The following is a 115343-nucleotide window of genomic DNA, read 5'->3' on the forward strand; positions in this document are numbered from 1 at the left end:
CATTTTGCCCTGCACCTCGCGCAGGGTCAGGTCCAGCGCCACACCATAACCGGCAATTGCTTTCTGCACATGATCTTCAGAAGCCTGGCGCAGCGTAGCGCCAATCAGCACCGCCAGTTCCACTTCGTGGTGAACCGAACCCAGCCCCTGCGGGATCGCCAGCGGCTGGCGAATATCACAGAGGGCGGTTTCCGGTTTAATAAACAGCACCGGCTCGTCCGGAACCGCACTGCCCATTTCCTGAATATGCTTCGCGTAATTACTGCCGACGCAGACGACTTTGCTTACCGGATAATCCAGCAAGGCGCCTTGCCAGTTATGATGCTGATACATAATGAGCCCCTAAAAGGTTAATGTAACGCTGACAGATAATTCTTAAACTATTTTTTTCCCTGCGCCTCAAGATGCTGTTTAAGTAAATTCTCTTGCGGCGGAGGGAGTTGTAAATAATAGCCCTGTTCGGCTAACGCGCTTTTCACTTTTTCCAGATCGGCGTTCTTCAGCTGCTTGCGCCCGTCGAGCGGCATCAGCATCACCATTTGCGGCTTTCCGAAGGTCTTCATCAGTGCCTCAGGCACGCGGGAAAAATCGTCCTTTTTTTCGACATAGAGATAGGTCTGGTCGCGTTGGGTACTTCTGTAGATCACACAAAACATATATTTACTCAGAATTAACGGGGAGGGTGACTTGCCTCAATATAGTTGTGACTATAACATGCCTGATACTCTTCGGAATATCACGACGCACACGCCGTGGTAAAAAGCAAATTGAGTAAGGCCAGGATGTCAAACACGCCAATCGAGCTTAAAGGCAGTAGTTTCACCTTATCAGTGGTTCATTTGCATGAAGCAAAACCCGAGGTTATTCGTCAGGCGTTAGAAGACAAAATCGCCCAGGCGCCCGCATTTCTTAAACATGCGCCCGTCGTCATTAACGTAAGCGACCTCGAAGCGCCGATTAACTGGCAGCAGTTGCAGCAGGCAGTGTTAGCCACCGGCCTGCGGATTGTTGGCATCAGCGGCTGCAAAGATGCCGCACTGAAAGCCGAAATTGACGAGGCGGGTCTTCCGCTGCTCACCGAAGGCAAAGATAAAGCCCCACGCGCCGAGCCCCCTGCCCCGCCTGAACTCCCTGTTACACCCGTCACAAAAACGCGCTTGATCGATCTGCCGGTACGTTCCGGTCAGCGTATTTATGCGCCAAACTGTGACCTTATTGTAACTAACCACGTCAGCGCTGGTGCAGAACTTATCGCCGATGGCAATATTCATATCTATGGCTCAATGCGGGGTCGCGCGCTGGCGGGTGCCAGCGGCGATCGCGATGCGCAAATTTTTTGTACCCATCTGGAGGCGGAGCTGGTCTCCATCGCAGGTGTTTACTGGCTGAGCGATAACATCCCGGCCGAATTTTCTGGTAAAGCCGCTCGTCTGCGTCTGGCAGACAACGCTTTGACCGTTCAACCGTTGAATTGATCCCTTTTTAACAAGGAATTTCTATGGCACGCATTATTGTTGTTACTTCGGGTAAAGGAGGCGTTGGCAAGACCACCTCCAGCGCGGCCATCGCTACTGGTTTGGCCCAGAAGGGAAAGAAAACTGTCGTTATCGACTTCGATATCGGCCTGCGTAACCTCGACCTGATTATGGGTTGCGAGCGCCGCGTGGTGTACGATTTCGTGAACGTGATTCAGGGTGATGCCACGCTGAATCAGGCAATGATCAAAGATAAGCGTACCGACAACCTCTATATTCTCCCCGCTTCCCAGACACGCGACAAAGACGCGCTGACGCGCGAAGGCGTGGAAAAAGTGCTCGATGAGCTGAAAAAAATGGACTTCGATTTCGTGGTCTGTGATTCACCTGCGGGCATCGAAACCGGTGCGCTGATGGCGCTCTACTTCGCCGATGAAGCGATCATCACCACCAACCCTGAAGTCTCTTCCGTGCGCGACTCCGACCGTATTCTGGGGATCCTCGCTTCAAAATCCCGTCGCGCAGAGAATGGCGAAGAGCCGATTAAAGAGCACCTGCTGCTGACCCGTTATAATCCGGGTCGCGTCAATAAAGGTGATATGCTGAGTATGGAAGACGTGCTGGAGATCCTGCGCATCAAACTGGTTGGCGTTATCCCGGAAGATCAATCCGTGCTGCGCGCCTCTAACCAGGGTGAACCGGTTATCCTCGACGCTAACGCAGACGCCGGTAAAGCGTATGCGGACACGGTAGATCGTCTGCTCGGAGAAGAACGTCCTTTCCGCTTCATAGAAGAAGAGAAGAAAGGTTTCCTCAAACGCCTGTTCGGAGGATAAGTTATGGCATTACTGGACTTTTTTCTCTCGCGGAAAAAAAGCACCGCCAACATCGCAAAAGAACGACTGCAGATCATCGTCGCGGAACGCCGCCGCAGCGATGCAGAACCGCATTACCTGCCGCAGCTGCGCAAAGACATCCTGGAAGTGATTTGTAAGTATGTGCAGATCGACCCGGAGATGGTGACCGTACAGCTGGAGCAAAAGGACGGGGATATCTCGATTCTGGAGCTCAACGTGACCCTGCCGGAAGCGGAAGAGTCGCGTTCATAACGGCATTGCCGGGCGGCGCGATGCTTGCCCGGCCTACATTTGTAGCCCCGGCAAGCGCAGCGCCGCCGGGGAATTCACCCTTTACTGCGGATACTCTTCCAGCAGCGCATTCAGGCGTTCTGCCATTAACTCCCCGCGCCATCCGGCAATCAGTTCCGGCGTGCCGTTTTGCGGTTTCAGCTTCCAGTGGGCGTTCAGCAGCTGGTTAATCTGACGGCGTGAAGCCAGCAGCTCGGCGCTGACTTTGCTCTCCGTTGCCACTTCCTGGACCAGGGCTTTGATTGCCTTGAAGGCTTTGCGATAGCCCGGCATATCCATCAGGTTCAACAGCGGCTCCGGCAACGCCTCTTCCGGCAACTCCTGAGCTTTCGCCACCAGCGCCAGCAGGGTTTTACCGTGGAAACGGATCTCCGAACCCGAAATCCCGATGCTGTCCAGTTCCCCCAAACTGCCCGGCATGTAACGCGCCACGGCCCACAGATGCTCCTCACGCACCACAAAGTTCACCGCCAGATCGCGCTCGCGGGCCTTGCGCAGACGCCAGTCGGCCAGCAGCTGCAGGCAGGCCAGCTGACGGGTGCGCAGCTGCGAGGCGTTGCTGATATCACGCCAGGCCTCTTTCGGATCGGTGACTTCCTTACGACGCAGCTGCGTCATCCGGCACTCGTTCAGGGCCGCAGGCAGCCAGCCGGAGGCTTCGGCCTCTTTCATCAGCTGACCAGCAATCGGCAGGAGATAGAACACATCCGCCGCCGCGTAGTCGAGCTGACGTTCGGTCAGCGGGCGCGCCAGCCAGTCGGTGCGGGATTCGCTCTTGTCGATAGCAAGGCCGGTATACTCCTCCACCATGGCGGCAAAGCCCCATGACAGCGGACGCCCGGCAAAGGCGGCGAGGATCTGGGTATCGATCAGCGGCTCCGGCATGATGCCGAAGGTGTTGAGGAAAACTTCCAGATCTTCACTCCCGGCGTGCAGATATTTGGTGATGGCGGTATCCAGCAGCAGCTCGCGCATCGGCGTCCAGTCGGTGATCCCCAGCGGGTCGATAAGCGATACCTTTTTGCCGTCATACAGCTGGATCAGACCCAACTGCGGATAATAAGTGCGGGTACGAACAAACTCGGTATCCAGCGCGATGGCGTCTGCATCGCGGGTAACATCGCACAGCGAAGCCAGTTCGTCGTTGGTGGTGATCATCTGGTAGTTCAAATCATATTCTCTTTGGTTTGCGCCCATAAAAAAACGCTGGCCAGGCCAGCGTTTCTGGGTGACTAACACGAAGCTCAGCCTTTATTGTCCACTTTGGCGCGCGCTTCGTCACGTAATTCTCGTCGTAATATCTTCCCGACGTTCGATTTTGGCAGTTCGTCGCGAAACTCCACCAGCTTCGGCACTTTATACCCGGTGAGCTGGCGACGGCAGAAGGTGATCAGCGCGTCTTCGCTCAGGGCAGGATCTTTTTTCACCACAAAGATTTTAACCGTTTCGCCGCTGCTGCCCGCCGGAACCCCTACCGCGGCCACTTCCAGCACGCCGTTGTGCTGCATGACCACGTCTTCGATCTCGTTCGGATAGACGTTGAAGCCGGAGACCAGGATCATGTCTTTCTTACGATCGACGATGCGCAGGAAGCCTTCGTCGTCCATTACCGCGATATCCCCGGTATGCAGCCAGCCGTCCTTGATGATTTCATCGGTGGCGTCCGGACGCTGCCAGTAGCCCAGCATCACCTGCGGGCCTCGCACGCAGAGCTCGCCCGGCTCGCCATGCGGCACTTCGTTATCGTCGTCATCCACCAGTTTGGCTTCGGTGGAGGGCACCGGCAGGCCGATGCTGCCGCTGTGATAGTCGATATCGTGCGGGTTAACGCTCACCAGCGGGGCGCATTCGGTCAGGCCATAGCCCTCCAGCAGATACTGGCCGGTCAGTTTCACCCAGCGCTCGGCCACCGCCTGCTGTACCGGCATCCCGCCCCCCGCAGACAGATGCAGGGTGGAGAAATCGAGCTGCTGGAACTCTTTATTATTGAGAAGCGCGTTAAACAGGGTGTTTACCCCGGTCATGGCGGTGAACGGATATTTCGCCAGCTCTTTGACCAGGCCCGGAATATCGCGCGGGTTGGTGATCAGCACGTTCTGCCCGCCGAGCTCGATAAACAGCAGGCAGTTCATGGTCAACGCGAAGATGTGATAGAGCGGCAGCGCGGTGATCACCAGCTCTTTGCCGCGATGCAGCAGCGGCCCGTAGGTGGCATTCACCTGCTCGAGGTTCGCCAGCATGTTGCGGTGGGTGAGCATCGCCCCTTTCGCCACGCCGGTGGTGCCGCCCGTATACTGCAGGAACGCCAGATCCTGGGAGACGATTTCGGGCTTAACGTACTGCATCCGGTAGCCCTGGTGCAGTGCCCGGCGGAAGGAGATGGCATCCGGCAGGTGGTATTTCGGCACCAGCCGTTTGACGTATTTGACGACGAAGTTAACCAGCGTCCCCTTGGCGGTGGAGAGCTGGTCGCCCATTCGCGTCAGAATGACGTGTTTGACCTGGGTTTTATCAACCACTTTTTCCAGCGTGTGGGCGAAGTTGGAGACAATCACAATCGCCGAGGCGCCGCTGTCGTTCAGCTGATGTTCCAGCTCGCGCGGAGTATAAAGCGGGTTGACGTTAACCACGATCATCCCGGCGCGCAGAATGCCGAACAGCGCCACCGGATACTGCAGCAGGTTCGGCATCATCAGCGCCACGCGATCGCCCTTCTGCAGGCCTAACCCCTCCTGCAGATAGGCCGCAAAGGCCCGGCTGCGCTCTTCCAGCTTACGGAAGGTCATCACTTCGCCCATGTTCACAAACGCAGGCTGATCGGCGTAACGTGTTACGGAGTTTTCAAACAGTTCAACCAGGGATTGATAACGGTCAGGGTTTATCTCTGCGGGAACATCCGCAGGATATCGGTTAAGCCAAACCTTCTTCACTACATCACCTCTGAAAAGCGTGTTCGTCGTCATCACAACCCCGGTTAATAAACAAGTCGTTAACATAATATTAACTCAGCGTACCAGTTTATTAATTGCCCGGATTTAAGGTTGCGAAGCGCGTCACTATTTATTTTTCTTATTACCGTGGAAAAAACGAAACAGCGGACGGGCCGCTGTTTCTTATTCAATAATAACAGTCACTTACTCTGTTACTATCGTCCGGACCTGTGCAGGGCCGGGGCCATAACCTGGCCAGCCGCCGTAGCCGTATCCATAGCCATAACGCCATGGATGGGGTCCCCAGTACCAGGGATCCGGTGGCGGCATCATCACCTGCTGCTGTACCCGCCAGCGTTTATAGCCGTTGACCTGCATGGTCATAAATTTATAGGGGGTGTTGCCGACTTTGCCCTGCTCTGCGCCGGTGATCGGCCCCACCACGGTGATCAGCTGCCCACGGAAATCCACCGGATCGAGGAAGCCGTTAACATCGGCATAGATCCGGCCTCGTGAGGCTTCCCCCAGAACCGGACGCGCGCCGCTGTCCAGGGGCACGGTGGCGATCTCCAGACGGGTTTTGCCCTGCTGGTTGATGACCTCCACCACTTTGCCGCCGAAACGCGACTCCTGGCCCACGTAGAGTTCCGGGGCGTTCATCACCCGGACCAGATCCTGCTGCGGCGTCGGACTGCTGCCCTGGATCGCATCAGGCACTGAAACACATCCCGTTAACGCCAGGGCGAACGCCCCGACGGTCAGCAGACGAAAAGCATACTTTTGAAGCGCCATGATGCGACTCCTTTTTCTCAGGCTCTTATACTCAGATTCACTCCCGGCCCGGAAGTTTCTTCCACGCTACGGTGTTTCGTAAATAAACCGGCTCGGCTTTCTCGACCGCCACGGTTTTACCTGCCTCCAGCATCTGACAGGCAATGGGCAGCATATCTTCAGCCGCCGGCAGCAGCACGTTGCCGTCGACTAGGGTCAGACCGCTGTCGTTCGCCATATCCGGCCACGCCGGCCAGCCGGTGCCGACCGTCGCCCATTCACCGGAGAGCTGCTTCATGCGCTCGCCTGCCGCTTCCGGCGTAAGCACGGCTTCGCTCTCTTCACCGTGCCAGACGCCCTGCTCGTCGCGGGTATATTCCGCCCAGTAGACTTCGCCCATGCGGGCATCGATGGCCGCCAGCACGCGGGTCGCGCCAGTATTGCGCCATGCGCCCTGGGCCATGGTCGCCAGGGTCGAAACGCCGATCATCGGCAGTTCGGCACCCAGCGCCAGCCCCTGGGCAATGCCGATGCCAATGCGCACGCCGGTAAAGCTACCCGGGCCGCGGCCATAGGCCAGCGCGTCGAGATCGGTAAGGGAGGTATTGCCCTCGGTGAGGATCATCTTCACCAGGGGCAGGATCCGTTGGGTGTGTTCCCGGGGGCACTCTTCGAAATGCGCACAGGTCGTGCCGTCATTCCACAGGGCAACAGAGCAGGCCTCTGTCGCGGTATCGATAGCCAGAATTCGCATGTGTTGTCGCGCTCTCGCAGTGGTCAGTCACAAAAAGGCGCGCATTTTAGCACACCCATCAATAAATTACTGCGCCTGCGGCGCGGCAAGGAAACGCACCGCGCGATCGATATCCCGGGTGCGCGGCGCCGGAGGCAGGCTGGCAATAAAGGTGGCGCCGTAAGGGCGCATCACCAGGCGGTTATCGCAGATCACCAGTACCCCGCGATCGTCCACGTCGCGGATCAGACGCCCTACCCCCTGCTTGAGGGTAATCACCGCATCGGGAAGCTGTACCTCATCAAAGGGATCGCCCCCGCGCAGGCGGCAGTCTTCCATTCGCGCCTTCAGCAGCGGATCGTCCGGGGAGGTAAAGGGCAGTTTGTCGATGATCACCAGCGACAGCGCGTCGCCGCGCACGTCCACCCCTTCCCAGAAGCTGCTGGTCGCCACCAGCAGGGCATTGCCCGCGGTGACAAACTGCTGCAGCAGCTGGCCTTTACTGGTTTCACCCTGCAGCAGCACCGGCAGGGTCATGGTGGCGCGGAACTGCTCCGCCAGGTCGCGCATCATCGCGTGGGAGGTGCAGAGCATAAAGCAGCGGCCGTTGTTGGCCTCAATCATCGGCTTGAGCATCGCCGCCAGATGACGGGCGGCGCCGGGCTGATTGGGCAGCGGCAGGTTGCGCGGCACGCAAAGCAGCGCCTGGGTAGCGTAATCAAACGGGCTCGGCAGCAGCAGGGATTTGGCCTGCTCAATCCCCAGGCGTTCGGTGAAGTGGTGCAGATCGTCATTCACCGACAGCGTGGCGGAGGTGAAGATCCAGCTGCCCGGTTTTTGCACCATCACCTCTTTAAACTTATCGGCCACGGTGAGCGGCGTCAGGGCGAGGGTGAAGTGGCGCGAGTTGCATTCGTACCAGTAGCTGTAGCCCGGCTGGTTAAACTCTTTCAGCCGTTTCAGGCGCGCGCGGTAGAGCGTGGCGCGTTCAAAAGCGGCATCGAGCAGCGCAGAGCGGCCGAGGGACAGCTTCGCCACGTCGTAGCAGAGCTCCAGGGCGTCATCGAGCAGCAGCAGCGCCCGCTGAATATGCTGATCGGCCAGCAGTTCGCGCAGATTGCCACGAAAGCCCGGATCCCCCAGCTGCATGCGGAAATCCTGGGTGCTTTGCGCCAGGCGGTCGGCGCACTTCTGCAACTGCTGGGTATCTTTCAGTTCGGTGCGGTAGGCGATGGTGAAATCTTTCGCCAGATCCAGCAGCTGGCGGCTGGAGAGGGACTGGCCAAAATACTGGCTGGCAATATCGGGGAGCTGATGGGCTTCGTCGAAAATCAGCACTTCCGCTTCGGGGATCAGTTCGCCAAAGCCGCTCTCTTTCACCACCATATCCGCCAGGAACAGGTGATGGTTGACCACCACCACGTCGGCATCCATCGCCGTTTTACGCGCTTTCACCACAAAGCAGTCTTTGTAGAGCGGGCAGTCGCTGCCCAGACAGTTGTCGTTGGTGCTGGTGACCAGCGGCCAGGCGGGCGAGTCTTCGGCCACGCTGGCGCAGGTGCTGATATCGCCATCCAGAGTCTGGTTGGCCCAGCTGCGCAGGATGATGACGTCGCTGAGGGTCTGCACCGGCAGATCGCCGCCCGCCAGCGCCTGCTGTTCGAGCCGCTCAAGGCAGAGATAGTTGGAGCGCCCTTTCAGCAGGGCCAGACGGCCTTTGTACTTGAGGGCTTTGGCGACGGTGGGCAGATCGCGGCTGTAAAGCTGATCCTGCAGCGCTTTCGAACCGGTGGAGATGATCACCTTCTTTTTAGCCCGCAGCGCCGGTGCGAGATAGGCGTAAGTTTTACCGGTGCCGGTACCCGCCTCGACCACCAGCGGCTGAGCGCTGTTGATGGCATCGGCTACCGCGTGCGCCATCTGGCGCTGCGGCTCGCGCGGCTTAAAGCCTGGAATTGCCTTTGCTAACTGTCCGTCTGCTGCGAAATCGTCTGCCACTCTGCCCCCTGTATTTTTGCACAGGGGATTATGTCAGGCCGCTGCCCCTCGCGCCAGTCGATAGTGACGCAGGCAAAACAATATGGCAGTCTTGCCCGCGAAACTCACAATAACGAGGAAACGTGTATGACAATTGTGCGCATTGATGCCGAAGCCCGCTGGTCAGATGTGGTGATCCACAATCAGACCCTGTACTACACCGGCGTGCCGGCGAACCTGGATGCCGACGCTTACGAGCAGACGGCCAATACCCTGGCGCAGATTGACGCGGTGCTGGAGAAACAGGGCAGCGACAAATCCCGCATTCTGGATGCGACCATTTTCCTTGCCAGTAAAGATGATTTTGCGGCGATGAACAAAGCCTGGGATGAGTGGGTCGTGGCAGGTCACGCGCCTGTACGCTGCACGGTACAGGCGACGCTGATGAAGCCGCAGTATAAGGTTGAGATTAAGATTATCGCTGCGGTGTAAGAGGGGTTACTCCTCTTCGTCATCCTCAAAACGCGCCACGATCCGCTCGCCGGTATGGGTGGCGCGAAGCTCTTCAGCCACCTGGGAAATCGCCTGTCCGCTGCTCATCCCCTGGGACATCAGCTCCTGAATGCGCTCGACGGCCTTTTGCTGCTGCTCATGGCTCAGTGAAGGTAAACCTGCAAACATCGTCAACTCCTGCTAAATTATCAGCGCTAATTATTTCACGCTGCCCGGTAGTCTACCACCCATGAACTCGTTATCCCCCACTGTTTTGACATTACCCTGGCATCCTGACGCCGCAGAATTCTGGTTTGCCCCCCTGAGCCATCTGCCGTGGGCAATGCTGCTGCACTCGGGCCATGCGGATCACCCTTATAGCCGCTTTGATATTCTGGTGGCCGACCCTCGCACCACCCTGGTCACGCAGGGCACAGATACATTGATTAACGGCGCGTCCTCGGATGCCTGTCCGCTGAGCCTGCTCCAGCAGGCCATTGACGAGATGGGCCTGCCCTGCACGCCAGACCCGGATCTGCCCTTCCAGGGCGGCGCGCTGGGGTTGTTTGGCTACGATCTGGGCCGCCGCTTCGAGCAACTGCCGGACATGGCCGAGCGCGATATCGACATGGCGGACATGGCGGTGGGCCTGTACGACTGGGCGGTCGTCGTTGATCATCACAAACAGCGGGTGTCGCTGGTGTGTCATGGCGATGTTGCAGCGCGTCTGGCCTGGCTGGAAGCACAGCGAACGCCTGCGAACCTGCCCGCGTTCCGGCTGACCTCCAGCTGGCAGGCCAATATGACCGCAGCGGAGTACAACGACAAATTTGACCGCGTGCAGGCCTTCCTGCACAGCGGGGACTGCTATCAGGTGAACCTGGCCCAGCGTTTCCAGGCGCATTACGAGGGCGATGAGTGGCAGGCGTTTACCCGGTTGAACGCCAACAACCGCGCCCCGTTCAGCGCCTTTTTGCGCCTCGACGAGGGGGCTGTTCTGAGCCTCTCCCCGGAGCGTTTTATTCACCTGGCGGAAGGGACGATCCAGACTCGCCCGATTAAAGGCACGCTGCCGCGACTGGCGGATGCCGGGGCCGACCGCCAGCAGGCTGAGAAACTCGCCGCTTCGCCGAAGGACAGAGCGGAAAACCTGATGATCGTCGACCTGATGCGCAATGACATTGGCCGGGTGGCGGAGCCGGGAAGCGTGCGGGTGCCGGAGCTGTTCGTTGTGGAGCCCTTCCCTGCCGTACATCATCTGGTGAGCACCATTACCGCCCGCCTGCCGTCGACCAGGACGGCGTGCGATCTTCTGCGCGCCGCCTTCCCCGGCGGGTCGATCACCGGCGCGCCAAAAGTGCGGGCGATGGAAATTATCGACGAGCTGGAGCCCCATCGCCGTAACGCCTGGTGCGGCAGCATCGGCTATATCAGCCTGTGCGGCGGCATGGATACCAGCATCACCATTCGCACCCTGACGGCGGTGGCCGGAGAGATTTACTGTTCCGCAGGCGGCGGGATCGTGGCGGACAGCCAGGCCGCGGCGGAGTATCAGGAAACCTTTGATAAAGTGAATCGTATTCTGCAACAACTGGAGAGTTAACTGGTGGATACCCACGACCTGACCCTGGACAATTTTTTATCGCGTTTTCAGCTTTTGCGCCCGCAGGTGAATAAAACCGCGCTGAACCAGCGTCAGGCGGCGGTACTGATCCCGGTGGTACGCCGGGCGCAGCCGGGCCTGCTGCTGACCCGCCGCTCTGCCCGGTTGCGTAAACACGCCGGTCAGGTGGCGTTTCCCGGCGGGGCGGTAGACAGCACCGATGCCTCGTTAATTGCCGCCGCCCTGCGCGAGGCCGAGGAAGAGGTGGCAATCCCGCCGCACAAGGTCGAGGTGATTGGCGTCCTGCCGCCGGTGGACAGCGTGACCGGTTTTCAGGTGACGCCGGTGGTGGGCATTATTCCGCCGGATCTGCACTATCACGCCAGCGTCGACGAAGTGGAGTCGGTCTTTGAAATGCCGCAGGCGGAAGCCCTGCGTCTGGGCCGTTATCATCCGCTGGATATTCAACGTCGTGGTCACGATCACCGGGTGTGGCTCTCCTGGTATCAGCATTATTTTGTCTGGGGCATGACGGCGGGAATTATTCGTGAGCTGGCGCTACAGATCGGCCTGAAACCTTGACTATACTTTACATTCGCCCTTTTTTTGCGCCTTTGAGATCTTCCTCCCGCTATTAGTTTATCCGGCGTTAACCATTAGTTTAATTCATGTGAATAGTTAAGCTGACGACAGGGTTCCCTCTTACACTATGCGAAGTTATTACATCGTTACTGGAAACCCGGTAACCCTGTCAGGAGTGTTAAAGTGATTAGTATATTCGACATGTTCAAAGTGGGGATTGGTCCCTCTTCTTCCCACACTGTAGGGCCGATGAAGGCCGGTAAACAGTTCGTCGATGACCTGGTCGAAAAAGGAATACTGGATAGCGTTACCCGCGTGGCCGTCGACGTTTACGGTTCACTGTCGCTCACGGGTAAAGGCCACCACACCGATATCGCCATTATTATGGGTCTGGCCGGGGATATGCCGGACACCGTAGATATTGACGCCATTCCGGCGTTTATCCGCGACGTGGAAACGCGCGGTCGTCTGCTGCTGGCGAATGGCCGGCAGGAAGTGGATTTCCCGCAGGATGACGGCATGCGTTTTCGCAGCGACAACCTCTCGTTGCATGAAAACGGGATGCAGATCCACGCCTTCAGCGGCGAGAAAGTGGTCTACAGCAAAACCTATTACTCCATCGGCGGCGGCTTTATCGTCGACGAAGAGCATTTCGGCCAGGACGTAACGGGCGATATGAAGGTGCCTTACCCGTTCAAATCGGCAAATGAGATGCTGAATTACTGCAAAGAGACCGGCCTGTCCCTCTCAGGCATGGTGATGCAGAACGAGCTGGCGCTGCACAGCAAGAAAGAGATTGAAGACTATTTCGCCAACGTCTGGCAGACCATGCGCGCCTGTATCGATCGCGGCATCAACACCGAAGGCGTGCTGCCGGGTCCGCTGCGCGTGCCGCGTCGCGCCTCTGCCCTGCGCCGCATGCTGGTCACCACCGATAAGTATTCCAACGATCCGATGAACGTGATCGACTGGGTTAACATGTTTGCCCTGGCGGTGAACGAAGAGAACGCCGCCGGTGGCCGCGTGGTGACTGCCCCGACGAACGGCGCCTGCGGGATCGTTCCGGCGGTGCTGGCCTACTACGATCACTTTATCGAGTCAGTAAGCCCTGACATCTATATTCGCTACTTCCTCGCCGCGGGCGCGGTCGGTGCGCTGTATAAGATGAACGCCTCTATTTCTGGCGCTGAAGTCGGCTGTCAGGGTGAAGTCGGCGTGGCATGTTCCATGGCGGCGGCCGGTCTGGCTGAGCTGCTGGGCGCCAGCCCGGAGCAGGTTTGTGTGGCCGCAGAGATCGGCATGGAACACAACCTCGGTCTGACCTGCGACCCGGTCGCTGGCCAGGTTCAGGTGCCGTGCATTGAGCGTAACGCCATTGCCTCGGTGAAAGCGATTAACGCCTCACGCATGGCGATGCGCCGCACCAGCGAACCGCGCGTCTCGCTGGATAAGGTCATCGAAACCATGTACGAAACCGGTAAAGACATGAACGCCAAATACCGCGAAACCTCCCGCGGCGGCCTGGCCATTAAGGTGCAGTGCGACTAAGCCTCTGAAAGCGCTTCTGCGACTTTTGTCTCTCATGCTTTTTTCGCCCATCTGATACGGATGGGCGAATTTCATCGACTTTTCTCGTTACCTGAAATAATGCCTACTACAATAGCCAGGTTGCCACGGGCACTCACGCCAGTGGCTCTTCGGGTGGCCGTGGCATGCAAACAGCTCACAGGATAATTAAAAATTATCGCCGCAAACGGATAATCGTCTGCCTTGTGCTGTCACTCTCTACCCTCGTTTGCACGCTCATTATTGGCTTTATTTCGCAGCGCAATGTAAACCATCAATCCACCGTTGCCTTTGTATCCCACGCTGTCGACACCCTGGACAAGATCCTGCAGCCGCTGGAAACCGGGCGCGACGTGGTGCAACCCCTGATTGGCCTGCCCTGCGTGGAGGTCAATTTTTTACTGCGCAAACAGGCCGCGACTCTGCAAACCGTCCGCTCGATCGGCCTGATTAAGGACGGCGTGCTTTACTGCTCAAGCATGTTCGGCAATCGCGATCTTCCCATCAGCCAGTTCCAGCCCCAGCTCCCCTCTTCCCAGCCGTTACTGCTGCTTACCGCCGATCAGCCGTTTTTGCAGGGTAATCCGGTGCTGATCCAGTGGTATCCGCTGCCCGGCAAAAGTGAAGACGGGGTGATAGAGATTGTGAATATCGAGCTTATCGCCAGGCTGCTGCTGGAGCCCCAACTACCAATAATCAGTGACGTTAATCTCACCGTGGGCGATAAGCATCTGAATCATGAGCGCCAGCTCACGGATTCGCTGGTATTCGGCGATGACGACAATATCTACCAGCAGGCCTCAATCAACTTTCCTTTCACCATCACCGTTAACGGCCCGGGGCTCACCGCGCTGGCGCTGAAAACGCTGCCGTCACAGCTGCCGCTGGCGGTGATCTTCAGCATGCTGGTGGGGTATATCGCCTGGCTTGCCACCGCCAGTCGCATGAGCTTTACCCGGGAGATCAACTTTGGTCTGGCGTCCGGTGAGTTTGAACTTTTCTGCCAGCCGCTGATCGATGCGAAAAAACAGGATTGCATCGGCGTGGAAATTCTTCTGCGCTGGAACAATCCGCGCCAGGGGTGGATCGCCCCGGATATCTTTATCCCGCTGGCGGAGGAGCATAACCTGATTGTGCCCCTCACCCGCTACGTGCTCATCGAAACCGTCCGGCATCTGGCGATGTTTCCTACCGCACCGGGCTTTCATATTGGGATCAACGTGGCCGCCAGCCATTTTCGCGGCGGCGAGCTCCTTCACGACCTGAACCGCGTCTGGTTCAGCGCCGAGCCCGCGCAGCAGCTGGTCATTGAATTAACCGAGCGCGATACGCTGATGGAGATGGATTTCAACATGGTGGAGGAGCTGCATCAGAAAGGGGTGAAGCTGGCGATTGACGATTTTGGTACCGGCAGCAGTTCGCTCTCGTGGCTGGAGAAGCTCAATCCCGAGGTGCTGAAAATTGATAAATCCTTTACGGCCGCCATCGGCACTGACGCCGTCAACTCGACGGTGACGGACATTATTATTGCCCTGGCTCAGCGTCTGGATATTGAACTGGTGGCTGAAGGGGTGGAAACCAGCGATCAGGCGAGTCATCTGCGCCTGCACGGCGTGAATATACTGCAGGGATTCTTGTACGCGCGGCCCATGCCGCTGCGGGATTTCCCGCAATGGCTGGCGGAGAGTTCACCTCCGCCAGCCTCTCACAACGGCGATATGATGCCGTCGATATCCTGATTACTCTTCTTCGTCGTGGGCGGACTGCTCTTTAACAATGCGCACCAGGTCAACGCGGTAATCATTGGCGGTCACGATCGTTATCTTCAGCGGCGGTAATTCCAGTACATCACCCATACGCGGGATCTGACCGTTTACAGCAATCACCAGGCCGGCAACCGTCGCGATATCTTCATCATGGTTGGTGAGGTGTTCCAGCCCCAGGGTATGCTGCAGCGCGTGCAGATCCGTGGTGCCTTTCACCAGCCAGCCATCGTTATCGTTGATGATTTCCGGCGTTTCGTCGGCATCCGGGAACTCACCGGCGATGGCTTCCAGCACGTCAAGCGGGGTTACAAGACCCTGCACCACGCCAAACTCGTTGGTGACGATAACAAAGCTGCCGCGGGCACGGCGCAGCACGCCAAGCAGGTTGATCGGGTCGAGCGTTTCCGGTACCACGATAGCAGGTGATGCAGCGGCAATGGCTTCAACGTTTGCACCCTCTTCCAGCGCCACCAGCATCTCCTTCGCACGCACCACGCCGATAATCTCATCCAGTTCACCGCGACACACCGGGAACAGGCTGTGCGGGGAGGAGAGCAGCTGCTGGCGGATTTCCGACACGCTCAGGCTGGCATCAACCCAGCTGATTTCACCGCGCGGAGTCATAATGCCGCGCAGGGAGCGCGAGGCCAGCGACAGCACGCCGTTGATCATATAGCGCTCTTCTTCAACGAAGGCACCTTCCGGAACCGGCACAGGGACATGGTTTTCGCTGTCCTGTTGCGCTTTGGCTTCGCGGCGGCCACCCATCAGACGCAGAATCGCATCAGCGGTACGGGCACGCAGCGGCTGGTTCGACTGCTGGCGAATAAAGTTGCGACGGGCAATCTGGTTAAACATCTCTATAATGATGGAGAAACCAATTGCGGCGTACAGATAGCCTTTCGGAATATGGAAGCCGAAACCTTCTGCAACCAGGCTCAGACCGATCATCAACAGGAAGCTCAGACAGAGCACCACGACGGTCGGATGCTGGTTGACGAATCGAGTCAATGGTTTCGAGGCGAGCAGCATCACCGCCATCGCAATGATCACAGCAGCCATCATCACCGGCAGGTGGTTAACCATACCGACGGCGGTAATCACCGCGTCGAGGGAGAAGACGGCGTCCAGCACCACGATTTGCAGTACCACCACCCAGAAGCTGGCGTAGCCTTTGCCGTGTCCATCATCATGCTGGCGGTTTTCCAGCCGTTCATGGAGTTCGGTTGTGGCCTTGAACAACAGGAATATACCCCCCAGCAGCATGATCAGGTCACGCCCTGAGAAGGTGAAGTCGAAAGCGGTGAACAGAGGTTGCGTAAGCGTAACCATCCACGAGATCACCGACAGCAGCGCAAGACGCATAATCAGCGCCAGCGACAGACCGATTAAACGTGCTTTATCACGTTGTTTAGGCGGAAGTTTATCCGCAAGGATAGCGATAAACACCAGGTTATCGATGCCGAGAACGATCTCAAGCACCACCAGCGTGAGCAATCCTACCCAGATTTGCGGGTCCATTAAGAATTCCATGACAAGCTCCTGCTAAAGGAATGGCAAAACGGCGCCGCGAAAGATGCGGGCGAAGCGGTAAAAGACGTAAACAGTGAGTGGCGCGAATCGCCGATTAGGCTGGCCAGAGCTGGCCGGGTGTGTGACTGGCGTCGGTGACGGTCCATACAGTGGGCTGCTGCCCAATACTCCTGACAATTAAACGGATGGTAAACATATCAGAGACCTGTGCTTTTTGGCAAAGATTTACTTTCCTTTGCAAACAGATGTTTCAGGGCTTTTTTTGATCACAGAAATATCTCATCTGCTTAGGCTAAATTACGGATCTTCATCACATAAATTATTTTTTCGATGTCTAAAATAAATCGCGTAAGAATTAGTTAATTGAACTCTAACCCTTATCTGAATCGATTCGTTCTTTCGAAGATGATCTCTAATGCTCTTCTCACCCGGGGGCGTTAACGATAATAAAAGGAGGTAGCAAGTGACTATTGCTATTGTTATAGGCACACATGGTTGGGCTGCAGAGCAGTTACTTAAAACCGCAGAAATGCTTTTAGGCGAACAGGAAAACGTCGGCTGGATCGATTTCGTTCCCGGTGAAAACGCCGAGACACTGATAGAGAAGTATACCGCTCAGCTGGCAAAGCTGGACACCAGCAGCGGCGTGCTGTTCCTTGTTGACACATGGGGCGGCAGTCCGTTCAACGCCGCAAGCCGCATTGTGGTTGATAAAGAGCTGCATGAAGTCGTGGCCGGGGTCAACATCCCGATGCTGGTTGAGACGCTGATGGCCCGTGACGACAACCCGAGCTTTGACGAGCTGGTTGCGCTGGCCGTCGAAACCGGTCGCGAAGGCGTGAAAGCGCTGAAAGCGAAACCGGTTGAAAAAGCCGCTCCTGTCGCTGCCGCCGCCCCTGCTGCCGTCGCGAAAACCGCCACCCCGCTTAAGCCAATGGGCCCCAATGATTATATGCAGATTGGCCTCGCGCGTATCGACGACCGTTTGATCCATGGTCAGGTCGCCACCCGCTGGACCAAAGAGACCAACGTGCAGCGCATCATTGTCGTCAGCGATGAAGTCGCCGCCGATACGGTTCGCAAAACCCTCCTTACTCAGGTCGCTCCGCCGGGCGTAACCGCCCACGTAGTGGACGTCGCCAAAATGATCCGCGTTTACAACAACCCGAAATATGCGGGTGAGCGCGTGATGCTGCTGTTTACCAACCCAACCGACGTCGAACGTATTGTTGAAGAAGGGGTGAAGATCACCTCCGTTAACATCGGTGGTATGGCTTACCGTCAGGGCAAAACGCAGGTGAACAATGCCGTGTCGGTGGACGAGAAAGACATTGAAGCGTTCAAAAAACTCAACGATCGCGGGATTGAGCTTGAAGTGCGTAAAGTCTCTACCGACCAGAAACTGAAAATGATGGATCTGATCAGCAAAGTGGCGAAATAAGCCGGAGCTGGTTGACAAATTTCACACTTAAGTCTGTTTAAGCTATAGGAGAAGTACAATGGAGATTACCACTCTTCAGATTGTGCTGGTGTTCATCGTCGCGTGTATAGCGGGTATGGAATCCGTACTAGATGAATTTCAGTTTCACCGTCCGCTGGTCGCCTGTACGTTAATCGGCGCCGTTCTCGGCGATATGAAAACCGGTATCATCATCGGTGGTACCCTGGAAATGATCGCCCTCGGCTGGATGAACATCGGTGCGGCTGTAGCGCCCGATGCGGCTCTCGCCTCCATCATCTCTACCGTGCTGGTTATCGCCGGCCACCAGAACATCGGTGCCGGTATTGCGCTGGCTATCCCACTGGCAGCAGCAGGCCAGGTACTGACCATCATCGTGCGTACTATCACCGTCGCGTTCCAGCATGCGGCAGATAAGGCGGCGGAAAATGGCAACCTGACGGCACTGTCTTGGATCCACGTTTCGTCCCTGTTCCTGCAGGCCATGCGTATCGCTATCCCGGCGGTCATCGTGGCAATCTCCGTCGGCACCAGCGAAGTTCAGGGCATGCTGAACGCCATTCCAGAAGTGGTCACCAGCGGTCTGAACATTGCAGGCGGCATGATCGTGGTCGTTGGTTATGCGATGGTCATCAACATGATGCGCGCAGGCTACCTGATGCCGTTCTTCTACCTCGGCTTTGTTACTGCGGCCTTCACCAACTTCAACCTGGTAGCACTGGGCGTGATTGGTGCAGTAATGGCTATCCTCTACATCCAGCTCAGCCCGAAATATAACCGCGTAGCCGGTACAGCGCAGGTTGCTGGTAATAACGATCTCGATAACGAACTGGACTAGCAGGTGAGCGAAATGGTTGATATGACTAAAACTACCCCTCAGAAAAAACTGACTCCGGGTGATATTCGTGGCGTGTTCATCCGTTCAAACCTGTTCCAGGGTTCATGGAACTTCGAACGTATGCAGGCGCTGGGCTTCTGCTTCTCCATGGTACCGGCAATCAAACGTCTGTATCCGGAGAACAACGAAGCGCGTCGTCAGGCGATTAAGCGTCACCTGGAATTCTTCAACACCCATCCTTACGTTGCGGCGCCGGTTCTGGGCGTAACGCTTGCGATGGAAGAGCAGCGTGCCAACGGCGCAGAGATTGACGATGGTGCCATCAACGGTATCAAAGTGGGTCTGATGGGGCCGCTGGCAGGCGTGGGTGACCCAATCTTCTGGGGTACCGTGCGTCCGGTCTTCGCTGCACTCGGTGCCGGTATCGCCATGAGCGGTAGCCTGCTCGGGCCTCTGCTGTTCTTTATCCTGTTCAACGTGGTGCGCCTGGCCACCCGCTACTACGGCGTGGCGTACGGCTACCGTAAGGGCGTGGATATCGTTCAGGATATGGGCGGCGGCTTCCTGCAGAAACTGACTGAGGGGGCGTCAATCCTCGGCCTGTTTGTCATGGGGGCGCTGGTGAACAAGTGGACGCACGTGAATATCCCGCTGGTGGTGTCAACCATCACCGGCCAGGATGGCCAGACCCGTGTGACCACCGTGCAAACCATCCTTGACCAGCTGATGCCGGGCCTGGTGCCGCTGCTGCTGACCTTCGCCTGTATGTGGCTGCTGCGTAAGAAAGTGAATGCGCTGTGGATCATCGTCGGCTTCTTCGTTATCGGTATCGTTGGTTACGCGATCGGTCTGCTGGGTCTGTAAGTTTTAACTGAATACACCGGGGGCATGAAGGCCCCCGTTTTTTTATCCGGAGGATGAATGACGGTCACGGACATCGTACTGGTTGTTTTTATTGTTGCCCTTCTGGCGTATGCCATCTACGACGAATTGATCATGCCCCGCCGCAACGGCGCGACGCTGCTCTCAATCCCCCTTCTGCGCCGCGGTCGCGTTGACGGCATCATCTTTACCGGCCTGCTGATGATCCTTATTTATAACAACGTGATGAGTCAGGGAGCATTACCGACCACATGGTTATTATGTGCCCTGGCATTAATGGGGTTTTATCTCTTCTGGATCCGGGCCCCGAAAATAATCTTCAAATCCACTGGATTCTTTTTCGCCAACCTCTGGATAGAATATAACCGCATTAAAGAGATGAATTTATCGGAAGATGGCGTGCTGGTAATGCAATTAGAGCAGCGACGCCTGCTTATCCGGGTGCGCAATATTGACGACCTGGAGAAGATATACAGGTTACTTGTTAAAACTCAATAAGATAGAATAATAGCACTGGCTATATCTGGACAAATATTTAGCAATGCCATATAGCCATGGCTATATTATTTCACGGAGTTCACGCCTTATTATTAACGTTATTTTTACAACAAAATCTAAATGAAAATCGTTATCAATAAGTAAACTGAATAATACATTCCTGTTGTTGTTTTATATTCTCAAAATATGTTAAGGTTGCGCCCGTCGTTGGGGAGTAGCCGATTTCCGGTTTGCCGGAAATGTGCGTGTCAACATACTCGTTGCAAAACGTGGCACGTACGGACTGTTTCTGCACTGAGCAGAGGGGTCAGGCGAGACCATAGATGCATCTACTGCTGTTTACTGGGGGCAGTGATGTGTCATATGGATATTCCCGGTCTGGACGCATCTATGAACCTCTCTGCAACACTTCTTCTGGCCTTTGGCATGTCGATGGACGCGTTTGCCGCTTCCATGGGTAAAGGCGCTACGCTGCATAAACCTAAGTTCTCTGAAGCCCTGCGTACCGGTCTTATCTTTGGTGCTATCGAAACCCTGACTCCGCTGATTGGCTGGGGACTGGGGATGCTCGCCAGTCAGTTCGTGCTGGAGTGGAACCACTGGATCGCCTTTATCCTGCTGACCTTCCTCGGCGGACGTATGGTTATCGAAGGCATTCGTAATGATGTCGATGAAGAAGAGCCCATCCACCGTCACGGCTTCTGGCTGCTGGTGACCACGGCAATTGCCACCAGTCTGGATGCGATGGCCGTCGGCGTGGGGCTGGCGTTCCTGCAGGTGAACATTATTGCCACCGCGCTGGCGATTGGCTGCGCGACCTTTATTATGTCCACCCTCGGGATGATGATTGGCCGGTTTATCGGCCCGCTGTTAGGGAAACGCGCCGAGATCCTCGGCGGTATCGTGTTGATCGGTATTGGCGCACAGATTATGTGGAGCCACTTCGCCGGTTAACCGACGCGCTGCCAGCAGTGGAGACTGAAATCTGTCTGGCAGCTGAAATGTTCCTGTTTTGCCAGGGCTTCCCACACCTCCGGTTTTGCCCGCCACGCGAAAGGCGTCATCTGTAAAAGCGCCACCGCCTCTTCTCCGCTCAACGTCATGTTATAGCCCAGCGACTGCTCTTCTTTGAGCGCAAAGCCTGCCAGCTGCTCGGAATGCGGCGCATGCAGCAAAACCTCGTCGTAAATCAACCCTTTCAGCTCCATCAGATGGCGCGGCCCAGGCGTCACGGTGATTACCCAGCCGCCCTCTTTCACCACCCGCGCCAGCTCTTCACCCTTGCAGGGGGCGTAGATGCGGACCACCGCCTCCATGCTGTTCTCTTCAAACGGCAGACGGTGACTGGATGCCACGCAGAAAGTCACCTGCGAGTAGCGTTTTGCCGCGGCGCGGATAGCGGATTTCGAGACGTCCAGACCAAAGGTCGTTGCGCCCTTCTCCTGCGCGGTTTGTGCAAAAGCCGCCGTGTAATAGCCTTCGCCGCAGCCAATATCAAGTATCGACGTCGCGCCATCGGGCAATAACGCCGCCAGCTTTGCGGCGACCGCGTCGCGCAGGGACTGATAGTGGCCGGCATCAAGAAAGGCTCTGCGCGCCTGCATCATCTCTGCGCTGTCGCCCGGATCGCGCGACCGCTTATGCTGCACCGGCAGCAGATTGACGTAGCCCTCTTTCGCCATATCGAACCGGTGCCCCTGCGGGCAGGCGTAACTTTTATCCGTTTGCGCCAGCGGCGCGTGGCAAAGAGGACAGCAGAAGGTCATGGTAACTCCGGGCAATCATAAAGGGCGAAAGTGTACCGCTAATCGCCCCGCTATAAAACGGCCTTAACGCATTACGATTAGATGGCTTGAGTCGGCCGGGAGTCCATCCGGCTTGATGTTTTCGATGCGCAGCACGTCGCCCATGATCTGGCTGAATACCGGCGCCGAGACCGCCCCGCCGTAATAGGCCCCGTTTTGCGGATCGTTAATCACTACCGCCAGGGCAAAGACAGGCTTGCTGGCCGGCGCGACGCCCGCAGTATAAGCCACGTATTTGTCGACATAGTTGCCGGCATCATCGATTTTCTTCGCGGTACCGGTTTTCACCGCCACCCGGTAATCACGCACTGCCGCTTTGATCCCGCCCCCGCCCGGCAGGGCCACACTCTCCATCATATGTTCCACCTCCTGCACAATCGACGCAGGCATGACCTGGGTGCCGACAACAGGCGGATCAATGCGGGTGATAGAGAGCGGACGCTCCAGGCCGTAGCTGCCGATGGTGGCGTAGACGTGCGCCAGCTGCAACGGGGTGACCATCAGTCCGTAACCAAACGCAAAGGTGGCGCGATCGAGCTGGCTCCAGAATTTACGCACCGGCAGCAGGCCGCTGCTCTCCCCCGTTAAACCCAGACCGGTGGAGCGGCCGAAGCCAAACCCGTGGTAGGTGTCCCGCAGGCGCTGGATCGGCATCGCCAGCGAGAGGCGTGATACGCCCGTGTCGCTCGATTTTTGCAAAATGCCGGTCAGCGTCAGCTCCGGGTAGTAACCGACGTCGCGGATACGGTGTCCGGCCAGGGTGTAGGGATGCGTATCAATAACGCTGTCCGGCTGCACCAGCCCCTGCTGAAGGGCGGTCATCAGCACCAGCGGCTTAACGGTTGAGCCCGGTTCGAAGGTGTCGCTGATGGCGCGGTTGCGAAAATCGTTCAGCGTGGCGCCTTCACGGTTATTGGGGTTGAAATCCGGGAAGCTGGCCATCGCCAGGATCTCGCCGGTCTGAACGTTGATCAGCACCGCCGCCCCTGACTCCGCTTTATTCCAGGCCACGGCGTTGTCCAGGGCATCTTCCGTGATGGTCTGCAGTCGCTCGTCAATGCTTAACTGGATATTGTGCGCCGGAACCGGCGGGACATCGGTGATGTTTTCGATCACGCGCCCGAAGCGATCTTCGCGCACGCGACGCAGGCCGGGTTTACCGGTGAGCTGGGCATTAAAGCTTTTTTCGATCCCCTCTATGCCCTGCCCGTCGATGTTAGTGAAGCCGATAAGGTTGGCTGCCACGTGTCCGGCCGGGTAAAAACGCCGGGACTCATCGCGCAGGCTGATCCCCGGCAGCCGGAGCTTCTCGATCCACTTAGCCTGAGAGGGGTCAACCTGGCGGGCGAGATAGATAAACCGGCCGTGCGGATTGCCATTGATACGCGCCGCCAGCGTGGGAAGCGACAGATGCAGCGCGCTGGCCAACGCCTGCCAGCGATCGTCATACCCGACGCCCCCTTTTGCCAGCACCGTTTTGGGATCGGCCCACACCGCCTGCACCGGCACGCTCACGGCCAGCGGCCGCCCTTCCCTGTCCATTATCATTCCCCGGGGGGCGTTAATCGCCACTTCCCGCAGCGAGCGCATGTCCTCCTGCTTAACCAGCGGGTCGGGCTTGACGATCTGCAGCCAGGCGACGCGGCCCAGAAGAAAGAGCAGACTACCAAGAATGACCATGCAGAGAAGAGCAAAACGTAACGGAGTGAAGTTTGCTGCGGGGTTGACGGGTTTCTTTTTCACCAGGGCTCCAGGGCTTGATAACAACGCCCTGATTTAACGGCAAATATGAGCTGGAGGGGTGAAAACAATGCTAATACTCTCGCAGCTTTGAAACAAACTGCTAACAGAGACGCATGTGGTAACACTTTGAAAAACATACATTAAAAAGCCCCGCATAAGCGAGGCTTTATATCTCTGCAACTGAAACGTCGGAACGCTTCAGATCAGGCAGGGGTTCGATCAGATAGCGGTTACGTTAACAGCAGCCGGACCTTTCTGGCCGTCCTGAATTTCGAACTCAACGTTCTGGCCTTCAGCCAGAGTTTTGAAGCCGTTACCCTGGATTGCAGAGAAATGTACGAATACATCTTTGCTGCCGTCAGCAGGAGTAATGAAACCAAAACCTTTAGACTCGTTGAACCACTTAACTTGACCTTTAATCTTTGCCATTTGCAAAATTCCTTAGAATGATTTCTTCGCCCGCGGGCATTCACTAGATAAAACTGAGACATTACTGCATGAGGCACTAATATAAGGTTCGGCAGAGAAGCGGTATTCAACGACAACGTGTTTACTCAGGACTTCTATACTGAAAATGCCACACATAAACAGAACTGTACCTCGTTTGACCCAAACCGTGTTATCACACACAACTTAAATAATGGCAAGCCATTTTTAAACGTGTCTCGATCAGCCGCACAAATTCAGGGACTGATTTGCCACAATCTGCACAGTAATCCACTTATGTGTATAGCTGGCCCGTATGTTGCTCGATCAGTGACCGTCAGGGTAGACGCTGTTATCAAAGACTTTTTTACCTTAGACCAATAACTTCATATCGTCCAGCAAGCGAGGCGGATTTCCTGCAACATCTATTTCCATTAGAACATTTGGTAAAAACTTATGCTGATTTGATCGCAACGGCAGGCATTTGTTTATCAGTAAAAAAACAGACTATATCGCTTCGCTTGTTTAAGTTATATACACCCTGACCCTGAAAGTCGCCATGCACCAAAATAATGATATTTTTATGAACCTGCTTCAAAAAAAGGCAATCAAAACGTTTCGATTAAAATAAAATATGACCCGCGTCGGTTTAATACAGAATAAGTACTAAGCGAACACATAATAGTTTATAAGGATAAATATTGACCAATACGAAGAGGCTGAAAGTTATCGCCGGGTAAAGATATATTCTTAAGTGCCTGAGCCAACTCTTTTACAGGCTCATCCAGGGATTCATCTGCCAGTTCAAATACCCCCCAGTGGATCGGGATCGCCCGCGGCATGCCCAACTGCTGCCAAAGCGCCACCGCCGACTGCGGATCCATATGATGCACCGACATGAACCAACGTGGTGCGTACGCCCCTACAGGTATGGCAACGGTATCCAGTTTTCCCAGCCGTTCGGGGATGGTCAGGAGCTCCGGAGTATAACCGGTATCGCCGCTGAACCAGAAGCGCTGGTTTTGTCCTTCAAAGACCCAGCCGCACCATAACGAGCGATTACGATCCCAGAGGCTACGCATGCTCCAGTGCTGCGCTGGAACCGCAGTAAACACCACCCCTTCGAAAACGTAGCTTTGCCACCAGTCCAGCTCAATAACCTGTTTCGCCCCCCGTCGGCGACACCAGGCGCCCAGTCCTAAGGGCACAAAAAAAGTGAGCTGCGGGAAGCGTCGCAAAAGCTGGCGCACCGTTGCGGAGTCGAGATGATCAAAATGATTATGGGAAATGACGACGGCATCGAGTGACGGTAGCGCCGCGACGCTCGTTACCGGAGGCGTTTTTCGTGTCGGCCCGGCAAAGGATACCGGCGAGGCGCGCCGGGAAAAGACCGGATCGGTAAGGATGTACTTTCCGCTCAGGCGTAACAGCAGGCTGGCGTGTCCCAGCCACCAGACACCGTCTTCTTCTAGGGTATTCAAGGTGACAGGCTGCCACCACTGGCGGATAAAGGCGTCGTAGCCTTCTGCTGGGGGTTTTGGCAATCCGGCAGCTTTGCGCTCTTTGCGCCAGCGTTCAACGTCGCCGGGTTGATGACCAGAGTCATTCGTATTGCGAAAGCCCTGCGGGGTATGATGCGCGAGGGAGGCGTTATACCAGGGATTACTCCAGGCCACACACACCTCCCTTAACGGATTAGCGTTCGGCTACCAGACGAATAAAGTCATCGTCCTGGCTGTCAGCCGTCACTTCTGGCGCTTTTGGTGCTTCTTTCTCTTCCGGCTCATTGGCTTCGCACAGGCGACGCAGCAGGACATTCTGTCGTTTCTGCAGGTCGACCAACTTCTCCAGCAGCTCAATCTGCTCGCTGGTACGGGAGCTTGCACGATTCACAAAAAACCACAGCACCAGGCCCACAACCAGCAGCACGACCGAGATTGCCAGAGATGCCACGCTGAACATCCCGGAATTCACTAACTCACCCATTTCACCCCCCAATAAAAACGCTCATTTTACCACTCGCGTTAAGGAAGGAAATCATTTGCGATAAAAATGACAGCTACCAGGGGATAAACTTATTGATAGAACAAATACCGCTAAAGAACTGTACATCCTGATCGCACATCACGTTAATGGTCTGCGTCCAGAGTAAAACACAGGCCAGCAACACTAAGACCAGAATAACCCAGCGTATTTTTTTCACTCCACTCTCCGTACCCTAACTGCCTGATGCCAGGTTATCATGCGCAACTTAAACCATGCCTAACTGTAACGTGAAGGCGATGCTTTCGGAATCATATACTTGTTAAAGTGATTGTATCGATTACCCTAAGCGGCAGTTATTCAAAAAATGAGGTAATGATGCGCTTTTTTATTCGCACATTGATTGTTATAGCACTCGTCTGGACGGGTTTGCTGCTCGCCGGCTACGGCGTGCTGACCGGCAGTAAAGAGAATGCGGGTGGGCTGGGCATTCAGTGCCAGTATCTTACCGCGCGTGGCATCAGCACGGCGCAGTATATTCATTCAGACAGCGGCTTCATCGGGCTGTCCCGCTGCCCGCTGCTGAGGAAAACCGAGACCGTCATCGATAACGGCTGATTCTGTGCACAAAAACGCCGCCATCAGGCAGCGTTTTTTTATGGCGCTAACAATCAGAACGGATAGTCGTTGTAACCCATCTGCTCAGAAATCTTACGCGCCGCCGTGTGCAGCATTTCTACGTATTCGTGCAGATGCTCTTCAGAGAAACGCAGCGTCGGGAAGGAGATACTCAGGCCGGCGATCACCACACCGAAACGGTCAAAGACAGGTACGCCGATGCAGCGCAAGCCTTCTTCCTGCTCCTGGTTATCTTCGCCATAACCCTGCTCACGCACTTTATCCAGCACCTGCAACAGCTCCTCGGTGGTGGTAATAGTGCGTTCGGTGCTGCGTTTGTATTCCACGTTCTCGAGGATCTGCTTCACTTCGTCACGGTCGCGCCATGCCAGCAGGACTTTACCGATAGCGGTACTGTACAGCGGGTTACGACGACCAATGCGTGAATACATGCGCAGGTTGTACATAGAGTCGATTTTATGGATATAGACGATACTGTCTTCATCCAGCGCCCCCAGGTGCACCGTCTCTTTCGTCAGACGCGACAGTTCACGCATCTGAATATCTGCGCTGCGGATCAGGTCGACGTTCTGCAGCGCGCGCGCGCCCAGTTCAAACAACTTCAGGGTCAGAGAGTACTTTTCAGACTCCCCTTCCTGTGCAACATAACCCAGTGATTTCATGGTCTGCAAAAAGCGATAAACGGTGCTTTTTGACATCATCACACGCTGGGACAGCTCAGTAATACCAATTTCGCGCTCTTCACCAAGCGCCTGCAGGATGCCGAACACCTTTAACACGGATGAAACAGAATCTGGCTGTTTATCCAAATCCGCGATTGCCATTAATCACCTCAACGCAAGTGTTTTATAAAATTCAGAACCGGTTTTTATTATAAATTCGCAGCCGCGTTGCTGCAATCAATCCTGGCTTACCTGGTTACAAATCTGCGACATACAACCGAAATAACAGTGATAATATCGTTACCCTGTTAATAATAACCTCCAATGCTAATTAATTCTCATGACTACAACCCCCACTGACGGCCTGCCGATACCGCAACGCTATGGTGCGATTGCGACCATTATTATCGGTATTTCAATGGCTGTACTGGATGGCGCCATCGCCAACGTGGCTCTCCCGACTATTGCCAGCGACCTGAATGCCTCCCCCGCCAGCTCGATCTGGATTGTGAACGCCTACCAGATAGCCATTGTCATCTCGCTGCTGTCATTCTCTTTTCTCGGGGATATGTTTGGTTACCGCCGGGTCTATCAGTGCGGGCTGGTGGTATTTACCCTGACGTCTCTCTTTTGTGCCCTTTCGGACACGCTACACATGCTGACCCTGGCGCGCATCGCGCAGGGCTTTGGCGGCGCGGCGTTGATGAGCGTGAATACGGCGTTGATTCGTCTGATCTACCCGCAGCGGCATCTGGGCCGGGGCATGGGGATTAACTCCTTTATCGTTGCCGTGTCGTCTGCGGCGGGCCCGACCATCGCCGCAGCGATCCTCTCCGTAGCTTCCTGGCAGTGGCTGTTTCTAATCAATGTTCCGCTGGGGATCGTGGCGTTGCTGTTCGCCCTGCGCTTTTTACCCGCCAACGGGCCGAAAAGCAGCATGCCCAAATTCGACCTCCCGAGCGCGGTGATGAACGCCCTCACCTTTGGCCTGCTGATCACCGCCCTGAGCGGGTTTGCCCAGGGCCAGTCGCTTATGTTGATAGCGGGCGAGGTCGTGGCGCTGCTGGTGGTCGGCTTCTTCTTCGTGCGTCGTCAGTTGGCGCTGCCGGTGCCGTTACTGCCGGTGGACCTGTTGCGTATTCCGCTCTTCTCGCTCTCTATCTGTACCTCCATCTGCTCATTCTGCGCGCAGATGCTGGCCCTGGTCTCCCTGCCCTTCTTCCTGCAAAGCGTCATTGGCCGCTCAGAAGTGGAAACGGGTCTGCTGTTAACGCCCTGGCCGCTGGCAACAATGGTGATGGCGCCGCTGGCGGGTTATCTGATTGAGCGGGTACATGCCGGATTACTGGGTGCGCTGGGGTTGGTGGTGATGGCAACAGGACTTTTCGCGCTTGCCCTGCTGCCTGCAGCTCCTCACGATCTGGATATCATCTGGCGCATGGTGCTGTGTGGGGCAGGCTTTGGCCTCTTCCAGTCGCCGAATAACCACACCATTATCACCGCCGCTCCCCGCCATCGCAGCGGTGGTGCAAGCGGGATGCTGGGCACCGCCCGCCTGCTGGGACAGAGTACCGGCGCGGCGCTGGTGGCGTTGATGTTTAACCTGGCCGGGCAAAGCGGCACGCACATGGCGCTGTTGACCGCCGGCACGCTGGCCACCGTCGCGGCCATCATCAGCGGGCTCCGGGTCACCCAGCCTCGTTCGCAGGCATAAAAAAGCGCGTCGAAAGACGCGCTTTTTTATTATCCAGCCGAAGCTGTTACTTCAGGTATTCACCGTTACGCAGCGCTTCAATACGCTTATCCAGCGGCGGGTGAGACATGAACAGCTCGCTCAGCGATTTCGATTTACCGTTGATGCAGAAGGCCATCATGGTGGAGGCTTCCTGCGGCTCGTAGCTGGTTTTCAGACGCTGCAGCGCAGCAATCATCTTCTCACGGCCAACCAGTTTGGCGGAACCTGCATCAGCGTGGAACTCACGGTGACGGGAGAACCACATGGTGATGATGCTCGCCAGGATACCAAATACCAGTTCCAGTACCATTGAAACCGCAAAGTAGATCAGCGGGTTACCGTTGCTCGACTCGCCTTCCTCACGATCGCCACCCATAAAGCCTGCGGCAATCTGGGCGATAATACGCGAGATGAAGATAACGAAGGTGTTCACCACACCCTGAATCAGGGTCATGGTCACCATATCGCCGTTGGCAATGTGGCTGATCTCATGGGCGATAACCGCTTCCGCCTCATCACGGCTCATGTTCTGCAGCAGACCGGTGCTCACCGCAACCAGAGAGGCGTCACGACGCGCACCGGTGGCGAAGGCGTTAATATCCGGGGCGTGATAAATTGCCACCTGCGGCATGGCAATACCTGCCTGACGGGACTGGTTGGCAACGGTGGTCATCAGCCACTGTTCCATATCGTTACGCGGTTGCTCAATAACCTCGCCGCCAACGGACTTAAGTGCCATCCACTTGGACATCAGCAGTGAGATAAAGGAGCCACCAAAACCAAACAGCAGCGCCATAATCAACAAACCCTGAACGCTGCTCGACTGAATTCCTGTCAGGCTGAGAACCACCCCGAAGACCACCATGACCGCAAGGTTGGTGAGCAGGAAGAGCGCGATTCGCATCATAATATTCTTTTAACCTCAGTTTAACAAAACGCACTATGCGATTACCCACATCGTATGGGTATTCCGCATATTTTCAAGGATTGGAGAGGCGTAAGTCACCAGAAAGACACAACTTTACATAATGAAATGACTGCCTGACGGCAGAATGCGGTTAACAAAAAAACAGGCACAATTTCTTGTGCCTGTTGGGGGAGATTATTTTGCCGGAGCGGGGTTACCGGCAGGCTTGTCTTTTTCCAGTTTCGCCAGGTCGATGGCGATTTTCACCGTCTCATCAAGATACGGATCCGGCTCCTGGTAATCCTTCGGCAGGTCATCCAGCTTTTTGAGGACTGGCTTACCTTCACGTTTGAAGCGGTCGTTGATACGCGCCAGACGTGTCGCATCATCCTCTTCGTTCTCTTTCAGACGCTGCGCGTAATTCAGAGAGACGATATTGCGTTTCGCCTTCAGGGCATTGAAACGGGCAATATCCTTGACGATGTACTGGAACTCCGGATCTTTAGCGATGCGGTCGTCGTGCTGCTTCAGCAGCGCCGGACCAAACTGGGTCATGTCGCCCGACTTCACATAGGTGGCAGCGTTCACGCTATCCCACGGCAACGCGTTGTCTTCGAACTTCTCACCGGTTTCGGTCTCTTCGGTACCCGTCGGCATGATGATATCCGGGGTCACGCCTTTCCGCTGGGTACTGCCGCCATTCACGCGGTAGAACTTCTGAATGGTGTACTGAACCGAGCCCAGCGCTGGCCATTCCGGACGCAGCATCTGATCGTAAATGCGGTTCAGGGAGCGGTACTGCTGCACCGTACCTTTACCGAACGTCGGTTCGCCAACAATCAATGCACGGCTGTAATCCTGCATCGCGGCGGCAAAGATCTCCGAGGCCGAGGCGCTGAAGCGATCGACCAGCACCACCAGCGGGCCTTTATAGTACACAACGCCATCGGTATCCGCGTCTTCACGCACTTTACCGTTGTTGTCGCGCACCTGTACCACCGGTCCGGACGGGATAAACAGACCGGAAAGCGAAACCGCTTCGGTCAGGGCGCCGCCGCCGTTGGTACGCAGATCGATAATCACGCTCTTAACGTTCTGTTTTTCAAGTTTCTGCAGCTGGACTTTGACGTCGTCCGTCAGGCCCACGTAGAAACCAGGAATATCCAGCACGCCAACCTTGTCTTTACCCACGGTTTTCACCGACATCTTCACCGCGCGTCTTCCAGACGGATACGCTCGCGGGTCAGGGTAACGATACGGGTCTTGGTGCCTTTACCAGCAGGCAGAATTTCCAGACGGACTTTGCTGCCTTTTGGCCCTTTGATCAGGGCAACCACATCATCCAGACGCCAGCCGATCACATCAACCATGTTCTGGCCTGGTTGACCGACACCGACAATGCGATCGCCTACGCTAATCGCCTTGCTCTTGGCCGCCGGGCCACCGGCAACCATGGAGTTGATCACGGTGTAATCGTCATCCATCTGCAGCACTGCGCCGATCCCTTCAAGGGAGAGGCTCATCTCGGTGTTGAACTGCTCGGTGTTGCGCGGAGAGAGATAGTTGGTGTGCGGATCGATTTCGTGCGCGAAGGCCGTCATCGCCAGCGAGAAGACATCTTCACTGTTGGTCTGGGCCAGGCGACGAATGGCAAATTTGTAGCGGCGGGTTAGCGTTTCGCGGATCTCTTTCTCATCTTTACCGGTGAGTTTGAGGCTCAGCTCGTCGTATTTAACTTTGCTGTCCCACAGCTGATTCAGCTCGGCTTCATCTTTTGGCCACGGCGACTTACTGCGGTCAAGATTAAAGGTGTCGTTACCCGTGAAGTCCATTGGACGTTCAAGCACCTTAAGCGCGTACTGATAGCGCTCAAAACGGCGTTTCTGCGACAGGTTATACAGGTCGTAGAACAGGTCCAGCTTGCCGCTGCGTAACTCATCCCCAACCTGGGTCTGCTTTTTGGCAAACTGTTCGACATCGCTCGCCAGCAGGACGTTATGGCTGTAGTCCAGCAGGTTCAGGTAGCGGTCGAAAATCTTTGTCGAAAAGGCCTGGTCGAGATCGAACTGGCGATAGTGCGAACGGGTGAAGCGCGACGTGACGCGCTCACTGACCGTCGCGTGCTGAGTCTCTTCCTTCAGAACCGGAATCTGATCGACACGCGTAATCTCGTCCACAGCGAAAGCGTGGCCTGTTATTGCAAACAGGCCAGCCAGCGCGGTGAGCTTAAAAAATGTGTTCATGCCGGGCTTGGCCTCCGTTTTAGAACAACAAGTGTTCTGCGCGTACAATCATTGACAGACCAGAAGTCAGCTGTACACGAACGCCATCTTTGGTGATTTCCAGTACGGTGGCATCCATAGCATTGTTACCCGCTTTTACCTTCAGAGACTGACCCACGCTCAGGGCGGTGATGTCAGAAACCGGAGTGTGGCGCGGCTCTTCACGAGGCGCACGCGGGGCTTTTGCCGCCGGTTGCTCAGCACGTGGCTTACGCTCGGTATTCTCTTTGCGACGCGGTGCAGGACGTGGCTTGCGTTCACGGCGAGGCGCTTCTTCCTGGCCATTGGCCGCGGCTGCTTCGCGTTTTTTAGCCTGCTGTTCAGCACGCTGAGCCTGAACTCGCGCTTTGGCTTCTTCAAGCTGCTTACGGGCATGCTCAACATGCTGCTCATCCAGCACACCACAAGGGTTGCCATCGAGATCAACACGCGTCGCGCCCGCTTTGATACCGTAAAGGTAACGCCAGCTCGAAGTATAAAGACGTAAGGCGGAGCGGAGTTGGGTTTTGCTGAGGTTCATCTCACCTTCAACACGCTCTACCAGATCCTGAAAAATACCAATTTTCAGGGGACGAGCTTCGCCTTCGGCACTAAAACATTGAGGAAAACGTTCGGCCAAAAACGCGATAACTTCTTTACTGCTATTCAACTTAGGTTGATTTTCCATGAAATTTCCTGATTACAACGGACGTTGCCGACAAGCCGCAGGCATGAACAGGCGACATTATAATGACGCCATCCGTAAATGCTACGTTATCCGTTGATTATCCTGCGACGCTCGCAAAGAATTTGTGATAATCGGTCGCGGCGAGAACGTTTTCAAGATTCGCCACCAGCTCGCGCAGCCCCTGTTCATCATCGGCTGTAAAGCGATTAAAGACAGTGCTGTCGATGTCCAGAACACCAATAATCTGATTGTTTACTTTCAGAGGAAGGACGATTTCAGCGTTGCTGGCGCTGTCGCAGGCGATGTGCCCGTCGAACGCGTGAACGTCATCCACACGCTGCACCTGGTTTTGCGCCACCGCGGTGCCGCATACGCCGCGCCCGACCGGAATACGCACGCAGGCGAGCTTGCCCTGGAAGGGTCCGAGTACTAAGGTTTCACCTTCCAGCAGATAAAAACCGGCCCAGTTCACATCGGAAAGACGCTCAAAAAGTAATGCGCTGGTATTCGCCAGAGTGGCTAAGAAACTGGTTTCACCTGCCATCAATGCCTGAAAGTCACGGGTTAGGTCCGTGTAGAATTCTGTTTTGTTCATTATTCAATCACTTGGTTGTCTTACAAAATTACAGCATAGCCTATTAAAATAAGCATTATTTACGTTCATGCTCAAGATGAATCCATTCATGAGTTAAGATAACTATTAACTATCCTTTTTTAGCGCGACCGATGGCTCTTAAATCACCGAAAATAACGCCGACGAAAAAAATCACCGTGCATACGGTCGGCGATGCGCTGCCTCGTGCACATTATCAGCGTTGCCCGCAATGCGATACGCTTTTTACGTTGCCAAAGATGAAATCATACCAAAGTGCTTTCTGCCCGCGCTGCAACGCAAAAATTCGCGACGGCCGTGACTGGTCACTGACCCGGCTGGCGGCGATGGCGGTCACTATGATGCTGCTGATGCCCTTCGCCTGGAGCGAGCCGCTGCTGCGCCTGCACCTGCTGGGCGTGCGCATTGATGCCAACCTGTTACAGGGGATCTGGCAGATGACCCGCCAGGGCGATCCCCTCACAGCGTCGATGGTTCTGTTCTGTACCGTCGGCGCGCCGGTGGTGCTGGTGGCGGCTATCGCCTACCTGTGGCTCGGCAATATCCTGGGAATGAACCTGCGCCCGGTACTCCTGATGCTCGAGAAGCTCAAGGAGTGGGTGATGCTGGATATCTACCTGGTGGGGATTGTTGTCGCCTCCATCAAAGTGCAGGACTACGCTTACCTGCAGCCGGGCGGCGGTCTGTTTGCGTTTATTGCGCTGGTGATCCTGAGCGTGCTGACGCTTATTCATCTGAACGTGGAGCAGCTCTGGGAACGCTTTTACCCCCAGCGCCCCGCCACCCGTTACAACCCTGAACTGCGCGTCTGTCTTGGCTGTCACTATACCGGCCTGCCCGACGCGCGCGGTCGCTGTCCGCGCTGCCATATCCCCCTGCGCGTACGGCGGCACAACAGTCTGCAAAAATGCTGGGCGGCGCTGATCGCCTCGCTGGTGTTTCTTATTCCGGCCAACCTGCTGCCTATCTCGGTGATTTACGTCAACGGTGGACGGCAGGAGGATACCATTATGTCGGGCATCGTCTCGCTGGCGCACAGCAATATCGCCGTAGCGGCGGTGGTGTTTATCGCCAGTATTCTGGTGCCCTTTACCAAAGTGGTGGTGATGTTTACCCTGCTCGTCAGCATTCATTTTAAATGTGAACAAGGGCTGAGAACCCGCATACTGCTGTTGCGTTTCGTTACCTGGATTGGCCGCTGGTCAATGCTGGATCTGTTTGTTATTTCGTTGATGATGTCGCTGATCAATCGCGATCAGCTCCTTGCTTTTACTATGGGACCCGCAGCGTTCTATTTCGGCACTGCGGTGATTTTGACTATTCTTTCAGTGGAATGGCTGGATAGCCGCTTACTTTGGGATGCACATGAGTCAGGAAACGCCAGCTTCGCCGACTGAAGCGCGAGTTAAAACAAAACGTCGTATTTCGCCATTCTGGTTACTGCCGGTTATCGCTCTGATGATCGCCGGTTGGTTAATCTGGACCAGCTACGAGGATCGCGGCAATACCGTTACTATCGATTTCCAGAGCGCCGACGGCATTGTGGCAGGCCGTACGCCGGTGCGTTTTCAGGGGGTTGAAGTAGGGACCGTCCAGGATATCTCGCTGGATAAGAACCTCAATAAAATCGAGGTTCGCGTTAGCATCAAATCCGATATGAAAGATGCCCTGCGCGATGAGACGCAGTTCTGGCTGGTTACGCCCAAAGCTTCGCTGGCGGGTGTTTCCGGTCTGGATGCGCTGGTCGGGGGTAACTACATCGGCATGATGCCAGGTAAAGGTGAACCAAAGGATCACTTCACCGCCCTGGATACGCAGCCGAAATACCGGCTCAACAATGGCGATCTGATGATCCATCTGCACGCACAGGATCTGGGCTCGTTGAACAGCGGTTCGGTGGTCTATTTCCGTAAGATCCCCGTCGGTCGGGTTTATGACTACGCCATCACCCCTAACAAGCAGGGAGTGGTCATCGACGTGCTGATCGAAAGACGCTTTACCTCGCTGGTGAAAAAAGGCAGCCGCTTCTGGAATGTGTCCGGCGTGGATGCCGACCTGAGCCTGAGCGGTGCCAAAGTGAAGCTGGAGAGCCTGGCGGCGCTGGTGAACGGGGCTATCGCCTTCGATTCACCGGAAGGTTCTGAGCCCGCCACCCAGGAAGATGATTTTGGCCTGTATAAAGATCTGGCCCACAGCCAGCGCGGCGTGATTGTGAAGCTCACCCTCCCCTCTGCGGATGGTCTGAAGGAAGACTCCACCCCGCTGATGTATCAGGGGTTACAGGTTGGGCAGCTCACCAAAATGACCCTTAACGCTGGCGGCCTGGTCACCGGTGAGATGACCGTTGACCCGAGCGTGGTCGATCTGCTGCGCAAAAACACGCGCATCGAATTGCGTTCGCCAAAACTGTCGCTGAGCAACCCCAGCGTCAGTAGCCTGCTGACCGGCAGCACTTTTGAACTGATCCCCGGCGGCGGCGAACCAATAAATCAGTTTGTGATCGCCCCGGCCGATAAGGCGCTGCTGCAAAAACCGGGCGTCATCACCGTCAAACTCAACGCACCGGAAAGCTACGGTATCGATGCCGGTCAGCCGCTGATCCTGCACGGCGTGCAGATTGGCCAGGTGCTTGAACGCACCTTAAACAGCAAAGGCGTTAGTTTTGAGGTGGCGATCGATCCGCAGTACCGCGAGCTGGTGCATGGCGACAGCAAATTCGTGGTCAACAGCCGGGTGGATGTTAAAGTCGGGCTCGACGGCGTCGAGTTCCTGGCGGCCAGCGCCAGCGAGTGGATCAGCGGCGGGATCCGTATCCTGCCGGGTGACAAAGGCGCCATGCGCGACAGCTATCCGCTGTATGCCAACCTCGATAAAGCTCTGGAAAACAGCCTGAGCGATCTGCCGACCACCACCCTCACGCTGGTGGCCGACACCCTGCCGGACGTGCAGGCAGGTTCGGTGGTGCTGTATCGCAAATTCGAGGTGGGTGAAGTGATCCTGGTTCGCCCGCGCGCCAATGCCTTTGATATCGAACTGCATATCAAGCCGGAATACCGCAAGCTGCTTACCAGCAACAGCGTGTTCTGGGCTGAAGGCGGGGCCAAAGTGCAGCTTAACGGCAGCGGCCTGACGGTACAGGCCTCTCCGCTCTCCCGCGCCCTGCGCGGGGCCATCAGCTTTGACAACCTGAGCGGGGCGAGCGCCAGCCAGCGTAAAGGCGACAAACGGATCCTCTACCCTTCCGAAACCGCAGCCCGTGCGGTGGGCGGCCAGATCACCCTGCATGCTTTTGATGCGGGCAAGCTCGCCGAAGGGATGCCGATACGCTATCTGGGAATTGATATCGGGCAGATCCAGAATCTGAAGCTGATCACCGCCCGCAACGAAGTGCAGGCCACGGCGGTGCTGTATCCGGAATATGTCGATAACTTCGCCCGCGCCGGGACGCGTTTCTCGGTGATCACCCCGCAGATTTCCGCGGCAGGCGTTGAGCATCTCGATACCATTCTCCAGCCTTATATCAACGTCGAACCCGGCCAGGGCAAGGCGCGTCGCGACTTCGAACTGCAGGAAGCGACCATCACCGATTCACGCTATCTCGATGGCCTGAGCATCGTGGTGGAGGTGCCGGATGCGGCGTCGCTCGCCATCGGTACGCCGGTGCTGTTCCGCGGTATGGAAGTGGGTACAGTGACCGGGCTGACGCTGGGAACGCTCTCCGACAGGGTGATGGTGGCCCTGCGTATCAGCGATCGCTATCAGCATCTGGTGCGTAACAACTCGGTGTTCTGGCTGGCGTCCGGTTATTCCCTGGACTTTGGTCTGACCGGCGGCGTGGTGAAAACCGGGACCTTTAATCAGTTTATCCGCGGCGGTATTGCCTTCGCGACGCCGCCGGGTACCCCGCTGGCGCCGAAATCCCAGCCCGGCAAGCACTTCCTGCTGCAGGAGAGTGAGCCGAAAGAGTGGCGCAACTGGGGAACCGCCCTGCCACGCTAACCCTTACGCTCCGGTGTCAACCCACCGGAGCGTTTGTGGTACACTGCGCGCCTCTTTGACTCCCTGTGGTGCGCTCGTGTCTCAACGTTCCGTCTATCTGCCAGAAGAATTTCTGGCTCAAATGCGCCAGGCCCTGCCTGATCCTCTCTCTCTCGATGCGTTTATCGCCGCCTGCCAGCGTCCGCTGCGCCGCAGCCTGCGCGTCAACACCCTGAAAATCAGCGTGGCGGATTTCCTCTCGCTTGTCGCCCCCTACAACTGGCAGCTCACGCCGGTGCCCTGGTGTGAAGAGGGATTCTGGATCGAGCGTGACGACGAAGAGGCGTTACCGCTGGGCAGCACAGCAGAACACCTGAGCGGGCTGTTCTACATTCAGGAAGCCAGCTCCATGCTGCCGGTTGCGGCGCTGTTTGCCGATGGTAATACCCCCGCCCGGGTGATGGACGTGGCGGCCGCGCCCGGCTCCAAAACCACCCAGATCGCCACACGGATGAACAATCAGGGCGCGATCCTCGCCAACGAGTTTTCTGCCAGCCGCGTCAAGGTGCTACACGCGAATATCAGCCGCTGCGGGATCAGCAACGTGGCCTTAACCCATTTTGATGGCCGCGTGTTTGGCGCGGCCCTGCCGGAAGCCTTCGATGCGATCCTGCTGGACGCCCCCTGCTCCGGCGAAGGAGTGGTGCGCAAAGATCCTGATGCGCTGAAGAACTGGTCCGTCGCCAGCAATCTGGAGATCGCCGCCACCCAGCGCGAGCTTATCGACAGCGCCTTCCACGCCCTGCGCCCCGGCGGGACGCTGGTCTACTCCACCTGCACCCTGAACCGCGACGAAAACGAAGCCGTCTGCCTGTGGCTGAAAGAGCAGTATCCCGATGCCGTTGAATTCCTGCCGCTGAACGACCTGTTTACCAGCGCCGCTGACTGCGTCACTCCCGAAGGGTTCCTGCACGTCTTCCCGCACATCTACGACTGCGAAGGCTTCTTCGTGGCACGCCTGCGTAAAACCGCCGCCATAGCGCCGCTGCCCGTGCCAAAATTCAAGGTTGGCAACTTCCCGTTCACGCCGCTTAAAACCCGTGAAGCCCAGCAGATCGCCACCGCCGCACATCAGGTGGGCCTGCGCTGGGACGACAACCTGCGCCTGTGGCAGCGTGATAAAGAGGTGTGGTTATTCCCGACGGAGATTGAGCCGCTGATAGGCAAAGTGCGTTTTTCTCGTCTCGGCATCCGCCTGGCGGAGACGCACAACAAAGGTTACCGCTGGCAGCATGAAGCGGTGATCGCCCTGGCGGGCGAGCACAACACCTTTGCCTTAACCCAGGCAGAAGCGGAAGAGTGGTATCGCGGACGCGATGTGTGGCCAGAGGCAACCCCAACCGGGGATGATGCGGTCCTGACGTATCAGGGCTTTCCGGTAGGGCTGGCGAAAAAAGTGGGCTCGCGGCTGAAGAACAGCTACCCGCGCGAGCTGGTTCGCGATGGCCGCTTGTTTACCGGTAACGGCGAAGATAGCTAAAAATAGCACTTTTTTACTGGCGCTTTTGCTCTCCATTGACCAGGCTGAAAAGTGGGCGACTATACTGGTCGTACCAGACCACAGCATGATCCTGGAGAGCATTATGACGAAAACCAATGTGCGCATTGGCGCATTCGAAATCGATGATGCCGAGTTAAACGGCGATACGCAGGGCGAGCGAACGTTAACTATCCCTTGTAAATCCGACCCCGACCTGTGCATGCAACTCGACGCCTGGGATGCAGATACCAGCGTCCCCGCCATTCTCGATGGAGAACACTCAGTCCTGTACCGTAAGCATTACGACCAAGGTTCCGATGCCTGGATCATGCGCCTTGCCTGATTCAGAGAGAACCCGCCCGCAGGCGGGTTATTTATTCCCAATTTCTCCCCTTCCCTGAATCATCCCCTACAATATCAATACGGTAGTAAATGCTGAGGGGCATGATGTACGCACTGGTATTGTTTATCTGTTATCTGGACGCAGGCTGTGAAGATCTGGTGGTGGACGTGTATCGCACCGAACCCCAGTGCGAGGCATCGATGGACGACCAGCGTATCCGCCACGGCGGCTGTTATCCGGTAGAAGATTTTATCGACGGCTTCTGGCGCCCGGCGCAGGAGTATTCTGACCTGTAATCACTGCAGCTGCGCCAGCGTCAGGCTGCCGCCAAACACCGCCCCGGTATCGATGTAGTGCAGGTTCTGGCAGTCATAGCGTTTTCTGAGCGGCGTATGGCCGAACCAGAAGTGATCTGCCCCGCCAATCCCCTCCTCGCTGCCGTTCATTAAATCCTGCAGGCGATCCCGGTTCCACAGAATGCGCTGCTTCTCTACCGGCTTATCCCACACATAGTGCGATGACGGGTAGTCTGCATGGGCCATGACATTCACCCCGTTGGCGCAGTTAATTTCTATAATCCACGGCAGCGTTTCACAGCGGCGGAACAGATCGATAGCCTGCTGCTGTTGCTCACCTTTTAATTCAGCGAACCAGTTGCCGCCATTCATCATCCACAGGCCAAACTGATTATTATGCAGGGCGTCCAGCGCCATCTGCTCATGATTACCGCGCACGGCATAAAACCACGCTTCATTTAATAACTGCAGGCATTTCACGCTATCCGGGCCGCGATCGATTAAATCGCCGACGCAAATAAGTAAATCCTCATACGGATTAAGATGCCGGCGCTTTAGCGCCTCCATAAGCATCTGATAGCAGCCGTGAAGATCGCTTACCACCCAGACGTGCCGCCAGTTGTGACCATCAAGTTTGAGATACATAGCGCCTCCTCAGGATCAGTATAGTCCTTGCGGAGTACGGCAATAATATGTGTGAAACCGCCGTTCGAAATAACCTCAATCGTTATTAAACAAAGCGGAAATAAAGGTTTAGCAACTCTTAAATCAATATCCGATGGCCTTTAAGATAATTGCAGAATTATAAAGAGGTCTTCATCGTGTCAAATACCATCCTGCCTGTTGAGGTGCCATCAGCGCACCGTTCTTCTGTGATCATCGCCCTGGCGAAGGGTGAGCTAATGCCGGGTCCGCTGTGGCATAAACGCGACTACCGGCTGAAATTCTTCCTGCGCACATTGCTGTTCTGGTCCTCCACGACCCGTATGCTGGAGACGCTCTCCCGTCGCGACGATTTTCCCCTGTTACTGAAAGCACAGAGCACCCTGCCGGTGAAAACCCAGCGTCAATATCTGACCCGTGGGTTAAGCGCAGGTGAGCGTGCCGACGCCATTCTCCATCATTACGCCTGGGTTGATGCGCTGCCGGATGCCAGCCTGGCCCGCATCTTTACCAGCCCGACGCCGCTTGCGCTGCTGCAGTTCTCCACCAAAAACGACGCCAGTTACACGATCTACGCCACCAGCGCGGTTAAGGCTGAACGCGAGGGGGAAACCACGCTCTGGCTACGCGCCGGGGATAATACCCTGCTGGCGAGCCTGACCTTCAGCGTTACCCGCGATAACGGGCAAAGCGCGCTGGTGATTGGCGGCCTGCAGGGACCGCGCCGGGACGTCGGCCGGGAGACGATCAAGAATGCCACCCGCGCCTGCTATGGCCTGTTCCCTAAACGTATTCTGTTGGAAGCGATCTTCAATCTGGCGAAACAGTCAGGCATCAGCGCTATTTACGGCGTCAGCGATGAAGGCCACGTTTTGCGTGCCCTGCGCTATCGCTTCAGTAAAGGGCGTCATCTTCACGCCAGCTACGACGAATTCTGGCAATCGCTGAGCGCAACACCGTGCGGAGCTTTCCGCTGGACCTTGCCAGCCGGTATGGAGCGTAAATCACTGGAGAGCATTGCCAGTAAAAAACGCGCCGAATACCGCCGCCGTTTTCAACTGCTTGATGAGATTGAACTGGCCCTCAGCCAGCGGTTTAGCCGCTAATACCTGCTTTCACCCCTGACAGGCAAAAATTTAACACAACCGCTAAAAAGCGCTGGACTTCCGCCGGGCGTAGTGTGGTATGGTTTAGCGAAGAACAGAGAATGTTGCCCAACTGTTAAAGCCCGCAAAAGGAAAAGGCGTTGACTTTCAACAGATAAAAAGAGACCGAATACGATTCCTGTATTCGGTCCAGGGAAATGGCTCTTGGGAGAGAGCCGTGCGCTAAAAGTTGGCATTAATGCAGGCTAAGTCGCCTTGCACTTTAAGAATAGATGACGACGCCAGGTTTTCCAGTCCGCATCAAAAGTGGCCTGAAAAAAAGCGTTAGCCTGTCCTTAAACACAAAAACCGCAATGCTTCCGAAGAGAAGCCTGCGGTTTTTTTTATTGGAAGCGGGATGCTAGCAGAGCGTATTCGCGCGCTCGATAAACGGCGCCAGGCTCATCTTCTGCCCCGGGTTTGCCGGGTCATCAATCTGGATAATCGCGATCGGCTGGCCGTTGCTCTTACCGCTGTCGACCTGCTGCTGCGCCACGTCGTTCAGGGGATACTGCACCAGGGTGCTGGGATTAATGGCATACAGGGCATGGCCCGGACGGCAGGTCAGCATCACCTCTTCACGATTGAACGCCCATTTGTCTTTGCCCACTTCAAACCGGCTGACGGTAATCACCTGCGGTGCTGCCAGCGCCGTGCCGGAGCAGGCCAGCAATAATAAAGAAAGTACTGTTTTTTTCATTGTGTTCCACCTCGTCAGAAGGGTTCCCAGGTCGCGAACAGGCTGACTGCCGCCAGAACCAGCGCCCCCAGCACAACCTCAGTCTGCGTCATCCTGATAAAATACCGTTGCGCACGTCCGTCGTCAGAACGAAACCGCGGCACCAGAACATACCGATTCACCAGGGCAATTACCACCATCATTGCCACCAGCGCACATTTCAACAACAGCATACGTCCCCAGGCGGAGTGCCACGGCAGCGCCCAGCCCTGGATCAGCAGCGTATTCATCACCCCGGTGAGCACCACGCCCACCACCGCCAGATGGCCGTAGCGAGAAAAACGCATCATGGTGTATACGGCGGCGCGCTGCCAGTGTCCGCGGGACAGGCGCAGGCAAAAGAGCAGCGGCAACAGGCCGCCCAGCCAGCCTGCGGCACATAAAAGATGCAGACCCTGATTGCTGCGCTGGAACAGGCCCGTCACGCCATCATGCAACGCCGCATGTCCGGTTCCTGCCAGCAGGAAAAACTGCGCGGCGGTGAACAGCAAAATCAGCGACACGGCTTTTCGCGGCTGCAGCCAGGCGATCCAGAGGGTGATCAGGGCCAGGATCATCTGCCATAACCAGATCTGGCCAAACTGTGTCGTGAGCACCGCTTGCCAGATGGACGGGTTAATCACATCCGGCCAGCCGTTGCCCATCATTCCGCCCTGTAGCGCCAGCAGCAGCATCGCGGCGAGCAGGCTGGCGAGCGCGACCTTTTTTTGCTGTTCGCGAAAACGACGCGCCATGACACGCCGCAGCGAAACAGGCGCCAGCCATGCGCCGTACAGGGCATTGCCAAACAGCACCATCAGAGCGGCAAAATGGGCGAAGCGCAGCGCGACGTAGCAGAACGCCAGCATCTTATTTCACGCTAAAACGGTAGCTGCCCTCGGTCTTGTGACCATCCACGGAGACCACGTGCCACTTCACCGTATAGTTCCCAGCCGTCAGCGGAGCGGCCATCGGCACAATCATCTGGGTCGGATCCTTCTCGTTGCGTTTTACCGCCCCGAGCGCGACGGGTTGCTGTTTTTCATCCGTGACGCTCACGCCGCTGAACCGGGGTTCGATCCCCTCGGAGAAGTTGAGGGTCAGCGCCTGGGGTGCTGCATCAACGGCGGCATCGGCAGCGGGATACTGGTGCTGCAGATGGGCATGAGCAAAGACAGTCGGGGTCGCGAGAGAGGTCAGCAGCAATGTAAGAGTGCTGAACGTACGGGAAAGGCGGAGTGCCATCGCATATATTCCTTTTTGTTATGCCTGATTGTCAGAGGATAACTCTGTATAATGATCCAGTCGAGGATCATCCCGTCCGGACTTGTCAACGCCCCGCCGTTTGGGTAACGTTGGCCCGCAAATGAAGGAGACGGTTATGCATATTAATCTCGCCACCCTCCCCCAGGAGGAGATGGACAAAGTGAATGTCGATTTGGCCGCCGCAGGTGTGGCATTCAAAGAGCGCTACAACATGCCGGTGATCGCCGAAGTGGTAGAGCGCGAGCAGCCCTCGCATCTGCGCGACTGGTTTCGCGAGCGGCTCATTGCTCACCGATTAACCTCCGTCAACCTTTCGCGCCTGCCGTGGGAGCCGAAAGTTAAGTAAACTTACCCGCGGTTACAGTTCCTTACACTGTTTATGCCAGGATGAAAACCCCTGATACATTCAGGGGCTTTATGAATCTCTGCGACTCCGTGTATAAGGAAATCACGATGTCCCACTGGAATATTGCTGCCGCACAGTACCGTCCAAATCATCATTGCGTTGATGACCACATCACGCACCATCTGCGTTTTATAACCGCCGCCGCTCGCCTGCAGTGCAATTTAGTGCTCTTTCCGGAGCTGTCATTAACCGGCCCGGCCCTGCCCGATGGCCAGCTTCCTGCACCGCCTGACGCTCAGCAGCTGACGCCTCTTATTGATGCCGCCCATGCCCATAACGTCTCGGTGATTGCCGGGATCACCGTGGAAGTCAGAGGCCAGCGCCAGCCCGGACTGGCCTGGTTTACCCCGAACCAGCCCCGGGCCACGTTTTACCCCCATGGTGCCGGTGCCTGTCTGGAGAGCAGGCTCGGCGGCCTGAGTATCGTTGATTCTCAGCCCGATCAACCCAATATTGCCCCTGATGCCGCCCTGTTCACCCGGGGCATGGCGGTGAGTGAAACCGGCTGGTCTGCCACGTTTTCGCAGTTGCAGCGTTTTGCCCATCGCTATGCTATCGCTGTTCTGATGGCGAACCGCGACGGCGGAAGCGCCCTGTGGGATGCTAAAGGGCAATTAATCGTCCGCGCCGATCGTGGCGAGCTGTTATTGACCGGGCGCTTTGTTGAGCAGGGTTGGCAAGGTGAGATCATTCCATTACGCTAAACCTTTTACGGCCAGGAGAGAGCCATGCTACGTGTCATCGACACCGAAACCTGTGACCTGCAGGGGGGCATTGTGGAAGTCGCCTCTGTCGACGTTGTGAACGGGCAGATCGTCAATCCACGCAGCCATCTGGTCCGTCCGGATCGCCCTATCAGCCCGCAGGCGATGGCTATCCACCGCATCACCGAGGCGATGGTCGCCGACAAACCCTGGATTGAAGAGGTGATCCCGCACTACCACGGCAGCCCATGGTATGTGGCGCATAACGCCAGCTTCGATCGCCGCGTGCTGCCCGAAATGCCCGGGGAGTGGATCTGCACCATGAAGCTGGCGCGGCGCTTATGGCCGGGGATCAAATACAGCAATATGGCGCTCTACAAGTCGCGCAAGCTCAGCGTAAGAACGCCGGAAGGGCTGCACCACCACCGGGCCCTGTACGACTGCTATATCACCGCCGCGTTGCTCATCGACATCATGAACACCACCGGCTGGACCCCGGACGAGATGGCCGACATCACCGGACGCCCGGCGCTGCTGACCACCTTTACCTTCGGGAAATATCGCGGCAAAGCGGTGGCGGAAATCGCGGACAAGGATCCGGGCTATCTCCGCTGGCTGTATAACAACCTCGAGCGGATGAGCCCGGAGCTGCGTCTGACGCTGAAGCACTACCTGGGTGGATCCTGATCGACCTCTGCTGCCTGGCTGGTTAACGTCTCCTGAGCCAGGCCCACCAGAAACGCGTACTCCAGGGCTACCCCTTCATAGGATTTGAAGCGTCCGGACTTCCCGCCATGCCCGGCGTCCATGTCGGTGCAGAGCAGCAGTAAATTATCGTCGGTTTTCATTTCGCGCAGCTTCGCCACCCACTTCGCCGGCTCCCAGTACTGCACCTGGGAGTCATGCAAACCGGTGGTGACCAGCATGTGCGGATAGGCCTTCGCCCCGACGTTGTCGTAGGGACTGTAGTCTTTCATGTAGCGATAGTAGGTCTCATCCTGCGGATTGCCCCACTCTTCGTATTCGCCGATGGTCAGAGGGATGGACTCGTCCAGCATGGTGGTCAGGACATCCACAAACGGCACCTGGGCGATCACTCCTTTAAACAGCCCCGGGCGTTCGTTAATCACGGTGCCCATCAGCATCCCGCCCGCGCTGCCACCCATCGCAAAGCACTGTTTACGATCGCCATAGCCCAGCCCCAGCAGCCCCTCGCAGACGTCGAGGTAGTCATTGAAGGTGTTTTTCTTTTTCAGGAATTTGCCGTCTTCGTACCATTTTTGACCCAGCTCGCCGCCGCCCCGGATATGGGCGATAGCGAAGACAAATCCCCGGTCGAGCAGGCTTAAGCGGCTACCGCTGAAATCCGCGTCGATGCTGGAGCCGTAGGAGCCATAGCCGTAGATCAGGATAGGGTTTTTGCCCTTGCGGAAATGGTGCTTGTGGTAGACCAGCGAGACCGGAACTTCGGTGCCGTCGCGGGCGACAATCCACACGTGCTCGCTGCGATAAAGTTCGGCGTCAAACCCTTTCACCTCGGCCTGCTTCAGCACCCGGCGCTGTCCGGTGTCCATATCCAGCTCAAACAGGGTGTCAGGCGTGGTCATGGAGGAGTAGCCGTAGCGCAGACGTGAGGTTTCCGGCTCGGGGTTGTAGCCAATCCAGGTGACGTAGGCGGGATCGTCGAAGGCGATACCAATCACTTCCCGGGTTTTGCGGTTGATCTGCCGCAGGCTGGTGAGTCCGCGCTGGCGCTCTTCCACCACCAGCCAGTCGGTAAACAGGGTGAACCCTTCGAGCATCACCTGATCCCTGGGCGGGATCAGCACTTCCCATTTGCGTTCATCGCGGACCTTGGTCTTGTAGAGGCCAAAGTTTTTGCCTTCCCGGTTGGAGCGCAGATAGAAGGTGTGCTGGAAGTGATCGAGACTGTACTCGTGATCCTTGCGCCGCGGCATAAAGCACAGCGGCTGGGCGTCCGGCAGTTCGGCATCCAGCAGCAGCACTTCCGTGGTGGTGGCGCTGGCAAGGAAGATAATCACATAGTGCTTTGAGGTAGTCTTATGCAGGCTGACGTAAAAGGTTTCGTCTTTCTCCTCATACACCAGTTCGTCGCTTTTCGACGGCGTGCCCACCGTGTGCCGCCAGACCTGATAAGGGTGCAGGGTGGTGGCGTGCTTTTTGATGTAGTAGATCGTTTCTGAATCGTTGGCCCAGATAAAGTCGGGTGAGACGTTATCAAGCATCTCAGGGAACCAGTTCCCGGTCTCGAGATTGCGAAAACGCAGGCCATACTGCCGTCGGGAGAGGTAATCTTCGGCCAGTGCCATAGTGGCGTTATCCGGCGATACCGCCATTCCGCCCAGGGTATAAAACTCGCTGTGCGCCGCGCGCTGGTTCGCATCCAGCAGCGTCTCCCAGTCCTCCCACTCGGCGCAGAGTACCGACTGGCGCTGATAGATGGCGTATTCGTTACCGGGTTCATAAACGTGCCGGTAACGATAGCCATTTCGACTCCAGGGGGCTGAGACGTCACGCTGCGGGACGCGTTCGACCATTTCACCAAGCAGGCGATCCTGCAGCGCCTGCTGCGTCGCCATGACCCTGCGGCCATAGTCGTTTTCCGCGTGGAGGTAGTCCAGCACCTCCGGCTGCGAGCGGGTGTCGTCCCGCAACCAGTAATAGTTGTCGATACGCGTGTCACCGTGCGCGGTGAGAGCGTGCGGTATGCGTTGGGCTTTAGGTGGCATGGCGGTATGATTCTTTTACGTTTAACACCCTATAAGGTTGGCAAAACATGCGCACGATGCAAGCGAAACGGTGCTGACAGGGGTAAAAAACTAGCCGGGTAGCGCTTGTTTTTGCTGGCGAATATCCTGCTCAATCCCTTCCCGCACGTCCGCCGGGATTTTCAGCGCATCGCCCAGCGCATTGAGATAGCTGCGCTCCATAAAGTGATCGATATCGATGGCTGCACAGCTCAGGAAGTAGAGTTCCAGGGCCTCCTCTTCATTCTGGATCCCCTGAGCCAGACGCGCAGGATCGAGCGGTTGTTCGATGGCGCGCGCCACCAGCGCCCTGCCCTGCTCCTCCACGCCCGCTTCCCGCAGCTGCTGTTCAATGGCGGCCCGCTCCTGGTCGTCGATATGGCCGTCACTCTTGGCGGCAAAGACCAGCGCCAGGATCAGCCTTTCGGTGCGCACGTCCAGCGGCGAGGCCTGCTGTCCAAACTGTGGCTCGTCCTGATGCGCGCTGCGTATTCTGTCTTTGTACTTGTTCCACAGCACGGTACCGGCAATGGCACCACCGCCGGCAAGCAGGGCACCGGTGCCATATTTGCTAAGTAACTTACGCGAGGATTTATTCGCCACCAGCAGCCCGGCGAGGCCGCCAAGCGCCCCCGGGGTCAGCATTTTACTTAAGCCTTCACCGGACGATGACGACCCTTTCTGCCCGAGCAGAGACTGTAGTTGATTCAACCAGTTTGACATGTTTACCCTCACTAAACGGTGGATGAATTTCTCAGCGTAAGCGAGGGGATGTCAGGAAATGTCTGCGTCAGCAAAAGAAGCGAAAATTCATCTCTTCGACGACAGATACTGCGCGCTGCCCGCTTTACAGTCGATCTTAACCTGATAGTGAATATCGGTGTTTTTGCCGCGCACCGTCAGCGGTAGCGTCCAATGGTCGTTCTCCCCTTTCACCTGCTTAGGATTGATCCAGGCGACCGGATCGGCCTGGCCCAGCGTTTTCTGATCGTCAGCCCAGCGCACAATGCGGTTTTGCAGATAATCCCGCTTCACGCTGGCGGCAATCCCTTCGGCATCCTGACCTTCGCAGGCCGGGAATTTCACGGTTTTTTCATCTGCAGCCTGGGCCGTCAGGCTGGCGGCCAGCAGTGCTATCGCTACCCCTGTTTTGTTCATCATGCTCTCCTGTTTTGGTTCAACAAAAGCATGGTCGAAAAATGGCGCGATGCAAATAACCGCCTGTCAGCCTGATGGATTTTCGCAACACAAGACAGACGCAAACGTTTTCGTTTATACTGCGCGCAACTTTTTCAGGGGAATTATTATGACTCGATTAGGAACTGCGCTGCGTCCGGCAGCGACGCGTGTGATGCTGCTGGGCTCGGGTGAACTGGGCAAAGAGGTGGCCATTGAGTGCCAGCGTCTGGGTGTCGAAGTGATCGCCGTTGACCGCTATGCCGATGCGCCAGCGATGCACGTTGCTCACCGCTCACACGTCATTAATATGCTCGATGGCGATGCCCTGCGCGCCCTGATCGCCACAGAGCAGCCGCACTTCGTGGTGCCGGAAATCGAAGCTATCGCTACCGACACCCTGCTGGCGCTGGAAGCTGAAGGCCAGCGCGTGGTGCCCTGCGCCCGCGCCGCGAAGCTGACCATGAACCGGGAAGGTATTCGTCGTCTGGCGGCGGAAGAACTGGCTCTGCCCACCTCAAGCTACCGTTTCGCCGACAGCAAAGCTGATTTTCTGCAGGCCGTCGCCGAAATTGGCTACCCGTGCATCATTAAGCCGGTGATGAGCTCCTCCGGTAAAGGGCAGAGCTTTGTGCGCAGCCCAGAGCAGCTGGATAAAGCCTGGGATTACGCCCAACAGGGCGGCCGCGCCGGGGCCGGACGCGTGATCGTTGAGGGGGTGGTGAAGTTTGATTTTGAGATCACCCTCCTGACCGTCAGCGCCGTCGATGGCGTCCATTTCTGCGATCCTATTGGTCATCGCCAGGAAGATGGCGACTACCGTGAATCCTGGCAGCCGCAGCAGATGAGCCCGCTGGCCCGGGAACGGGCCGAGGAGATCTCCCGCAAAGTGGTGCTGGCCCTGGGCGGCCACGGCCTGTTTGGCGTGGAGCTGTTCGTCTGCGGTGACGAGGTGATCTTCAGCGAAGTCTCTCCGCGTCCGCACGACACCGGTATGGTGACCTTAATTTCGCAGGATCTCTCTGAGTTTGCCCTGCACGTTCGTGCTTTCCTCGGCCTGCCGGTCGGCGGCGTGCGTCAGTACGGCCCGGCGGCGTCGGCGGTGATCCTGCCGCAGCTGACCAGCCAGAACGTCATCTTTGATAACGTCGATGCCGCAGTGGGCGCAGGCCTGCAGCTGCGTCTGTTCGGTAAGCCGGAGATCGAGGGCTCGCGTCGTCTGGGCGTGGCGCTGGCAACGGCCGACAGCGTAGAAGACGCCGTTGAGCGGGCAAAAAAAGCCGCCGCCAGCGTGCAGGTTGCAGGATAAAAAAACGGGCCGCCTGGCCCGTTTTTATTGGCGTTGCCCGGCGGCGCTTTGCTTGCGCGGGCCTACAGGTGCGGATTTGTAGGCCGGGTAAGCGCAGCGCCACCCGGCAAAACACGCACAACGACCAAAACCTTACTGCTGCGCGCCTTCTACCGCTTCGCGCGCCAGCTTGGTGATGCGATCCCAGTCGCCCGCTTCCATCGCGTCCGCCGGAACCAGCCAGGAGCCGCCGATGCACAGCACGCTCTTCAGCGCCAGGTAGTCACGGTAGTTCGCCGGAGAGATACCGCCAGTCGGGCAGAAACGGACGTTAGCGAACGGACCTGCGATAGCCTGCAGCGCTTTGGTGCCGCCGTTGGCTTCCGCCGGGAAGAATTTGAACTCCTGCAGGCCGTAGTCCAGACCCAGCATCAGCTCAGAAACGGTGCTGATGCCCGGGATCAGCGGGATGGAGCCTTCGGTAGCGGCTTTCAGCAGAGGCTCGGTCAGGCCCGGGCTGATGGCAAACTGCGCACCGGCTTCGGTCACTTCAGCCAGCTGCTGCGGGTTCAGGACGGTGCCTGCACCGATGATGGCTTCCGGTACTTCTTTGGCGATGGCGCGAATGGCATCCATTGCACAGGCAGTACGCAGCGTGACTTCCAGTACGCGTACACCGCCCGCAACCAGCGCTTTCGCCATCGGGACTGCGTGTTCCAGCTTATTAATCACGATAACCGGCACTACCGGGCCAGTTTTCAGGATTGCTTCTGCACTTGTATTCCAGTTTTTCATCAGAGTTTTTCTCTCGCCAGATCGATAATTCTTGTCGTCTTAAAACGTAATACAGGTCGCGCCCTGTTCTGCACCCGAGAGGTTCTCGCGTAACGCGCTGAACATTTCGCGTCCCGTTCCCACGCGCGATGCGCTCAGGTCAGGAATATGCGGCTTACGTGCGGCCAGTACCGCCTCATCCACCAGTAAGGTCAACTCGCCTGTCTGACCGTTAACGCGGATGATATCGCCATCGTACACTTTCGCCAGCAGTCCACCGTCATAAGCTTCCGGGGTGACGTGGATGGCGGAAGGCACTTTACCCGATGCACCGGAGAGGCGTCCATCGGTAACTAACGCAATTTTGAAACGGCGGTCCAATAATACACCAAGTGGCGGCATTAGTTTATGTAATTCTGGCATTCCGTTCGCTTTGGGTCCCTGATGACGGACAACAACGACGCAATCTTTGTCCAGCAGACCGGCTTCAAAGGCTGGCAGCACGTCATGCTGGCTTTCGAAAACCACTGCCGGGGCTTCAATAACCTGATTTTCCACCGGAACCGCAGAGGTCTTCATCACCGCACGGCCCAGGTTGCCGTTCAGCACTTTGGTGCCGCCGTGGTGGGAGAAGGGCTTGTCAAAGGTGGCTATTACGCTGTCATCCAGCGAGGCCTGCGCCCCTTCGCGCCAGTCCAGCTCGCCGTCGTTCAGCCACGGCTCTAAGGTGTAGCGTTTCAGACCGAAACCGGCCACGGTATTAACATCTTCATGCAGCAGGCCGCCTTTCATCAGCTCACGCATCAGCACCGGGACGCCGCCCGCGGCCTGGAAATGGTTGATATCGGCCGGGCCATTCGGATACAGACGGGTCATCAGCGGAACCACTTCAGACAGGTCAGAGAAATCATCCCAGTTGATCTGGATCCCGGCCGCACGCGCCATCGCCACCATGTGCATGGTGTGGTTTGTAGAGCCGCCCGTCGCCAGCAGGGCTACGATACCGTTCACCACCACTTTCTCGTCGACCATTTTACCGAGCGGCATCCACTCGTTGCCGTTACCGGTCAGACGGGTCACCTGGCGGGCAGCGGCTGCGGTCAGCGCTTCGCGCAACGGGGCGTCAGGATGGACAAACGACGAACCGGGCAGCTGCATCCCCATAAACTCCACCACCATCTGGTTGGTATTAGCGGTGCCGTAGAAGGTACAGGTACCCGGAGCATGGTAGGAGGCGGCCTCGGACTCCAGCAGCGCCATGCGATCCACTTTGCCTTCGGCATAGAGCTGGCGAATACGCACTTTCTCTTTGTTGGCAAGGCCGCTCGCCATCGGGCCTGACGGTACGAACAGCGCAGGCAGATGACCAAACGACAGCGCCGCCATCGTCAGGCCCGGGACAATCTTGTCGCACACGCCGAGGTAGAGCGCGCCATCAAACATGTTATGGGAAAGCCCCACCGCCGTGGACATGGCGATCACTTCGCGGCTCAGCAGGGACAGCTCCATCCCGTCCTGGCCTTGAGTTACACCGTCGCACATGGCAGGCACACCGCCCGCGACCTGGCCTACCGCATTGGCCTGGTGCAGCGCTTTACGAATGATATCCGGGTAGGTCTCGTACGGCTGGTGCGCCGAGAGCATGTCGTTGTAGGAGGTGATGATGGCGATATTGTTACGCAGCATGCTTTTCAGCGAGGCTTTATCTTCTGGCTGGCAGGCAGCAAAACCGTGCGCCAGATTGCCGCAGGCCAGCTGCGAACGATGAACCGTATCGGACTTCGCCTGCTGGATGCGAGCGAGGTAGGCAGAACGGGTCTGTTTTGAACGCTCAACGATGCGCTGTGTTACCCGTAACAATGTCGAATTCATAGAAGCTCCTGTCATTTATCTGTCCGCGCTCTGGAATTAACAAAGTGTTTAGCAGGTAGTAACATCGCTGAAACGCTTGATTGCCGGAGCTCTGAGGCAAAATCGCTGCAGGCAGTGTAATAAAAAAAGCTCCGGGTGGAAATCCACCCGGAGCTTAAATGATTAATTATTGTGCGCTGGCCTGAGCCAGATCATGTTACCGGTAAAATACCCCGTAGGGATTAGCGGTAAACCTTATTCGAACTCGTTCCAGGAACGGCCATCACGGGTGATCATCGCCACCGAGGCAACCGGTCCCCAGGTGCCCGCCTGATACGGTTTCGGTGCGTCCTGATCTGCCGCCCATGCTTCAGTGATGGAGTCGACCCACTTCCACGCCTCTTCCACTTCGTCACGGCGTACGAACAGCGCCTGAATACCGCGCATGGTTTCCAGCAGCAGACGCTCGTAAGCATCCGCCAGATGCGTCTGGTTGAAGGTTTCGGAGTAGCTCAGATCCAGCTTGGTGGTCTGCAGGTTGTGCTTGTGGTCCAGACCCGGCACCTTGTTCAGTACCTGAATGTCCACGCCTTCGTCCGGCTGCAGACGGATGGTCAGTTTGTTCTGCGGCAGCTCCTGCCAGGACTCTTTGAACAGGTTCAGTTCCGGGTTTTTGAAATACACGACCACTTCAGAGCATTTCGCAGGCAGACGTTTACCGGTACGCAGGTAGAACGGAACTCCCGCCCAGCGCCAGTCATCAATATCCACGCGGATCGCCACAAACGTCTCGGTGTTGCTGGTTTTGTTCGCGCCCTCTTCTTCCAGGTAGCCCGGCACTTTTTTGCCCTGGGCAAAGCCGGCGGTGTACTGGCCGCGGACCGTTTTTTCGCGCACGTTGGAGCGATCGATACGGCGCAGGGACTTCAGGACTTTCACTTTCGCGTCGCGAATGCTGTCCGCGCTGAGATCCGACGGCGGAGACATGGCAATCATGCAGAGAACCTGCAGCAGGTGGTTCTGGATCATGTCGCGCATCTGACCGGCCTGGTCAAAGTAACCCCAGCGTCCTTCAATACCCACCTCTTCCGCTACCGTGATCTCCACATGATCGATAGTGCGGTTATCCCAGTTATTCACGAACAGGGAGTTGGCAAAGCGCAGCGCCAGCAGGTTCAGTACCGTCTCTTTACCGAGATAGTGGTCGATACGGTAAACCTGGCACTCTTCAAAGTATTCGCCGACCTGATCGTTGATTTCGCGGGAGGTCGCCAGCGAGGTGCCCAACGGCTTTTCCATCACCACGCGCGCAGGCTTGGCGTTCAGCTTCGCTTCGCCCAGCCCTTTGCAGATGGCGCCGAAGGTGCTTGGCGGCATGGCGAAGTAGTTAATGGTGACGCGATTTTTTTGATCGAGCATTGCGCTCAGGTTGGCAAATGCCGACGTGTCGTTCACGTCGAGGTTGCAGAAATCAAGACGTCCGCTCAGCGTATCCCATAAACTTTCATCGATTTTCTCTTTCATGAAAGTTTCCAGCGCTTCACGCACGATTTTGGTATACGCGTCTTTATCCCAGTCCGCACGGCCTACGCCCAGGATGCGGGTGTCCGGGTGGATTTGACCCGCTTTTTCCAGTTGATACAGGGAAGGCAGCAATTTACGGCGTGCAAGATCGCCTTTCGCGCCGAAAATGACCAGGTCACATGCCTGGGCTGTTTGCGTTACCGCCATGTCATTCTCCTCAGTTGGATACCCTGGTGCTTTTGCCAGAATATCGTTGTAATTTTATTACATGCACTGTACTGCTTTTACGTCATTCCCGAAACCATTTGCGCTTATCCTCGCGTGCGATACGGCGATATTTCGCCCGCGGCGCGCATCGGGTCGGGTCATGGCGGTGAAACAGGTGAAACTTTGTTCTGCCAGGCCGTTGCTAAAATCCGACAGCGATCAAGTAATGAAAAAAAACAACAACATTTTTCCACGGTATGACCCTTTCGGCATATCACAGGCGTATATTCTTGCTAATTCGAATCGCGATTTCACCCATTAATGAAATCGCTTCCACCGATGAGCGTCGTGTTAAAAATGAACATGCTGGAAAAAATCCAGTTTCAACTGGAACACCTTAGCAAATCCGAGCGAAAAGTGGCTGAAGTAATTCTCGCCGCCCCCGCTCAGGCCATTCATTCCAGCATTGCCGCCCTGGCGCAGGAGTCCGGGGTTAGCGAACCGACCGTCAACCGGTTCTGCCGCAGCATGGAGACGCGTGGATTCCCTGATTTTAAACTGCATCTGGCGCAAAGTCTGGCGAACGGTACGCCTTATGTGAACCGTAACGTTGATGAAGACGACAGCGTGGAGGCCTATACCGGCAAAATTTTCGAATCGGCCATGGCGACGCTGGATCAGGTGCGCCAGTCGCTGGATATGACCTCGGTTAACCGCGCTGTGGATCTGCTGACCCAGGCAAAGAAAATTGCCTTCTTTGGCCTCGGGTCATCCGCCGCGGTCGCCCACGATGCGATGAACAAATTTTTTCGTTTTAACGTCCCGGTTATCTATTCTGACGACATCGTGCTGCAACGCATGAGCTGTATGAATTGTAACGAAGATGACGTGGTGGTCCTGATATCGCATACTGGCCGCACCAAAAGTCTGGTTGAACTGGCGCAGCTGGCGCGTGAAAACGATGCCATGGTGATTGCGCTCACCACCACCGGTACACCGCTGGCGCGTGAAGCGACCCTGGCGATCACCCTCGACGTGCCCGAAGACACCGATATCTATATGCCGATGGTGTCGCGTCTGGCGCAGCTTACCGTCATCGATGTGCTCGCCACCGGCTTTACCCTGCGCCGCGGGGCGAAATTCAGAGATAACTTGAAGCGCGTCAAGGAAGCGCTTAAGGAATCGCGTTTTGATAAAGAATTGTTCATTAAGGGCGATGTTCCCTGATCGTCAATAACTTAGTTGTTTCTTTTTCGGCATTCGGTAAGTTTCCAGTTTCAATAAAGACGGACAACGTGCCGAATCATCGTTCACGCAACACCAGGTTGTTTCAGACAACGGAGTATTACATGTCCAGAAGGCTTCGCAGAACCAAGATCGTTACTACCTTAGGCCCGGCAACTGACCGCGATAATAACCTCGAGAAAATCATCGCCGCAGGCGCCAACGTAGTGCGTATGAACTTCTCTCACGGTACGCCGGAAGATCATAAATTACGTGCAGACAAGGTCCGTGAGATCGCGGCAAAACTGGGACGTCATGTTGCTATCCTCGGTGATCTGCAGGGTCCAAAGATTCGTGTTTCCACCTTTAAAGAGGGCAAAGTTTTCCTCAACATCGGTGATAAGTTCCTGCTCGACGCCAACCTGAGCAAAGGCGAAGGCGATAAAGAGAAAGTCGGGATCGACTATAAAGGACTGCCTGCTGACGTGGTGCCGGGCGATATCCTGCTGCTCGACGACGGCCGCGTTCAGCTGAAAGTGCTGGAAGTGAATGGCATGAAGGTCTTCACCGAAGTGACCGTTGGCGGCCCGCTCTCCAACAATAAAGGCATTAACAAGCTGGGCGGCGGCCTCTCTGCCGAAGCCCTGACCGAAAAAGACAAAGCTGACATCATCACCGCCGCTGAAATCGGCGTGGATTATCTGGCCGTCTCCTTCCCGCGCTGCGGCGAAGATCTGAACTATGCCCGCCGCCTGGCGCGCGATGCAGGCTGCGATGCCAAAATCGTGGCAAAAGTAGAGCGTGCTGAAGCGGTCTGCAGTCAGGATGCGATGGATGACATCATCCTGGCCTCCGACGTGGTGATGGTAGCCCGTGGTGACCTGGGCGTTGAAATTGGCGACCCGGAACTGGTCGGGATCCAGAAGGCGCTGATCCGCCGCGCGCGTCAGCTTAACCGCTCTGTGATCACCGCGACCCAGATGATGGAGTCGATGATCACTAACCCAATGCCGACCCGTGCGGAAGTTATGGACGTGGCGAACGCCGTGCTCGACGGCACCGATGCCGTGATGCTGTCAGCCGAAACCGCTGCAGGTCAGTATCCGGCAGAGACCGTGGCCGCGATGGCGCGTGTCTGCCTGGGTGCAGAGAAGATCCCAAGCATCAACGTCTCCAAGCACCGTCTGGACATTCAGTTCGACAACGTGGAAGAAGCGATTGCGATGTCCGCCATGTATGCGGCAAACCACCTGAAGGGCGTTACCGCCATCATCACCATGACCGAATCCGGCCGCACCGCGCTAATGACCTCCCGTATCAGCTCCGGCCTGCCGATCTTCGCTATGTCCCGTCATGAGCGCACCCTGAACCTGACCGCCCTGTACCGTGGCGTGACGCCGGTGTTCTTCGACAGCAACAGCGACGGCGTGGCTGCGGCCAACGACGCCGTGAACCTGCTGCGCGATAAAGGCTATCTGGTCTCCGGGGATATCGTTATCGTGACTCAGGGCGATGTGATGAGCACCATCGGTTCGACCAACACCACCCGCGTGATGACCGTCGAGTAATTCGACGGTTTTGCCGGGTGGCGCTGCGCTTACCCGGCCAGGTGACTCTTCCCTCTCCCCTATGGGGAGAGGGTCAGGGTGAGGGGTATTTTTATTTCTTCATTTCTTTATTTCTTCGGATACAGCTCTTTGCGCTTGTACGGCTCTTTCTCGCCGGGCTTACGCGTCTTCAACAGCTTCAGGATCCAGGTGTACTGCTCCGCATGCGGCCCCACCAGAATCTCCACCTCTTCGTTCATCCGGCGCGCAATCGTATTGTCGTCAGCGGTGAGCAGGTCATCCATCGGCGGGCGCACTTCAATCGTCAGGCGATGGGTTTTGCCATCGTAAATCGGGAATAACGGGATCACCCGCGCCTGGCATACTTTCATTAACCGGCCAATGGCGGGCAGGGTCGCCTTATAGGTGGCAAAGAAATCGACAAACTCGCTGTGTTCAGGCCCGTGATCCTGGTCCGGCAGATAATAGCCCCAGTAGCCCTGGCGAACGGACTTAATAAAGGGTTTGATGCCGTCGTTACGGGCATGCAGGCGGCCGCCAAAGCGACGGCGCACCGTGTTCCATACGTAATCGAAGACCTTGTTCCCCTGATTGTGAAACATCGCCGCCATTTTCTGCCCCTGGGAGGCCATCAGCATCGCCGGGATATCCACGCCCCAGCCGTGCGGCACCAGGAAAATCACCTTTCGTCGTTGCGACGCATCTCCTCAATGATCTCCAGCCCTTTCCAGTCGACACGGCTGGCCACTTTTTCTGGCCCGCGAATAGCCAGCTCGCCCATCATCGCCATCGCCTGCGGTGCGGTGGTGAACATCTCATCGATGATCGCTTCACGCTCCGCTTCGCTCTTTTCCGGGAAGCAGTAAAAGAGGTTGATCTGCGCGCGACGGCGGGCGCTTTTACCCAGCCTACCCGCCAGGCGCCCTACTTTACCGAGGAGAGGATCGCGCACGGACGCCGGGAGCATCGCAATACCCGCAAAGGCATAGACACCCAGCCAGGCGCCCCAGAAGCGCGGGTGACGAAAGGATTTCTCAAATTCCGGAATGTATTCACTGTTGTTTTTGGGTTTCCATGCTTTTTCCAGGGCGGGTGATGCTTAAAAGAGTAATGCGTTAGTTTAGCGAGGCCATGCGCAAGGCACAAAAGAAAAAGCCGGTGCAGTCATGCACCGGCTTTGATTGCTGCAGAATTAATCCAGCGTCAGCTGCGGAATAACCTCTTTGACCTGCGCCAGATAATCGCTGCGGTCTTTGCCGGTCAGCCCTTCCGTACGCGGCAGCTTGGCCGTTAACGGGTTGACCGCCTGCTGGTTGATCCATACTTCATAATGCAGGTGCGGACCGGTTGAACGGCCGGTATTACCGGAGAGCGCAATACGGTCGCCACGTTTAACCTTCTGGCCCGGCTTCACCAGCAGCTTACGCAGGTGCATATAGCGGGTGGTATAGGTGCGCCCGTGACGGACGGCGACATAATAGCCTGCCGCGCCGCTGCGTTTTGCCATTACAACTTCGCCGTCACCGACTGCCAGAACGGCGTGCCCTGCGGCATGGCGAAGTCCACGCCACGGTGCGGCGCAACGCGACCGGTGACCGGATTCAGACGACGCGGGTTAAAGTTCGAAGAGACACGGAACTGTTTTGAGGTCGGGAAGCGTAAGAAGCCTTTCGCCAGACCGGTACCGTTACGATCGTAGAATTTACCGTCTTCGGCGCGGATGGCGTAATAATCTTTACCGTCCGAGCGTAAACGAACCCCCAGCAGCTGGCTCTGCTCGCGCTTGCCGTCCAGCATTTCGCGGGACATCAGCACCGAGTATGAATCGCCTTTTTTCAGCTTACGGAAGTCCATCTGCCACTGCATGGCTTTGATCACGGAACTGATTTCACCGCTGGTGAGCCCTGCGTCACGGGCGCTGGCAACAAAGCTGCCGTTGCCTAAGGTGCCTTTGATGGCGCTGTTAACCCAGTCGCCCTGCTGCATTTCGCTGCTCATCTTGAAACCGTTTTCAACGCGATCGTAGGTACGGGTTTCACGACGGGAGACTTCCCAGGTCAGGCGCTGTAAATCACCGCTGTCGGTGAGGGTCCAGGAGAGCTGCTGGCCAATTTTCAGGTTTCGCAGATCTTTATCAGAGGCAGCAAGACGGCTGATTTCGCCCATATCGATACCGTACTGATTCAGCACGCTGCTTAAGGTATCGCCCGTTGACACGACATATTCGTGCACGCCGACTTCGGCTTCGGTTTTTTCATCCAGCTCATCCTGAGGGATGGCTTCTTCTTCCTGTGGCGCCTGATCGATAGGTTCACTGGCTTCCGGCAGCAGCGAGCGGATTTCGTTCTTTTCCAGCTCGATGGTCCTGATAACCGGTGCGGAATTAGGATGATAGACAAAGGGTCGCCAGACGGCGACCGCTAAGGTGAGAACTGTAAGCGACCCCAGCATGACGCGGTGGGGCCGGGGCAGATTGTTAAATGCCAGGGCGACAGAGCGGGCTATCTGTTGCACGTAATCACTTCCTCGTTAATCTCCTTTCAGGCAGCTCGCATACTGGTTCGCCAGTTGGCTGAGGAACTGCGAATAGCTCGCTTTGCTCAACTGGATAGAGGTTCCCAGTGGGTCAAGGGTGCCCATACGCACGGACGTACCCCTTGCCACGGCTTCAACGACCGCTGGCCTGAACTGTGGCTCAGCAAAAACGCAGGTCGCTTTTTGCTCAACCAACTGTGTTCTGATTTCATGTAAACGCTGCGCACCAGGTTGAATTTCTGGATTCACGGTGAAGTGGCCAAGCGGCGTAAGACCGTAGTGTTTTTCGTAGTAGCCGTAGGCATCATGAAAAACGAAATATCCTTTACCTTTCAATGGTGCGAGCTCGGTACCCACCTGCTTGTCGGTTGCGGCAAGTTGTGCCTCAAAATCCTTCAGGTTGGCGTCTAGTTTGGCTCGACTTTGCGGCATAAGTTCCACTAATTTTTCGTGGATTGCAACCGCCGAAAGCCGCGCTATTTCTGGTGAGAGCCAGAGGTGCATATTGTACTCACCATGATGGTGATGCTCGTCACCTTTTTCCGCGCTACCATGGTCATGATCGTGGTCGTGATCGTCGTCGTCTTCCCCTTTCATGAGAAGCGGTTTCACGCCTGCCAGATTAGAAATATTAACCTGTTTAGCCTCAGGCAACTGATTCGCTGACTTCTGCATGAAGGCTTCCATGTCGGGACCAATCCAAACAACTAAGTCCGCGTTTTGTAAGCGTTTTACATCGGAAGGACGCAGGGAATAGTCGTGTTCTGAGGCGCCATCAGGCAGTAAAACCTGCGTTTCAGTGACCCCATCAGCGATAGCTGAGGCGATAAAACCGAGCGGTTTAAGCGAAGCGACTACGGCGGCGTTAACATCTTGTGCTGTTGAACCCCAAAGTGCAGCGGATAGTGCTGCGAAAAGAAGCGTATTTTTCTGTAACATAATGCGACTTATCATCGTAATAAACGTGTGGAATGTGATATTATAACATTCGATGACTTCTGCAAGCATAAATTGACATGACGAATCTGGTATCTCTCGAAAATATTTCGGTTTCATTTGGTCAGCGCCGCGTCCTCTCTGACGTTTCGCTGGATCTGAAACCCGGCAAAATTCTGACGCTTCTGGGTCCAAACGGTGCGGGTAAGTCCACGCTGGTGCGGGTTGTACTCGGCCTGGTAGCACCGGACTCAGGCCTGATCAAGCGTGACCGGCAGCTGCGTATTGGCTATGTACCTCAGAAGCTGCACCTTGACGCCACGCTGCCGCTGACGGTCAGCCGCTTTCTGAGACTGCGCCCCGATACGCGCAAAGAGGATATTCTTCCGGCGCTTAAGCGTGTGCAGGCCGGGCATCTGATCGAAGCCCCCCTGCAAAAGCTCTCCGGCGGCGAGACCCAGCGCGTGCTGCTGGCCCGTGCGCTGTTGAACAAACCGCAGCTGCTGGTGCTCGACGAGCCGACTCAGGGTGTGGATGTTAACGGACAGGTTGCGCTGTATGACCTGATCGATCAGCTGCGTAAAGAGCTGGACTGCGCCGTGCTGATGGTGTCCCACGACCTGCATCTGGTGATGGCGAAAACCGACGAAGTGCTCTGCCTGAACCACCACATCTGCTGCTCCGGCACGCCGGAAGTGGTCTCCATGCATCCCGAATTTATCTCGATGTTTGGCCCACGCGGCGCTGAACAGCTGGGCATTTATCGCCACCATCACAACCACCGCCATGATTTGCAGGGACGCATTGTCCTTCGCCGGGGAAACGGTAACTCATGATTGAACTATTACTGCCCGGCTGGCTGGCCGGGATAATGCTCGCCTGCGCGGCGGGTCCACTGGGCTCGTTTGTCGTCTGGCGCCGGATGTCCTACTTTGGCGATACGCTGGCCCATGCTTCTCTGCTGGGGGTGGCGTTTGGTTTACTGCTGGATGTGAATCCTTTTTACGCGGTGATTGCGGTAACGCTGCTGCTGGCGGCGGGTCTGGTGTGGCTTGAAAAACGCCCGCACCTTGCGGTGGATACGCTGCTTGGGATCATGGCCCACAGCGCCCTGTCGCTGGGTCTGGTGGTGGTGAGCCTGATGTCCAACATCCGCGTGGATCTGATGGCCTATCTGTTTGGCGATCTGCTGGCGGTCACGCCGGACGACTTAATTGCCATCGCCATTGGGGTTGTGATTGTTCTGGCTATCCTGCTGTGGCAGTGGCGCAACCTGCTGGCAATGACCATCAGCCCGGATTTAGCCTTTGTTGATGGCGTGAAACTGCAGCGCGTAAAACTGCTGCTGATGCTGGTGACCGCGTTGACCATTGGCGTGGCGATGAAGTTTGTCGGGGCGCTGATCATCACCTCCCTGCTGATTATCCCTGCCGCCACCGCACGTCGTTTCGCCCGTACGCCGGAGCAGATGGCCGGTGTGGCCGTGGGTGTGGGGATGATCGCGGTGACCGGCGGATTAACCTTCTCGGCATTTTATGACACCCCTGCCGGGCCGTCCGTGGTGCTGTGTGCGGCTACGCTGTTTATCTTCAGCATGATGAAGAAGCCTGCCAGCTGAGGTATTGCCCGGTGGCGCTACGCTTACCGGGCCTACGGAATTGCGCTTTTGTAGGCCGGGTAAGGCGCAGTCGCCACCCGGCAATGCCCAAAGTGATTAAGGCATCTGTGGCGGCGTAATGCCAAAATGATCCCACGCCCGCACCGTCGCCATGCGCCCGCGCGGCGTACGCTGCAAAAAGCCCTGCTGGATCAGATACGGCTCCAGCACATCCTCGATGGTTTCCCGCTCTTCACCAATCGCCGCCGCCAGGTTATCCAGCCCCACCGGCCCGCCGAAGAACTTGTCCAGCACCGCCAGCAGCAGCTTACGGTCCATATAGTCAAACCCTTCGGCATCGACGTTCAGCATATCCAGCGCCTGGGCAGCAATATCCAGCGAGATGGTGCCGTCGTGCTTCACTTCGGCAAAATCGCGCACCCTGCGCAGCAGGCGGTTGGCGATACGCGGCGTGCCGCGGGAGCGCTTCGCCACTTCGAAAGCCCCCTCTTCGCTCATATCCAGCCCCATGTAGCGCGCGCTGCGGCTCACAATGTGCTGGAGATCGGGCACCTGGTAAAACTCAAGGCGCTGCACGATGCCGAAACGATCGCGCAGCGGCGAGGTTAAGGAACCGCGCGGTGGTGGCGCCAATCAGGGTGAAAGGCGGGAGGTCGATTTTAATCGAACGCGCGGCCGGGCCTTCGCCAATCATGATATCCAGCTGGTAGTCTTCCATCGCCGGATAGAGCACCTCTTCCACCACCGGTGACAGGCGATGGATCTCATCGATAAACAGCACATCGTGGGGTTCGAGGTTGGTCAGCATCGCCGCCAGATCGCCCGCCTTTTCCAGCACCGGGCCGGAGGTGGTGCGCAGATTGACGCCCATCTCGTTGGCGACGATATTGGCAAGGGTGGTTTTCCCGAGCCCTGGCGGGCCGAAAATCAGCAGGTGATCGAGGGCATCGCCGCGAAGTTTCGCCGCCTGGATAAAGATCTCCATCTGCGAGCGCACCTGCGGCTGGCCAATATACTCATCAAGCAGCTTCGGGCGGATCGCCCTGTCCACCAGATCTTCTGTCTGAACGCTGCCTGCTGAGACCAGACGGTCTGCTTCAATCATCCTTTACCTCACAATGCGGCGCGCAGCGCTTCACGAATCAGGGTTTCACTGGTAGCGTCCGGTTTAGCCACTTTACTTACCATTCGGCTCGCTTCCTGAGGTTTATAGCCCAGCGCCACCAGCGCGGCAACCGCTTCCTGTTCCGCATCATCTGTTGCCGGGCCCGCCGGCGAAGTCAGCACGAGGTCGGCAGCAGGGGTAAACAGATCGCCATGCAGACCTTTGAAGCGATCTTTCATCTCGACAATCAGGCGCTCGGCCGTTTTCTTACCGATGCCCGGAAGTTTAATCAGGGCGGCGGGATCTTCACGCTCAACGGCGTTAACAAACTGCGCAGCCGACATCCCGGAGAGGATCGCCAGCGCCAGTTTTGGCCCCACGCCGTTGGTTTTGATCAGCTCTTTAAACAGGGTGCGTTCCTGCTTGTTGTTAAAGCCAAACAGCAGCTGGGCATCTTCACGCACCACGAAGTGAGTAAAGATAATCGCCTCTTTGCCCGCGTCCGGCAACTCATAGAAGCAGGTCATCGGCATGTGCACTTCATAGCCCACGCCTGCGGCCTCAAGCAGCACTATCGGGGGTTGTTTTTCTAAGATGATGCCTCTGAGTCTGCCTATCACGTGACGCTCCTGCGTTAAGGGCTAAAAGTTACCGCTGCCATAATAAAAAAAGGCTGGATAAACATCCAGCCTGATTTCACACATTTAGCGTAATCGACCGCGCGCCAGGTTGAGCCGAGACTCGCTAATCTGCATCGCGTTCTGGCTAACGTGGCAATGGGTAATGGCAATTGCCAGCGCATCAGCGGCATCCGCCTGTGGATTGGCGGGCAGTTTTAGCAGGGTCCGCACCATGTGCTGCACCTGGCTTTTATCTGCCCCACCGTTCCCCACCACGGTTTGCTTGACCTGCCGCGCGGCGTATTCAAACACCGGCAGATCCTGGTTCACCGCGGCGACAATCGCCACGCCGCGCGCCTGACCCAGCTTCAGCGCCGAGTCGGCGTTCTTCGCCATAAACACCTGTTCGATGGCGAAATAGTCCGGCTGGAACTGAGTGATAATCTCCGTCACGCCCGCGTAAATGAGCTTCAGGCGCGACGGCAGATCGTCCACTTTTGTACGGATACAGCCGCTGCCCAGGTAGGTTAACTGACGCCCGACCTGGCGGATAACGCCATAACCGGTGATGCGTGAGCCCGGGTCAATACCGAGAATAATCGCCATCACGCCGCTCCGGTTATCGGTTTACGTTGGGCCATTACAGAGTAGCCGCAACCTCGTCGGAGATTTCACCGTTGTGATAAACTTCCTGCACATCGTCGCAATCTTCAAGCATGTCGATCAGACGCAGCAGTTTCGGTGCGGTTTCCGCATCCATATCCGCTTTGGTGGATGGGATCATGGTGACTTCGGCTGCGTCGGCTTTCAGGCCAGCGGCTTCCAGCGCATCACGCACGGCACCCATCTCTTCCCATGCGGTATAGACGTCAATCGCGCCGTCGTCATAGGTCACAACGTCTTCAGCACCGGCTTCCAGCGCCGCTTCCATGATCGCGTCTTCGTCGCCTTTCTCGAAGGAGATCACGCCTTTCTTGCTGAACAGGTACGCAACAGAACCGTCGGTGCCCAGGTTACCACCGGTTTTGGTGAAGGCATGACGCACTTCGGCCACGGTACGGTTACGGTTGTCGGACAGGCATTCAATCATCACCGCCGTGCCGCCAGGACCGTAACCTTCATAAATGATGGTTTCCATGTTCGCGTCTTCATCGCCGCCTACGCCACGGGCGATAGCACGGTTCAGGGTGTCACGGGTCATGTTGTTGCTCAGCGCTTTATCGATCGCTGCGCGCAGACGCGGGTTAGAGCCGGCATCGCCGCCACCCAGACGAGCTGCGGTAACCAGCTCACGAATGATTTTGGTGAAGATCTTACCGCGTTTGGCATCCTGTGCCGCTTTGCGGTGTTTGGTGTTGGCCCACTTACTATGACCTGCCATAAAAAACTCTCCAAAAAGCGCGCCCTTTCAGGCGGCGTTAATTACAAATTCTTCAATCGCCTGCCGGTTACTCCACGACTTGGTTAACGCTGCGGCTTCGGCTGCATTAACCCAGCGGTAGGTCAAATGTTCGGTGAACACGATCTCCCGCTCGTGGGGAAGCGCAAGGCAGAACCAGGATTCTGTATTGCGTTCGGTCCCCGGCGCATAGCGATGACGTAAATGGCTAAAGATTTCAAAATCCACCGTGCGCTGACAGTCCTTCAGGGTCAGTTGCTCGCGAGCAACATCAATGGCGACCTCTTCCTTTACTTCACGCGCGGCGGCCTGCAACGCGGTTTCACCCTCCTCCAGGCTGCCGGTAACCGACTGCCAGAAGGCGGGATCGTCGCGTCGCTGCAACATCAGCACCCGCTTCGTGTCTTCTGCATAAATGATCACTAACACGGAAACGGGAAGCTTATATGCCATATCAGTTTTTCTCTTCCTTTTTCACCACTTCGATACCCAGTTCGCTCAGGGAAGCCGGGTTAGCGAAGCTTGGCGCTTCGGTCATCAGACACGCAGCGGCGGTGGTTTTCGGGAAGGCGATAACATCACGAATGTTGTCGGTGCCGGTCAGCAGCATGGTCAGACGATCCAGACCAAACGCCAGACCTGCGTGCGGCGGTGTACCGTACTTCAGGGCATCCAGCAGGAAGCCAAACTTCTCGCGCTGTTCCTGTTCGTTAATGCCCAGAATACCAAATACGGTCTGCTGCATGTCGCCGCTGTGGATACGCACGGAACCGCCGCCCACTTCGTAGCCGTTGATCACCATGTCGTAGGCGTTAGCGACGGCCTCTTCCGGTGCCGCTTGCAGCTCTGCCGCGCTCATCTCTTTCGGGGAGGTGAACGGGTGGTGCATCGCGGTCAGACCGCCTTCGCCGTCGTCTTCGAACATCGGGAAGTCGATAACCCACAGCGGCGCCCATTTGGCTTCGTCAGTGAGGTTCAGATCTTTGCCCAGCTTCAGACGCAGTGCGCCCAGCGCGTCGGCAACCACTTTCTTGTTGTCCGCGCCGAAGAAGATCATGTCGCCGTCCTGGGCTTCAGTACGCGCCAGAATGGATTCAACGATCTCAGCATTCAGGAATTTCGCCACCGGGCTGGTGATGCCTTCGATGCCTTTCGCGCGCTCGGTGACTTTGATGTAAGCCAGGCCTTTCGCGCCATAAATTTTGATGAAGTTGCCGTAGTCGTCAATCTGCTTACGGCTTAAGGCAGCACCGCCAGGTACGCGCAGCGCGGCGACGCGGCCTTTCGGATCGTTAGCCGGGCCAGAGAAGACCGCGAACTCCACGCCTTTCAGCAGGTCGGCAACGTCCACCAGCTCCATCGGGTTACGCAGGTCTGGTTTGTCAGAGCCGTAGCGACGTTCCGCTTCAGCGAAGGTCATGATTGGGAAGTCGCCCAGATCCACGCCCTTCACGTCCAGCCACAGGCTACGGACCAGCGCTTCCATCACTTCACGCACCTGCTCAGCGGTCATGAAGGAGGTCTCGACGTCGATCTGGGTAAATTCTGGCTGACGGTCAGCACGCAGGTCTTCGTCACGGAAGCATTTCACGATCTGATAGTAGCGGTCGAAACCGGACATCATCAGCAGCTGTTTGAACAGCTGAGGGGACTGTGGTAGCGCGTAGAATTTGCCTTTATGAACGCGGGATGGCACGAGGTAGTCACGCGCGCCTTCCGGGGTCGCTTTGGTCAGCATCGGGGTTTCGATATCGAGGAAACCGTGATCGTCCATAAAGCGGCGCACCAGGCTGGTGATTTTCGCGCGGGTTTTCAGGCGATCGGCCATTTCCGGGCGACGCAGATCAAGATAGCGGAATTTCAGACGCGCTTCTTCGGTGTTGACGTGGTTGAAATCCAGCGGCAGTGAGTCTGAACGGTTAATAATGGTCAGATCGGTCGCCAGCACTTCGATTTCGCCGGTCGCCATGTCGCTGTTGATGTTCTTTTCGTCACGCGCACGCACGGTACCGGTCACCTGGATGCAGAACTCATTACGCAGTTCAGCTGCCAGCTTTAACGCATCGGCGCGGTCTGGATCGAAAAACACCTGCACGATGCCTTCGCGGTCGCGCATATCGATAAAGATAAGGCTGCCAAGATCACGACGACGGTTGACCCAACCACACAGGGTCACCTGCTGTCCGACGTGGGACTGACGCAGCTGCCCGCAATATTCTGTACGCATGAGATATCCCTTAACTTAGCCGCAGGCTACAAGGTCGCAGCTTTCTGTATATCAAACTGGATGAAAAAAGGCGGCTATTATACTGGAAATTCCGCCAGACGATAAGAGAGAAGCGCGCCAGACGCGCGTTTGCTGCTCGCATCTTGCATATTCTCACAAAATTTAACAAAAATATCAGACCTGGAACATGCTGGCTCAGCGTAAGGTATTAGCAAGGCTAACTATTTAACAGGAATAACCATGTTCACTCTCGACGCCGCCCGTACCTCCCTTGTGGTGATTGATTTACAGGAAGGGATCCTGCCCTTTGCCGGTGGTCCGCATACCGCCCAGGATGTGGTCAGCCGCAGCGCACGTCTGGCCGAAAAATGCCGCGCCAGCGGATCGCCCGTGGTGATGGTGCGCGTGGGCTGGTCCGCCGATTTCGCCGAGGCGCTGAAACAGCCGGTGGATGCCCAGGCGCCCGCCCATGCCCTGCCGGAAAACTGGTGGCACTACCCGCTGTCTCTCGGCAAACGCGATAGCGATATCGAGGTGACCAAACGCCAGTGGGGCGCATTCTACGGCACCGATCTGGAGTTACAGCTGCGTCGTCGCGGTATCGACACTATTATTCTGTGTGGGATCTCCACCAACATTGGCGTTGAGTCCACCGCGCGTAACGCCTGGGAGCTGGGCTTTAATCTGGTGATCGCCGAAGACGCCTGCAGCGCGGCCTCGGCCGACCAGCATCTCGGCAGCATGACCAATATCTTCCCGCGCATTGGCCGGGTACGCAGCACCGACGAGATTATCAGCGCACTATGATCTATCTGGGGTTACCCCAATGGTCGCATCCGAAATGGGTGCGGCTGGGGATTACCGGTCTTGAAGAGTATGCCCGCCACTTTAACTGTGTGGAGGGCAATACCACGCTGTACGCCCTGCCTAAACCTGAGGTAGTGGCGCGCTGGCGGGATCAGACCGGCGATGACTTCCGCTTCTGCTTTAAATTCCCGGCCACCATCTCCCATCAGGCCGCGCTGCATAACTGCGATGATTTAACCGCCGAGTTTTTCACCCGACTGTCGCCGCTGGCCGACCGCATCGGCCAGTACTGGGTGCAGCTGCCTGCCACCTTTGGCCCGCGCGATCTGCCCGCGCTCTGGCAGTTTCTCGACGCCCTGCCCCGGGAATTTACCTACGGCGTAGAGGTCCGTCATCCTGAGTTCTTTATGAAAGGCGAAGCGGAGCAAGCGCTTAACCGCGGCCTGCACGAGCGCGGCGTCAACCGGACGATTCTCGACAGCCGTCCCGTTCATGCCGCCGTTGCGCATAACGAAGCCATCATCGAAGCGCAGCGCAAAAAACCGAAGGTGCCGGTGCATGCGGTGATGACCGCCAGTAATCCGATGGTGCGGTTTATCGGCAGCGACAATATGCCGCAAAACCAGGCGCTGTTTGCCGTCTGGCTGCAGACCCTGGCGAAGTGGGAACTGACCGCCACCCCCTATCTTTTTTTACATACTCCCGATATCGCCCAGGCGCCGGAACTGGTCGATGCTCTCTGGCAGGCCTTGCAGGCCGTGGCGCCGTCCATTGGCGATGCCCCCACTATTCCGCAGCAATCTTCTCTTTTCTAATCTCAGCCCCTATCATATGAAATGCCATCTGCCAAAAAACAGGGAGTTTGTATGGTTTGCGCGCTGTATGCGGTGCTGGGTGCGTTACTGTTAATCAAGTTTTCGTTCGATGTTGCGCGCCTGCGGATGTTGTACCGCGTCTCTTATGGCGACGGGGGTTTCTCTGAGCTGCAAACCGCGATCCGCATTCACGGCAATGCGGTGGAGTACATTCCGGCGGCGCTGATTTTGCTGTTGTTTATGGAAATGAACGGCGCGGAGACCTGGATGGTGCATGTCTGCGGCCTGCTGCTGATCCTTGGACGCCTGATGCACTACTATGGCCTCCATCAGCGCCTGTTCCGCTGGCGTCGTTCCGGCATGAGCGCCACCTGGTGTTCGCTTGTGCTAATGGTGCTGGCTAACCTGTGGTATATGCCCTGGGAGTTGGTTTTCTCCCTGCATTAGCGCACAATACGCCCCTTTATTTTTCCCGGATTTTTACGTTATGTCAGATCGCGACACGCTTTTTTCTGCGCCTATCGCCAGTCTGGGCGACTGGACCTTCGATGAACGGGTGGCTGAAGTCTTCCCGGATATGATCCAGCGCTCGGTCCCCGGCTACTCCAATATTATCTCCATGATCGGCATGCTGGCTGAACGTTTTGTTCAGCCGGACACGCAGGTCTACGATCTGGGATGCTCGCTGGGCGCAGCCACGCTGTCGGTTCGTCGTAACATCAAGCACGACGGGTGCAGCATTATCGCCGTGGACAACTCTCCGGCGATGGTCGAACGCTGCCGCCGTCATATCGACGCCTGGAAAGCGCCGACCCCGGTAGAGGTGGTCGAGGGCGATATTCGCCATATCGAAATTAAAAACGCCTCCATGGTGGTGCTGAATTTTACCCTGCAATTCCTGGTGCCCGAAGATCGTCAGCTGTTGCTGGACAAAATTTATCAGGGGCTGAACCCCGGCGGCGCGCTGGTGCTGTCGGAAAAATTCAGCTTCGAAGATGCCACCGTTGGCGAGCTGCTGTTCAACATGCATCACGATTTCAAACGCGCCAACGGCTATAGCGAACTGGAGATCAGCCAGAAGCGCAGCATGCTGGAGAACGTGATGCTGACCGACTCGGTTGAGGCCCATAAGGCGCGTCTGCACAAGGCCGGCTTCGAGCACAGCGAGCTGTGGTTCCAGTGCTTCAACTTTGGCTCGCTGGTGGCGCTGAAGGGCGGTGACGCATGATTGATTTCGGTAACTTTTATCAGCTGATTGCCAAAAACCACCTCTCCCACTGGCTGGAAACCCTGCCCGCGCAGATCGCCGCCTGGCAGCGTGAGTCGCTGCACGGTCAGTTTAAGCAGTGGAAGAATGCGGTAGAATTTCTGCCGGAGATGACGCCGTATAAACTCGACCTGCTGCACAGCGTGACCGCCGAGAGCGAAGAGCCGCTGAGCGAAGGCCATAAGCTGCGTCTTGAAAATCTGATGCGTAACCTGATGCCGTGGCGCAAGGGGCCGTTTTCGCTGTACGGCATGCAGATCGACACCGAATGGCGTTCAGACTGGAAGTGGGATCGCGTCCTGCCGCACCTCTCCGATTTAACCGGGCGCACCATTCTCGATGTCGGCTGCGGCAGCGGCTATCACATGTGGCGCATGATTGGCGCTGGCGCGCATCTGGCGGTGGGTATCGACCCAACCCAGCTGTTCCTCTGCCAGTTCGAAGCCGTGCGCAAGCTGCTTGGCAACGACCAGCGCGCGCACCTGCTGCCGCTGGGCATTGAGCAACTCCCTGCCCTGGCGGCGTTCGACACCGTCTTCTCAATGGGCGTGCTCTATCATCGCCGCTCCCCGCTGGAGCACCTCTGGCAGCTGAAAGATCAGCTGGTCAGCGGCGGCGAGCTGGTGCTGGAGACGCTGGTGGTTGAAGGGGATGAGAACACCGTCCTGGTGCCGGGGGATCGTTATGCCCAGATGCGTAATGTCTACTTTATTCCGTCGGCGCTGGCGCTGAAAAACTGGCTGGCGAAGTGCGGTTTTGTGGATATCCGCATCGCGGACGTTTGCGTTACCACCACCGAAGAGCAGCGCCGTACAGAGTGGATGACCACCGAATCGCTGGCCGAGTTCCTCGACCCGAACGACAGCAGCAAAACGATCGAAGGTTATCCGGCCCCGGTCCGTGCGGTGTTGATTGCCACCAGGCCGTGATTTTTGCCGGGTGGCGGCTTCGCCTTACCCGGCCTACAAAACAACATCTGCCATTTTATCCGAAATATTTCGAGTTGCAGCAAGGCGGCAACGCAGCGAATCCCCGGGAGCTTACATCAGTAAGTGACCGGGGTGAGCGAGGCAGCCAACGCCGCTGCGGCTTGAAATATGAAGGATAAAGGATAAAAAAAGGCCCCTGTTGAAATTGCAGGGGCCTGGTACAAACAAGCATCACATTGGGCGACATGATGCGCGGTAAAAACTGGTTTTAGCGGCGATACTGCTCGATTATCGCCTTCATTCGGGCTACCGACTCTCCCTCTACGCCATAGCGGGAATATTCATCCGCTTCAGCATCCGTCGACATCGACAACCCTGTATTGCGATAGCGCATGGGTGATGGCCACCATTTCCCGGCCGAGCTGTGAAGCTCTTCAACCCCTGCCTGTAAAAACGTCTCCAGGTTGGCGGCGCGAACGCCAGCACCCGCCATTATTATTGGAACACCTGATTGCGCTTTTAGTTCCTTAATTAATGAAATACCTTTTTCAGCAGACGACTGCTGGCCGGATGTCAGCACACGCGCCACCCCCAGTTCCGCCAGCTTTTCAAAGCCTTGCTGCGGATTGATGCACATATCGAAGGCACGATGAAAAGTTACCGCCATCCCCTGTGCGGCGGCCATAATCTGGCGCATACGCGGCATATCGATGTCGCCGTCCTCATTCAGCAGGCCGGTCACCAGCCCCGGATACCCCAGCTCTTTCACAAGGGCGATATCCTCGAGCATGGCGTTAAACTCGCCGCTGCTGTAGCAAAAATCCCCGCCGCGGGGCCGGATAATCGGGTGAACCGGAATACGCACCGCCTGACGCACCGATTTCAGTACGCCATAAGACGGGGTCAGCCCGCCCTCTTTCGGAGCGGCACAGAGCTCAATACGATCGGCACCCTGCTCCTGCGCGGTCAGGGCACACTCCATGCTGTAACAACAGATCTCAAGCAATGCCATAAAGCCTCCTTATTCTTCGCTGGCGACAATCTGCTCGATTGTCCAGGGGTGAAACTTCACCGTCACGTTGCCGTCGGTCACCGCCAGGGTGGGATTGGGTAGACGCTCATGCTCCCCTTTTGGCGAACTGGTTTTCACAAAGATCCCGGGCTGGCTTAACCCCTCGTCAGAGAGCAGCGCCAGGGCGCGGGCATTCAGGGTATCCGGGTCGCCGGGCAGGACGATTTCGATATGCTCCCAGCCTTCGTGCGGGTAGCGTTTTTCACCCGGCCAGGGCAGCTCGACCACAGTAAAGCGCCAGTGGTCGACGCACACCGGCTCGTGCAGCTTAAACAGGCAGATGGGACGGCCATTGATGATGTTTTCCGAGAGAAGCTCGCTGCACTGCTCAAACCCGCGCCGCCAGCGTTCCGCAGTGGCGTTCTGGTGGCAGCGCAGGGAGATGTGGTCCGCCGCGAGCGGGGCGATATCCAGACCCAGGCGAGCGGAAAGCGCCGTAAAGGCGTCGGTGAAACGCGGTAAATCGGCTGCAATGTCCTGCAGCTCGTCAACAGATTGCCAGTTCGCCATCGTTAATACTCTTATCGTCACGCAAAAGCGTTAATTTACTCTGTTGCCCGCCTGCGACCAACCGCTGATTTGAGCCAGTGCTGACGGCAACGGGCAATTGCAGTATACTCCCGGCCTAATTTCTTTAACTGATGCGACAGCATGATGGTTGCGTCAAAAATGTAAGGTATCCCGGTGAATATTCAGGCTCTTCTCTCAGAAAAAGTCAGTCAGGCACTGATTGCTGCAGGCGCACCTGCAGACTGTGAACCGCAGGTTCGTCAGTCAGCGAAAGTACAGTTTGGCGACTATCAGGCCAACGGCGTGATGGCAGTGGCTAAAAAACTGGGCATGGCGCCGCGACAACTCGCAGAGCAGGTCCTGACACATCTGGATCTCAAGGGTATCGCCAGCAAAACCGAAATCGCCGGTCCGGGCTTTATCAATATCTTCCTCGACCCGGCTTTCCTGGCGCAAAACGTGGATGCCGCGCTGCAGTCCGACCGTCTGGGCGTGGCGCAGCCGCAGGCTCAGACCATCGTTGTCGACTACTCCGCCCCGAACGTGGCGAAAGAGATGCACGTCGGCCACCTGCGCTCCACCATCATCGGTGACGCCGCGGTGCGCACCCTGGAGTTCCTCGGCCACAACGTGATCCGTGCGAACCACGTCGGCGACTGGGGCACCCAGTTCGGCATGCTGATCGCCTGGCTGGAGAAACAGCAGCAGGAAAACGCCGGTGAGATGGCGCTGGCGGACCTCGAAGGCTTTTACCGCGACGCGAAAAAGCACTACGACGAAGACGAAGCCTTCGCCGAGCGCGCGCGCAGCTACGTGGTGAAACTGCAGGGTGGCGATGCCTACTTCCTCGAGATGTGGCGCAAGCTGGTGGACATCACCATGTCTCAGAACCAGATCACCTACGATCGTCTGAACGTGACCCTGACCCGCAAAGACGTGATGGGTGAAAGCCTCTACAACCCAATGCTGGCCGGTATCGTGGCCGATCTGAAGGCCAAAGGCCTGGCGGTCGAAAGCGAAGGCGCGACGGTGGTGTTCCTTGATGAGTACAAAAACAAGGAAGGCGAACCGATGGGCGTCATCATCCAGAAAAAGGATGGCGGCTTCCTCTACACCACCACCGATATCGCCTGCGCCAAGTATCGCTACGAGACGCTGCATGCGGATCGCGTGCTCTATTACATCGACTCCCGTCAGCACCAGCACCTGATGCAGGCGTGGACTATCGTGCGCAAAGCGGGCTACGTGCCGGATTCCGTTCCGCTGGAACACCACATGTTCGGCATGATGCTGGGTAAAGACGGCAAGCCGTTCAAAACCCGCGCAGGCGGCACCGTGAAGCTGGCGGATCTGCTGGATGAGGCGCTGGAGCGTGCCCGTCGTCTGGTAGCCGAGAAAAACCCGGACATGCCTGCTGACGAGCTGGAAAAACTGGCCAACGCCGTCGGGATCGGTGCGGTGAAATACGCGGATCTTTCCAAGAACCGTACCACCGACTACGTTTTCGACTGGGATAACATGCTGGCGTTTGAAGGTAACACCGCGCCGTATATGCAGTATGCCTATACCCGCGTGCTGTCTGTCTTCCGTAAAGCTGACATCGATGAAAGCGCGCTGGCCCAGGCGCAGGTGACCATCACTGAAGATCGTGAAGCGCAGCTGGCCGCGCGTCTGCTGCAGTTCGAAGAGACGCTCTCCGTGGTCGCCCGCGACGGTACGCCGCACGTGATGTGTGCCTACCTGTACGATCTGGCTGGCCTGTTCTCTGGCTTCTATGAGCACTGCCCTATCCTCTCTGCCGAGAGCGAAGCGGTTCGCAACAGCCGCCTGAAGCTGGCGCAGCTGACGGCGAAGACCCTGAAGCTGGGTCTGGATACCCTGGGTATCGAAACCGTAGAACGTATGTAACATCTTTACCCGGGTCAATGCCTGATGGCGCTACGCTTATCAGGCCTACAAACCCGGTAATGAAAACAATAAACCCGGCGAAAGCCGGGTTTATTGTTTTGTAGCCCCGGTAAGCGCAGCGCCACCGGGGAATTTCCACCAGATCAGAAGAATTTCCGCAGATATTCCGTCAGACACAATATCGCCATCGCCTGACCGTACGGCATCGAGGTCAACGGGATCTGGCGATAGAACTCCAGATCGCTACCCATCCCGGTCCCGAACGAGGTTTGCAGGAGCTCACCTTCCGGGGAGATGTTTTTGACAATCCCGCGAATGGCTTTTTCGGCCACCTCAGCATACTCCGGCCCCACGTAGCGCTTGCGCACCGCTTTCAGGATCCCGTAGCTGAACCCTGCCGTGGCGGACGCTTCCAGGTAGGAGTTCGGATCGTCGAGCAGCGTATGCCACAGGCCGCTCTCGTCCTGGCACTTCGCCAGCGCGGCAATCTGCGCATTCAGCACCTGCACCAGATAACGGCGCACGGCGTTGTTTTCCGGCAGATCCACCAGTTCGAGGAAATCCGGGATCACGATAGTCAGCCAGCTGTTGCCACGCGCCCAGCGGGCGTTTGCAAAGTTATGCTGACCGTCGTAACTCCAGCCGTGGAACCACAGGCCGGTCTCCCTGTCCATCAGGTTCTGCACGTGCAGCAGGAACTGATACACCGCCTCTTCCACATACTCTGGCTTGTTGAGCAGTTTGCCAATTTTCGCCAGCGGCAGGACGGTCATCATCAGGGTGTCGTCCCACATCTGCTGGTGGTTCTCTTCCGCCAGGGTGATGTGCTGCATGCCGCCATGATCGGTGCGCGGCATCTCGTTCATCGCCCACTCGGCCCAGCTCTCCAGCCACGGCAGCCAGGCCGGGTTGCGCGTCTCTTCATAGCGATACGCAAGGGTCAAAAACGGTGACATGGTGTTGACGTTTTTGGTGGTGGCCCCTTCGGCAAAGCGATCGGCAAACCAGCTGTCGATGATATCGCGCATCGCGTCATCCCCGGTCTGGCAGTAATACTGCCAGATACCGTAGAGACCGACCCCGTGGGTCCACTCCCAGCCCGCCCAGCCTTTGGTGTCGATTACCCGCCCGTCGTCCAGCCGCAGTAAAAACTCGCCGGTTTTATCGTGAATGTTCACCAGGTTATGCGTCACTTTTTGGATCAGCGTTTTCAGCTCATCTCTTGCGATAAAACGCTCTGGCTGACGCAGTAACGGGCTATGTTTGACAGGCCAAACCTTCATAATCTTAACCTCTGTTGTATGTCGAATTCAGTGGAGCACGTTCTTTCAGGGACGGTGCAGCGGGCTTATTACGATTCAGATAACCGATGTTGTTGTTACCCCACAGGCAGTCGTAAGGCATACCGGCCAGCATCTCAACCGTGGCGCGGGCCTGCGGTGTCGCGGTCTCCGGCATTGCCCGGCCAGACTCACGCATTTTGGCCGTCTCTTCACGCAGCGTGCTGTGCGTCTGTAAGTTCAGCTTGAAGCGCAGCGACACCAGGAAGCCGCAGATCAGCACCAGGATAGTGCCCACGCTCAGGATCATCAGAATGGTGTGGCTGACCCCTTCCGGCTGCACCTTCTGGCCGCTCACGAAGCCGGACATCTGCATCACAATCCCCACCAGCATGATGGCACCCGCCTGGGAGGCCTTACGTGTCAGGGTCATGATCCCGGCGAAGATCCCTTCACGGCGCTGGCCGGTGATGACTTCATCCACGTCAGCAATGTAGGTGTAGGTGTTCCAGGGTACGTAGTTGATCCCGCCGCGGCCCAGACCCGCCAGCGCAGAAACCAGCAGCAGCAGCGCGTAGATGTCGCTCATGCCTGCGTAATAGAGCCCGGCGTAAGACATGGAGGCCAGACCAAACAGCACTACCACCATGCGGTACGACGGCGCAGGTCCGAAGCGGATGCACAGCGGGATCATGGCGATAACGGCGAGGAACTGGAAGATAGCCATGGTGCCCAGCAGGTTGGAGGCCATAGAGGCTTCCTGCATCAGGACGAAGACCACGTAATAGGTGAAGACGGCGTTGAACACGTCCTGGGCGATATAGCCCCCGAGGTACATCCCCAGGTGCTGGCGGAAGATTTTGATCCGCAGGGTAGAGCTCAGCTCAACGAACAGACGGTTCAGGCTCTGGCCAAGGGTCAGCTTTTTCTTCTCCTCTTCGGCGCGCAGCGCGGCTTCGCTCCACTCTTCCCGCGGACGTTCCCAGGTTAAGAACCAGACGAAGGTCAGCATCAGGGCGCAGAGCACCGAGAACACCAGGCTGGCGTAGAAGAAGGAGACGGCGTTGTCTTTACCGAAGTGGGTCAGGAGAATACCCGGCAGGAAAGAGGCCAGAATCGCCGACATCTGCGCCATAGAGATACGCGCGCCGGAGAATTTGGTTTTCTGTTTGAAATCGTCGGTCATCTCCGGCACCAGCGTTTCGTACGGGACCAGAATCATGGTGTAGACGATATCGAAGATCAGATAGGTCAGCAGGTAGTACCAGAAGCCCATATCCCCGACCCACATCAGCGAGTAGCTGAAGACGCACGGGATACCCAGCAGGATAAAGAACTTACGGCGGCCAAAGCGTTTGCCAAGCCAGGTGGTGCCAAAGTTATCGGTCAGGAAGCCCATCAGCGGACTGACGACGGCATCAAGCACCCTTGCCGCCGCGAAGATGAAGGTGGCCTCAATCGGCGTAAGGCCGCAGAAGGTCGTGTAGAAATACAACAGCCAGGCAGCGGTCAGCGCTGTGGTTCCCGCCCCGAGAAAATCGCCCGATCCGTAAGCAAGATAGTTCGCGAGTCCAATTTTACGTGTTTTCATTACCGTCGACCCTGTAAGTTTCAGATGACTCCCGGTTAACCCGGAGCTAACGGGAGTGACTACAGGGTTACAGTAAGAGTATCGCCATCGGGATACCTTTCTGTTTCTGCCATCACGACGGGGCAACTGGCAAAAATGCAAAGAGATTTACTACGCGTGTCACTCTTTTATAAAACAGCGTTTCTCTTGCTTCAAAAGGCGGGGTCAAAAATGAGAGCCAGTCATCAGAATGGCCTGATAACTGGCGAAAAAGCGGGCGTTTAGCGGTAATTCACAATCACTTCGTTGCGCTGGACCTTCAGGGCGGGGATCAGGCGACCGCCGCCGGGGACTTCCCAGATAAAGCGCAGCGGCTCTACGGCGGGCACGTTATTAAAGGCATTTGTCGTGCCGCTGGCCCCGTCCAGTTCGGTGCAGCGAGCCTGGGAGCAGAGCCGCACCCTAAGCCCGGCGGGGATCGGGCCATTAAGCTCGTAGCGCCAGGCCACCAGGGTCATCAGGCCAGACACCGGCTGCTTCGCCGACAGCGGGCGTGACGATGCCGCCACGCCACGGTTGGTCAGGGTCAGGCCGATACTGCTGTCCTGCCATGCCCCCTCCCCTGCGGCCTGAGCCATCATCGGCAAAACCAGTAACCAGAGTAATTTACGCATCACTGGCCTCCAATGCTGGCGGTCATGCGGATGTGGCGATTGTCCGACAGCTCCATATTCGACAGCACCACCAGCTGTGTCAGGCTGCGGCGCAGGAAGCGCGAGAGCAGCGGACGCAGGGCGTGATTGACCAGCAGCACCGGCGGTGCGCCGAGCATCTCCTGGCGCTGTAACGCCTCCTGGGTTTGCGCCAGCAGACGATCCGCCAGCCCCGGCTCCAGACCGCCGCCGCCCTGCAGCGCCTGCAGGAGCAGACGTTCAAGCGGCGTGTCGAGGCCAATAACCTGCACTTCGCCGGTGCCCGGGAACCACTGCTGGGTGATGGCCCGACCCAGGGCCACGCGCACCACCGCTGTCAGCTCGTGCGGATCGTTTTGCAGCGGCGCATGTTCGGCCAGGGTCTCCAGAATGGTACGCATATCGCGGATCGGCACTTTCTCGTCGAGCAGGTTCTGCAGGACCTTGTGCAGCGTGGTCAGGGTCAGGACGCCTGGCACCAGATCTTCGGTCAGCTTCGGCATCTCCTGGGTCACGCGATCGAGGAGCTGCTGCGCCTCCTGGCGACCAAACAACTCTGCCGAGAACTGACCGATCAGGTGGTTAAGGTGCGTTGCCACGACGGTACTGGCTTCCACCACGGTATAGCCCTGGATTTGCGCCTGCTCTTTCAGGGCGCTTTCGATCCAGATCGCCGCCAGGCCAAAGGCCGGGTCGATGGTCTGTTCGCCCGGCAGCGTCCCCGCCGCGGTGCCTGGGTTAATCGCCAGCCAGCGCCCCGGATAGGCGTCACCGCTGCCGATCTCGACTCCTTTCATCAGGATACGGTAGCGCGCAGGAGGCAGATCCATATTGTCGCGGATATGCACCACCGGCGGCAGGAAGCCCATGTCCTGGGCGAATTTTTTACGGATACTGCGGATACGCCCCAGCAGTTCGCCGTCCTGCTGGAAATCAACCATCGGGATCAGGCGATAGCCCACTTCCATGCCCAGGGAGTCTTCCAGCTGAACGTCATTCCAGGTGGCTTCCACCGCCTGGGTGTTTTCCGGCATTTTAACCGGTGCAGGCTCGCTCTTCGGTTTGGTTTCGCGGCCACGTATCCACCAGGCCAGCCCCAGCAGCGCGGCGGTAAACAGCAGAAAGACGAAGTTCGGCATGCCCGGCACCAGGCCCAGCAGACCGAGAACCCCCGCCGACAGCATCAGCACGTTCGGGTTGGCGAACAGCTGAGTCACCATTTGCTCGCCGACGTCCTGATCGGTGGCGACGCGGGTCACGATCACACCGGCTGCGGTGGAGATCACCAGCGCCGGGATCTGGGCGACCAGGCCGTCACCGATGGTCAGCAGGGTGTAGCTCTCTGCCGCCTGCCCCATCGCCATCCCGTGCTGGAGAACCCCAACCAGCAGGCCGCCCACCACGTTGATCACCATGATCAGGATCCCGGCGATGGCGTCGCCGCGAACAAACTTACTCGCACCGTCCATCGAGCCGTAGAAGTCCGCTTCCTGGGTCACTTCGGCACGGCGTTTTTTCGCTTCATCTTCGCCAATCAGACCGGCGTTCAGATCGGCATCAATCGCCATCTGTTTACCGGGCATCCCGTCCAGCACGAAACGCGCGCCAACTTCTGCGATACGCCCCGCACCTTTGGTGATCACCATAAAGTTGATGATCACGAGGATGATGAACACCACGATCCCGATGGCAAAGTTGCCACCCACCAGGAAGTGGCCAAAGGCCTCAACCACCTTACCTGCCGCAGCGCCGCCGGTATGGCCCTCCATCAGAATGATACGGGTGGAGGCCACGTTCAGCGCCAGACGCAGCAGCGTGGTGAACAGCAGGATCGTCGGGAAGGCAGCAAACTCCAGCGTGCGCTGGGTGAACATTGCCACCAGCAGCACCATAATGGAGAGCGCGATGTTGAAGGTGAAAAGCAGGTCGAGGATAAATGCCGGCAGCGGCAATACCATCATCGACAGAATTAGCAGGATGAGGATCGGCCCGGCCATAATCTGCCATTGGGTCGATTTCAGGTTGCTCGGCAAGCGCAACATTGCCACCAGATTAGCCATCAGAGTCCTTCTCGTTCATAAAATCCAGCGCGGCAGGCACCGGGAGATTCTCAGGTTTCACAGGCCGTTGACCGCCCGCCAGACGCCAGCGTTTCAACTGCCATACCCACGCCAGTACTTCCGCTACCGCGGCGTACAGCTGGCCCGGGATTTGTTGTCCAATTTCTGCATGCCGGTAGAGCGCACGCGCCAGCGGCGGAGCTTCCAGCATCGGAATACGATTTTCATTACCAATTTCACGGATGCGCAGCGCGATAAGCCCTGCCCCTTTCGCCACCACTTTTGGCGCGCTCATTTTGTCTTCGTCATACTGCAGCGCAACGGAGTAGTGGGTCGGGTTGGTGACAATCACATCCGCTTTCGGCACATCTTCCATCATCCGGCGACGTGCGGCGGCGCGCTGCATCTGGCGAATACGCCCTTTAACGTGCGGGTCGCCTTCCATCTGCTTATGTTCGTCACGAATGTCCTGGCGGGACATGCGCAGTTTTTTAATGTGGCTGTAAATCTGGAAGAAAACGTCAAAGCCAACCATCGGGATAATGGAGAGCACCACCAGCAGCGAACAGAGCCCCACCAGATTGAGCGCGTTGCGCATGGCGGTGAACGGTGATTCGCTGATCAGGCGCATCATCTCCGGCCAGTTGTGCCAGATAAAAAATCCCGCCACGCTGCCCATCAGCGTCGCTTTCATCAACGCTTTCAGCAGTTCGGCAGCGGTCTGGGCCGAGAACATCTTCGCGATACCGGGCAGCGGGTTCAGTTTAGAAAATTTAAACTGCAGCGATTTACCGCTAAACACCAGCCCGCCCAGCATCACCGGCGACACGATAGCCACCAGCACCACGCCGGTAATGAGCGGCAGCAGCGCGACCATCGCGCCTTTGATCAGCAGGATAATCTGGCTGAGGATCAGGTTAGGGTCGTTGACCATGCTGTGATCGAAGCGCAACCCGGCCGAGAGCATACCGGCCAGCCTGCGGGCAAGGGACTCCCCGCCTATCCAGATAATGCACACGCCAACTAATAAAATCAGCAGCGAGGTGAGTTCTCGGGATCGGGGTATTTGCCCGTCCTCACGCGCTTTTTCAAGTCGGTGGGGTGTGGGGGCTTCTGTTTTGTCGTCGCTGTCTTCTGCCACGGCAAGCATCTCGCAGGTAGAGGTCTGGACGATATGATGCCAAAGCCGCGCGTGACCAATGGGTTAATTAGGGGCGATAAAAGGGCTGATTTAGGCTATTCGGTCGTATCAGCGAGGGGATTACCCCTGCAAAGCCTGTTTGCTACGGCGTGCCACCAGCGATGCGGCGAGGGAGCCAATCTCTTCAAAGTCCTTTGAGACGCTGTTTCTTAATATCAGGTTCCACTTGCTGAGCACCCGCGCGTTCACCACCAGCTCGCTCTCCTCGGTTAACCGTCCATTGCTGGCAAGCCAGTTCGCCACATCTGCCCACTCCCAAAGCGGGGACTGGCCAGCGATCCGCTGAATGGGGCAAGGGAAATCGCCGCCGCCACGCGTGCCATCTTTCAGCATGGCGATAGCCTGACGGGACATATCAGTCATCTCCGCGATGTCGCTCAGGCCGACCAGAGCAGAGTCGACAGACTGTACGATCGCCCCGACGCCAGCAGATTCAATGTTGTCGACCGCAGAGGCGATAGCGTCATTTAATGTTTCAGCCTCCCGATCAAAGGTGAGATAGACGGAGTTGCCATATGCGCAGATCAGCGCATCGCCACAGCCGCTTGCATACAGTGCGTCTTCCAGTCCTTCAGTCCCGCAGGTTACGCCTGAGAGGGTCAGAGTGAAGTTAAACAGCGCCATAATACCTCTTCATTTTGTTGTTAGCGTTTCTTTGTATTCGATAAGGCATGGCCGCAACCACGCCTTACCGGGCGAAATCAAAGGCAATGATTTACGTTGCGAATGATTTGCATGGCATGGTTTTCCGCATTTTTCGGCGTCGACCATACGCTCATCTGGTGATCCCGATGTTCACCTTCTGGGTTACCACAGCGTAGCTTGCAAAAGCAGTGCGCTGAATGTCCTGGTGGCACCCAAACCCAGCCCTTACTCAGGGCATATTCAATAGCCTCCTGAATATGCTTGTTCGGATGTTTCTTCATTTGCCTCCGTTAACAGGATCCTATTGCATGTGTTGACAACTGTCAACGGCAATATTTCATGCACGTCCGTGTCGCCACGTTCCCGCTTTTGCTGTCTACGGCCAGCAAAAGCCCTGCAAAGACTAACAGAATTAATGCATTAGAAAGGGTTGATGTCACGGCGAAATACCGGTTCTGGAAGGCGGGTCGTAAAGAGGGATGAAACGGATGTGTAAAGAAAAACGCCACCTTTGCAGGTGGCATTTCTGCAAGGCTCAGAAGCCTAAGCTGTCCAGCAGGTCGTCCACCTGGTCCTGGCTTGCCACGACACCAGCTTTGGTGGTGTCGAGCTGTGGGCCATTCAGCAGGCTTTCGTTTTCGCGTTGCGGACGCGCGGAAGGCTCCGGCATGTTCTCCAGCAGCACCATCAACAGCTGGCGCTCAATCTCCTGGATCACGTCCATCATGCGCTTGATCACCTGACCGGTAAGGTCCTGGAAATCCTGCGCCATCATGATCTCCAGCAATTGCGCATTGGTGAAGCTGGTATGACCCGGTACGGCACCCAAATACTGACGAGTATCGGTGACCAGTTCGCGGGCGTCGGACAGTTCGATTGGGTTTTCGAACCAGTCGTCCCAGCGTTTGGTCAGCGCTTTTGCGCCCTTTTCCATCTCGTCCTGATGCGGCTGTGACGCTTCAACACTGTTCAGCGCACGCTCTGCCGCCTGGGCAGTCATCTGTACAACATAATCAAGACGGTCACGGGCATCAGGAATTGCTTCCGCCGCCTCTGCAATCGCCTGATCCAGTCCCAGCTCACGCAGGCTGTCGCGCAACATACGCGTCAGGCTGCCGATCCGGGCAATTATGTCGCCGGGTGAATGCTCATCCGTAGGTTTAATCGAAGGCTGCATCATCTCCCGTACCTCACATGCCGAGTTTCTCGAAGATCTTACCGAGTTTTTCTTCCAAAGTTGCAGCGGTGAATGGCTTCACCACATACCCGCTTGCGCCAGCCTGTGCCGCAGCAATGATGTTCTCTTTCTTCGCTTCGGCGGTCACCATCAGCACAGGCAGAGAGGCCATGGCGCCATTTGCACGAATGGTTTTGAGCAGTTCCAGACCGTCCATGTTCGGCATGTTCCAGTCGGAAATGACAAAACCAAAGCCGCCAGCGTTCAGTTTGTTCAGCGCATCAACGCCGTCTTCTGCTTCTTCAACGTTGTTAAAACCCAGCTCTTTCAGCAGGTTGCGCACAATGCGACGCATGGTGGAAAAGTCATCCACAACCAAAAACTTGAGCTCTTTGTCCGCCATAAAACTACACTCCTCGTTAAATACGTATTGCCTGTCCGGCACTGATTTTCGCCAGCATTTGCTGACTAACCTGACTGAGATCGACCACTTCGCTGACGCCACCCATATTGATGGCCTCGCGCGGCATGCCGAACACCACACAACTTGCTTCATTCTGGGCAATGGTCCAGGCGCCAGCCTGGTGCATCGCCAGCATTCCGGCGGCTCCGTCGTTGCCCATCCCCGTCAGGATCACCCCAACGGCGTTGCGCCCCGCGTGTTTCGCCACCGAATGAAACAGCACATCCACCGACGGACGGTGCCGGTTAACCGGCGGCCCGTCATGAATTTTGATTTGATAATTTGCGCCGCTGCGCGTCAGCTCCATATGCTTGTCGCCCGGAGCGATATAGGCATGCCCCGGCAGAACGCGCTCGCCGTCTTCCGCCTCTTTCACGCTGATCTGACACAGCTTGTTCAGACGTTCCGCGAACGAACGGGTAAAGCCTGGCGGCATATGCTGAGTAATCAGAATACCGGGGCTTGAGAGCGGCAATGGCTGGAGTACATGGCGAATTGCCTCTGTTCCCCCGGTAGAGGCACCGATAACCAGCAATTTTTCCGAGCTCAGCAGCGGGCCGGCTTTCAGCGTGGTCGGCGTTGCCAGCGGCTTGTGCGTGGCAACCCGGGCGCGGGCCGCGGTACGGATCTTCTCCGCGATCATCTCGCTGTACGCCAGCATCCCCTCACGAATGCCGAGCTGCGGTTTGGTGACAAAATCCACCGCCCCCAGCTCCAGCGCCCGCAGGGTGATTTCGGACCCTTTGCCGGTCAGCGAAGAGACCATCACCACCGGCATCGGGCGCAGACGCATTAACTTCTCCAGAAAATCGATGCCGTCCATGCGCGGCATTTCGACATCCAGTGTCAGCACGTCGGGGTTATATTTTTTGATTAAATCCCGGGCTACCAGCGGATCGGGGGCCGTCGCCACCATTTCCATGTCGCTGTGGCTGTTGATAATCTCGGTCATGATCTGGCGCATTAACGCCGAATCATCAACTGACAAGACCCTGATTTTACTCATGCTTTATCCTTACTCAGCGCATATACCGTCTGGCCACGCAGGCTAAACTCGCGCACAAGATTGCTGAAGTTCTCCGAGTGCCCGGCAAACAGTAAACCGTCAGGTTTGAGCAACGGAACAAAGCGGCGCAGGATCTCCTGCTGCGTCGTTTTGTCAAAATAAATCATCACGTTACGACAGAAAATGGCGTCAAACGGCCCCGCCACGTTGTACTGCTTCTCCAGCAGGTTGAGCATGGAGAACTCCACCGCATTCGCCAGCTCACTGCGCACCCGCACCAGCCCTTCGTGCGGACCGGTACCGCGCATGAAGTAGCGCTGAAGCTGCTGGGGTGACAGCGTCTTCAGCTCTTCCTGGCGGTAGATCCCGCTCTGCGCTTTTTGCAGCACTTCGGTATCGATATCGCTGGCGATCACCTTCCAGCGGCCCGGCGCGGTGCCAAGGGTGTCGGCCAGGGTAATGGCGAGCGAGTAAGGCTCCTCCCCGGTCGACGCCGCCGCGCTCCAGACGCGGTACTCACCGCTGCGACGGCGCGCATGCTCCGCCAGCACCGGGAAGTGATGCGCTTCGCGGAAAAAGGCGGTCAGGTTGGTGGTCAGGGAGTTGATAAACGCCTGCCACTCCGCGCTGTTCGGGTTGGCTTCCAGCATCCCCAGATAGCGGCCAAAATCATCCAGTTCGAGCGTTCGCAGGCGACGCACAAGACGGTTGTAGACCATGTCCCGCTTGTGATCGGCAAGCACAATCCCCGCACGCTGGTAGATTAACTGACATATCCGACGGAAATGCGCATCGGACAGCGCAAGGCGCTGTGTCATCTGTAACAATAATGACGATTGCCCTGAGGGCAGTGGTGATGTCATAGCGCCTTCTTAATCACTTTCAGGATCCGACTGGCACGGTCTGCGACCGTCCGACTTCTGTTACTGCTTCAACACGTTCATTCACATTAAAAACAGCCACCAGCGAGGTGAGATGATCCGCCTGGCCGGCTAACTGGTCGGTGGCCGCCGCGGCCTCTTCTACCAGCGCGGCGTTCTGCTGGGTCACCTGATCCATCTGGCTTACCGCCAGCGCCACCTGCTCAATGCCGCGGCGCTGTTCATCGGATGCTGAGGCGATTTCGCCCATGATGTCGTTCACCTGGGTGACCGAACTGACGATCTCGGTCATGGTTTTCGCCGCGGTATCCACCAGTTCAGAGCCCTGCTGGACGCGCGACACCGACTCTTCAATCAGCACCTTAATCTCTTTCGCCGCGTTGGCGCTGCGGCTCGCCAGGTTACGTACCTCACCGGCTACCACCGCAAAGCCACGCCCCTGTTCGCCCGCACGGGCGGCTTCGACGGCGGCGTTCAGCGCCAGGATGTTGGTCTGGAACGCGATGCCGTCGATAACGCTAATAATGTCGCCAATTTTTTGCGAACTGGTGGCGATCTCATTCATGGTGTTCGCCACCCGGGAAGCCTGTTCGCCCCCCTTCTTCGCCGTCTGCGCCGCGCTCTTCGCCAGGCCGGACGCCTGACGGGCGTTGTCGGCGTTCTGGCCGACGGTGGCGGTCAACTGCTCCATGCTGGCCGCCGTTTGCGCCAGGGACGCCGCCTGCTGCTCGGTACGCGAAGAGAGATCGTTATTGCCTTCGGCAATTTCGGAGATCCCGGTGTGCATGGCGTAGCTGCCCTGACGCACCTCGGATACCGTCTCACGCAGCGAGCCCTGCATCGTTTTCAGGCTGGCGAAAATGGCCGAAATTTCGTTTTTGCCGTACACCGCCACCGGCCGCGCCAGATCGCCTTTCGCTATGCTGTCGAAATGGCTGCTGATGATCGCCAGCGGCTGGACAATCATCTTGCGCGACCAGAGCAGCGCGGCGCTGGTCAGTAACGCCGCCAGCACAATCATGGTGGCGAAAATCACCCCGGACATGTGGTAGCTGTTGCGGCTGTCGTTGCTCGCCATCTGCACAAAGCCGTTCATCTCCTGCTGCCAGGCGTCAGTGCTGGCGTCAAACGCCGCCTGCGACTCCTGCACCGGCGCGGTCAGAAAATCGGACAGCTGGTTGTTCTCAAGCCAGGTGGCCTGGTGCTCCAGATCGCCATACCACTGGCTGAAGGCACCCTGCATGGCCTTTTTCAGCTCGGCGTCTTTAGCACTTATCGCCGCCTGTTGGTTAAACGTCTTATAGAGCTCGCCCGCCTGCTTCAGGCTGCTGCGCGCGGTGGTCATCAGCCCCTTGATGTCATCGGGCGGATAGCTCAGCGCGGTTAAGGTGCCCGCTTTATTCAGTGCCGTACTGGCCTGCAGCAATACTGCCCGGCTCTGGGTAAGCAGCGCGCGCTGTTGATTGCTGCTCTCCATCTCCTGCAAATTCTGATAACCATCGCGAAAAGCCCAGAACGACAAGCCATTACTGCCAACCTGCAACACCCCGCACAGAATCAAAATCAAAAACAGGGTGGTCGAGATACGAATACGATTTAACATCCACGCTCCCATTTAGCGGCCAGCAGCCGCGATTTAACGTACGATCAAAATGTTTCCCAGTTCTCATCTTTTCCGGTTGCCACTGCGCGTGCGTAAGCCGGTGCATTAACCGGCGCGGCCGGTTGCTGGCTGACGCGCGAGGAAACCGTTTTTGTTTGTTCAGAGGTAAGACGAAACGCCGAGACGGCCATCCTCAGACGGCTTGCCTGCTCTTCCAGCTGTGCCGCCGCGGCGGCGGACTCCTGAACCAGCGAGGCGTTTTGTTGTGTGACGCGATCCATTTCCGATACTGCCAGGGCGACCTGGTCGATACCCCGACTCTGCTCATCCGACGCAGAGGCGATTTCACCCATGATGTCCGTTACGCGGGTAACGGCATTCACGATGTCATTCATGGTTTCGCCCGCGCTCTCCACCAGCACCGAGCCGGTGTCGACGCGTGCGACAGAGTCTTCAATCAGGGCTTTGATCTCTTTCGCCGCGTTGGCGCTGCGGCTGGCGAGGTTACGCACTTCACCGGCCACTACCGCAAAGCCACGGCCCTGTTCACCGGCGCGCGCCGCTTCGACCGCCGCGTTCAGCGCCAGGATATTGGTCTGGAAGGCGATGCCGTCGATGACGCTGATGATGTCGGCGATCTTCTTCGAGCTGCCGGCGATGTCGTGCATGGTTTTCACCACGCCGTCCACCACCTTGCCGCCGCGCTGGGCGGTTTCCGAGGCACTGTTCGCCAGCTGTGACGCCTGACGGGCGTTGTCCGCATTCTGCTTCACGGTAGCGGTTAACTGCTCCATGCTGGCCGCGGTCTCTTCCAGCGCCGACGCCTGCTGCTCGGTGCGGGAGGAGAGATCGTTGTTGCCCATGGCGATTTCGCTGGTGCCGGTATAGATAGCATCGGAACCCTGGCGCACGTTGGCCACCGTCTCGCTGAGCGAGCGTTGCATATGGTCAACGCTGACCGCCAGCTGGGTGATTTCGCTGCGCCCGGCGATGGTCAGGGTATGGGTCAGATCGCCGCTGGCAATGTGACGGATATGGTCGATGACGCGGTTTAACGGGTTCAGCAGGGTATGACGAATGCCGTACCAGACGCCCACCAGCACGACGACCAGCGCCAGAGCGAGGATCCCCATTTGCCATTTGGCGAAGGTGTAATCCTTCACGCTGGCATTGAACGCCTCCTGGTTACGCGCGTCGGACGCGGCGACGTATTCACGCAGGGCGGTACCCAGCGCGTTCTGTTTTGACTGCGTTGCCTGGGCGAAGTAGGCGTCCATATTGCCGCTATCAAGGAACTGGATCAGCTCCGTCAGCGCCGCGGCATAGTCCCGGTATTTGTCATTGATGGTCTGTCTCACCTGCTCCATCGAAGGCTGTGGCGCGATGGCGCTATAAGCTTTGAAGTGTTTGTCCGCTTCGGCAAGCGTCGTGCGGGCGCTGTTCATCAGCTCCGTTTGCTGATGCGAAGGGTCGGAAACCATGCGCGCGGAGGCGCGGCTCAGGTTGATGCGCGTTTGTAGCAGGTAATCCCAGGTAGAGGTGATTTCACTTTGTTGAACCCGGAACTCGTTAGAGACCGCAAAACTGTCCTGGTTGGCCTTAATAGAAGAGAAAAACAGACTGCCGGAAACGAGCTGCAGCAAAGCGAACACAGCCAGCACTAACATCAGCATGGTGACAACGCGCATACGGTTCAACATACAACACCTTCTCATAGATTTGTTCTCGGTGTTATCGGCACAACTGACAGGAACTTTACATTTGCGAAAGGGAAAAGCGCGGGTCAGAACGCGACGTCGACCACGAGGGTATCGCTGTAGTTGCCAGCGGGAGGGGTTGTCTGGTTGGGGAGGACACGGGCGGTGTAGTTATAGCTGCGTAACAGGCCGTCGGCGCTGACCTGCGAGGAGGCACCGCTGGACCAGCGTTCGCTGCCGCTGCTGCCCCAGCGGTTGGCGGTGGCTTCTTTGTAGATCTCATAGCTCATGCGGTTGTTGCCGCTGGCCATCCGGCGCACGTTGTTACTGGCGTTGGCGCCGTTATTGATCCCGATGGTGTAGACGCTGCCCTTGGTGCAGGTGACGGAGATCGCCTGCGAGACGGTGGGAAAGTTCTGCACCAGCGGCGCGCTGTTGAAGTTGACGTTCGGGGTGGTCATCGCGCTGCAGTCGTTGGTGACGGTCATATTGAGGGTGAGGCTGGTCAGGGCGGTACCGGTTTGCGGGGTGGTACAGAGCCCCAGCACGCCAACGGAGCAGACGTTATAGCTGACGCTGAAGTTGAGGGTCACCTGATAGGGCCCGGCGCTGACGTTTTGTCCGGCGACGGTGCGGAAATAGAGCGGAATATTGTACTGCGCTGAACCGAGCAGGTTTAACAGCGTCGAGCCGCTCCAGGTGTAGGCCTTGCCAATCTGCACTTCGCTGCTGGTGGCACACCCGGCCAGGCCGCAGAGCCGGGTGGGGATCACGTCGGTAATGGCGGCGTTATCGGTGCGCTTCATCGTCGCCCGGTTGTTGGCGGCAATGGTGGCCCCGGTGAAGTTCAGGGTCACCGAATCACTGGTCAGCAAATTGAGCACCCTGTCGCAGCTCACCACCAGCGTGCCGGTGGTAGCTACTTCATTACTGCCGCTGAGGGCAAACGACGTCACGCTGCCAAAGCTGGCGTTGACGGTGCTGACCCGGCACGCCCCCCAGCTGGCGGCAGAGAACATCAGCAGGAGCAGCACCAGCAGCAGGCGTTTCATGGCTCCACCCGGCAGGTCAGCGGTCCGTAGGTTTGCAGCTTATGCTCCGGATTGGCGGTCAGCGTCAGGGTCACGTGGCAGCGTTTTCCTTCCGGGGTGCTGATCTCAAGAGCGTTAACGTCCGCCAGATCTTCCAGCCAGGCGAGCCCGTCGTAGCCCACCACCACCGGCTCCCTCCCCTGACGCCGCACCTGGCTGCCCAGGGGAATCGCCTCCCCTGCGCCATCGTGGAGGATCACGCTGGCGACCCGCTCCTGCTCCATCGGGAAGTCAACCAGATAGCCGCTGTTGCGCCGCAGGGCGATGCGCCGTTCGGTCTCTTTCAGGCGGGTGTCGGCGGGTAAGTTGAGGGTATTGATGCTGTAACTTGCCGGGTAGTAGGCCGATACGCCGCTGATCAGCAGATAGCCGTTGCGGTTGGTTTTGCCCACCGGCTGGTTTTCATAGCTGACCGGCACGTCCGGCTGCCCATCAGTGCTGACCACCACAAAGGCGTCGTTGATTTTATTGGCGGCAAAGAGTTCCCCGTCCATCAGCACCAGCGAGCCCATCGCCTCGCCCCACCATGTCATCATGTCGCGCTCGCCGTAGCCACCACCCTGGAGTTCAATATTGTTGTTACGCCACCCCAGCGTCGCCTGCTGATAATTGCTGGCCTGCGACTGGCGCGCCCAGGCCATATTCCAGCTGAAGCCTCCGTCGGTGGGCATTGAGTGGTTGTAGTTGAGGCGCTGGGTGCTGCCGGCATCCGGAGTGTTTTCAAAGGTGACGGCGGCGCTGTCGCGCTCGCCAAGGGGGATCTGCAGCGACAGGGCCACGGTCCAGTCGCCCTGCTGCCGATCCCGGCTGGCGGCGAGATAAATACTGCTGCTACCCCACAGGTTCCGGCTCCAGGAGAGGTTCAGCAGCTCGGTTTTCTGGTCGTCAAAACTCTGCACTCCGATCCAGGCCGCCCCGATATTGCCGTAATCGCCCATATTCAGGGTGAGCGAATACTGATCGGTATTACGGCTCAGGCTGGCGATGGGCTGGTCGTGTTCATCGTAGACGGTGGGCTGATCGTAAAGCGCCAGGTTGCCGAAGCCGCGATCCCGGCGGCTGTGCTGGGTGGCAATGCTGAAGGCGTTGGTGCTGTACTGGTAGCCCCAGTTGATCTGCCCCCCGGTATCGCCGCGCATTTTGCTCTGGGTCCAGGCGCTGTTCACCACCCCGAAGCGTCCGAGCTTAACGATGGTTCCGGCTCCGCCGAGGGCCAGCTCCTCTGCCCCTTCGGCGTGGCCTTCCAGGGTCAGCCAGTCGGTGAGGCCGTAGCGATAGGAGCCGCTGCCCGCCGCCGGGCCGTAGTCAAAATTTTTAATGCCGTAATTACGCCGCAGGCTGCCCAGGGTTACGGCCCCGTCGCTGAGCCCCTGGCGCAGCAGATCGCTGGTGACGTAGAACGGCAGCGTGGTGCTCACCTGGCGACCCAGCGCATCGGTGGTGACCAGCACCGCATCCCCGGCACCGTTGATGTAAGGCAGATTGGTGAGGGTGAACGGCCCGGGCTGCAGGCGGGTGGAGCCCGCCCGATAGCCGTTGACGAACAGATCCACCGAGGTCGGCACCGCCGCTTCGCCGGAAAACTCCGGCAGCGGCCAGGTGACCAGATCCGGGCGCAGGGAGAAGTCCCGCCCGTAGCTGATCCCGCCCATGCGTACGCTGCTGCTCCAGCTCAGGGCGTCGCTGATCACATCCCCGGCGGTCCAGGTGGTGGCATCCTCTTCGTCGGTGAACATCAGGGTGGTGTCGTAGCGGACATACCCCTCCTGCTGCCCGCTGTCGCCGGAGAGATTTTCCCGTACGTAACCGGTGGAGGATAACGATCCCCGGTTGTCAAAATAGCGAAACTCGTGCCACAGGGAGGCCTGGCCGCCGCTGTGTTCGGTGTGGTTAGTGTAGAAGTCGTAGTTAAGCAGCGCCCCTTTGCCAAAGTGGGGCGTGCTGCGGGCCATCTGGCCGCTGAAGGGGGTAACGCGCGCGCCGATCCACTCCCGGGGCACGCTGAGCAGCAGCCGTTGACCGGTGCTGTCGTACTCGGTGCGCACCCCCTCAAGACGGCTGACGTTCACCTCCCCCGGCGGGACGTGTTCGGGGGGCAGTCCGGCGCGGCGCAAATCGGCGCTGGAGACCAGATACTCATCCTGACGCCGGGTGACGGGCACCACCAGCCCGGTGTCGTAGTGGTTGAGGATCAGCGCCAGCTGGAAGACCGCCTCGTCATTCACCGACTGTGGCACAGGCGGCGGAGGCAACATGTCGTCACCGGGATCGGCCCAGCTTGCTGAACTGACGCAGAGCAGGATAAGCATCGACGGCTTCAGTTGACGGGGGCCGACTGCCATTCGGTATCCCTGGCATTAATCTGCGCGCGCATCTGGCCCGGCTGGTCGATCCCGGACGGCAGCGGCCAGCTGCGCGTGCTGCCCGGCAGCACATACCCCAGCAGGCCGTCGGCAAGCGTGCGCTTCTGGCTCCCTTGTTGTAGCGTGACCTGGCTCAGCCGGACGTGCACATTGCCCTGATTGCGTACCTGCAGGGCCGGTTTGCCGTCGTCGCGGACCACCCGCCAGTTCAGATCCCGCGTCTCGACCAGGGCGTGGTGCGCCCCGTCCTTGATGGTGGCAATGCCCTGGCCGTAGACAAACAGCGGAATGGAGTAGCGCATCTGCAGCTTCAGCCCCATCTGCGGGGTCTGGTTATCCTGCGGCTGGGGGATCTCGTCCACGATGATGCGGTAGGCCTGCTCCACCCGGCCGGGACGTTGCTCTGTTTGATAAGACGGATTAACTGTTTGCTGCCCTTCGCGATGGTCACGATCGGCGGGCTGGCGACCACCTCCTGCTGGGCGGTATAGCGTTCAAGACCGTTTTCCTGCCGCCAGCGCACGATCCTCACCTGCATGGTGGTGGCGCTGTTGCCCTGGTTCTGCACCCACAGCTCCGTCGCTTTGGTATCGGCGGAGAGCCAGGGGTCGATAGGCCACAGCAGAATGGTTGCCGCCCCGTGGGCGGTGTTGAGTGTGGCACCCAGCGCCATCAGCAGGCACAGCGTGCGGTATCCTGGAATTGCCTTCATCGTCCTTCTCCCTATCACCATGACAAGGTCACGGTGAGTTGATCGGAATAATTTCCGGCCGGGCTGAAGCCGGTCAGAAGCGCCACACCAAAAAGCGGTAGCGCAATGTTGTTGCTGTTGGTGTAGGCCACAGACACCGCCTGATTCACGCCGATCTCACTGTTGGCCGCCAGTGAACTGCTGCTGTAAAGGCGATACGGCACCTGGTTTGTCGCCCCGGCCCGCTGCATGTTGCGCACCGAGGTGTAGTGCTGCCCGCCGTCAATGCTCATGCTCAGCGCCACCCCGGGGGTACAGGCGATGGTCAGCGATCCGTTCGGCACAAAGCTGGTGTTGACCTGCCCCCGCTCCACCCCGCTATGGGTACCAAAATCGAGGGTGCCCAGCAGGCCACCGCTGCCTGCTGCGACTGAACAGCCGGGGGTGATAGTGGCGCTCACCTGAAAGGATTGCGTCGTCACCGCATGGCCGTTTCCCGCTGCAAGCAGCATCATGCTCAGGATAAAAAAAGCGCGCACGTTGCCCTCTCCCATATAGCGGAGCGTTATTCAGTTCACGCTCGTTAAAACGTGCTGACGCTAATAGGTGACGCTGACGTTGATGGTGTCGGTGTAGGTGCCGGGCACCACGGTGACGCTGTTGCCCCCGCCGGTGATGCGCCCGTACAGGGTGTAGCTGTCGACGCCTCCGGCGGTGGAAGTTACCGGCAGCGGCGCGTTGTTGGCGATGACGTTGTTAAACCCACCGTCGCTGAACAGGCTGTAGGCCACGCCCTGCCCGGTATTCGCCGTATTCACCAGATAGCGCGCGGGGGTGCCAGGCGTGCCGACCACGGTGCCGGGCGCCGTGGAGTTGGTGTTGCCGGTGATGGCGACGGTGTAGCTGGCGGTGGTGCACTGGATCGTGAAGGTGTTCCCGCCGCTGGCCCCGGTGAGCTGGGTGGTCAGCGTGGAAAAGGTGGCCGGATGGGTACCAAAATCAAGGGTACCGAAGTTAATGCCATCCTGAGTCGGCGAGCCGTTAATCAGGCAGCCGTTGGTCAACGTTAAGGTTGCGCCAATGGTGCCGCTGCTGGTGACGGCCTGGGTATTGCCGGACGCCACTGCCAGAAGACCGCCGCCTAACAGCATCAGGAGTTGTTTATTCATTTGTTGCCCTCCGGAACATGTCACATGGGGTTATCACCGTTTTCTGATAACGCTCAGACTGTTAGCACCCATCATGCTGCTGTCCGGGTGGTTATTGTGAAATTTAGTTTATGGTTCGTTGCTCAACCACTTTTCACGGCCCCTCTCATACTTTTACCGTATTGACATAAATTTACTAATTAAAACAATTGAGTAAGAAATTACTTCTCCGTATATCTAAGCAAAACGGGAAGATATATTGCTTAAAATGTGATCTTCATCACAATATATCGCCATCAAAGTTAGCAACAAAACTTATAAATATTAAAAAATTATTGAAATAGCCCGGAAATTACTTCAATTTAGCTAACGGATATATTCACGCGCTGAATAATAAAAAGAGAGAAATCAGCAAATTCATTTTAACTTATTAAAATCGGGGTAATTTTGGTGGCAAGTGCAAACAGACTCACGGTCTTTATCGTGATCTTTATGCTGGCGGGCATTTTGTCCGGCGCAATGATTCATGAGTATGCATCAGCGGATGTAATCGCGGCCTGGTCAGACAACATTACGTTACTGACTGACATCTTTTTACGACTGATCAAAATGGTGATCGCCCCGCTGGTGTTCAGCACCCTGACGGTGGGGATTATGCGTCTGGGCGAGACCGCCACCATTGGCCGCGTGGGCGGTAAAGCGATGGTCTGGTTTATCAGCTCGTCAGTGCTCTCCATCCTGGTCGGTCTGTTTATTGTCACTCTGCTCCATCCGGGCAGCGGCCTGAACCTGGCGATCCCAGCCGGTACCGTAGAGACCGGGCTTGCCACCGGCGGCATGACCCTGAAAGGTTTTCTTTCCCATACCATTCCCACCAGCATTGCCGGGGCGATGGCCAATAACGAGATCCTGCAGATTGTGGTGTTCTCGATGTTCTTTGGCATTGCTGGCGCTTCGCTCGGCGAGAAATTCAACGCCCCGCTGGTGGCCGCGCTGGACGTGGTTTCTCACATCATGCTCAAAGTGACCGGCTACGTGATGTACGTTGCGCCGCTGGCGATCTTTGCCGCCATCTCCTCGGTGATTGCCACCCAGGGGCTAGGGATTTTGCTGAATTATGCCTCGTTTATCGGCGGCTATTATCTGGCGATCGTTCTCACCTGCCTGGTGCTGCTGGCGGTGGGTTATATGGTGCTGAAAAACGAGATTTTCCGTCTGGTGAGCATGCTGAAAGATCCGGTGCTGGTGGCCTTCACCACCAGCAGCTCTGAAGCGGCCTACCCGAAAACGCTGGAGCAGCTGACCCGCTTTGGCTGCTCGCGCAATATCGTTTCGTTTGTGCTGCCGATTGGCTATTCGTTTAACCTCGTCGGGTCGATGGTTTACTGCTCGTTTGCTTCGATGTTTATCGCCCAGGCCTACAATATTCACCTGACTTTCTCAGAAATCACCGTGCTGATGTTAACCCTGATGCTGGCGTCAAAAGGGATTGCCGGGGTACCGCGCTCGGCGCTGGTGGTGCTGGCGGCGACGATCCCGAGCTTCCATATTCCGGTGGCGGGGATCCTGCTGTTGATGGGGATCGATCACTTCCTGGATATGGGGCGTTCAGCGATTAACGTGCTGGGGAACGGCGTGGCGACGGCGATGCTGGCGCAGAATGAGGGGTTGCTGGAGGAAGAGGTAGGGCTCGTTGAGCAGGAAGTTTGATGGTTCGGTGGTGCAATAAAAAAGCCGGGTGGCGGCTGCGCCTTACCCGGCCTACAAAACCCACAACATGCACAATCCGTAGGCCCGGCAAGCGTCGCGCCGCCGGACGTTGATGCAGAAGGCTACGCCGTGCAATAAAAAAGCCGGGTGGCGGCTACGCCTTACCCGGCCTACAGACTGCGTTGCTGTTTTGCGTTTACCTAGGCAACGTGACTCGCCGCCACATCCAGCAGCGCCATCTCATCGCTGTTCAGCAGCTTCTCGATATTCACCAGAATCAGCATCCGATCCCCGAGCGCACCCAGACCTGTCAGGTATTCCGTGGACAGGGTAACGGCAAACTCCGGCGCCGGGCGGATCTGCTCGGCGGTGAGGGAGAGCACGTCGGACACGCCGTCAACTACGATCCCGACCACACGCTGGCCGAGGTTGAGCACGATCACCACCGTGTTGTCATCATACTCGACGTCGCCCTGGCTGAACTTCACGCGCAGGTCGACGATGGGCACGATAACGCCACGCAGGTTGGTCACGCCTTTAATGAAATCGGGCGTGTTGGCGATGCGGGTCACCTGATCATAGCCGCGGATCTCCTGCACCTTCAGAATATCGATACCGTATTCTTCGTCACCTAAGGTGAAAACCAGGAATTCCTGCCCTGATGGCTCGCCGGCCAGCTTGGTTACATTACTCATACCGGTCATTTTTTTACCTTCTTAACTGAATCAGGCGGCTGTGTGCGCCATACGTTGTTCACGATTTAATCCCTGAAGCGCCGAAACATCGACGATCAGCGCCACACTACCATCGCCGAGGATGGTGGCGGCTGAAATGCCAGGTACTTTGCGGTAGTTGCTCTCAAGGTTCTTCACCACCACCTGATGCTGGCCAATCAGCTGATCGACCAGCAGCGCATAGCGGCGGCCTGCGCTTTGCAGAATGACCACAATTCCCTGCGTGGCTTCGGTTTTGGCACCGTCCACGTCAAACACTTTCCACAGTTCGACCAGCGGCAGGTATTCGCCACGCACTTCCAGCACGCGCTCACCGCCTGCCAGCGGATGCAGATCTTCTTCACGCGGCTGGAGTGATTCCATCACCGCATTCAGCGGCAGGATAAACACTTCGTCCGCCACTTTTACCGACATCCCGTCGAGGATCGCCAGCGTCAGCGGAAGCAGAATGCGAATGGTAGTACCTGAACCCTGCTTCGATTTGATCTCAACGTGGCCGCCCATCTCCTGGATGTTACGTTTCACCACGTCCATACCCACGCCGCGCCCGGAGACGTCCGTCACCTGCTCCGCGGTGGAGAAGCCCGGAGCGAAGATCAGCATGCCCACTTCTTCATCGGTCATGTTTTCGCTGACCGCCATCCCCTGGGAAATCGCTTTTGCCAGGATGCGCTCGCGGTTGAGGCCCGCGCCGTCATCGGTCACTTCGATGCAGATGTTACCGCCCTGGTGTTCCGCAGAGAGGATCAGGTTGCCGACCGGGGATTTCCCTGCCGCTACACGGTTCTCCGGCAGTTCGATCCCATGGTCAAGGCTGTTACGCACCAGGTGCGTTAACGGGTCGATAATGCGCTCGATCAGGCTCTTATCCAGCTCGGTGGAGCTACCCATCAGGGTCAGTTCAATCTGCTTGTTGAGCTTACCGGCGAGGTCGCGCACCAGACGCGGGAAGCGGCTGAAGACGTACTCCATCGGCATCATACGGATGGACATCACCGATTCCTGCAGGTCGCGGGCGTTGCGCTGCAGCTGGCCCATGCTGGTGATCAGATCTCCATGGTTGACCGGGTCCAGCTCGTTAGAACGCTGGGCCAGCATCGACTGGGTGATCACCAGTTCGCCCACCAGGTTGATCAGCTGATCCACCTTTTCAACGGCCACGCGGATACTGGTCGATTCGCTGGAACGTGCGGCCGGCTTTTCGCGCTCGCTACGGTTTGGCGCGGCGGATTCGCCCGGCACGGCTTTCAGCGCCGGCGCGGCAGGTGCAACAGCCGGTACCGCAGGAGCAGCCACCACTTCAGCCTCTTCCATCGACTCGGCCACCGGGGCATCGGTCACGGTTTCAAAGTCGATCTGCTCAGGTTCAATGACAAAACAGAGCACCGCGACCACGTCATCTTTGCTGATGCCGCCGTCGAGGTTAGCCGCCAGCGTGTCTTTGCCTTTCACCACGTTGCTCAGGGTGGCGAGATTGCTCAGCTCTTCTTCCAGAAGGTTAACTTCGCTCTCTTTCAGACCGGACAGCACCACCCGCAGGCGGTCGTCAGCGGCAGGTGCGGCCACCGGGGCAGCATCCACAACGCTCAGTTTTGCCGGGCTGACGGCAACGGCTGCCGTTTCGCCTTTGGCTTCCAGCGCTAACTGACGCAGCGCGTTGCAGATGTATTCAAAGCTGGCAGCGTCCGGCTCTTCCGAGCTTTTATAGGCATCGAGCTGTTCCTGCATAATGTCTTTCGTTTCCAAAAACAGGTTAATAATGTCGGTATTGAGCTGCATCTCACCGCGTCGGGCTTCATCAAGCAGGTTCTCCATCAGATGGGTGGTCTCCTGCAAAATGGTAAAGCCAAACGTACCGGCGCCCCCTTTAATGGAGTGAGCTGCACGAAATATGGCGTTAAGCTGCTCTGAATCCGGCGCCTCAGGCACCAGATCCAGCAGATGTTGCTCCATATCCGCCAACAGTTCGTCGGCTTCATCAAAAAACGTCTGGTAAAAATCGCTAATATCCATGCTCACGCTATCACCTCGGATTGGCTGGTGGCGATGTTGGAACGGCAGCCGAAGGCTCAGGGCCTGGCTGTTTTAAATCATCCAGTGACTCATTCTGGCTTTCGGCGTTTTCATGCAGGATGGCCTGCTCCGCCTGCTGGTTGAGCACTAAGAGACTAATACGACGGTTGATGGCATCTTCCGGCCCGCGGTCGGTCATGCGCATGGTTGCCGCCATGCCGACGACCCGCAGCACTTTGCCATCGTCCAGCCCGCCGATCACCAGCTCACGACGGGATGCGTTGGCACGATCAGCCGAGAGCTCCCAGTTGCTGTACCCTTTTTCCCCACTGGCGTAAGGGAAGTCATCGGTGTGACCGGAAAGGCTGATTCGGTTCGGGATCCCGTTCAGCACCGGCGCAATCGCACGCAGGATGTCGCGCATGTAAGGCTCCACCTCGGCGCTGCCGGTTTTAAACATCGGACGGTTCTGGCTGTCGATAATCTGAATGCGCAGACCTTCCTGGACTAAATCGATCTTCAGGTGTGGACGCAGGGCGCGCAGTTTCGGATCTGCCTCGATCAGCTGATCCAGGTCGCCACGCACTTTTTTCAGGCGGCTCTGCTCCATGCGTCTTTTCAGCTCGTCGATGTTCGGCTCGCGCTTCACTTCGCCCTGCTTCTGCGTGTAATCATCTCCACCGCCCGGGATCGGACTGTCGCTGTTGGAGATGCGCGGACCACCCGAGACCGCCGTGGCCAGCGGGGTACGGAAATATTCTGCGATCTGAATCAGCTCTTTCGGGCTGGAGATAGAGATCAGCCACATCACCAGGAAGAACGCCATCATCGCGGTCATAAAGTCCGCGTAGGCGATTTTCCAGGAGCCACCGTGATGGCCCCCGTGCCCTTTATGCTTGCGCTTTTTGACTATGACGATGGGATGGGACTGGTTTTTCATGCGTCCTCAGTGCTCGTCTGCTGGTTTGGGTTCTTCACCGCGCGCACGTGTTCTTCGAGTTCGATGAACGACGGACGCTCGCTGGAATAGAGGGTTTTACGACCAAACTCGACCGCGATCGGCGGGGCATAACCGTTGAGGTTAGAGAGCAGCGTGATCTTCACGCACTGCATCATTTTGGTGGTTTCGGCGCTCTTCTGGCGTAATACGCTGGCCAGCGGAGAGATAAAACCGTACGCCAGCAGGATCCCGAGGAAGGTTCCCACCATCGCGTGGGCGATAAGTGCCCCCAGCTCTGCCGCCGGACGATCCGCCGAGGCCAGGGCGTGTACTACCCCCATGACCGCCGCCACGATACCGAACGCCGGCAGGGAGTCGCCCACCATCGCCAGGCTGTTGGCCGGGACTTCGGCTTCGCTCTCGTGAGTCTCGATCTCTTCATCCATCAACGCTTCGATTTCGAAGGTGTTCATGTTGCCGCTGATGATCAGACGCAGATAGTCGACGATAAACTCGAGCATCATCTTATCGGCGATAATGCGCGGGTAGCTGGCGAAGATCTCGCTCTCTTTCGGATTTTCAATATCGCGTTCGAGGGAGAACATCCCCTGTTGACGCGACTTGGCCATCAGGCGATAGAGCAGCGCCAGCAGGTCCATATACATACTTTTGGTGTATTTCGAACGACGGAACAGTAACGGCAACGCTTTTAACGTTCCCTTGATCGCCTTGCCGTTGTTGCCAACGATAAACGCCCCCACCCCTGCACCACCGATAATAATCAGTTCGGCCGGTTGATAGAGTGCCCCAAGGTGCCCGCCGGTCATCATGTAACCGCCGAAAACTGTACCGAGAACTACCAGGTAACCTAATACGATAAGCACGACATCATCCTTCCGCTAGTGACTTTAGCCAGGAGACAGAGTTCGGGGGTTTACCCACCCGCGGGGCAAAAAAAAGCAGCGGTAATCTCTTACCGCTGCTGGAATCTTGCCCACAGGTTCGGGTTAAACAGCCTGTTCGATCTGTTCATCCAGCAGTTGTGGATTACTATCGGCAACATCCCGGGAAAGTTTACGTCTTTTTACCGCTCGGGACGGTGGTTGGCACAAACTGCAGGCGAAGCTGCCGGCAGGCTGATGCGCGTGGGTGATAAAGTTACCGCTGCAGCAGTTGCAGCGAGACAGCTCAAGCAGTCCGCTCTCTACAAAACGCACCAGCGTCCATGCGCGGGTCAGGGCCAGCAGAGGACCTTCTTCAGGCTGCGGGCACTGCTCGAGGTAAAGCTTGTAGGCTTTAATTACCGCATCAACGCCGCTGCACAAGCCGGTTTTGAGCAGGTACTGCCAGGCATTACAGAACATGGAAGCATGGATATTTTGCTCCCAGGTCATAAACCAGTCGGTAGAAAATGGCAGCATGCCTTTTGGCGGCGGGCTGCCACGTAACTCTTTATAGAGTTTGATAAGACGACCACGGCTCAGCTGGGTTTCGCTTTCAAGCATCTGCAAACGAGCACCAAGCGTAATCAGTTCCATAGCCAGTTGAATGTCACGCGCTTCCTGAACAATGCTCTTCTCACTCATTTTTATGCTCTTTTCTTACGGGCTACGTCATCAGGCTGGCTGATTTCGTTAAGCAAACGGGTAGAAAGCAGAATGCCGGTGTGAACCTGTTGCAGGTCATCCACGCGGGATTCCTGGGTCAGCTGCGTAATAGTCTGGTGATTGTCAAAACGGAACTGGCAAACCAGCTGGTTAGTTTCAGCGAGTTTCACCATCTGCGGCAGTGTTAAACCGCCAAGCGTTGTGGCCATTTCTTCCTGAATGCCCAGCCGGAACATCGCGGAGGCTTTATCCTGGCTAATCAAACGTTGTGCAAGCAATAAATATGACAGGTTGATGTCATAAATGTGTTTTAGCAATTCGGATGTGTTCATTTATCCCTTCCCGAATAACACTTTAATTTCTTGTGCGGTCGACCCGCACCCCGTGATGTCGCCGGGAAAACCCCGGTAAAAAAAAAGAAAAGGCTAAAACGCATAGTTGAATTAAGTTTTGTATTGATGAATCACGTCAAGAAAAACAAAGTTTGTCTCTTACACATTTATCACTTCTTACAATTAACTAAGATTTTTCCTAATTCGCGGCAACTTTACCCGTCCGGTGTAGGACATACAATGTGGCCCTGCCTGAAATTTAAAAAAAATGTGACACAGATCACATAATTTGAGTGAATTCGAACCAAAAATCCATCAGCACTCCTTCTAATTTGGCTGTTTTATGAGCGATTAAGCGAAGAATATATTCTTCAGCCCCGAATATTCATGCAGAAGTATGAACTAAGACGGCATGTTACTTGCTGGTTATTGACATAACACAAATTTGTAACAATCGAGGATATATCTATCACAGAAACACTTTGTTTATTTCCATAAAAAACATAGCTTTACGAAGATAAATGATTGAAGTAATTGCTTTACGTTACCATTCAACAGCTGAAGGGTTCGCGGGAATTTTGTTTAGAATTTGCAGACTTAAATTGTATGATTTACGTTAAGTGAGCGCATTTTGGACGTTTATGCAAGCCTTGCCCTATTCATTGCATAAGAATAATTAATGAATAATTATGATAAGCATCACACTAATGTCACCTTTGGCTCTTGCGCAAAAAAAGCAATCGCGCTAATGCTGAAGTATGTGCCTTAACCACACACTGAAGGTGGGTAAAATGAGCTATTCCCATATCCTTGTTTCTGTTTCGGTTTCTCCAGAAAGTCATCAATTGGTTGCCAAAGCGGTCGCCATCGCCAGGCCAACGCAGGCGCGTATCACGGTGGTCACGCTGATGGCCGAACCGGAGATGTATAATCAACTGGCAGCACCCATGCTGGAAGATATTCGTGGCGTATTACAGGAAGAAACCAGACAATTTCTCGAGGACCTTATTACGCGTGCAGAATATCCCATCGCGCAAACAGTATGCGCAACGGGAGAATTAAGCGAGCAGATAAGTGATATATGTCAAAAGCAGAATATAGATTTAGTGATATGCGGAAATCATAACCAGAGTTTTTTCTCGCGCGCAGCCTGTTCCGCGAAAACAATAATCAACAATGCTCAAGTTGACGTGCTTTTAATTCCACTCAGCGCAGAATAAAACGCTGAGTGGAATATATTCAGGCCAGTTTAGGGAAGGTTGCGACCTTTTTTTGCAGATTGCTCTCCACGCTGCGGGGAGTGATCTGGTTCAAATCCTCAATGAAGCGGGCCTGCCAGCGGTCGATGTCATTTTCACGGATCACTTTCATCATCTCCGCGTGACGCGAAATACGCTCGGTGAGCGGCATATTCAGCGCGCGATGCAGCGCGTTGGCCACGTCGTCCCGGTCGTACGGATTGACGATCAGCGCCGAGGTCAGCTCATTGGCCGCACCGGCAAACTGCGACAGCACCAGCACGCCCGGGTCGGCCGGATCCTGCGCCGCCACGTACTCTTTCGCCACCAGGTTCATGCCGTCACGCAGCGGCGTCACCAGCCCGACATCGGCATAGCGGAACACTTTCATCAGGATTTTGCGCTCAAAGTGCTGGTTCAGGTAGAAGAGCGGCGTCCAGCCCAGCTGGCCATAACGGCCATTGATGCGGCCGGCTTCGGTTTCAAGCTGGTGACGGATGTCCTGATAGGCCTGCACCTCGCCACGGGAGGTTGGCGCGATTTGGGTATAGCGGATCTTACCGTGGTGCTCGGGGTATTTTTCCAGCAGCGTCTCATAGGCATGAAAACGTTCCGGGAGCCCTTTTGAATAGTCCAGACGCTCAACGGAAAAGATGTTTTTTACGTTCTTGAGCTCTTCTTTAAGTTGAGCCAGTTTAGGTGGTAACGGCCCGGATGCCTGGTGAGCGATGTCGTCCGGTTCGATGCCGATGGGATAGACCTCGGTGCGAAAACGCTTACCCCATGCGGAGTGTGAATCGTCGTCATGAGCGGTCAGCCGCGTTTTACTGGCGACGCAGTCGAGGAAGGCCAGACGGTCGTTTTCGGTCTGGAAGCCCAGCAGATCGTAATCGCAAAGCTGCTCGAGCAGTTCATCGCCCGGCGGCAGCGCGTTGAAGATCTCAGGCGTCGGGAACGGAATATGCAGGAAGAAGCCAATCCGGTTGTTGACGCCGCGCTTGCGCAGCTCTGCGGCAAACGGCAGCAGATGGTAGTCGTGCACCCACACCACGTCGTCCTGTTTGACTAACGGCTGCAGTTTATCGGCCAGCAGGCCGTTGACCCGCTGGTACCCTTCCCAGGCTTCGCGTTTAAACTTCACCAGGTCCAGGCGATAGTGAAACGCTGGCCACAGTACGGCATTGGAGAACTGGCTGTAATACTCGTCGTAATTCTGTTCACTCAGATTAAACGAGGCCCAGGTGATGTTCCCGCGTGTCACCTTTTTTAGCGGTTTATCCTCATCACCGATATCCCCACTCCAGCCAAACCAGAGCCCACCCGTACTTTTTAACGCCCCCAGCACCCCAACGGCCAGGCCACCTGCGCTGGCTTTTTTATCATCCGGGGGAGCGATGCGGTTAGAAACTACGATCAAGCGACCCATAAGGTTTTCTCCTGTTAATTTGCGCTAATTGTTGTTCTTGTTGATGGTTAGCGGCTTTTATTACCCATTGCCAGACGTCAGGTACCGTTGCCAGCCGCCAGCTGGCTTTGGTCTCACCTGCGCCGACCTTTACAGATACCCCTTTAAGCTGATTCACAACGTCAAAGCCATGCTCATCGGTGAGGTCATCACCAAAGAAAATCGGCGTTCTGCCGAGGAAAGGTGCTTCATGCATAAAGGTCGAGATAGCCTCGCCTTTGTGGATCCCCCTCGGTTTAATTTCGACCACGCATTTACCCGGCTGGAGCGACAGCTGCGGGTTGTCGTGCACAATCTGTTCCGCCAGCGCGAAAATATTCTGCTCATATTGCTGGGCCTGACGGTAGTGGATTGCAAATGCCATCCCTTTGGCTTCAAGTTCGGTGCCAGGCATATACAAAAGCGCCGTCGTCAGCTGCGCATGCAGCGTCTGGATCAGATCCGGAGGGAGTGAAATGGATTGCGAATGACCATGGATGTCGCGGCGCTCCGCCCCGTGTACACCGGCAAGGGGGAAACGGTAAGGTCCGGCGAGCTTGTCCAGCTCGTCCATTGAACGCCCTGATATCAATGCCAGTGCCCCTTCATTCAGCTGTGCCAGCTGATTCAATGCCTGGAGTACTTCTGCGGGAACCACTACCTCATCGGGATGCGGCTTGATGGTGGCAAGGGTCCCGTCGAGGTCAAAAAAGTACGCAACGTTTTCTGATAATACAGGCGGTGAAGTTAACGTATCGGCCACCCTGATCCTCCTTACAGTTGGCGAGATGAAAAACTGTTAACATCTCAGTAGCCATGTAAGTATAGACAGTGTGACGGGGCTCGCCATTTGACACCCCCTTCCCGCTACGGCTGGAAGGGGGGCTACACTTAAAAGTTAGGTCTGGAAAGGAAGGAAAAAACGGTTAAACGGTACGCTTCGCTTTTTGTTTGTAACGGTCGAAGATCACCGCCGCCAGCAGGATGAGGCCACGTACCACGTACTGGGAGAACGGGGAGATGTTCAGCAGATTCATCGCGTTCTCAACGGTCCCCAGGATCAGGATCCCCGCTACCACATATGAGATTTTTCCGATGCCGCCTTTGAGCGATACACCACCCAATACGCAGGCAGAGATAACGATCAGCTCATAACCGATGGAGGTCATCGGCTGTCCGCTGGTCATACGCGAGGCCAGAATAATCCCTGCCGCCGCCGACACCAGACCGGACAGTACGAAGATGATGATCTTGGTACGTACCACCGGAACACCCGCCAGACGCGCCGCCTCTTCATTACCGCCAATCGCCAGGGTATTACGGCCAAAGGTGGTTCTGTTCAGCAGGAAACCAAAGATAATCAGGCAGCCGACGGTCAGCCAGATGGGTGCTGGCAGCCCGAACCAGTTAGCATAGCCGAGGGTGAAGAAGCGCTCGTCTTCGATCCCCACCGCTTTACCGTCAGAGATGATGTAGGCCAGGCCGCGCACAATCTGCATGGTGGCAAGGGTAGTGATCAGGGCGTTGATTTTCAGACGCGCAATCACGAAGCCGTTCACCAGCCCGCTGAGCACGCCGAGCAGCAGCCCCGCCGCCACGCCAATCCACAGGCTTTCAGTCATGTTAATGACCACGGCGGTGGTGACACCGGCACAGGCGATAACCGAGGCGACCGACAGGTCGAAGTCGCCGGAAGCCAGGCAGAACAGCATCCCACAGGCGACCATCCCGGACATGGAGATCGCCAGGCCCAGCCCCTTCATATTAATAAAGGTGGCGAAGTTAGGAACAAAGATAGCGCAGCCGAGGAACAGCACGGCAAACACCACCAGCATGCCGTATTGATCCCAGATCCGCCCAAAACTGAAGGCCGACTTCGGCGCTCCGGATGTAGTGACAGAGGACATCTTATTCTCCTTACTCAGGCGACAGCCTGGCTGACTTTAGGCATGGCGAGGCTTAACGCCTGCTGTTCATTCGCCTGTTCATGTAGCAGTTCACCGGCTATGGCCCCTTCACGCATCACCACGATACGGTCGGCCACGCCCAGCACTTCCGGCAGATCGCTGGAGGCGAAGAGCACCGCCACGCCGCGTTTTGCCAGGGCATAAATCACGTTATAGATTTCGTGCTTGGCCCCCACGTCGATACCGCGGGTGGGTTCATCAAGCAGGATCACCTTCATCTCTTCCGACAGCCAGCGGCCAAGTATGGCTTTCTGCTGGTTACCGCCGGAGAGGTTCATGATCAGCTGTTCCGCCCCCGGCGTTTTGATATTGAGGGAACGGATGTGGTGATCGGCATTGCTGACCTCCCAGGTGTCGTTAATCAGACATCCGGCGCGAATGGTCTTGCGGCGGGCCGAAATATTGATGTTGTCCCGCACCGAGTGCACCGGAATGATCCCTTCGGCTTTACGGTCCTCCGGGCAGAGCATCATCCCGGCGCGAATGGCGTGGGCCGGTTTCTGAATGTCTACAGGCTCGCCGTCGATAAACACCCGTCCTCCGGTGATGCGGGTGCCGCCAAATAGCCCTTTCATCAGCTCGCTGCGCCCTGCCCCCACCAGCCCGAACAGGCCGACGATTTCACCGCTGCGCACGGTGAGGCTGATCGGCGTGCGCACGCCCGGGGCTTTCACCTCGTCGAGGCGCAGCAGCTCGCCGCCGTACTGGCGCGGCTCCCAGTGATAGATATCACCCAGCTCGCGTCCCACCATCGCCTGCACCAGCTGGTCATGGTTGACCTGCTGCATATCGTTGAAGGTGCGAACATAACGGCCATCTTTAAAGACGGTGATCGCGTCGCTAAGGGCGAAGATCTCTTCCATACGGTGCGACACGTACAGAATGATGCGCCCCTCTTTACGCAGCTCGCGGATCACGCGGAACAGGTTCTCGATTTCACGCGCCGACAGCGAACTGGTCGGTTCATCAAAGGCAATGACTTTGGCATTGCGCGCCAGCGCTTTGGCAATTTCCACCATCTGCCACTGGCCGATGGAGAGGTATTTGAGCGGGGTCTGCGGGTCAATATCGAGCCCAAGGTGCTTGAGCTGCAGACCGGCTTCATAGTTGAGCAGCGACCGGTTAACGAACCCGCCTTTATGGGGAAGCTGCCCAAGATAGATGTTTTCCGCCACGGTCATCTCCGGCACCAGATGCAGCTCCTGGTAGATGATGGCGACACCGGCGTTCAGCGCGGCGGTGGTATCCGCGAAGGCCACCTCTTTGCCCTGCAACGCCAGGGTGCCCGTGGTGGGGGCGTAGTTGCCGCTGAGGATCTTCAGCAGCGTGGATTTTCCGGCGCCGTTCTCCCCCATCAGGGCATGAACCTGACCGGCATAGCAGTCAAAGCTGATGTCGGTCAGCGCGTTGACACCGGGAAAGGTTTTGCCGATGCCGCGAAAAGAGAGATAGGGTGCAGACTGTTGCATAACGTCTCCGAGGATCGAGTAGTGAACGTCTGGCCCCCCACGGCTGCGGGGGGCGCAATCACAGTAAATTACTTACCGCCCAGTCCTTTTTTCTCCAGCTCTGCTTTGAAGTTGTCACGGGTGATCAGCACCACGTCGGTAACTTCAGTGAATTTCGCAGGCTCGGCACCTTTGGTGACCCAGTTGTAGAGCATTTCGCTGGATTTATAGCCGTGTACGTCCGGGCTTGGCAGCAGGGAGCCGTAGAAACCGGTGGCCTGGGCTTTAGACAGTTCGCTCACCGCATCCACGCCGTTGATGCCGATACCTATGACGTCAGCCGCTTTGAAGCCCTGGCCTTCGGTGGCGCGCACGCCGCCCAGCACGGTGTTGTCGTTCATCCCGACCACCAGCCAGTGCTTCACTTCAGAGTGCTGCACCAGCATGGAGTTAGCTGCGTCGAAGGCGCCCGGGATGTCGTTAGATTTGGTTGGCACTTTGTAGATCTGTTTTCCGGGAAACCGGCCGCTTTCAGGGCGTCCATCGAGCCAGTGGTACGACGACGCGCGGTATCCAGTTCGTCGGCGGTGATCGCCATCACCGCAGTATCTTTCACGTCCCAGCCGCGTTTTTGCATCTCTTTATACAGTTCCTGGCCCTGACGCTCGCCGATTTTGGTCGCCGCCATCATCACCAGCGGGACGGTATCCATCGGCGCGCCTTTGGCGTTGACGAACTGATCGTCCACCGCGATGACTTTCATGTCATAGCCGCGCGCTTTCGCCACGATGGCGGAGCCCAGTTTTGGGTCCGGAGTACAGATGACAAACCCTTTCGCGCCGCTGGCTGCCAGGCTGTCGATGGCGTTCAGCGTTTTTTCACCGTCCGGCACGGCAATTTTGATCACTTCAAAGCCCAAATCCTTCCCGGCTTTGTCGGCAAATTTCCACTCCGTCTGGAACCACGGCTCTTCCGGTTGCTTCACCAGAAAACCGAGCTTTAAGTTCTCCGCCATAGCGGATTGTGACATAACGGCAGCCAGACCGATGGCCGCCAGCGCTTTAGTAAATTTGTGCATGGTTAACTCCAGCTTTAGCGTTCTAATTTGTAGGGGAAAAACAACTCAAATTGGTTTAATCAGACTTAAAACAAGGCATTAGCGCCAGACATGCAGGAAGCGCGTTTGCTTGAGATAGTTTTAGCGGGAAATTAATCATCCATAAGAGAGCGCCATCACACCGCAGAATTACAGTAATTGCGTACATACATTCAGCGAAAAATGACATAACTATGCGGGTATTTGTCGGACAATTAGAAAGGGTGAAAGCAGATTAGTCCATAAGATTAGCTAAGATATCCTTGTGATCCGGGCGCGCTGGCGCCCGGCGTTCTGTTACCAGGGATAATAGATGTGTTCGGCGTGATCGCGCACCGGGGTTTCATCGCCCAGCAGGCGTGCAGAGAGGGTCAGCGCGAAGTCGAAGGCATGGCCCAGGCCTTTGCCGCTGATGAGGTTGCCATCTTCCACCACCGGAGCATCAACGTACTCGCCGTCATGGATATCCTGCCAGAGATCGCCCGAGCAGACGTAGCGACGGCCTTTCAGCAGGCCATTTCCGCCCAGCACGCGTGCAGCTGCAGAACAGATGGGGGCGATGAATTTGCCCGCTTCGTCATGGGCCGCGACAAAACGCACCACGTCGGCACTGGCGGCCAGATTCACGCTGCCCTGCGGCCCGCCCGGTAACACGACGGCGTCATAGTAGCTGTCTATTTTTTCACTGAGGGTGCTGTCCGCGACCATCGGGATATCATGGTAGCTCACCACCGCGCGCGACTCGGCGCAGGCCAGGGTTTCTACCTCAATGTGGAGACGGCGCAGGATATCAATGGTGATAATCGCTTCCGCCTCTTCAAATCCGGGTGCCAGCAGCACCGCAACTTTTGCCATGATGAACTCCGCTTGATAAAAACATAAAACAATGTTTCATTTTCACAGAGAGCAGAGCGTTAAACTCCTTGCTGGATCACATTACGCACCATTTCCTGCGAAAATGATCTCGCGCAATTTTCAGTAGGTGTAAAAAGAAATTAATCATCAGAATTATCCCATCTCACGCATGTTAATTAAGGTTCATATGTCTGTTAAGCACAATTCTGCGAATAATCAAATAAATCCCCAAATAATGTGAATAACCACATAGGGTTAATTAGCAATAAATACATAAATTTCAAGTATTTAATTATTTTTACCATCCGGTTGGTCATGTCATTCTCTTAAACTATTTTAATTTCCTGATGAAAGGTAAGGTTTAGTAAGGATATATTTATAAGGATTTTCTTATAAGCGCACGGCTGATATTATGAATTCAGCCGGTGCCAGAAATGAATATCGGATCACATACACGGAGAACAGAATAACTTTATTCTGTGGTGAACTATCATTAACGCTGATGATTTACCAGGTTACATAAACGAAGATAAGGGAATAGTTATGGCAGTCTCGGATATGATTAACAAGCTCAACACACAGATGAACCTTGAGTTTCACGCATCAAACCTCTACTTGCATCTCAGCGACTGGTGTTCAGAACATAAGCTAAATGGTTCCGCAACCTTCCTGCGGACCCAGGCGCAGAGCAACGTCACGCAGATGATGCGCGTTTTTGATTTTCTGAAACAATCAGGCGCGATGCCGGTTCTGAAGCCAGTGGATATGTCGGATGAATATTGCACCTGCCTGGAAGCCGTTTTCCAGCGCACCCTGGAAGAGTACGAGCAACGCTGCCAGACGCTTCATCAGTTAACCGATGAGGCGCGGAAAATGCAGGACATCTCCACGCTCAACTTCCTGAATGACATTGAAAAAGATCAGCTGCAGGATGGCGTATTACTGAAAACCATCCTCGAAGAAGTTCGCCAGGCTCGCCGCACCGGCATGGGCCTTGAGCAGACCGATCGTCACCTGCTTAACGTTGTAAACTACCAGCATCACTAATCCTGCGTATCCTGCTTAATACCCGGCCCTGCGCCGGGTATTTTCGTTAAAAAAACGTTGCCAACTCTTTGCTTTTTCTGAATTTTAACAAATCAGATCTGGCTCCCATCGAATAACCCTTCTTCGTGTAATGATTTGCAAAATTTTGCATTCTTACACGAGGGATACGCATGATTACCGTTGAGTTTCTGGTCATTATTTTGTGCCTGCTAATCGGCACCCGGTTCGGTGGCATGGGGCTGGGCCTGATAAGCGGCATTGGCCTTTTTATTCTCACTTTTGTTTTTGGTCTGCAGCCCGGTAAACCGCCGGTGGATGTGATGCTGACGATCCTTGCGGTTATCGGCTGTGCGGCCACGCTACAAACCGCCGGCGGGCTGAACGTGATGATGCAGTGCGCCGAACGTCTGCTGCGGCGGCATCCACAACACATCACCCTGCTCGCCCCGTTCACCACCTGGATGCTGACCTTCCTGTGCGGCACCGGCCATGTGGTCTATACCATGTTCCCGATTATTGCCGATATCGCGCTGAAAAAAGGTATCCGCCCGGAGCGGCCTATGGCGGTGGCATCTATTGCCTCACAGATGGCCATCACCGCCTCGCCGGTCTCGGTCGCCGTGGTGTCGCTGGTATCTATCCTGGCCGCGCAGCACGGGATTGGTCACGCGTTTGGCATTCTGGAAATCCTTGCCATCTCCGTTCCGGCCTCGCTGTTCGGCGTGGCGATTGCCGCCCTCTGGAGTTTGCGCCGCGGCAAAGATCTGGCCGACGACGAGGAGTTTCAGGCCCGGTTGCAGGATCCCGAGCAGCGTAAATTCATCTACGGCAGCACCGAGACGTTAATGAATGAGCGTTTCCCGAAGCAGGCGTACTGGTCAACCTGGATCTTCTTTGCCGGTATCGCCGTGGTGGTGTTGCTGGGTGCCCTGCCCGAGCTGCGTCCGGCCTTTGAAGTCAAAGGCAAAATGACGGCGCTGTCGATGAACCTGGTGATCCAGATGATGATGCTGATTGCCGGGGCCGTGATGCTGATGGTCTGCAAGGTCAATGCCGCGTCCATCTCAAACGGGGCGGTATTTAAAGCCGGGATGGTGGCGATCTTCTCGGTATTTGGCGTGGCGTGGATGAGCGACACCTTTTTTCAGGCGCATCTGGAGGAGCTGAAGATTGCCCTGGAAGGGGTGGTGAAAAGTCACCCGTGGACCTATGCGATAGTGCTGTTCCTGGTGTCGAAACTGGTCAACAGCCAGGCGGCCGCATTGACGGCGGTGGCACCAATGGGATTAATGCTGGGGATTGAGCCGAAAATGCTGATCGCTTTCTTCCCGGCGTCATACGGCTATTTTGTGCTGCCCACCTACCCCAGCGATCTTGCCTGCATTGGCTTTGACCGCTCGGGCACCACGCGCATCGGCAGGTTCATTATCAACCACAGCTTTATTTTGCCGGGGCTTATCGGGGTCAGCTGTGCCTGTGCGATGAGCTATCTGCTGGTACAGACCTTTATGTAACTGTCATGCCGGGCGACGCTCGTCGCCCGTTCTCATTATTTTCACAAAACCATTTCTAAATTCAAAACGTCGGTTTATTTTAGTGAGATTCGCCCTGCGGCGTGAACTTCAGCTCAATCAGCGCGATGGCTTTCTGTACGGCGCGCAGGGTGACAGGGTCGGCCGATGCAGGATTGCTGGCGAAATCGATGTTTTTCAGCTGGCTCGACATCTTTTCGCGCACTTCTGCGGGAGCGATGATTTCAATCACATCGAGGATTTGTTTGATGACCAGCTGGCATGCAACGACGTCAGAGATAAATTCCTGATCGGCACTGAGGTTTTGAGACATAGGCTTCTCCTGTTTGAAAGGCCGCCATAGTAGCAAAACGTCAGCGCTGATGCGGCGTACAGGCACAAAAAAACCTGCCGAAGCAGGTTTTTTATCAGAACATCGCGCCTGGCGGTACGTCCTTGAAGGTCTTACAGTAGGATTCGAACATGCTTTTCAGGATTTTGCGCAATTTCATCATTATGCTCCGGCTAAATGTTATGCAGGTGTTATTGTTGATGCGCTTATAATATGACCTGCATCACAAAATCAATCTTTTTGTGATTTTCATCACGGCAGTTTATTTAAAGCAAAACAGTGTTCCGATTAAAAATAAAAAGAATTCATGGCGTTAGCAGAGAACTTGTTCCTGTAAATTTTTAAAAAAAAGTTTAAGTGGCAGAGGAAAAATGACCGAAAAACTCTCCGGCAAAGCGGCAAGCGGGATCTCCCCCGCTGCGCTGTTAGTGGCCGGCGCATTCTTTATGGAGTTCCTGGATGGCACGGTGATCGCCACGGCGCTGCCCGACATGGCGAAGAGCTTTGGCGTGCAGGCAGTGGATCTCAATATCGGCATCAGCGCCTATCTCATCACCCTGGCGGTGCTGATTCCGGCCAGCGGCTGGATCGCCGACCGCTTTGGTGCCCGCAAGGTCTTTACCCTTGCCCTGGCCATCTTTACCCTCGCCTCGGTGCTCTGCGGTCTCGCCACCAGCGTCGATCAGTTCGTCGCCATGCGCGTGCTGCAGGGGATGGGCGGCGCGCTGATGGTGCCGGTTGGTCGCCTTGCCGTGCTGCGCACCACGCCAAAACATCTGTTGATTACCGCCATCGCCACCCTCACCTGGCCCGCGCTGGTGGCGCCCATCATCGGCCCGCCGCTGGGCGGCTTTATTACCAGCTACGCCAACTGGCGCTGGATCTTCTTTATTAACGTCCCCCTGGGGCTGATTGCTATTGTGCTGGCGCTGCGCATCATCCCGGATATCTATGAAGAGACGCGCCGCCCGTTCGATACGCCCGGCTTTATCGCCACCTCGGTTGCCATGGTGAGCCTGGTGTATGCCATGGAGATGATGGGGGCGGAGCAGGTGAATACGACGATTACCCTCGCGCTGCTGGCGATCGGGATGGTGACCATGATCTATGCCCTGCGCCATTTCAGACGCGCCGAGTGGCCGATGATCCGCCTCGATGCCCTGCAGGTGCCCACGTTTCGCGTGACGATGTTTGGTGGCTCGCTATTTCGTGCCTCCATCAGCGCCGTGCCGTTTTTGCTGCCGCTGCTCTTTCAGGTGGGATTCGGCATGGACGCGTTCCACTCCGGTTTACTGGTGCTGGCGGTATTCGTCGGCAACCTGACCATTAAACCCGCCACCACGCCGCTGCTGCGCGGGCTGGGGTTCAAAAAGCTGCTGCTGATTAACGGCGCGCTGAACGTGCTGGCCCTGCTGGCCTGCGCCTTCCTGACGCCGCAAACCCCGGTGTGGGTCATCATGCTGATCCTCTATTTTGGGGGCGTGTTCCGTTCCATTCAGTTTACCGCCATCAGCACCCTCGCCTTCGCCGACGTGCCTTCGCCGCAGATGAGCTATGCAAACACGCTGTTCTCCACCGCGACGCAGCTGGCGGTCGGGCTGGGGATTACGCTTGGCGCTATCGGGATCCGCATCGGCGAGCTGTTCAGTGAATTGCTGGGGATGGAATCGCTACCGGGGATCAGCTTCCGGCTGGCGTTTGTCGCCATTGCGCTGGTCTGTCTGCTGGGGATGGTGGATACGCTGCGGCTGGTGAAAGATGCCGGCAGCGCGGTATCCCGAAAACAGGCATAAAAAAAGCCAGCGCAAGCTGGCTTTTTACTGATATTGACAACTTAGCCGATAATGCCGCGAACAAAGGCTTCGATCTCTTTGTCCTGGCAGTTCTCAAAGAAGCACTGCTGGAAACGCTGACCGGTCACTGCCGTTTTAACCAGCTCCGGATCGATAGCGCGCAGGGTGTCGAGATAGTTCTCTTTCACCACCGCCGCTTTAACCTGGTTCAGGATGCCCGCGTTACGAACCTGAGGCTCTTTACGCTCTGGCGGATAACCTTCGCCATTACGGCCGGTGAAGGCTTTTTCAAAGATAAAGCGCACGTTCAGCTCAGCGCCCCAGCCGAAGCCTTTCGCGAATGGCAGGGAAAGTGCGTTACCGTTGTTGATCTGCGCAAACAGGAAGGCGTCAGCCGGATCGATGCAGTAACCACACACCACGCCCGGGTGGATGTTCAGGGACATCAGCGCGCCCTGGCCGGTACCGCAACCGGTCACCACGAAATCAACTGCTTTTGAATTCAGCAGGATGCTCGCCATGATCCCCAGGTGAATGTAGGTCAGGTGGTGATCGTTTTCGTCGCTCATCCCAACGTTATAAACCGGGAAACCTTTCTCTTCAGCAACGGCGTTCAATTCCTTGAGGATGATGGCGTTTTTTGGCGCCTGGCTGTTTTCCATCATCAGTGCAATTTTCATTCTTCGTCTCCTGAATGCGATGCGGGGCATCCCGCTGTGAATAGCTTACCTGACCAACCTTACTACTAAGCAAACACACTTTCAAATTAAGTGAAAAATAGTTTCA

Annotated in this window: 110 protein-coding genes and 6 pseudogenes (1 of these 116 only partly in view); 40 read left to right on the top strand and 76 right to left on the bottom strand. The window is 56.7% G+C overall.

Annotation, left to right across the window (positions count from 1 at the left end; genetic code table 11):
• Together K5I40_RS01065 and K5I40_RS01070 are read right to left on the bottom strand one after the other, a co-directional pair.
• Window positions 1-333, bottom strand: the 5' portion of a protein-coding gene (locus K5I40_RS01065; RefSeq protein WP_223073877.1) for a fumarylacetoacetate hydrolase family protein. The gene continues 327 nt to the left of window position 1, outside the view; 333 of the gene's 660 nt are visible here — the first part of the coding sequence; the start codon lies at window positions 331-333; its stop codon lies beyond the left edge, outside the window.
• Window positions 334-380: 47 nt separating this feature from the next.
• A complete protein-coding gene (locus K5I40_RS01070; protein ID WP_139565391.1) occupies window positions 381-656 on the bottom strand; it encodes a YcgL domain-containing protein in 276 nt (91 codons plus the stop codon).
• Between the two features lie 126 nt (window positions 657-782).
• On the opposite strand from K5I40_RS01070, the gene minC reads away from it, so the two are divergent.
• From minC to minE, 3 genes are read left to right on the top strand one after another with little or no spacing between them, the layout of a single operon-like run.
• Window positions 783-1475, top strand: a complete 693-nt coding sequence (gene minC, locus K5I40_RS01075; protein WP_039030775.1) for a septum site-determining protein MinC — start codon at window positions 783-785, stop codon at window positions 1473-1475.
• 23 nt (window positions 1476-1498) lie between these two features.
• Complete coding sequence (minD, locus tag K5I40_RS01080; RefSeq protein WP_032611473.1) at window positions 1499-2311, top strand: septum site-determining protein MinD; 813 nt, start codon at window positions 1499-1501, stop codon at window positions 2309-2311.
• A gap of 3 nt (window positions 2312-2314) precedes the next feature.
• The gene (gene minE, locus K5I40_RS01085; protein WP_032611475.1) at window positions 2315-2584 is read left to right on the top strand and encodes a cell division topological specificity factor MinE; all 270 of its coding nucleotides are present in this window, start codon (window positions 2315-2317) and stop codon (window positions 2582-2584) included.
• An 81-nt stretch (window positions 2585-2665) separates the two neighbouring features.
• On the opposite strand, the gene rnd is transcribed toward minE, so the two are convergent.
• The 5 genes from rnd to K5I40_RS01110 all read right to left on the bottom strand — a co-directional run bounded on the left by rnd (window position 2666) and on the right by K5I40_RS01110 (window position 9055).
• Window positions 2666-3793 (bottom strand): ribonuclease D, encoded by a 1128-nt coding sequence (gene rnd / locus K5I40_RS01090; protein ID WP_223074000.1) that lies wholly within the window; start codon window positions 3791-3793, stop codon window positions 2666-2668.
• 74 nt (window positions 3794-3867) lie between these two features.
• The gene (gene fadD, locus K5I40_RS01095; protein ID WP_156126896.1) at window positions 3868-5553 is read right to left on the bottom strand and encodes a long-chain-fatty-acid--CoA ligase FadD; all 1686 of its coding nucleotides are present in this window, start codon (window positions 5551-5553) and stop codon (window positions 3868-3870) included.
• Between the two features lie 204 nt (window positions 5554-5757).
• Complete coding sequence (locus K5I40_RS01100; RefSeq protein WP_223073876.1) at window positions 5758-6345, bottom strand: Slp family lipoprotein; 588 nt, start codon at window positions 6343-6345, stop codon at window positions 5758-5760.
• A gap of 37 nt (window positions 6346-6382) precedes the next feature.
• Window positions 6383-7078 carry a tRNA (adenosine(37)-N6)-threonylcarbamoyltransferase complex dimerization subunit type 1 TsaB gene (gene tsaB, locus K5I40_RS01105; protein WP_223073875.1) on the bottom strand — a complete coding sequence of 232 codons (696 nt, stop codon included), beginning with the start codon at window positions 7076-7078 and terminating at the stop codon, window positions 6383-6385.
• Between the two features lie 66 nt (window positions 7079-7144).
• Entirely contained in the window at window positions 7145-9055 is a 1911-nt protein-coding gene (locus tag K5I40_RS01110) for an ATP-dependent DNA helicase (protein ID WP_039030779.1), read from the bottom strand.
• A 126-nt stretch (window positions 9056-9181) separates the two neighbouring features.
• On the opposite strand from K5I40_RS01110, the gene K5I40_RS01115 reads away from it, so the two are divergent.
• Window positions 9182-9526, top strand: a complete 345-nt coding sequence (locus K5I40_RS01115; RefSeq protein ID WP_223073874.1) for a RidA family protein — start codon at window positions 9182-9184, stop codon at window positions 9524-9526.
• 6 nt (window positions 9527-9532) lie between these two features.
• On the opposite strand, the gene K5I40_RS01120 is transcribed toward K5I40_RS01115, so the two are convergent.
• On the bottom strand, window positions 9533-9715 hold the full coding sequence (locus K5I40_RS01120) for a YoaH family protein (RefSeq protein ID WP_039030781.1): 183 nt from the start codon (window positions 9713-9715) through the stop codon (window positions 9533-9535).
• Window positions 9716-9776: 61 nt separating this feature from the next.
• Here K5I40_RS01120 and pabB point away from each other — a divergent pair, with 61 nt between their 5' ends.
• The 4 genes from pabB (at window position 9777) to K5I40_RS01140 (ending at window position 15016) form a co-directional block, all read left to right on the top strand.
• Window positions 9777-11129, top strand: coding sequence for an aminodeoxychorismate synthase component 1 (pabB, locus tag K5I40_RS01125; protein ID WP_223073873.1), 1353 nt, complete (start codon window positions 9777-9779; stop codon window positions 11127-11129).
• A 3-nt stretch (window positions 11130-11132) separates the two neighbouring features.
• The gene (locus K5I40_RS01130) at window positions 11133-11711 is read left to right on the top strand and encodes a CoA pyrophosphatase (RefSeq protein ID WP_223073872.1); all 579 of its coding nucleotides are present in this window, start codon (window positions 11133-11135) and stop codon (window positions 11709-11711) included.
• Window positions 11712-11894: 183 nt separating this feature from the next.
• The gene (sdaA, locus tag K5I40_RS01135; RefSeq protein WP_223073871.1) at window positions 11895-13259 is read left to right on the top strand and encodes an L-serine ammonia-lyase; all 1365 of its coding nucleotides are present in this window, start codon (window positions 11895-11897) and stop codon (window positions 13257-13259) included.
• Between the two features lie 164 nt (window positions 13260-13423).
• Window positions 13424-15016 (top strand): EAL domain-containing protein, encoded by a 1593-nt coding sequence (locus tag K5I40_RS01140; RefSeq protein WP_223073870.1) that lies wholly within the window; start codon window positions 13424-13426, stop codon window positions 15014-15016.
• On the opposite strand, the gene yoaE is transcribed toward K5I40_RS01140, so the two are convergent.
• Window positions 15017-16576, bottom strand: a complete 1560-nt coding sequence (gene yoaE / locus K5I40_RS01145; RefSeq protein ID WP_039030786.1) for a CNNM family cation transport protein YoaE — start codon at window positions 16574-16576, stop codon at window positions 15017-15019.
• Window positions 16564-16722, bottom strand: a complete 159-nt coding sequence (locus K5I40_RS24055; RefSeq protein WP_375540626.1) for a protein YoaL — start codon at window positions 16720-16722, stop codon at window positions 16564-16566. Before K5I40_RS24055 ends, yoaE begins: the two co-directional genes overlap by 13 nt.
• 317 nt (window positions 16723-17039) lie before the next feature.
• Between K5I40_RS24055 and manX the strand changes: the two genes are divergently transcribed.
• The 5 genes from manX (at window position 17040) to mntP (ending at window position 21207) form a co-directional block, all read left to right on the top strand.
• Window positions 17040-18017 (top strand): PTS mannose transporter subunit IIAB, encoded by a 978-nt coding sequence (gene manX, locus K5I40_RS01150; protein WP_039030787.1) that lies wholly within the window; start codon window positions 17040-17042, stop codon window positions 18015-18017.
• A gap of 58 nt (window positions 18018-18075) precedes the next feature.
• A complete protein-coding gene (locus K5I40_RS01155) occupies window positions 18076-18873 on the top strand; it encodes a PTS mannose/fructose/sorbose transporter subunit IIC (RefSeq protein WP_039030788.1) in 798 nt (265 codons plus the stop codon).
• Window positions 18874-18885: 12 nt separating this feature from the next.
• Window positions 18886-19737: a PTS mannose transporter subunit IID gene (locus K5I40_RS01160; RefSeq protein WP_039030789.1), complete on the top strand. Its 852-nt coding sequence runs from the start codon at window positions 18886-18888 to the stop codon at window positions 19735-19737.
• Between the two features lie 57 nt (window positions 19738-19794).
• Window positions 19795-20253: a DUF986 family protein gene (locus K5I40_RS01165; protein WP_223073869.1), complete on the top strand. Its 459-nt coding sequence runs from the start codon at window positions 19795-19797 to the stop codon at window positions 20251-20253.
• Window positions 20254-20643: 390 nt separating this feature from the next.
• Window positions 20644-21207, top strand: a complete 564-nt coding sequence (gene mntP / locus K5I40_RS01170) for a manganese efflux pump MntP (RefSeq protein WP_138369404.1) — start codon at window positions 20644-20646, stop codon at window positions 21205-21207.
• On the opposite strand, the gene rlmA is transcribed toward mntP, so the two are convergent.
• The 7 genes from rlmA to mgrB form a co-directional block, all read right to left on the bottom strand.
• A complete protein-coding gene (gene rlmA / locus K5I40_RS01175; protein ID WP_223073868.1) occupies window positions 21204-22019 on the bottom strand; it encodes a 23S rRNA (guanine(745)-N(1))-methyltransferase in 816 nt (271 codons plus the stop codon). The two genes, mntP and rlmA, sit on opposite strands and share 4 nt — an antisense overlap.
• Before the next feature lie 63 nt (window positions 22020-22082).
• Complete coding sequence (gene ftsI / locus K5I40_RS01180; protein WP_223073867.1) at window positions 22083-23801, bottom strand: peptidoglycan glycosyltransferase FtsI; 1719 nt, start codon at window positions 23799-23801, stop codon at window positions 22083-22085.
• Window positions 23802-24020: 219 nt separating this feature from the next.
• Window positions 24021-24230: a transcription antiterminator/RNA stability regulator CspE gene (gene cspE, locus K5I40_RS01185; RefSeq protein ID WP_001062678.1), complete on the bottom strand. Its 210-nt coding sequence runs from the start codon at window positions 24228-24230 to the stop codon at window positions 24021-24023.
• A gap of 12 nt (window positions 24231-24242) precedes the next feature.
• Complete coding sequence (locus K5I40_RS01190; RefSeq protein WP_072036694.1) at window positions 24243-24386, bottom strand: DUF2627 domain-containing protein; 144 nt, start codon at window positions 24384-24386, stop codon at window positions 24243-24245.
• A gap of 527 nt (window positions 24387-24913) precedes the next feature.
• Window positions 24914-25903, bottom strand: a complete 990-nt coding sequence (locus K5I40_RS01195; protein WP_138369334.1) for an MBL fold metallo-hydrolase — start codon at window positions 25901-25903, stop codon at window positions 24914-24916.
• A gap of 19 nt (window positions 25904-25922) precedes the next feature.
• Window positions 25923-26213 (bottom strand): YebO family protein, encoded by a 291-nt coding sequence (locus tag K5I40_RS01200; protein WP_039030794.1) that lies wholly within the window; start codon window positions 26211-26213, stop codon window positions 25923-25925.
• A gap of 73 nt (window positions 26214-26286) precedes the next feature.
• The gene (gene mgrB / locus K5I40_RS01205) at window positions 26287-26430 is read right to left on the bottom strand and encodes a PhoP/PhoQ regulator MgrB (protein ID WP_039030795.1); all 144 of its coding nucleotides are present in this window, start codon (window positions 26428-26430) and stop codon (window positions 26287-26289) included.
• A 158-nt stretch (window positions 26431-26588) separates the two neighbouring features.
• Between mgrB and K5I40_RS01210 the strand changes: the two genes are divergently transcribed.
• A complete protein-coding gene (locus tag K5I40_RS01210) occupies window positions 26589-26828 on the top strand; it encodes a YobH family protein (RefSeq protein WP_039030918.1) in 240 nt (79 codons plus the stop codon).
• Window positions 26829-26881: 53 nt separating this feature from the next.
• Here K5I40_RS01210 and kdgR read toward each other — a convergent pair whose 3' ends face one another.
• Window positions 26882-27673 carry a DNA-binding transcriptional regulator KdgR gene (gene kdgR / locus K5I40_RS01215; RefSeq protein WP_039030796.1) on the bottom strand — a complete coding sequence of 264 codons (792 nt, stop codon included), beginning with the start codon at window positions 27671-27673 and terminating at the stop codon, window positions 26882-26884.
• A gap of 178 nt (window positions 27674-27851) precedes the next feature.
• Between kdgR and K5I40_RS01220 the strand changes: the two genes are divergently transcribed.
• Window positions 27852-29225, top strand: a complete 1374-nt coding sequence (locus K5I40_RS01220) for an MFS transporter (protein WP_138369335.1) — start codon at window positions 27852-27854, stop codon at window positions 29223-29225.
• Between the two features lie 46 nt (window positions 29226-29271).
• On the opposite strand, the gene htpX is transcribed toward K5I40_RS01220, so the two are convergent.
• The 4 genes and pseudogenes from htpX to K5I40_RS01240 all read right to left on the bottom strand — a co-directional run bounded on the left by htpX (window position 29272) and on the right by K5I40_RS01240 (window position 33697).
• A complete protein-coding gene (htpX, locus tag K5I40_RS01225) occupies window positions 29272-30153 on the bottom strand; it encodes a protease HtpX (RefSeq protein ID WP_039030798.1) in 882 nt (293 codons plus the stop codon).
• Between the two features lie 195 nt (window positions 30154-30348).
• Window positions 30349-32396, bottom strand: a pseudogene (prc, locus tag K5I40_RS01230) (carboxy terminal-processing peptidase).
• 19 nt (window positions 32397-32415) lie between these two features.
• Window positions 32416-33102 (bottom strand): RNA chaperone ProQ, encoded by a 687-nt coding sequence (proQ, locus tag K5I40_RS01235; RefSeq protein WP_039030800.1) that lies wholly within the window; start codon window positions 33100-33102, stop codon window positions 32416-32418.
• A 97-nt stretch (window positions 33103-33199) separates the two neighbouring features.
• Complete coding sequence (locus K5I40_RS01240; RefSeq protein WP_223073866.1) at window positions 33200-33697, bottom strand: GAF domain-containing protein; 498 nt, start codon at window positions 33695-33697, stop codon at window positions 33200-33202.
• A gap of 131 nt (window positions 33698-33828) precedes the next feature.
• On the opposite strand from K5I40_RS01240, the gene yebS reads away from it, so the two are divergent.
• The 5 genes from yebS (at window position 33829) to K5I40_RS01265 (ending at window position 39872) form a co-directional block, all read left to right on the top strand.
• Window positions 33829-35112, top strand: a complete 1284-nt coding sequence (gene yebS / locus K5I40_RS01245) for a membrane integrity lipid transport subunit YebS (RefSeq protein WP_039030802.1) — start codon at window positions 33829-33831, stop codon at window positions 35110-35112.
• A complete protein-coding gene (locus K5I40_RS01250; RefSeq protein WP_223073865.1) occupies window positions 35081-37714 on the top strand; it encodes a PqiB family protein in 2634 nt (877 codons plus the stop codon). Before yebS ends, K5I40_RS01250 begins: the two co-directional genes overlap by 32 nt.
• Before the next feature lie 76 nt (window positions 37715-37790).
• Window positions 37791-39233 carry a 16S rRNA (cytosine(1407)-C(5))-methyltransferase RsmF gene (gene rsmF, locus K5I40_RS01255; protein WP_223073864.1) on the top strand — a complete coding sequence of 481 codons (1443 nt, stop codon included), beginning with the start codon at window positions 37791-37793 and terminating at the stop codon, window positions 39231-39233.
• Window positions 39234-39336: 103 nt separating this feature from the next.
• A complete protein-coding gene (locus K5I40_RS01260; RefSeq protein WP_039030919.1) occupies window positions 39337-39576 on the top strand; it encodes a YebV family protein in 240 nt (79 codons plus the stop codon).
• Between the two features lie 104 nt (window positions 39577-39680).
• Complete coding sequence (locus tag K5I40_RS01265; protein WP_039030805.1) at window positions 39681-39872, top strand: YebW family protein; 192 nt, start codon at window positions 39681-39683, stop codon at window positions 39870-39872.
• On the opposite strand, the gene pphA is transcribed toward K5I40_RS01265, so the two are convergent.
• Window positions 39873-40517, bottom strand: a complete 645-nt coding sequence (pphA, locus tag K5I40_RS01270) for a protein-serine/threonine phosphatase (protein WP_223073863.1) — start codon at window positions 40515-40517, stop codon at window positions 39873-39875.
• A gap of 176 nt (window positions 40518-40693) precedes the next feature.
• Between pphA and K5I40_RS01275 the strand changes: the two genes are divergently transcribed.
• Window positions 40694-41641: a VirK/YbjX family protein gene (locus tag K5I40_RS01275; RefSeq protein WP_251929507.1), complete on the top strand. Its 948-nt coding sequence runs from the start codon at window positions 40694-40696 to the stop codon at window positions 41639-41641.
• A gap of 400 nt (window positions 41642-42041) precedes the next feature.
• Here the strand turns inward: K5I40_RS01275 and K5I40_RS01280 are convergent, their stop codons facing one another.
• Genes K5I40_RS01280 through yobA form a run of 3 tightly spaced genes read right to left on the bottom strand, consistent with a single transcriptional unit; the run spans window position 42042 to window position 43643 of the window.
• On the bottom strand, window positions 42042-42380 hold the full coding sequence (locus tag K5I40_RS01280) for a YebY family protein (RefSeq protein ID WP_039030807.1): 339 nt from the start codon (window positions 42378-42380) through the stop codon (window positions 42042-42044).
• A gap of 14 nt (window positions 42381-42394) precedes the next feature.
• Window positions 42395-43267, bottom strand: coding sequence for a copper homeostasis membrane protein CopD (gene copD / locus K5I40_RS01285; protein ID WP_223073862.1), 873 nt, complete (start codon window positions 43265-43267; stop codon window positions 42395-42397).
• A gap of 1 nt (window position 43268) precedes the next feature.
• Window positions 43269-43643, bottom strand: a complete 375-nt coding sequence (yobA, locus tag K5I40_RS01290; RefSeq protein ID WP_223073861.1) for a CopC domain-containing protein YobA — start codon at window positions 43641-43643, stop codon at window positions 43269-43271.
• Window positions 43644-43779: 136 nt separating this feature from the next.
• Here yobA and K5I40_RS01295 point away from each other — a divergent pair, with 136 nt between their 5' ends.
• The 3 genes from K5I40_RS01295 to exoX all read left to right on the top strand — a co-directional run bounded on the left by K5I40_RS01295 (window position 43780) and on the right by exoX (window position 45461).
• Window positions 43780-44010 carry a DNA polymerase III subunit theta gene (locus K5I40_RS01295; RefSeq protein WP_039030810.1) on the top strand — a complete coding sequence of 77 codons (231 nt, stop codon included), beginning with the start codon at window positions 43780-43782 and terminating at the stop codon, window positions 44008-44010.
• A gap of 107 nt (window positions 44011-44117) precedes the next feature.
• Complete coding sequence (locus K5I40_RS01300; RefSeq protein ID WP_223073860.1) at window positions 44118-44774, top strand: nitrilase-related carbon-nitrogen hydrolase; 657 nt, start codon at window positions 44118-44120, stop codon at window positions 44772-44774.
• Between the two features lie 24 nt (window positions 44775-44798).
• A complete protein-coding gene (gene exoX / locus K5I40_RS01305) occupies window positions 44799-45461 on the top strand; it encodes an exodeoxyribonuclease X (protein WP_039030812.1) in 663 nt (220 codons plus the stop codon).
• Here the strand turns inward: exoX and ptrB are convergent.
• The 3 genes from ptrB to yebF all read right to left on the bottom strand — a co-directional run bounded on the left by ptrB (window position 45443) and on the right by yebF (window position 48700).
• Entirely contained in the window at window positions 45443-47524 is a 2082-nt protein-coding gene (ptrB, locus tag K5I40_RS01310) for an oligopeptidase B (RefSeq protein ID WP_139563075.1), read from the bottom strand. The genes exoX and ptrB overlap by 19 nt on opposite strands.
• A 90-nt stretch (window positions 47525-47614) precedes the next feature.
• A complete protein-coding gene (locus K5I40_RS01315; RefSeq protein WP_039030814.1) occupies window positions 47615-48265 on the bottom strand; it encodes a tellurite resistance TerB family protein in 651 nt (216 codons plus the stop codon).
• 87 nt (window positions 48266-48352) lie between these two features.
• Window positions 48353-48700, bottom strand: a complete 348-nt coding sequence (gene yebF / locus K5I40_RS01320) for a protein YebF (RefSeq protein ID WP_223073998.1) — start codon at window positions 48698-48700, stop codon at window positions 48353-48355.
• Window positions 48701-48848: 148 nt separating this feature from the next.
• Here yebF and purT point away from each other — a divergent pair, with 148 nt between their 5' ends.
• A complete protein-coding gene (gene purT, locus K5I40_RS01325) occupies window positions 48849-50027 on the top strand; it encodes a formate-dependent phosphoribosylglycinamide formyltransferase (RefSeq protein ID WP_223073859.1) in 1179 nt (392 codons plus the stop codon).
• A 132-nt stretch (window positions 50028-50159) separates the two neighbouring features.
• On the opposite strand, the gene K5I40_RS01330 is transcribed toward purT, so the two are convergent.
• From K5I40_RS01330 to zwf, 3 genes are all read right to left on the bottom strand, one after another.
• Entirely contained in the window at window positions 50160-50801 is a 642-nt protein-coding gene (locus tag K5I40_RS01330) for a bifunctional 4-hydroxy-2-oxoglutarate aldolase/2-dehydro-3-deoxy-phosphogluconate aldolase (RefSeq protein ID WP_039030817.1), read from the bottom strand.
• A 39-nt stretch (window positions 50802-50840) separates the two neighbouring features.
• On the bottom strand, window positions 50841-52652 hold the full coding sequence (edd, locus tag K5I40_RS01335) for a phosphogluconate dehydratase (protein ID WP_039030818.1): 1812 nt from the start codon (window positions 52650-52652) through the stop codon (window positions 50841-50843).
• A gap of 234 nt (window positions 52653-52886) precedes the next feature.
• Entirely contained in the window at window positions 52887-54362 is a 1476-nt protein-coding gene (zwf, locus tag K5I40_RS01340; RefSeq protein WP_039030819.1) for a glucose-6-phosphate dehydrogenase, read from the bottom strand.
• A 321-nt stretch (window positions 54363-54683) separates the two neighbouring features.
• Here zwf and K5I40_RS01345 point away from each other — a divergent pair, with 321 nt between their 5' ends.
• The gene (locus tag K5I40_RS01345; RefSeq protein WP_072036696.1) at window positions 54684-55589 is read left to right on the top strand and encodes a MurR/RpiR family transcriptional regulator; all 906 of its coding nucleotides are present in this window, start codon (window positions 54684-54686) and stop codon (window positions 55587-55589) included.
• A 122-nt stretch (window positions 55590-55711) separates the two neighbouring features.
• Entirely contained in the window at window positions 55712-57154 is a 1443-nt protein-coding gene (gene pyk, locus K5I40_RS01350) for a pyruvate kinase (RefSeq protein WP_039030820.1), read from the top strand.
• 107 nt (window positions 57155-57261) lie between these two features.
• Here pyk and lpxM read toward each other — a convergent pair.
• The 3 genes and pseudogenes from lpxM to znuA all read right to left on the bottom strand — a co-directional run bounded on the left by lpxM (window position 57262) and on the right by znuA (window position 60628).
• Window positions 57262-58300, bottom strand: a pseudogene (gene lpxM, locus K5I40_RS01355) (lauroyl-Kdo(2)-lipid IV(A) myristoyltransferase).
• Window positions 58301-58346: 46 nt separating this feature from the next.
• Window positions 58347-59668 (bottom strand): annotated as a pseudogene (mepM, locus tag K5I40_RS01360) (murein DD-endopeptidase MepM).
• Between the two features lie 15 nt (window positions 59669-59683).
• Window positions 59684-60628 carry a zinc ABC transporter substrate-binding protein ZnuA gene (gene znuA / locus K5I40_RS01365; RefSeq protein ID WP_223073997.1) on the bottom strand — a complete coding sequence of 315 codons (945 nt, stop codon included), beginning with the start codon at window positions 60626-60628 and terminating at the stop codon, window positions 59684-59686.
• Window positions 60629-60705: 77 nt separating this feature from the next.
• Between znuA and znuC the strand changes: the two genes are divergently transcribed.
• Window positions 60706-61461: a zinc ABC transporter ATP-binding protein ZnuC gene (gene znuC, locus K5I40_RS01370; protein WP_039030823.1), complete on the top strand. Its 756-nt coding sequence runs from the start codon at window positions 60706-60708 to the stop codon at window positions 61459-61461.
• Complete coding sequence (gene znuB, locus K5I40_RS01375) at window positions 61458-62243, top strand: zinc ABC transporter permease subunit ZnuB (protein WP_138369351.1); 786 nt, start codon at window positions 61458-61460, stop codon at window positions 62241-62243. Before znuC ends, znuB begins: the two co-directional genes overlap by 4 nt.
• A 96-nt stretch (window positions 62244-62339) precedes the next feature.
• On the opposite strand, the pseudogene ruvB reads toward znuB, so the two are convergent.
• From ruvB to aspS, 6 genes and pseudogenes are all read right to left on the bottom strand, one after another.
• Window positions 62340-63348, bottom strand: a pseudogene (gene ruvB / locus K5I40_RS01380) (Holliday junction branch migration DNA helicase RuvB).
• Between the two features lie 8 nt (window positions 63349-63356).
• Window positions 63357-63968, bottom strand: a complete 612-nt coding sequence (gene ruvA / locus K5I40_RS01385) for a Holliday junction branch migration protein RuvA (RefSeq protein WP_039030826.1) — start codon at window positions 63966-63968, stop codon at window positions 63357-63359.
• Window positions 63969-64052: 84 nt separating this feature from the next.
• Window positions 64053-64574, bottom strand: a complete 522-nt coding sequence (gene ruvC, locus K5I40_RS01390; RefSeq protein WP_039030827.1) for a crossover junction endodeoxyribonuclease RuvC — start codon at window positions 64572-64574, stop codon at window positions 64053-64055.
• Window positions 64575-64608: 34 nt separating this feature from the next.
• Window positions 64609-65349: a YebC/PmpR family DNA-binding transcriptional regulator gene (locus K5I40_RS01395; protein WP_039030828.1), complete on the bottom strand. Its 741-nt coding sequence runs from the start codon at window positions 65347-65349 to the stop codon at window positions 64609-64611.
• A 27-nt stretch (window positions 65350-65376) separates the two neighbouring features.
• Window positions 65377-65820: a dihydroneopterin triphosphate diphosphatase gene (gene nudB / locus K5I40_RS01400; protein WP_039030829.1), complete on the bottom strand. Its 444-nt coding sequence runs from the start codon at window positions 65818-65820 to the stop codon at window positions 65377-65379.
• A 1-nt stretch (window position 65821) separates the two neighbouring features.
• Window positions 65822-67594 (bottom strand): aspartate--tRNA ligase, encoded by a 1773-nt coding sequence (aspS, locus tag K5I40_RS01405; protein WP_039030830.1) that lies wholly within the window; start codon window positions 67592-67594, stop codon window positions 65822-65824.
• 240 nt (window positions 67595-67834) lie between these two features.
• Between aspS and K5I40_RS01410 the strand changes: the two genes are divergently transcribed.
• The 5 genes from K5I40_RS01410 to cmoB are packed head-to-tail and all read left to right on the top strand — an operon-like array spanning window position 67835 to window position 71412.
• A complete protein-coding gene (locus K5I40_RS01410; protein ID WP_223073857.1) occupies window positions 67835-68401 on the top strand; it encodes a hydrolase in 567 nt (188 codons plus the stop codon).
• A complete protein-coding gene (locus tag K5I40_RS01415; protein WP_223073856.1) occupies window positions 68398-69216 on the top strand; it encodes a DUF72 domain-containing protein in 819 nt (272 codons plus the stop codon). The genes K5I40_RS01410 and K5I40_RS01415 overlap by 4 nt, the downstream gene beginning before the upstream one ends.
• 51 nt (window positions 69217-69267) lie before the next feature.
• Complete coding sequence (locus K5I40_RS01420; protein WP_138369354.1) at window positions 69268-69663, top strand: MAPEG family protein; 396 nt, start codon at window positions 69268-69270, stop codon at window positions 69661-69663.
• Window positions 69664-69703: 40 nt separating this feature from the next.
• Window positions 69704-70444 (top strand): carboxy-S-adenosyl-L-methionine synthase CmoA, encoded by a 741-nt coding sequence (gene cmoA, locus K5I40_RS01425; protein ID WP_223073855.1) that lies wholly within the window; start codon window positions 69704-69706, stop codon window positions 70442-70444.
• Window positions 70441-71412: a tRNA 5-methoxyuridine(34)/uridine 5-oxyacetic acid(34) synthase CmoB gene (cmoB, locus tag K5I40_RS01430; RefSeq protein ID WP_039030835.1), complete on the top strand. Its 972-nt coding sequence runs from the start codon at window positions 70441-70443 to the stop codon at window positions 71410-71412. Before cmoA ends, cmoB begins: the two co-directional genes overlap by 4 nt.
• 268 nt (window positions 71413-71680) lie before the next feature.
• On the opposite strand, the gene cutC is transcribed toward cmoB, so the two are convergent.
• Both cutC and K5I40_RS01440 read right to left on the bottom strand, forming a co-directional pair.
• Window positions 71681-72424, bottom strand: coding sequence for a copper homeostasis protein CutC (gene cutC, locus K5I40_RS01435; protein WP_223073854.1), 744 nt, complete (start codon window positions 72422-72424; stop codon window positions 71681-71683).
• A 9-nt stretch (window positions 72425-72433) separates the two neighbouring features.
• Window positions 72434-72994 (bottom strand): VOC family protein, encoded by a 561-nt coding sequence (locus K5I40_RS01440; protein WP_223073853.1) that lies wholly within the window; start codon window positions 72992-72994, stop codon window positions 72434-72436.
• Between the two features lie 174 nt (window positions 72995-73168).
• Here K5I40_RS01440 and argS point away from each other — a divergent pair, with 174 nt between their 5' ends.
• Complete coding sequence (gene argS, locus K5I40_RS01445; RefSeq protein ID WP_223073852.1) at window positions 73169-74902, top strand: arginine--tRNA ligase; 1734 nt, start codon at window positions 73169-73171, stop codon at window positions 74900-74902.
• Window positions 74903-75045: 143 nt separating this feature from the next.
• Here the strand turns inward: argS and K5I40_RS01450 are convergent, their stop codons facing one another.
• The 18 genes and pseudogenes from K5I40_RS01450 to K5I40_RS01535 all read right to left on the bottom strand — a co-directional run bounded on the left by K5I40_RS01450 (window position 75046) and on the right by K5I40_RS01535 (window position 94473).
• The gene (locus tag K5I40_RS01450) at window positions 75046-76185 is read right to left on the bottom strand and encodes a glycoside hydrolase family 105 protein (RefSeq protein WP_039030839.1); all 1140 of its coding nucleotides are present in this window, start codon (window positions 76183-76185) and stop codon (window positions 75046-75048) included.
• Between the two features lie 4 nt (window positions 76186-76189).
• Window positions 76190-77773 (bottom strand): MFS transporter, encoded by a 1584-nt coding sequence (locus K5I40_RS01455; RefSeq protein WP_223073851.1) that lies wholly within the window; start codon window positions 77771-77773, stop codon window positions 76190-76192.
• Between the two features lie 260 nt (window positions 77774-78033).
• Window positions 78034-78426, bottom strand: a complete 393-nt coding sequence (locus K5I40_RS01460; RefSeq protein WP_138369356.1) for a flagellar protein FlhE — start codon at window positions 78424-78426, stop codon at window positions 78034-78036.
• On the bottom strand, window positions 78426-80504 hold the full coding sequence (gene flhA / locus K5I40_RS01465) for a flagellar biosynthesis protein FlhA (protein ID WP_138369357.1): 2079 nt from the start codon (window positions 80502-80504) through the stop codon (window positions 78426-78428). Before flhA ends, K5I40_RS01460 begins: the two co-directional genes overlap by 1 nt.
• On the bottom strand, window positions 80497-81645 hold the full coding sequence (gene flhB / locus K5I40_RS01470) for a flagellar biosynthesis protein FlhB (protein WP_039030923.1): 1149 nt from the start codon (window positions 81643-81645) through the stop codon (window positions 80497-80499). Before flhB ends, flhA begins: the two co-directional genes overlap by 8 nt.
• Before the next feature lie 120 nt (window positions 81646-81765).
• Window positions 81766-82329 carry an AlpA family transcriptional regulator gene (locus K5I40_RS01475; RefSeq protein WP_223073850.1) on the bottom strand — a complete coding sequence of 188 codons (564 nt, stop codon included), beginning with the start codon at window positions 82327-82329 and terminating at the stop codon, window positions 81766-81768.
• Between the two features lie 77 nt (window positions 82330-82406).
• On the bottom strand, window positions 82407-82631 hold the full coding sequence (locus K5I40_RS01480; RefSeq protein WP_138369359.1) for a hypothetical protein: 225 nt from the start codon (window positions 82629-82631) through the stop codon (window positions 82407-82409).
• Between the two features lie 254 nt (window positions 82632-82885).
• The gene (cheZ, locus tag K5I40_RS01485) at window positions 82886-83530 is read right to left on the bottom strand and encodes a protein phosphatase CheZ (RefSeq protein ID WP_039030843.1); all 645 of its coding nucleotides are present in this window, start codon (window positions 83528-83530) and stop codon (window positions 82886-82888) included.
• A 10-nt stretch (window positions 83531-83540) separates the two neighbouring features.
• Entirely contained in the window at window positions 83541-83930 is a 390-nt protein-coding gene (gene cheY, locus K5I40_RS01490; protein ID WP_039030844.1) for a chemotaxis response regulator CheY, read from the bottom strand.
• 16 nt (window positions 83931-83946) lie between these two features.
• Window positions 83947-84996: a chemotaxis response regulator protein-glutamate methylesterase gene (locus tag K5I40_RS01495; protein WP_039030845.1), complete on the bottom strand. Its 1050-nt coding sequence runs from the start codon at window positions 84994-84996 to the stop codon at window positions 83947-83949.
• A complete protein-coding gene (gene cheR, locus K5I40_RS01500; RefSeq protein WP_039030846.1) occupies window positions 84993-85859 on the bottom strand; it encodes a protein-glutamate O-methyltransferase CheR in 867 nt (288 codons plus the stop codon). The genes K5I40_RS01495 and cheR overlap by 4 nt, the downstream gene beginning before the upstream one ends.
• Window positions 85860-85878: 19 nt before the next feature.
• Complete coding sequence (tap, locus tag K5I40_RS01505; RefSeq protein WP_223073849.1) at window positions 85879-87480, bottom strand: methyl-accepting chemotaxis protein IV; 1602 nt, start codon at window positions 87478-87480, stop codon at window positions 85879-85881.
• A 44-nt stretch (window positions 87481-87524) separates the two neighbouring features.
• Window positions 87525-89180, bottom strand: coding sequence for a methyl-accepting chemotaxis protein II (gene tar / locus K5I40_RS01510; RefSeq protein ID WP_223073848.1), 1656 nt, complete (start codon window positions 89178-89180; stop codon window positions 87525-87527).
• Between the two features lie 83 nt (window positions 89181-89263).
• Window positions 89264-90229 carry a spore coat U domain-containing protein gene (locus K5I40_RS01515; protein ID WP_223073847.1) on the bottom strand — a complete coding sequence of 322 codons (966 nt, stop codon included), beginning with the start codon at window positions 90227-90229 and terminating at the stop codon, window positions 89264-89266.
• Complete coding sequence (locus K5I40_RS01520) at window positions 90226-92610, bottom strand: fimbria/pilus outer membrane usher protein (RefSeq protein WP_223073846.1); 2385 nt, start codon at window positions 92608-92610, stop codon at window positions 90226-90228. Before K5I40_RS01520 ends, K5I40_RS01515 begins: the two co-directional genes overlap by 4 nt.
• Window positions 92586-93343: pseudogene (locus tag K5I40_RS01525) on the bottom strand (molecular chaperone). The gene K5I40_RS01520 and the pseudogene K5I40_RS01525 overlap by 25 nt, the downstream one beginning before the upstream one ends.
• Before the next feature lie 14 nt (window positions 93344-93357).
• On the bottom strand, window positions 93358-93876 hold the full coding sequence (locus K5I40_RS01530) for a spore coat U domain-containing protein (protein ID WP_039030852.1): 519 nt from the start codon (window positions 93874-93876) through the stop codon (window positions 93358-93360).
• Window positions 93877-93921: 45 nt separating this feature from the next.
• Window positions 93922-94473 (bottom strand): spore coat protein U domain-containing protein, encoded by a 552-nt coding sequence (locus tag K5I40_RS01535; RefSeq protein ID WP_231568148.1) that lies wholly within the window; start codon window positions 94471-94473, stop codon window positions 93922-93924.
• A 447-nt stretch (window positions 94474-94920) separates the two neighbouring features.
• Between K5I40_RS01535 and K5I40_RS01540 the strand changes: the two genes are divergently transcribed.
• A complete protein-coding gene (locus tag K5I40_RS01540; protein ID WP_223073845.1) occupies window positions 94921-96180 on the top strand; it encodes a dicarboxylate/amino acid:cation symporter in 1260 nt (419 codons plus the stop codon).
• Between the two features lie 200 nt (window positions 96181-96380).
• Here K5I40_RS01540 and cheW read toward each other — a convergent pair whose 3' ends face one another.
• The 6 genes from cheW to flhD all read right to left on the bottom strand — a co-directional run bounded on the left by cheW (window position 96381) and on the right by flhD (window position 101806).
• Window positions 96381-96884, bottom strand: a complete 504-nt coding sequence (gene cheW / locus K5I40_RS01545) for a chemotaxis protein CheW (RefSeq protein WP_032611989.1) — start codon at window positions 96882-96884, stop codon at window positions 96381-96383.
• Between the two features lie 21 nt (window positions 96885-96905).
• Complete coding sequence (gene cheA, locus K5I40_RS01550; protein ID WP_223073844.1) at window positions 96906-98933, bottom strand: chemotaxis protein CheA; 2028 nt, start codon at window positions 98931-98933, stop codon at window positions 96906-96908.
• Window positions 98934-98937: 4 nt separating this feature from the next.
• Window positions 98938-99867: a flagellar motor protein MotB gene (motB, locus tag K5I40_RS01555; protein WP_039030855.1), complete on the bottom strand. Its 930-nt coding sequence runs from the start codon at window positions 99865-99867 to the stop codon at window positions 98938-98940.
• On the bottom strand, window positions 99864-100751 hold the full coding sequence (gene motA / locus K5I40_RS01560) for a flagellar motor stator protein MotA (RefSeq protein WP_039030856.1): 888 nt from the start codon (window positions 100749-100751) through the stop codon (window positions 99864-99866). The genes motB and motA overlap by 4 nt, the downstream gene beginning before the upstream one ends.
• 123 nt (window positions 100752-100874) lie before the next feature.
• Window positions 100875-101453 (bottom strand): flagellar transcriptional regulator FlhC, encoded by a 579-nt coding sequence (flhC, locus tag K5I40_RS01565; protein WP_039030857.1) that lies wholly within the window; start codon window positions 101451-101453, stop codon window positions 100875-100877.
• Between the two features lie 2 nt (window positions 101454-101455).
• Window positions 101456-101806: a flagellar transcriptional regulator FlhD gene (gene flhD, locus K5I40_RS01570; protein WP_039030858.1), complete on the bottom strand. Its 351-nt coding sequence runs from the start codon at window positions 101804-101806 to the stop codon at window positions 101456-101458.
• A gap of 791 nt (window positions 101807-102597) precedes the next feature.
• Here flhD and uspC point away from each other — a divergent pair.
• Window positions 102598-103026: a universal stress protein UspC gene (gene uspC / locus K5I40_RS01575; protein ID WP_223073843.1), complete on the top strand. Its 429-nt coding sequence runs from the start codon at window positions 102598-102600 to the stop codon at window positions 103024-103026.
• A 19-nt stretch (window positions 103027-103045) separates the two neighbouring features.
• Here uspC and otsA read toward each other — a convergent pair whose 3' ends face one another.
• From otsA to K5I40_RS01605, 6 genes and pseudogenes are all read right to left on the bottom strand, one after another.
• Window positions 103046-104470 carry an alpha,alpha-trehalose-phosphate synthase gene (gene otsA, locus K5I40_RS01580; RefSeq protein ID WP_223073842.1) on the bottom strand — a complete coding sequence of 475 codons (1425 nt, stop codon included), beginning with the start codon at window positions 104468-104470 and terminating at the stop codon, window positions 103046-103048.
• Window positions 104445-105251: a trehalose-phosphatase gene (otsB, locus tag K5I40_RS01585; RefSeq protein WP_223073841.1), complete on the bottom strand. Its 807-nt coding sequence runs from the start codon at window positions 105249-105251 to the stop codon at window positions 104445-104447. Before otsB ends, otsA begins: the two co-directional genes overlap by 26 nt.
• 163 nt (window positions 105252-105414) lie before the next feature.
• A complete protein-coding gene (gene araH, locus K5I40_RS01590) occupies window positions 105415-106395 on the bottom strand; it encodes an arabinose ABC transporter permease AraH (protein ID WP_039030862.1) in 981 nt (326 codons plus the stop codon).
• A gap of 14 nt (window positions 106396-106409) precedes the next feature.
• A complete protein-coding gene (araG, locus tag K5I40_RS01595; protein WP_223073840.1) occupies window positions 106410-107924 on the bottom strand; it encodes an L-arabinose ABC transporter ATP-binding protein AraG in 1515 nt (504 codons plus the stop codon).
• A 68-nt stretch (window positions 107925-107992) separates the two neighbouring features.
• Window positions 107993-108981, bottom strand: a pseudogene (gene araF, locus K5I40_RS01600) (arabinose ABC transporter substrate-binding protein AraF).
• A gap of 315 nt (window positions 108982-109296) precedes the next feature.
• Window positions 109297-109854, bottom strand: coding sequence for a DJ-1 family glyoxalase III (locus K5I40_RS01605; RefSeq protein WP_223073839.1), 558 nt, complete (start codon window positions 109852-109854; stop codon window positions 109297-109299).
• Between the two features lie 543 nt (window positions 109855-110397).
• On the opposite strand from K5I40_RS01605, the gene K5I40_RS01610 reads away from it, so the two are divergent.
• Window positions 110398-110901 carry a non-heme ferritin-like protein gene (locus K5I40_RS01610; protein ID WP_138369372.1) on the top strand — a complete coding sequence of 168 codons (504 nt, stop codon included), beginning with the start codon at window positions 110398-110400 and terminating at the stop codon, window positions 110899-110901.
• A gap of 170 nt (window positions 110902-111071) precedes the next feature.
• Window positions 111072-112415, top strand: a complete 1344-nt coding sequence (locus K5I40_RS01615; protein ID WP_223073838.1) for an anaerobic C4-dicarboxylate transporter — start codon at window positions 111072-111074, stop codon at window positions 112413-112415.
• 79 nt (window positions 112416-112494) lie between these two features.
• Here K5I40_RS01615 and K5I40_RS01620 read toward each other — a convergent pair whose 3' ends face one another.
• Window positions 112495-112746: a DUF2766 family protein gene (locus tag K5I40_RS01620; protein ID WP_223073837.1), complete on the bottom strand. Its 252-nt coding sequence runs from the start codon at window positions 112744-112746 to the stop codon at window positions 112495-112497.
• Between the two features lie 94 nt (window positions 112747-112840).
• Entirely contained in the window at window positions 112841-112924 is an 84-nt protein-coding gene (gene azuC, locus K5I40_RS01625; RefSeq protein ID WP_098946254.1) for a stress response protein AzuC, read from the bottom strand.
• Between the two features lie 211 nt (window positions 112925-113135).
• Between azuC and K5I40_RS01630 the strand changes: the two genes are divergently transcribed.
• Window positions 113136-114557: an MFS transporter gene (locus K5I40_RS01630; protein ID WP_223073836.1), complete on the top strand. Its 1422-nt coding sequence runs from the start codon at window positions 113136-113138 to the stop codon at window positions 114555-114557.
• A gap of 41 nt (window positions 114558-114598) precedes the next feature.
• On the opposite strand, the gene K5I40_RS01635 is transcribed toward K5I40_RS01630, so the two are convergent.
• Window positions 114599-115237 carry an RpiB/LacA/LacB family sugar-phosphate isomerase gene (locus K5I40_RS01635; RefSeq protein WP_032612023.1) on the bottom strand — a complete coding sequence of 213 codons (639 nt, stop codon included), beginning with the start codon at window positions 115235-115237 and terminating at the stop codon, window positions 114599-114601.
• Window positions 115238-115343 lie beyond the last annotated feature (106 nt).

The sequence above is a fragment of the Leclercia sp. LTM14 genome (genome assembly GCF_023736175.1).
Taxonomy (GTDB): Bacteria; Pseudomonadota; Gammaproteobacteria; order Enterobacterales; family Enterobacteriaceae; genus Enterobacter; species Enterobacter barmai.

Coding starts and splice junctions, on each gene's coding strand:
- K5I40_RS01070 (WP_139565391.1), bottom strand. CDS start 656: ATGTTTTGTGTGATCTACAGAAGTACCCAACGCGACCAGACCTATCTC.
- minC (WP_039030775.1), top strand. CDS start 783: ATGTCAAACACGCCAATCGAGCTTAAAGGCAGTAGTTTCACCTTATCA.
- minD (WP_032611473.1), top strand. CDS start 1,499: ATGGCACGCATTATTGTTGTTACTTCGGGTAAAGGAGGCGTTGGCAAG.
- minE (WP_032611475.1), top strand. CDS start 2,315: ATGGCATTACTGGACTTTTTTCTCTCGCGGAAAAAAAGCACCGCCAAC.
- K5I40_RS01100 (WP_223073876.1), bottom strand. CDS start 6,345: ATGGCGCTTCAAAAGTATGCTTTTCGTCTGCTGACCGTCGGGGCGTTC.
- tsaB (WP_223073875.1), bottom strand. CDS start 7,078: ATGCGAATTCTGGCTATCGATACCGCGACAGAGGCCTGCTCTGTTGCC.
- K5I40_RS01115 (WP_223073874.1), top strand. CDS start 9,182: ATGACAATTGTGCGCATTGATGCCGAAGCCCGCTGGTCAGATGTGGTG.
- K5I40_RS01120 (WP_039030781.1), bottom strand. CDS start 9,715: ATGTTTGCAGGTTTACCTTCACTGAGCCATGAGCAGCAGCAAAAGGCC.
- pabB (WP_223073873.1), top strand. CDS start 9,777: ATGAACTCGTTATCCCCCACTGTTTTGACATTACCCTGGCATCCTGAC.
- K5I40_RS01140 (WP_223073870.1), top strand. CDS start 13,424: ATGCAAACAGCTCACAGGATAATTAAAAATTATCGCCGCAAACGGATA.
- yoaE (WP_039030786.1), bottom strand. CDS start 16,576: ATGGAATTCTTAATGGACCCGCAAATCTGGGTAGGATTGCTCACGCTG.
- K5I40_RS24055 (WP_375540626.1), bottom strand. CDS start 16,722: ATGGACCGTCACCGACGCCAGTCACACACCCGGCCAGCTCTGGCCAGC.
- K5I40_RS01155 (WP_039030788.1), top strand. CDS start 18,076: ATGGAGATTACCACTCTTCAGATTGTGCTGGTGTTCATCGTCGCGTGT.
- K5I40_RS01160 (WP_039030789.1), top strand. CDS start 18,886: ATGGTTGATATGACTAAAACTACCCCTCAGAAAAAACTGACTCCGGGT.
- K5I40_RS01165 (WP_223073869.1), top strand. CDS start 19,795: ATGACGGTCACGGACATCGTACTGGTTGTTTTTATTGTTGCCCTTCTG.
- mntP (WP_138369404.1), top strand. CDS start 20,644: ATGAACCTCTCTGCAACACTTCTTCTGGCCTTTGGCATGTCGATGGAC.
- rlmA (WP_223073868.1), bottom strand. CDS start 22,019: ATGACCTTCTGCTGTCCTCTTTGCCACGCGCCGCTGGCGCAAACGGAT.
- cspE (WP_001062678.1), bottom strand. CDS start 24,230: ATGGCAAAGATTAAAGGTCAAGTTAAGTGGTTCAACGAGTCTAAAGGT.
- K5I40_RS01190 (WP_072036694.1), bottom strand. CDS start 24,386: ATGTGTGGCATTTTCAGTATAGAAGTCCTGAGTAAACACGTTGTCGTT.
- K5I40_RS01200 (WP_039030794.1), bottom strand. CDS start 26,213: ATGGGTGAGTTAGTGAATTCCGGGATGTTCAGCGTGGCATCTCTGGCA.
- K5I40_RS01210 (WP_039030918.1), top strand. CDS start 26,589: ATGCGCTTTTTTATTCGCACATTGATTGTTATAGCACTCGTCTGGACG.
- kdgR (WP_039030796.1), bottom strand. CDS start 27,673: ATGGCAATCGCGGATTTGGATAAACAGCCAGATTCTGTTTCATCCGTG.
- K5I40_RS01220 (WP_138369335.1), top strand. CDS start 27,852: ATGACTACAACCCCCACTGACGGCCTGCCGATACCGCAACGCTATGGT.
- htpX (WP_039030798.1), bottom strand. CDS start 30,153: ATGATGCGAATCGCGCTCTTCCTGCTCACCAACCTTGCGGTCATGGTG.
- proQ (WP_039030800.1), bottom strand. CDS start 33,102: ATGGAAAATCAACCTAAGTTGAATAGCAGTAAAGAAGTTATCGCGTTT.
- K5I40_RS01240 (WP_223073866.1), bottom strand. CDS start 33,697: ATGAACAAAACAGAATTCTACACGGACCTAACCCGTGACTTTCAGGCA.
- yebS (WP_039030802.1), top strand. CDS start 33,829: ATGGCTCTTAAATCACCGAAAATAACGCCGACGAAAAAAATCACCGTG.
- K5I40_RS01250 (WP_223073865.1), top strand. CDS start 35,081: ATGAGTCAGGAAACGCCAGCTTCGCCGACTGAAGCGCGAGTTAAAACA.
- K5I40_RS01260 (WP_039030919.1), top strand. CDS start 39,337: ATGACGAAAACCAATGTGCGCATTGGCGCATTCGAAATCGATGATGCC.
- K5I40_RS01265 (WP_039030805.1), top strand. CDS start 39,681: ATGTACGCACTGGTATTGTTTATCTGTTATCTGGACGCAGGCTGTGAA.
- pphA (WP_223073863.1), bottom strand. CDS start 40,517: ATGTATCTCAAACTTGATGGTCACAACTGGCGGCACGTCTGGGTGGTA.
- K5I40_RS01280 (WP_039030807.1), bottom strand. CDS start 42,380: ATGAAAAAAACAGTACTTTCTTTATTATTGCTGGCCTGCTCCGGCACG.
- copD (WP_223073862.1), bottom strand. CDS start 43,267: ATGCTGGCGTTCTGCTACGTCGCGCTGCGCTTCGCCCATTTTGCCGCT.
- yobA (WP_223073861.1), bottom strand. CDS start 43,643: ATGGCACTCCGCCTTTCCCGTACGTTCAGCACTCTTACATTGCTGCTG.
- K5I40_RS01295 (WP_039030810.1), top strand. CDS start 43,780: ATGCATATTAATCTCGCCACCCTCCCCCAGGAGGAGATGGACAAAGTG.
- K5I40_RS01300 (WP_223073860.1), top strand. CDS start 44,118: ATGTCCCACTGGAATATTGCTGCCGCACAGTACCGTCCAAATCATCAT.
- exoX (WP_039030812.1), top strand. CDS start 44,799: ATGCTACGTGTCATCGACACCGAAACCTGTGACCTGCAGGGGGGCATT.
- ptrB (WP_139563075.1), bottom strand. CDS start 47,524: ATGCCACCTAAAGCCCAACGCATACCGCACGCTCTCACCGCGCACGGT.
- K5I40_RS01315 (WP_039030814.1), bottom strand. CDS start 48,265: ATGTCAAACTGGTTGAATCAACTACAGTCTCTGCTCGGGCAGAAAGGG.
- yebF (WP_223073998.1), bottom strand. CDS start 48,700: ATGAACAAAACAGGGGTAGCGATAGCACTGCTGGCCGCCAGCCTGACG.
- purT (WP_223073859.1), top strand. CDS start 48,849: ATGACTCGATTAGGAACTGCGCTGCGTCCGGCAGCGACGCGTGTGATG.
- K5I40_RS01330 (WP_039030817.1), bottom strand. CDS start 50,801: ATGAAAAACTGGAATACAAGTGCAGAAGCAATCCTGAAAACTGGCCCG.
- edd (WP_039030818.1), bottom strand. CDS start 52,652: ATGAATTCGACATTGTTACGGGTAACACAGCGCATCGTTGAGCGTTCA.
- zwf (WP_039030819.1), bottom strand. CDS start 54,362: ATGGCGGTAACGCAAACAGCCCAGGCATGTGACCTGGTCATTTTCGGC.
- K5I40_RS01345 (WP_072036696.1), top strand. CDS start 54,684: ATGAAATCGCTTCCACCGATGAGCGTCGTGTTAAAAATGAACATGCTG.
- pyk (WP_039030820.1), top strand. CDS start 55,712: ATGTCCAGAAGGCTTCGCAGAACCAAGATCGTTACTACCTTAGGCCCG.
- znuA (WP_223073997.1), bottom strand. CDS start 60,628: ATGTTACAGAAAAATACGCTTCTTTTCGCAGCACTATCCGCTGCACTT.
- znuC (WP_039030823.1), top strand. CDS start 60,706: ATGACGAATCTGGTATCTCTCGAAAATATTTCGGTTTCATTTGGTCAG.
- znuB (WP_138369351.1), top strand. CDS start 61,458: ATGATTGAACTATTACTGCCCGGCTGGCTGGCCGGGATAATGCTCGCC.
- ruvC (WP_039030827.1), bottom strand. CDS start 64,574: ATGGCGATTATTCTCGGTATTGACCCGGGCTCACGCATCACCGGTTAT.
- K5I40_RS01395 (WP_039030828.1), bottom strand. CDS start 65,349: ATGGCAGGTCATAGTAAGTGGGCCAACACCAAACACCGCAAAGCGGCA.
- nudB (WP_039030829.1), bottom strand. CDS start 65,820: ATGGCATATAAGCTTCCCGTTTCCGTGTTAGTGATCATTTATGCAGAA.
- aspS (WP_039030830.1), bottom strand. CDS start 67,594: ATGCGTACAGAATATTGCGGGCAGCTGCGTCAGTCCCACGTCGGACAG.
- K5I40_RS01410 (WP_223073857.1), top strand. CDS start 67,835: ATGTTCACTCTCGACGCCGCCCGTACCTCCCTTGTGGTGATTGATTTA.
- K5I40_RS01415 (WP_223073856.1), top strand. CDS start 68,398: ATGATCTATCTGGGGTTACCCCAATGGTCGCATCCGAAATGGGTGCGG.
- K5I40_RS01420 (WP_138369354.1), top strand. CDS start 69,268: ATGGTTTGCGCGCTGTATGCGGTGCTGGGTGCGTTACTGTTAATCAAG.
- cmoA (WP_223073855.1), top strand. CDS start 69,704: ATGTCAGATCGCGACACGCTTTTTTCTGCGCCTATCGCCAGTCTGGGC.
- cmoB (WP_039030835.1), top strand. CDS start 70,441: ATGATTGATTTCGGTAACTTTTATCAGCTGATTGCCAAAAACCACCTC.
- cutC (WP_223073854.1), bottom strand. CDS start 72,424: ATGGCATTGCTTGAGATCTGTTGTTACAGCATGGAGTGTGCCCTGACC.
- K5I40_RS01440 (WP_223073853.1), bottom strand. CDS start 72,994: ATGGCGAACTGGCAATCTGTTGACGAGCTGCAGGACATTGCAGCCGAT.
- K5I40_RS01450 (WP_039030839.1), bottom strand. CDS start 76,185: ATGAAGGTTTGGCCTGTCAAACATAGCCCGTTACTGCGTCAGCCAGAG.
- K5I40_RS01455 (WP_223073851.1), bottom strand. CDS start 77,773: ATGAAAACACGTAAAATTGGACTCGCGAACTATCTTGCTTACGGATCG.
- K5I40_RS01460 (WP_138369356.1), bottom strand. CDS start 78,426: ATGCGTAAATTACTCTGGTTACTGGTTTTGCCGATGATGGCTCAGGCC.
- flhA (WP_138369357.1), bottom strand. CDS start 80,504: ATGGCTAATCTGGTGGCAATGTTGCGCTTGCCGAGCAACCTGAAATCG.
- K5I40_RS01475 (WP_223073850.1), bottom strand. CDS start 82,329: ATGGCGCTGTTTAACTTCACTCTGACCCTCTCAGGCGTAACCTGCGGG.
- K5I40_RS01480 (WP_138369359.1), bottom strand. CDS start 82,631: ATGAAGAAACATCCGAACAAGCATATTCAGGAGGCTATTGAATATGCC.
- cheZ (WP_039030843.1), bottom strand. CDS start 83,530: ATGATGCAGCCTTCGATTAAACCTACGGATGAGCATTCACCCGGCGAC.
- cheY (WP_039030844.1), bottom strand. CDS start 83,930: ATGGCGGACAAAGAGCTCAAGTTTTTGGTTGTGGATGACTTTTCCACC.
- K5I40_RS01495 (WP_039030845.1), bottom strand. CDS start 84,996: ATGAGTAAAATCAGGGTCTTGTCAGTTGATGATTCGGCGTTAATGCGC.
- cheR (WP_039030846.1), bottom strand. CDS start 85,859: ATGACATCACCACTGCCCTCAGGGCAATCGTCATTATTGTTACAGATG.
- tap (WP_223073849.1), bottom strand. CDS start 87,480: ATGTTAAATCGTATTCGTATCTCGACCACCCTGTTTTTGATTTTGATT.
- tar (WP_223073848.1), bottom strand. CDS start 89,180: ATGTTGAACCGTATGCGCGTTGTCACCATGCTGATGTTAGTGCTGGCT.
- K5I40_RS01515 (WP_223073847.1), bottom strand. CDS start 90,229: ATGAAACGCCTGCTGCTGGTGCTGCTCCTGCTGATGTTCTCTGCCGCC.
- K5I40_RS01520 (WP_223073846.1), bottom strand. CDS start 92,610: ATGGCAGTCGGCCCCCGTCAACTGAAGCCGTCGATGCTTATCCTGCTC.
- K5I40_RS01530 (WP_039030852.1), bottom strand. CDS start 93,876: ATGGGAGAGGGCAACGTGCGCGCTTTTTTTATCCTGAGCATGATGCTG.
- K5I40_RS01535 (WP_231568148.1), bottom strand. CDS start 94,473: ATGCTGTTAGGCGGCGGTCTTCTGGCAGTGGCGTCCGGCAATACCCAG.
- cheW (WP_032611989.1), bottom strand. CDS start 96,884: ATGACCGGTATGAGTAATGTAACCAAGCTGGCCGGCGAGCCATCAGGG.
- motB (WP_039030855.1), bottom strand. CDS start 99,867: ATGAAAAACCAGTCCCATCCCATCGTCATAGTCAAAAAGCGCAAGCAT.
- flhC (WP_039030857.1), bottom strand. CDS start 101,453: ATGAGTGAGAAGAGCATTGTTCAGGAAGCGCGTGACATTCAACTGGCT.
- flhD (WP_039030858.1), bottom strand. CDS start 101,806: ATGAACACATCCGAATTGCTAAAACACATTTATGACATCAACCTGTCA.
- uspC (WP_223073843.1), top strand. CDS start 102,598: ATGAGCTATTCCCATATCCTTGTTTCTGTTTCGGTTTCTCCAGAAAGT.
- otsA (WP_223073842.1), bottom strand. CDS start 104,470: ATGGGTCGCTTGATCGTAGTTTCTAACCGCATCGCTCCCCCGGATGAT.
- araH (WP_039030862.1), bottom strand. CDS start 106,395: ATGTCCTCTGTCACTACATCCGGAGCGCCGAAGTCGGCCTTCAGTTTT.
- araG (WP_223073840.1), bottom strand. CDS start 107,924: ATGCAACAGTCTGCACCCTATCTCTCTTTTCGCGGCATCGGCAAAACC.
- K5I40_RS01605 (WP_223073839.1), bottom strand. CDS start 109,854: ATGGCAAAAGTTGCGGTGCTGCTGGCACCCGGATTTGAAGAGGCGGAA.
- K5I40_RS01610 (WP_138369372.1), top strand. CDS start 110,398: ATGGCAGTCTCGGATATGATTAACAAGCTCAACACACAGATGAACCTT.
- K5I40_RS01615 (WP_223073838.1), top strand. CDS start 111,072: ATGATTACCGTTGAGTTTCTGGTCATTATTTTGTGCCTGCTAATCGGC.
- K5I40_RS01620 (WP_223073837.1), bottom strand. CDS start 112,746: ATGTCTCAAAACCTCAGTGCCGATCAGGAATTTATCTCTGACGTCGTT.
- azuC (WP_098946254.1), bottom strand. CDS start 112,924: ATGAAATTGCGCAAAATCCTGAAAAGCATGTTCGAATCCTACTGTAAG.
- K5I40_RS01630 (WP_223073836.1), top strand. CDS start 113,136: ATGACCGAAAAACTCTCCGGCAAAGCGGCAAGCGGGATCTCCCCCGCT.
- K5I40_RS01635 (WP_032612023.1), bottom strand. CDS start 115,237: ATGAAAATTGCACTGATGATGGAAAACAGCCAGGCGCCAAAAAACGCC.